The organism is Nesterenkonia haasae, from assembly GCF_010119385.1.
GTDB lineage: Bacteria > Actinomycetota > Actinomycetes > Actinomycetales > Micrococcaceae > Nesterenkonia > Nesterenkonia haasae.
The window spans coordinates 500-115,402 of sequence record NZ_VFIE01000025.1 but is presented as its reverse complement, the minus strand read 5'-3'; the positions used below and the strand labels follow the sequence as shown (position 1 = coordinate 115,402).

Annotated in this window: 104 protein-coding genes and 1 pseudogene (1 of these 105 running past the window's edge); 35 read left to right on the top strand and 70 right to left on the bottom strand. The window is 60.4% G+C overall.

Annotated elements, in window-relative coordinates; genetic code table 11:
• Window positions 1-938: the 5' portion of a D-2-hydroxyacid dehydrogenase gene (locus FH975_RS13140; protein WP_162321742.1), read on the bottom strand. It extends 64 nt beyond the left edge of the window; only the first 938 of its 1,002 coding nucleotides appear in the window; the start codon lies at window positions 936-938; the stop codon falls past the left edge of the window.
• 80 nt (window positions 939-1,018) lie between these two features.
• Between FH975_RS13140 and FH975_RS13135 the strand changes: the two genes are divergently transcribed.
• The 8 genes from FH975_RS13135 to FH975_RS13100 all read left to right on the top strand — a co-directional run bounded on the left by FH975_RS13135 (window position 1,019) and on the right by FH975_RS13100 (window position 8,062).
• Complete coding sequence (locus FH975_RS13135) at window positions 1,019-1,909, top strand: maleate cis-trans isomerase family protein (protein WP_202923249.1); 891 nt, start codon at window positions 1,019-1,021, stop codon at window positions 1,907-1,909.
• Complete coding sequence (locus tag FH975_RS13130) at window positions 1,906-2,661, top strand: maleate cis-trans isomerase family protein (RefSeq protein ID WP_162321741.1); 756 nt, start codon at window positions 1,906-1,908, stop codon at window positions 2,659-2,661. Before FH975_RS13135 ends, FH975_RS13130 begins: the two co-directional genes overlap by 4 nt.
• Before the next feature lie 50 nt (window positions 2,662-2,711).
• A complete protein-coding gene (locus FH975_RS13125; protein WP_162321740.1) occupies window positions 2,712-3,404 on the top strand; it encodes a GntR family transcriptional regulator in 693 nt (230 codons plus the stop codon).
• Window positions 3,405-3,580: 176 nt separating this feature from the next.
• Entirely contained in the window at window positions 3,581-4,342 is a 762-nt protein-coding gene (locus FH975_RS13120) for a TetR family transcriptional regulator (RefSeq protein WP_235928724.1), read from the top strand.
• Between the two features lie 60 nt (window positions 4,343-4,402).
• Window positions 4,403-5,341, top strand: coding sequence for an ABC transporter ATP-binding protein (locus FH975_RS13115; RefSeq protein WP_162321738.1), 939 nt, complete (start codon window positions 4,403-4,405; stop codon window positions 5,339-5,341).
• Entirely contained in the window at window positions 5,341-7,002 is a 1,662-nt protein-coding gene (locus FH975_RS13110; protein WP_162321737.1) for an ABC transporter permease, read from the top strand. Before FH975_RS13115 ends, FH975_RS13110 begins: the two co-directional genes overlap by 1 nt.
• 84 nt (window positions 7,003-7,086) lie before the next feature.
• Window positions 7,087-7,323: an NINE protein gene (locus FH975_RS13105; protein ID WP_162321736.1), complete on the top strand. Its 237-nt coding sequence runs from the start codon at window positions 7,087-7,089 to the stop codon at window positions 7,321-7,323.
• A 49-nt stretch (window positions 7,324-7,372) separates the two neighbouring features.
• Entirely contained in the window at window positions 7,373-8,062 is a 690-nt protein-coding gene (locus FH975_RS13100) for a TVP38/TMEM64 family protein (protein WP_235928723.1), read from the top strand.
• A 43-nt stretch (window positions 8,063-8,105) separates the two neighbouring features.
• Here FH975_RS13100 and FH975_RS13095 read toward each other — a convergent pair whose 3' ends face one another.
• From FH975_RS13095 to FH975_RS13075, 5 genes are all read right to left on the bottom strand, one after another.
• Window positions 8,106-8,561 (bottom strand): hypothetical protein, encoded by a 456-nt coding sequence (locus tag FH975_RS13095; protein WP_162321735.1) that lies wholly within the window; start codon window positions 8,559-8,561, stop codon window positions 8,106-8,108.
• Window positions 8,562-8,582: 21 nt separating this feature from the next.
• Window positions 8,583-9,026 carry a hypothetical protein gene (locus tag FH975_RS13090; protein ID WP_162321734.1) on the bottom strand — a complete coding sequence of 148 codons (444 nt, stop codon included), beginning with the start codon at window positions 9,024-9,026 and terminating at the stop codon, window positions 8,583-8,585.
• Complete coding sequence (locus FH975_RS13085) at window positions 9,023-9,748, bottom strand: MOSC domain-containing protein (RefSeq protein WP_162321733.1); 726 nt, start codon at window positions 9,746-9,748, stop codon at window positions 9,023-9,025. The genes FH975_RS13090 and FH975_RS13085 overlap by 4 nt, the downstream gene beginning before the upstream one ends.
• 66 nt (window positions 9,749-9,814) lie before the next feature.
• A complete protein-coding gene (locus FH975_RS13080) occupies window positions 9,815-10,372 on the bottom strand; it encodes an acyl-CoA thioesterase (protein WP_162321732.1) in 558 nt (185 codons plus the stop codon).
• A 32-nt stretch (window positions 10,373-10,404) separates the two neighbouring features.
• Window positions 10,405-12,279, bottom strand: coding sequence for an ABC transporter ATP-binding protein (locus FH975_RS13075; protein WP_202923248.1), 1,875 nt, complete (start codon window positions 12,277-12,279; stop codon window positions 10,405-10,407).
• Window positions 12,280-12,360: 81 nt separating this feature from the next.
• Between FH975_RS13075 and FH975_RS13070 the strand changes: the two genes are divergently transcribed.
• On the top strand, window positions 12,361-12,942 hold the full coding sequence (locus FH975_RS13070) for a TetR/AcrR family transcriptional regulator (RefSeq protein ID WP_162321731.1): 582 nt from the start codon (window positions 12,361-12,363) through the stop codon (window positions 12,940-12,942).
• Between the two features lie 10 nt (window positions 12,943-12,952).
• Here FH975_RS13070 and FH975_RS13065 read toward each other — a convergent pair whose 3' ends face one another.
• Window positions 12,953-13,813 carry an ABC transporter permease gene (locus FH975_RS13065; RefSeq protein ID WP_162321730.1) on the bottom strand — a complete coding sequence of 287 codons (861 nt, stop codon included), beginning with the start codon at window positions 13,811-13,813 and terminating at the stop codon, window positions 12,953-12,955.
• The gene (locus FH975_RS13060; protein WP_162321729.1) at window positions 13,810-14,778 is read right to left on the bottom strand and encodes an ATP-binding cassette domain-containing protein; all 969 of its coding nucleotides are present in this window, start codon (window positions 14,776-14,778) and stop codon (window positions 13,810-13,812) included. The genes FH975_RS13065 and FH975_RS13060 overlap by 4 nt, the downstream gene beginning before the upstream one ends.
• 104 nt (window positions 14,779-14,882) lie before the next feature.
• On the opposite strand from FH975_RS13060, the gene FH975_RS13055 reads away from it, so the two are divergent.
• Window positions 14,883-15,650 carry a TetR/AcrR family transcriptional regulator gene (locus FH975_RS13055; protein WP_162321728.1) on the top strand — a complete coding sequence of 256 codons (768 nt, stop codon included), beginning with the start codon at window positions 14,883-14,885 and terminating at the stop codon, window positions 15,648-15,650.
• Between the two features lies 1 nt (window position 15,651).
• Here FH975_RS13055 and FH975_RS13050 read toward each other — a convergent pair whose 3' ends face one another.
• The 5 genes from FH975_RS13050 to FH975_RS13030 are packed head-to-tail and all read right to left on the bottom strand — an operon-like array spanning window position 15,652 to window position 19,964.
• Window positions 15,652-16,452, bottom strand: coding sequence for an NAD(P)H-dependent oxidoreductase (locus FH975_RS13050; protein ID WP_162321727.1), 801 nt, complete (start codon window positions 16,450-16,452; stop codon window positions 15,652-15,654).
• A gap of 4 nt (window positions 16,453-16,456) precedes the next feature.
• Entirely contained in the window at window positions 16,457-17,380 is a 924-nt protein-coding gene (locus FH975_RS13045; protein WP_162321726.1) for a DUF4031 domain-containing protein, read from the bottom strand.
• 43 nt (window positions 17,381-17,423) lie between these two features.
• Window positions 17,424-18,728, bottom strand: coding sequence for an ABC transporter permease (locus FH975_RS13040; RefSeq protein ID WP_162321725.1), 1,305 nt, complete (start codon window positions 18,726-18,728; stop codon window positions 17,424-17,426).
• Window positions 18,728-19,477, bottom strand: a complete 750-nt coding sequence (locus tag FH975_RS13035) for an ABC transporter ATP-binding protein (RefSeq protein WP_202923247.1) — start codon at window positions 19,475-19,477, stop codon at window positions 18,728-18,730. Before FH975_RS13035 ends, FH975_RS13040 begins: the two co-directional genes overlap by 1 nt.
• Window positions 19,478-19,511: 34 nt before the next feature.
• Window positions 19,512-19,964: a hypothetical protein gene (locus FH975_RS13030; RefSeq protein WP_162321723.1), complete on the bottom strand. Its 453-nt coding sequence runs from the start codon at window positions 19,962-19,964 to the stop codon at window positions 19,512-19,514.
• Between the two features lie 132 nt (window positions 19,965-20,096).
• Here FH975_RS13030 and FH975_RS13025 point away from each other — a divergent pair, with 132 nt between their 5' ends.
• From FH975_RS13025 to FH975_RS13015, 3 genes are all read left to right on the top strand, one after another.
• A complete protein-coding gene (locus FH975_RS13025; RefSeq protein WP_162321722.1) occupies window positions 20,097-21,305 on the top strand; it encodes a sensor histidine kinase in 1,209 nt (402 codons plus the stop codon).
• The gene (locus FH975_RS13020) at window positions 21,302-21,973 is read left to right on the top strand and encodes a response regulator (protein ID WP_162321721.1); all 672 of its coding nucleotides are present in this window, start codon (window positions 21,302-21,304) and stop codon (window positions 21,971-21,973) included. The genes FH975_RS13025 and FH975_RS13020 overlap by 4 nt, the downstream gene beginning before the upstream one ends.
• A gap of 163 nt (window positions 21,974-22,136) precedes the next feature.
• Complete coding sequence (locus FH975_RS13015) at window positions 22,137-22,604, top strand: GNAT family N-acetyltransferase (protein ID WP_162321720.1); 468 nt, start codon at window positions 22,137-22,139, stop codon at window positions 22,602-22,604.
• 61 nt (window positions 22,605-22,665) lie between these two features.
• Here the strand turns inward: FH975_RS13015 and FH975_RS13010 are convergent, their stop codons facing one another.
• Window positions 22,666-23,373 carry an aminoglycoside 3'-phosphotransferase gene (locus tag FH975_RS13010; protein ID WP_328821890.1) on the bottom strand — a complete coding sequence of 236 codons (708 nt, stop codon included), beginning with the start codon at window positions 23,371-23,373 and terminating at the stop codon, window positions 22,666-22,668.
• Window positions 23,374-23,627: 254 nt separating this feature from the next.
• Here FH975_RS13010 and FH975_RS13005 point away from each other — a divergent pair, with 254 nt between their 5' ends.
• Window positions 23,628-25,184 carry an MFS transporter gene (locus FH975_RS13005; protein WP_202923246.1) on the top strand — a complete coding sequence of 519 codons (1,557 nt, stop codon included), beginning with the start codon at window positions 23,628-23,630 and terminating at the stop codon, window positions 25,182-25,184.
• 24 nt (window positions 25,185-25,208) lie between these two features.
• Here FH975_RS13005 and FH975_RS13000 read toward each other — a convergent pair whose 3' ends face one another.
• Window positions 25,209-25,775, bottom strand: coding sequence for a TetR/AcrR family transcriptional regulator (locus FH975_RS13000; RefSeq protein ID WP_162321718.1), 567 nt, complete (start codon window positions 25,773-25,775; stop codon window positions 25,209-25,211).
• Window positions 25,776-25,810: 35 nt separating this feature from the next.
• Window positions 25,811-27,223 (bottom strand): MFS transporter, encoded by a 1,413-nt coding sequence (locus FH975_RS12995; RefSeq protein ID WP_162321717.1) that lies wholly within the window; start codon window positions 27,221-27,223, stop codon window positions 25,811-25,813.
• A 123-nt stretch (window positions 27,224-27,346) separates the two neighbouring features.
• On the opposite strand from FH975_RS12995, the gene FH975_RS12990 reads away from it, so the two are divergent.
• Together FH975_RS12990 and FH975_RS12985 are read left to right on the top strand one after the other, a co-directional pair.
• Window positions 27,347-27,976 carry an NADPH-dependent FMN reductase gene (locus FH975_RS12990; RefSeq protein ID WP_153078647.1) on the top strand — a complete coding sequence of 210 codons (630 nt, stop codon included), beginning with the start codon at window positions 27,347-27,349 and terminating at the stop codon, window positions 27,974-27,976.
• Entirely contained in the window at window positions 27,973-29,538 is a 1,566-nt protein-coding gene (locus tag FH975_RS12985; RefSeq protein ID WP_162321716.1) for an MFS transporter, read from the top strand. The genes FH975_RS12990 and FH975_RS12985 overlap by 4 nt, the downstream gene beginning before the upstream one ends.
• Here FH975_RS12985 and FH975_RS12980 read toward each other — a convergent pair.
• Window positions 29,525-32,542 carry a BTAD domain-containing putative transcriptional regulator gene (locus FH975_RS12980; RefSeq protein WP_162321715.1) on the bottom strand — a complete coding sequence of 1,006 codons (3,018 nt, stop codon included), beginning with the start codon at window positions 32,540-32,542 and terminating at the stop codon, window positions 29,525-29,527. The two genes, FH975_RS12985 and FH975_RS12980, sit on opposite strands and share 14 nt — an antisense overlap.
• A 48-nt stretch (window positions 32,543-32,590) precedes the next feature.
• Between FH975_RS12980 and FH975_RS12975 the strand changes: the two genes are divergently transcribed.
• A complete protein-coding gene (locus FH975_RS12975) occupies window positions 32,591-33,595 on the top strand; it encodes an aldo/keto reductase family protein (protein WP_153078650.1) in 1,005 nt (334 codons plus the stop codon).
• A 100-nt stretch (window positions 33,596-33,695) separates the two neighbouring features.
• A complete protein-coding gene (locus FH975_RS12970) occupies window positions 33,696-34,706 on the top strand; it encodes a hypothetical protein (protein WP_162321714.1) in 1,011 nt (336 codons plus the stop codon).
• Here FH975_RS12970 and FH975_RS12965 read toward each other — a convergent pair.
• From FH975_RS12965 to FH975_RS12955, 3 genes are all read right to left on the bottom strand, one after another.
• A complete protein-coding gene (locus tag FH975_RS12965; RefSeq protein WP_153078652.1) occupies window positions 34,703-35,479 on the bottom strand; it encodes a winged helix-turn-helix transcriptional regulator in 777 nt (258 codons plus the stop codon). The two genes, FH975_RS12970 and FH975_RS12965, sit on opposite strands and share 4 nt — an antisense overlap.
• Window positions 35,480-35,608: 129 nt before the next feature.
• The gene (locus FH975_RS12960) at window positions 35,609-36,712 is read right to left on the bottom strand and encodes an enoyl-CoA hydratase/isomerase family protein (protein ID WP_162321713.1); all 1,104 of its coding nucleotides are present in this window, start codon (window positions 36,710-36,712) and stop codon (window positions 35,609-35,611) included.
• Between the two features lie 49 nt (window positions 36,713-36,761).
• Window positions 36,762-37,607, bottom strand: a complete 846-nt coding sequence (locus FH975_RS12955; protein WP_153078654.1) for an HpcH/HpaI aldolase/citrate lyase family protein — start codon at window positions 37,605-37,607, stop codon at window positions 36,762-36,764.
• Window positions 37,608-37,785: 178 nt separating this feature from the next.
• Here FH975_RS12955 and FH975_RS12950 point away from each other — a divergent pair, with 178 nt between their 5' ends.
• Window positions 37,786-38,472, top strand: a complete 687-nt coding sequence (locus FH975_RS12950; protein ID WP_162321712.1) for a GerMN domain-containing protein — start codon at window positions 37,786-37,788, stop codon at window positions 38,470-38,472.
• 68 nt (window positions 38,473-38,540) lie between these two features.
• Here FH975_RS12950 and FH975_RS12945 read toward each other — a convergent pair whose 3' ends face one another.
• From FH975_RS12945 to hisC, 4 genes are read right to left on the bottom strand one after another with little or no spacing between them, the layout of a single operon-like run.
• On the bottom strand, window positions 38,541-39,974 hold the full coding sequence (locus FH975_RS12945; RefSeq protein WP_162321711.1) for a 2-oxo acid dehydrogenase subunit E2: 1,434 nt from the start codon (window positions 39,972-39,974) through the stop codon (window positions 38,541-38,543).
• Entirely contained in the window at window positions 39,971-40,957 is a 987-nt protein-coding gene (locus FH975_RS12940; RefSeq protein WP_162321766.1) for an alpha-ketoacid dehydrogenase subunit beta, read from the bottom strand. The genes FH975_RS12945 and FH975_RS12940 overlap by 4 nt, the downstream gene beginning before the upstream one ends.
• 56 nt (window positions 40,958-41,013) lie before the next feature.
• Window positions 41,014-42,153 carry a thiamine pyrophosphate-dependent enzyme gene (locus FH975_RS12935; RefSeq protein WP_162321710.1) on the bottom strand — a complete coding sequence of 380 codons (1,140 nt, stop codon included), beginning with the start codon at window positions 42,151-42,153 and terminating at the stop codon, window positions 41,014-41,016.
• 39 nt (window positions 42,154-42,192) lie between these two features.
• The gene (gene hisC / locus FH975_RS12930) at window positions 42,193-43,290 is read right to left on the bottom strand and encodes a histidinol-phosphate transaminase (protein ID WP_328821888.1); all 1,098 of its coding nucleotides are present in this window, start codon (window positions 43,288-43,290) and stop codon (window positions 42,193-42,195) included.
• 44 nt (window positions 43,291-43,334) lie between these two features.
• On the opposite strand from hisC, the gene FH975_RS12925 reads away from it, so the two are divergent.
• The gene (locus FH975_RS12925; RefSeq protein WP_153078659.1) at window positions 43,335-43,724 is read left to right on the top strand and encodes a phage holin family protein; all 390 of its coding nucleotides are present in this window, start codon (window positions 43,335-43,337) and stop codon (window positions 43,722-43,724) included.
• 1 nt (window position 43,725) lies between these two features.
• Here FH975_RS12925 and FH975_RS12920 read toward each other — a convergent pair whose 3' ends face one another.
• Window positions 43,726-45,237, bottom strand: coding sequence for an alpha/beta family hydrolase (locus tag FH975_RS12920; protein WP_162321709.1), 1,512 nt, complete (start codon window positions 45,235-45,237; stop codon window positions 43,726-43,728).
• Window positions 45,238-45,261: 24 nt separating this feature from the next.
• Entirely contained in the window at window positions 45,262-45,780 is a 519-nt protein-coding gene (locus FH975_RS12915) for a hypothetical protein (RefSeq protein WP_162321708.1), read from the bottom strand.
• A gap of 185 nt (window positions 45,781-45,965) precedes the next feature.
• Between FH975_RS12915 and purB the strand changes: the two genes are divergently transcribed.
• A complete protein-coding gene (purB, locus tag FH975_RS12910) occupies window positions 45,966-47,375 on the top strand; it encodes an adenylosuccinate lyase (RefSeq protein WP_328821886.1) in 1,410 nt (469 codons plus the stop codon).
• On the top strand, window positions 47,372-47,956 hold the full coding sequence (locus FH975_RS12905) for a sugar O-acetyltransferase (RefSeq protein WP_162321706.1): 585 nt from the start codon (window positions 47,372-47,374) through the stop codon (window positions 47,954-47,956). The genes purB and FH975_RS12905 overlap by 4 nt, the downstream gene beginning before the upstream one ends.
• 37 nt (window positions 47,957-47,993) lie before the next feature.
• On the opposite strand, the gene FH975_RS16670 is transcribed toward FH975_RS12905, so the two are convergent.
• Together FH975_RS16670 and FH975_RS12895 are read right to left on the bottom strand one after the other, a co-directional pair.
• Window positions 47,994-48,704, bottom strand: coding sequence for a Pr6Pr family membrane protein (locus FH975_RS16670; protein WP_162321705.1), 711 nt, complete (start codon window positions 48,702-48,704; stop codon window positions 47,994-47,996).
• 48 nt (window positions 48,705-48,752) lie between these two features.
• The gene (locus FH975_RS12895; protein WP_162321704.1) at window positions 48,753-49,574 is read right to left on the bottom strand and encodes a SurA N-terminal domain-containing protein; all 822 of its coding nucleotides are present in this window, start codon (window positions 49,572-49,574) and stop codon (window positions 48,753-48,755) included.
• Between the two features lie 143 nt (window positions 49,575-49,717).
• On the opposite strand from FH975_RS12895, the gene FH975_RS12890 reads away from it, so the two are divergent.
• The gene (locus FH975_RS12890; RefSeq protein ID WP_162321703.1) at window positions 49,718-49,984 is read left to right on the top strand and encodes a helix-turn-helix transcriptional regulator; all 267 of its coding nucleotides are present in this window, start codon (window positions 49,718-49,720) and stop codon (window positions 49,982-49,984) included.
• A 437-nt stretch (window positions 49,985-50,421) separates the two neighbouring features.
• Window positions 50,422-51,351 carry a hypothetical protein gene (locus FH975_RS12885; RefSeq protein ID WP_162321702.1) on the top strand — a complete coding sequence of 310 codons (930 nt, stop codon included), beginning with the start codon at window positions 50,422-50,424 and terminating at the stop codon, window positions 51,349-51,351.
• On the opposite strand, the gene FH975_RS12880 is transcribed toward FH975_RS12885, so the two are convergent.
• From FH975_RS12880 to FH975_RS12825, 12 genes are all read right to left on the bottom strand, one after another.
• Window positions 51,348-52,142, bottom strand: a complete 795-nt coding sequence (locus tag FH975_RS12880; protein ID WP_162321701.1) for an ABC transporter permease — start codon at window positions 52,140-52,142, stop codon at window positions 51,348-51,350. The genes FH975_RS12885 and FH975_RS12880 overlap by 4 nt on opposite strands.
• Window positions 52,142-52,894, bottom strand: coding sequence for a molybdate ABC transporter substrate-binding protein (gene modA, locus FH975_RS12875; RefSeq protein WP_162321700.1), 753 nt, complete (start codon window positions 52,892-52,894; stop codon window positions 52,142-52,144). Before modA ends, FH975_RS12880 begins: the two co-directional genes overlap by 1 nt.
• A gap of 9 nt (window positions 52,895-52,903) precedes the next feature.
• On the bottom strand, window positions 52,904-54,073 hold the full coding sequence (locus tag FH975_RS12870) for a pyridoxal phosphate-dependent aminotransferase (RefSeq protein WP_162321699.1): 1,170 nt from the start codon (window positions 54,071-54,073) through the stop codon (window positions 52,904-52,906).
• A 29-nt stretch (window positions 54,074-54,102) separates the two neighbouring features.
• Entirely contained in the window at window positions 54,103-55,443 is a 1,341-nt protein-coding gene (gene rlmN / locus FH975_RS12865; protein ID WP_162321698.1) for a 23S rRNA (adenine(2503)-C(2))-methyltransferase RlmN, read from the bottom strand.
• A gap of 166 nt (window positions 55,444-55,609) precedes the next feature.
• Complete coding sequence (locus FH975_RS12860; protein ID WP_162321697.1) at window positions 55,610-56,608, bottom strand: siderophore-interacting protein; 999 nt, start codon at window positions 56,606-56,608, stop codon at window positions 55,610-55,612.
• A complete protein-coding gene (locus tag FH975_RS12855; RefSeq protein WP_162321696.1) occupies window positions 56,608-57,654 on the bottom strand; it encodes an ABC transporter substrate-binding protein in 1,047 nt (348 codons plus the stop codon). The genes FH975_RS12860 and FH975_RS12855 overlap by 1 nt, the downstream gene beginning before the upstream one ends.
• A 95-nt stretch (window positions 57,655-57,749) precedes the next feature.
• On the bottom strand, window positions 57,750-58,580 hold the full coding sequence (locus FH975_RS12850) for an ABC transporter ATP-binding protein (RefSeq protein ID WP_162321695.1): 831 nt from the start codon (window positions 58,578-58,580) through the stop codon (window positions 57,750-57,752).
• Window positions 58,577-59,695 carry a FecCD family ABC transporter permease gene (locus FH975_RS12845; RefSeq protein ID WP_328821884.1) on the bottom strand — a complete coding sequence of 373 codons (1,119 nt, stop codon included), beginning with the start codon at window positions 59,693-59,695 and terminating at the stop codon, window positions 58,577-58,579. The genes FH975_RS12850 and FH975_RS12845 overlap by 4 nt, the downstream gene beginning before the upstream one ends.
• Window positions 59,692-60,762: a FecCD family ABC transporter permease gene (locus FH975_RS12840; RefSeq protein ID WP_328821883.1), complete on the bottom strand. Its 1,071-nt coding sequence runs from the start codon at window positions 60,760-60,762 to the stop codon at window positions 59,692-59,694. Before FH975_RS12840 ends, FH975_RS12845 begins: the two co-directional genes overlap by 4 nt.
• 290 nt (window positions 60,763-61,052) lie before the next feature.
• Window positions 61,053-62,537, bottom strand: a complete 1,485-nt coding sequence (locus tag FH975_RS12835) for an amidohydrolase (protein ID WP_162321694.1) — start codon at window positions 62,535-62,537, stop codon at window positions 61,053-61,055.
• A complete protein-coding gene (locus FH975_RS12830; protein WP_162321693.1) occupies window positions 62,534-63,178 on the bottom strand; it encodes an FMN-binding negative transcriptional regulator in 645 nt (214 codons plus the stop codon). The genes FH975_RS12835 and FH975_RS12830 overlap by 4 nt, the downstream gene beginning before the upstream one ends.
• Before the next feature lie 81 nt (window positions 63,179-63,259).
• Complete coding sequence (locus FH975_RS12825) at window positions 63,260-66,799, bottom strand: bifunctional proline dehydrogenase/L-glutamate gamma-semialdehyde dehydrogenase (protein WP_162321692.1); 3,540 nt, start codon at window positions 66,797-66,799, stop codon at window positions 63,260-63,262.
• A gap of 126 nt (window positions 66,800-66,925) precedes the next feature.
• Between FH975_RS12825 and FH975_RS12820 the strand changes: the two genes are divergently transcribed.
• The gene (locus FH975_RS12820; protein WP_162321691.1) at window positions 66,926-68,329 is read left to right on the top strand and encodes a GntR family transcriptional regulator; all 1,404 of its coding nucleotides are present in this window, start codon (window positions 66,926-66,928) and stop codon (window positions 68,327-68,329) included.
• Between the two features lie 45 nt (window positions 68,330-68,374).
• Here the strand turns inward: FH975_RS12820 and FH975_RS12815 are convergent, their stop codons facing one another.
• Window positions 68,375-69,790, bottom strand: coding sequence for an aminotransferase-like domain-containing protein (locus tag FH975_RS12815; protein ID WP_162321690.1), 1,416 nt, complete (start codon window positions 69,788-69,790; stop codon window positions 68,375-68,377).
• Between FH975_RS12815 and FH975_RS12810 the strand changes: the two genes are divergently transcribed.
• Entirely contained in the window at window positions 69,789-70,787 is a 999-nt protein-coding gene (locus FH975_RS12810; protein ID WP_162321689.1) for a DMT family transporter, read from the top strand. The genes FH975_RS12815 and FH975_RS12810 overlap by 2 nt on opposite strands.
• A 10-nt stretch (window positions 70,788-70,797) precedes the next feature.
• Window positions 70,798-71,421 (top strand): LysE family translocator, encoded by a 624-nt coding sequence (locus FH975_RS12805; protein ID WP_202923243.1) that lies wholly within the window; start codon window positions 70,798-70,800, stop codon window positions 71,419-71,421.
• Here FH975_RS12805 and FH975_RS12800 read toward each other — a convergent pair.
• On the bottom strand, window positions 71,414-71,851 hold the full coding sequence (locus tag FH975_RS12800) for an NUDIX hydrolase (RefSeq protein WP_202923242.1): 438 nt from the start codon (window positions 71,849-71,851) through the stop codon (window positions 71,414-71,416). The two genes, FH975_RS12805 and FH975_RS12800, sit on opposite strands and share 8 nt — an antisense overlap.
• A 30-nt stretch (window positions 71,852-71,881) precedes the next feature.
• Window positions 71,882-72,787, bottom strand: a complete 906-nt coding sequence (locus tag FH975_RS12795) for an EamA family transporter (RefSeq protein WP_162321688.1) — start codon at window positions 72,785-72,787, stop codon at window positions 71,882-71,884.
• A 68-nt stretch (window positions 72,788-72,855) separates the two neighbouring features.
• On the opposite strand from FH975_RS12795, the gene FH975_RS12790 reads away from it, so the two are divergent.
• Window positions 72,856-73,701, top strand: a complete 846-nt coding sequence (locus FH975_RS12790) for a LysR family transcriptional regulator (RefSeq protein WP_162321687.1) — start codon at window positions 72,856-72,858, stop codon at window positions 73,699-73,701.
• A 15-nt stretch (window positions 73,702-73,716) separates the two neighbouring features.
• Here the strand turns inward: FH975_RS12790 and FH975_RS12785 are convergent, their stop codons facing one another.
• The 5 genes from FH975_RS12785 to FH975_RS12765 form a co-directional block, all read right to left on the bottom strand.
• Window positions 73,717-74,220 carry an RES family NAD+ phosphorylase gene (locus FH975_RS12785; RefSeq protein ID WP_162321686.1) on the bottom strand — a complete coding sequence of 168 codons (504 nt, stop codon included), beginning with the start codon at window positions 74,218-74,220 and terminating at the stop codon, window positions 73,717-73,719.
• 9 nt (window positions 74,221-74,229) lie between these two features.
• Window positions 74,230-75,117, bottom strand: a complete 888-nt coding sequence (locus FH975_RS12780) for a DMT family transporter (RefSeq protein WP_162321685.1) — start codon at window positions 75,115-75,117, stop codon at window positions 74,230-74,232.
• A gap of 28 nt (window positions 75,118-75,145) precedes the next feature.
• On the bottom strand, window positions 75,146-77,452 hold the full coding sequence (locus tag FH975_RS12775) for a heavy metal translocating P-type ATPase (RefSeq protein ID WP_268896741.1): 2,307 nt from the start codon (window positions 77,450-77,452) through the stop codon (window positions 75,146-75,148).
• A complete protein-coding gene (locus tag FH975_RS12770; RefSeq protein ID WP_162321683.1) occupies window positions 77,449-77,670 on the bottom strand; it encodes a heavy-metal-associated domain-containing protein in 222 nt (73 codons plus the stop codon). The genes FH975_RS12775 and FH975_RS12770 overlap by 4 nt, the downstream gene beginning before the upstream one ends.
• Window positions 77,671-77,866: 196 nt before the next feature.
• On the bottom strand, window positions 77,867-79,342 hold the full coding sequence (locus FH975_RS12765) for a hypothetical protein (protein ID WP_162321682.1): 1,476 nt from the start codon (window positions 79,340-79,342) through the stop codon (window positions 77,867-77,869).
• Between the two features lie 311 nt (window positions 79,343-79,653).
• On the opposite strand from FH975_RS12765, the gene FH975_RS12760 reads away from it, so the two are divergent.
• Entirely contained in the window at window positions 79,654-79,977 is a 324-nt protein-coding gene (locus tag FH975_RS12760) for a winged helix-turn-helix domain-containing protein (protein ID WP_162321681.1), read from the top strand.
• 51 nt (window positions 79,978-80,028) lie between these two features.
• Here the strand turns inward: FH975_RS12760 and trmB are convergent, their stop codons facing one another.
• The 7 genes from trmB to FH975_RS12725 all read right to left on the bottom strand — a co-directional run bounded on the left by trmB (window position 80,029) and on the right by FH975_RS12725 (window position 88,848).
• Window positions 80,029-80,862 carry a tRNA (guanosine(46)-N7)-methyltransferase TrmB gene (gene trmB / locus FH975_RS12755; RefSeq protein ID WP_153078688.1) on the bottom strand — a complete coding sequence of 278 codons (834 nt, stop codon included), beginning with the start codon at window positions 80,860-80,862 and terminating at the stop codon, window positions 80,029-80,031.
• An 11-nt stretch (window positions 80,863-80,873) separates the two neighbouring features.
• Complete coding sequence (locus FH975_RS12750) at window positions 80,874-82,799, bottom strand: penicillin-binding transpeptidase domain-containing protein (RefSeq protein WP_162321680.1); 1,926 nt, start codon at window positions 82,797-82,799, stop codon at window positions 80,874-80,876.
• Between the two features lie 47 nt (window positions 82,800-82,846).
• On the bottom strand, window positions 82,847-83,266 hold the full coding sequence (locus tag FH975_RS12745) for a heat shock protein transcriptional repressor HspR (protein WP_162321761.1): 420 nt from the start codon (window positions 83,264-83,266) through the stop codon (window positions 82,847-82,849).
• 82 nt (window positions 83,267-83,348) lie between these two features.
• On the bottom strand, window positions 83,349-84,308 hold the full coding sequence (locus FH975_RS12740; protein ID WP_194251137.1) for a DnaJ C-terminal domain-containing protein: 960 nt from the start codon (window positions 84,306-84,308) through the stop codon (window positions 83,349-83,351).
• A 52-nt stretch (window positions 84,309-84,360) separates the two neighbouring features.
• Window positions 84,361-85,185 carry a nucleotide exchange factor GrpE gene (locus tag FH975_RS12735; RefSeq protein ID WP_162321679.1) on the bottom strand — a complete coding sequence of 275 codons (825 nt, stop codon included), beginning with the start codon at window positions 85,183-85,185 and terminating at the stop codon, window positions 84,361-84,363.
• Between the two features lie 13 nt (window positions 85,186-85,198).
• Window positions 85,199-87,064: a molecular chaperone DnaK gene (dnaK, locus tag FH975_RS12730; protein WP_153078691.1), complete on the bottom strand. Its 1,866-nt coding sequence runs from the start codon at window positions 87,062-87,064 to the stop codon at window positions 85,199-85,201.
• A gap of 311 nt (window positions 87,065-87,375) precedes the next feature.
• On the bottom strand, window positions 87,376-88,848 hold the full coding sequence (locus FH975_RS12725) for an NAD-dependent succinate-semialdehyde dehydrogenase (protein ID WP_162321678.1): 1,473 nt from the start codon (window positions 88,846-88,848) through the stop codon (window positions 87,376-87,378).
• 168 nt (window positions 88,849-89,016) lie between these two features.
• On the opposite strand from FH975_RS12725, the gene FH975_RS12720 reads away from it, so the two are divergent.
• Complete coding sequence (locus FH975_RS12720; RefSeq protein ID WP_162321677.1) at window positions 89,017-90,294, top strand: aspartate aminotransferase family protein; 1,278 nt, start codon at window positions 89,017-89,019, stop codon at window positions 90,292-90,294.
• A 7-nt stretch (window positions 90,295-90,301) separates the two neighbouring features.
• On the opposite strand, the gene FH975_RS12715 is transcribed toward FH975_RS12720, so the two are convergent.
• On the bottom strand, window positions 90,302-91,093 hold the full coding sequence (locus FH975_RS12715; RefSeq protein ID WP_153078694.1) for an SGNH/GDSL hydrolase family protein: 792 nt from the start codon (window positions 91,091-91,093) through the stop codon (window positions 90,302-90,304).
• Window positions 91,094-91,238: 145 nt separating this feature from the next.
• On the opposite strand from FH975_RS12715, the gene FH975_RS12710 reads away from it, so the two are divergent.
• Both FH975_RS12710 and FH975_RS12705 read left to right on the top strand, forming a co-directional pair.
• Window positions 91,239-91,958, top strand: a complete 720-nt coding sequence (locus tag FH975_RS12710; protein ID WP_162321676.1) for a LytR/AlgR family response regulator transcription factor — start codon at window positions 91,239-91,241, stop codon at window positions 91,956-91,958.
• Window positions 91,955-93,274 (top strand): ATP-binding protein, encoded by a 1,320-nt coding sequence (locus tag FH975_RS12705; RefSeq protein WP_162321675.1) that lies wholly within the window; start codon window positions 91,955-91,957, stop codon window positions 93,272-93,274. The genes FH975_RS12710 and FH975_RS12705 overlap by 4 nt, the downstream gene beginning before the upstream one ends.
• Before the next feature lie 10 nt (window positions 93,275-93,284).
• Here the strand turns inward: FH975_RS12705 and glf are convergent, their stop codons facing one another.
• From glf to FH975_RS12660, 9 genes are all read right to left on the bottom strand, one after another.
• A complete protein-coding gene (gene glf / locus FH975_RS12700) occupies window positions 93,285-94,445 on the bottom strand; it encodes a UDP-galactopyranose mutase (RefSeq protein WP_162321674.1) in 1,161 nt (386 codons plus the stop codon).
• Window positions 94,445-95,476, bottom strand: coding sequence for a glycosyltransferase family 2 protein (locus tag FH975_RS12695; RefSeq protein ID WP_162321673.1), 1,032 nt, complete (start codon window positions 95,474-95,476; stop codon window positions 94,445-94,447). Before FH975_RS12695 ends, glf begins: the two co-directional genes overlap by 1 nt.
• The gene (locus FH975_RS12690; RefSeq protein ID WP_202923240.1) at window positions 95,473-96,255 is read right to left on the bottom strand and encodes a hypothetical protein; all 783 of its coding nucleotides are present in this window, start codon (window positions 96,253-96,255) and stop codon (window positions 95,473-95,475) included. The genes FH975_RS12695 and FH975_RS12690 overlap by 4 nt, the downstream gene beginning before the upstream one ends.
• A complete protein-coding gene (locus tag FH975_RS12685) occupies window positions 96,252-98,711 on the bottom strand; it encodes a glycoside hydrolase family 3 N-terminal domain-containing protein (protein ID WP_162321672.1) in 2,460 nt (819 codons plus the stop codon). The genes FH975_RS12690 and FH975_RS12685 overlap by 4 nt, the downstream gene beginning before the upstream one ends.
• Before the next feature lie 3 nt (window positions 98,712-98,714).
• Complete coding sequence (locus FH975_RS12680) at window positions 98,715-101,693, bottom strand: glycoside hydrolase family 3 N-terminal domain-containing protein (RefSeq protein ID WP_162321671.1); 2,979 nt, start codon at window positions 101,691-101,693, stop codon at window positions 98,715-98,717.
• A 240-nt stretch (window positions 101,694-101,933) separates the two neighbouring features.
• Window positions 101,934-102,377: a hypothetical protein gene (locus FH975_RS12675; protein WP_162321670.1), complete on the bottom strand. Its 444-nt coding sequence runs from the start codon at window positions 102,375-102,377 to the stop codon at window positions 101,934-101,936.
• A 66-nt stretch (window positions 102,378-102,443) separates the two neighbouring features.
• A complete protein-coding gene (locus FH975_RS12670; protein ID WP_162321669.1) occupies window positions 102,444-104,849 on the bottom strand; it encodes a glycoside hydrolase family 3 N-terminal domain-containing protein in 2,406 nt (801 codons plus the stop codon).
• A 207-nt stretch (window positions 104,850-105,056) separates the two neighbouring features.
• Window positions 105,057-106,610 carry a carboxylesterase/lipase family protein gene (locus FH975_RS12665; RefSeq protein ID WP_162321668.1) on the bottom strand — a complete coding sequence of 518 codons (1,554 nt, stop codon included), beginning with the start codon at window positions 106,608-106,610 and terminating at the stop codon, window positions 105,057-105,059.
• A 274-nt stretch (window positions 106,611-106,884) separates the two neighbouring features.
• Window positions 106,885-108,009: a glutathione S-transferase family protein gene (locus tag FH975_RS12660; RefSeq protein ID WP_162321667.1), complete on the bottom strand. Its 1,125-nt coding sequence runs from the start codon at window positions 108,007-108,009 to the stop codon at window positions 106,885-106,887.
• 73 nt (window positions 108,010-108,082) lie between these two features.
• On the opposite strand from FH975_RS12660, the gene FH975_RS12655 reads away from it, so the two are divergent.
• Complete coding sequence (locus FH975_RS12655; protein ID WP_162321666.1) at window positions 108,083-108,871, top strand: MBL fold metallo-hydrolase; 789 nt, start codon at window positions 108,083-108,085, stop codon at window positions 108,869-108,871.
• Here the strand turns inward: FH975_RS12655 and FH975_RS12650 are convergent.
• Entirely contained in the window at window positions 108,868-109,290 is a 423-nt protein-coding gene (locus tag FH975_RS12650; protein ID WP_162321665.1) for a hypothetical protein, read from the bottom strand. The two genes, FH975_RS12655 and FH975_RS12650, sit on opposite strands and share 4 nt — an antisense overlap.
• Window positions 109,291-109,379: 89 nt before the next feature.
• Between FH975_RS12650 and FH975_RS12645 the strand changes: the two genes are divergently transcribed.
• Window positions 109,380-110,198: an SDR family NAD(P)-dependent oxidoreductase gene (locus FH975_RS12645; protein ID WP_153078698.1), complete on the top strand. Its 819-nt coding sequence runs from the start codon at window positions 109,380-109,382 to the stop codon at window positions 110,196-110,198.
• A gap of 46 nt (window positions 110,199-110,244) precedes the next feature.
• Here the strand turns inward: FH975_RS12645 and FH975_RS12640 are convergent, their stop codons facing one another.
• Both FH975_RS12640 and FH975_RS12635 read right to left on the bottom strand, forming a co-directional pair.
• On the bottom strand, window positions 110,245-111,027 hold the full coding sequence (locus FH975_RS12640; protein WP_162321664.1) for an AMIN-like domain-containing (lipo)protein: 783 nt from the start codon (window positions 111,025-111,027) through the stop codon (window positions 110,245-110,247).
• A 123-nt stretch (window positions 111,028-111,150) separates the two neighbouring features.
• The gene (locus FH975_RS12635; protein WP_162321663.1) at window positions 111,151-112,596 is read right to left on the bottom strand and encodes a mechanosensitive ion channel family protein; all 1,446 of its coding nucleotides are present in this window, start codon (window positions 112,594-112,596) and stop codon (window positions 111,151-111,153) included.
• A gap of 102 nt (window positions 112,597-112,698) precedes the next feature.
• Here FH975_RS12635 and hisD point away from each other — a divergent pair, with 102 nt between their 5' ends.
• Window positions 112,699-114,006: a histidinol dehydrogenase gene (hisD, locus tag FH975_RS12630; protein ID WP_162321662.1), complete on the top strand. Its 1,308-nt coding sequence runs from the start codon at window positions 112,699-112,701 to the stop codon at window positions 114,004-114,006.
• On the opposite strand, the gene FH975_RS17115 is transcribed toward hisD, so the two are convergent.
• Complete coding sequence (locus tag FH975_RS17115; protein WP_407938636.1) at window positions 114,003-114,479, bottom strand: transglycosylase family protein; 477 nt, start codon at window positions 114,477-114,479, stop codon at window positions 114,003-114,005. The two genes, hisD and FH975_RS17115, sit on opposite strands and share 4 nt — an antisense overlap.
• A gap of 216 nt (window positions 114,480-114,695) precedes the next feature.
• Window positions 114,696-114,824 (bottom strand): annotated as a pseudogene (locus FH975_RS17110) (SH3 domain-containing protein); the annotation flags it as partial.
• Between the last annotated feature and the right edge of the window lie 79 nt (window positions 114,825-114,903).

The following is a 114,903-nucleotide window of genomic DNA, read 5'->3' as shown; positions in this document are numbered from 1 at the left end:
CTCCCATCCAACCATCGTTGGGCGTTGTCTATGAACAGCTCGGCCAGCGAATCCCGCCATCCGTGGACGTCTCCCGACATATGAGCGGCGATCATGACGTTGTCCAACTCCCAGAGTTCGGAGTCCTGAGGCAGTGGCTCCTGCTCGAACACATCCAATGATGCGTACCCCAGGGGGCCTTCGCGCAGAGCAGTGATGAGGGCGTCCTCGTTCACCGAGGCACCGCGCCCAATGTTGATCAGGTGAGCTCCGGTCTTCACAGCAGCCAGCGTGGTGGGACCAATGAGGTGGGTAGTTGCGGGGGTCAGCGGGGCAGCGTTGACGATGATGTCATAATCGCCAAAGTGCTCTTCAAGAGTTGCTGACGGGACGACGACGCCGAAGTCCTGGTCCTCGTCACGTTCAGTCCGACCTGCCCCAGTCACCTCTATACCCACCGCGCTGAGCAGCCGCGCGATTTCACGCCCGATGGCTCCGGTACCGATGACCATGGCCCGAGCACCCTGGGCTCGTTTCGTCTCCCGGTGATCCCAAGTCTTGGTGGTCTTGAGCCGGTAGTTTCCGCCGAAGTCTTTGGCGTGTGCCAGAACTGCTCCGAGCACCCACTCCGCAATCGGACGGTCGAAGATCCCTTGTGCATTAGTCACCGTCACGTCTGAGTCGTTGAGCTCGTCGAAGAGCAGCTTGTCCACTCCGGCAGCAGCAACATGAATCCATGTCAAACGATCTGCTGCGGACCACGCTTCCTGCAGCGCACCAGAAAAGAAGTCCCAGAGGAAGAGCGCGTCGGCACCTGCGATGTCATCGACAATGTGCTCGGCGTCGGTGAGCCGAATCTCGGCCCGGTCCGAGATCTGATCGAGTCCCGGGGGTTCGTATGCCGGAGAATCCGGGTCGGAGGGGCGAAGCACTGTGATGACCGGACGAGACTCTGACATGGGTGCTACATTAGGAACTCAATCTGCAGATTGTCAACAATCCTGCAGTGATCGTTGTCGCCGTCATTCAAGGGGAATCTATGACACCGACACACCCCGCCCAGAGGTCTCCACTGGCCGTACCAATGGGCGTCGTCGTGCCCTATGACATGGGGCTGGACCGTGAGCTGCGGCAGTTCTCCCGGGACAGTTTCGGATTCGATCAGCTGGATCTGCTTTTCACGCGAACGCCGTTTGAGCCCTTGGCCGTCACCGTTCAACAGGCTCGTGAGATCTCCCGTCCAGAGTTGATCACCGAGGCAGTGCAGGCCGTCTCAGCCACTGATCCTTTCGGGTACATCTACGGCTGCACCTCCGGTAGCTTTGTGCGAGGTCTCGCTGGTGAACGTCGGCTGCTCCACGCCATATCTGAAGCCGGCCGAAAAGCCTCATCGGAAGCCGCCTACGCTGTGGAGTCAGCCCAGGTCTATCCGGAAGAACACGCCCCTCCTGTCCAGGACCGGGCTCCCAGCGCCGTCACAACGTCGGGAGCCCTACTGGAAGCCGTCCACGCTCTGGGAATTACCACCATCGCTGCTGCGACTCCATATGACGAGGCCATTGGGGCGCTCTTCGGCCAATTCTTCGCCGAGGCAGGAGTAAAGCTTGTTCAGACGGCAAATCTTGGGCTTACCGGTCGCATTTGGACCGTCCCCTGGCAGACGACCTATGATTTGGTTCGCCGTGCAGACTCCGAAGATGCTGAGGCGGTGTTGGTTTCGTGCACCAACCTGCCAACGTATGAAGTCCTTGACCAGCTGGAGCAGGAGCTCGGCAAGCCGGTTCTCTCAGCCAACCAGACCACCATCTGGGCTGCATTGAGACGGGCAGAACGCGACTACTACGGCCCTGGGGCAGCATTGCGCGCCAGTCTGAGCGCGGCTCCGGAACCCGTTGAGTCAGCGGATTGGGAAGAAGTGTCTTCCACATGAGCAGCCCAGTCACGGTCGGCATTCTCTATCCCGGCCACGCAGCAGAGGACGACTATCCTTCCACCGAGGCCAGGCTGACCCCCAAGAGCGGCAGCCCTCCTGTGAGACTGCCCGTCACCATCACCACAATCGGCGTGGACGAACACACTCCAGAAGCACTGCTGGAGACCGGGTCTCACTCCCGGCTAAGCGAAGGTGCGGGGCGGCTGCTGGCCGAACACACCGTAGATTCAGTCATGTGGGCCTGCACATCAGGCAGCTTTGTCTTCGGGTGGCAGGGGGCGCACGAGCAGGCTGAGCAGTTGGCACAAGCCACTGCACGGCCCGCCTCCTCGACCTCCCTAGCCTTCGCCCGGGCCGTAGAGGCACTCGGAGTGCAGAATGTGGCCGTAGCAGCTTCCTACCCCCAAACTCTTGCCGCGCATTTCCGCCAGTTCCTCCGCGCCGGAGGCATCGATGTGGTGAACTTCCAAGCACGTGGAGTGTTCACTGCGGCTGCTGTGGGCCAGATGGCCCGTGCTGACCTGCTTGCGATGATCCGGGAAGTCGATGTGCCGGCAGCGCAGGCAATGCTCGTTCCAGATACGGCCATGCACTCTCTTACATGGGTCGCTGACCTTGAGCAGTCGCTGGGCAAACCGGTGCTCACGGCCAACCAGGTCACGATCTGGGAAGGCATGCGGATTGCCGGTGTGGAGCACCCCGGACTCCCCGGGCTCGGGGTACTCTTCAGCCCACCGAACGGGGCATAGCTGCAGACGGTCTACAATCGATTGTCAACAATCCATCGATCGGAGCACGAATGTCCAGCCCTCAGCCGTTCCAGCGGGTAAACCGGGAGTCCACTGCCGGGCTCATCACCCGCCAACTGCGCGAGGCCATCATGTTGGGCAGACTGGAACCTGGAACTCAGTTGTCCGAGGCCACTCTTGCCGCCGAGTTCGGGGTCAGCCGCGGTCCACTCCGTGAAGCCACTCAGCGCCTGGTGCAGGAGGGCTTGGTGCGCGCAGAGCCCAACCGCGGACTGTTCGTCAAAGAACTTGATGAACATGAGATCCGAGATCTCTATGCCGCACGCACCGCGATCGAATCAGCAGCTGGGCGCACCATCATAAGACAGCATCGCCACGACGCCGTCCTCGCACTACGGGCCGCCTATGAGTCGATGCAGACTGTCGCCGAACAGGGTGCACTGGCCGAGCTCTCGAACGCTGACTTGGACTTTCACGAGGTATTGGTCAGCAGCGCCGGTAGCCCGCGACTTCAGAGGATGCATCAGACTCTCATGGTGGAAACCCGAATGTGCCTCACTGCGCTGCAAGGGACCTACCGGGACCCTGAGGACCAGGTGGCAGAGCACCGGCGGATCGCTGAAGCCATCGCCGCTGGTGATTCAGAGGCTCTGGTGGACGCCATCGAGGAGCATATGCAGGAAGCTCTGGACCGCCTGGTCCCCGGTGGACGGAACGCCGGGGCCTCAGCCAGAGTTCCGTAGAGAGCGAGATAGTAATGAGCGGCGAAAACCTAGGATGAGCCGCGCATGGTGGGAGATCTCGGAGCATACACGGCTGAATGTTGTGCCGTAGTTGTTCAGGCTTCTTGTGCGCTGAACACCGGTTCAGCTAGCGTCTCAGTATAGATGCTGAACAACCGTTCAGGCCTGTGTTGCCCATGTGGAAGAAGGTGGTGGTGGTGGTCTATCAATATGGGGCATCCCGGATCCGGCACAATCCTCTCGATGCGGCTGTGACACACAACATCACCGGCACTGGCAACACCTCTCCTCCAAAATTAGAGGCACGGGAGAGGATCCGTGACGCGGCCATCGAGCTGTTCGGTGAGCACGGTTTCAATGAGGTAAGCCTGAAGGAGATCGCCTGCCGTGCTGGAGTTTCCGCACCTCTGGTCATTCACCACTACGAGTCAAAGAGGAACCTGCGGAAGGTCTGCGATGCGTTCGTCACTGAGCAGATTCGGCGAACCAAGACAGAATCGGTCCGGATCGCGGGGCCAATGCCCAGGAACCATGCTCTGGAGCTCATACAATCCCACCGGCATCTCCTGAAGTATTTGCTCCAGGCTTTCGCCGCTGGAGGGCCCGAGATGGATGACCTCTTTGACACGCTCGTTGAGGATTCCTTGGAATACACAGCTGAGGCTGAGCAGCTTGGCCTGGTGTATCCGAGTACTAACCCCCGCCACAGGGCAGTGGTACTTCTCCTGCAGTCATTCGGCGCACTCATGCTGCACCATCAAATGAAGCGCCATCTAGGAGCAAGCCCCCTGGACGAGGAGTCGGAGGGACTTCTCCCCTATATGGCAGCGGTGGCGGAGATCTACACCCGACCTTTGATGAACGCCGAAATGTACCGCGAACTGATGGAGTCGCAACAAGCATTCGAACGCGAGATTTCAGACGCCAGTCCCCCGTAGGCACTCGAGAGCCAGCACTGAGGCCCTCCGGGTGTCTCTAGCCAGAAAAGGACCTGAGTGATGAGTGAAACTACTCCTGTCATATACACCGAGAATCTTGTCAAGGAGTTCGGCACAGTCCGCGCTCTGGACAATCTCAATCTCAATATCGCCCCCGGGGAGGTCCACGGCTACTTGGGCCCGAATGGGGCCGGCAAATCAACCACCATGCGCGTTTTACTGGGCCTGCTGCGGCCGGATTCCGGCACTGTGCACATCTTCGGCCGTGACCCCTGGCGCGACGCTGTGACCCTCCATACGCGCCTTGCCTATGTGCCCGGTGATGTAGAACTGTGGCCAAACCTCACAGGAGGTGAAGTCATTGACATGTTCCTGCGGCTCAGAGGGACCTACAACAAGCAGCGGCGCGACCAGCTGATCGAACGCTTCGATCTAGACCCCCGAAAGAAGACCCGCACCTACTCCAAGGGCAACCGGCAAAAGGTGGCACTGATCTCTGCATTGGCCGCCGAGACTGACCTGCTACTTCTGGACGAACCCACTGCAGGTTTGGACCCGCTCATGGAAACGGTGTTTCAAGACGTGATCCACGAGGCGAAGACCGCGGGCCGCTCTGTGCTGCTCTCGAGCCACATTCTGGCGCAGGTGGAGGCGCTCTCCGACCGAGTCTCCATTATCCGTGCTGGTCACATTGTAGAATCCGGGACGCTTTCCGAGCTGCGGCATATGACGCGAACGACCATCGAGGTGGCGACCGAGCGCTCTGCCCAGCACATCGCAGGACTCAGCTTTGTGCACAATTTTCGCACCGAGAGCGAGCGCAGCGTCTTCGAGGTAGACGGTGATCACGTTCAGGAGGTCATGAACGACCTCGCAGGACTAGGGATCCATTCAATCGTGGCACATCCGCCAACTCTTGAACAGCTGCTGATGCGCCACTACGGTGACGACCTCTCCCAGCGCGGGGTCAGCCCCGACACCACAAAGAAGGTCTCCTGATGAGCGCTTCCACAATGACCCCATCGAATCGACAGTCTTCCAGCCGCGCTGAACGCCAAGCGACCCTCGCTGGCACCGGTACCGTGCTGAGGTTCATGCTGCGTCGGGATCGCATTCGCTCCACTGCTTGGGTCATCGGAATCGGGCTCCTGGGCTTCTATTTCGCCAATGCGATCCAACTCGTAGCCGAAGACGAAGCGGAACTTGCCGAGCTCGCAAGCCTGTTCACAGACCCGGTTGGCCGTCTGATGACGGGACCTGCATTCGGAATGGCCACGCCGACTTACGAACGATTTTTCTCCGCAGGGTACGTGCTCTTCCTGTATATTCTCATCGCCCTTATGAGTGTATTCACAGTCGTGCGCCACACTCGAGCTGAAGAGCAGACCGGCCGTGCGGAACTCATGAGGTCCAATGTGGTGGGTCGCCACGCCACTCTCTCTGCGACATTGATTTTGGTTGTCATCACCAACTTGGGTGTCGGCCTGCTGGTCTTAGCTGGAGCGCTAGCTGGAGATTTCGCATTCGAGGGCTCGCTCCTGGTGGCCGCGGCCGGAGTCTCGACCGGTTTGTTCTTCGCAGGGGCGGCGGCGGTTGCTGTACAGCTGAGCGAATCCTCACGGGGATCAAGCGCTATGGCAGGTGGGCTGGTGGCGCTGGCGTATGTCATTCGCATGGGCGGCGATATGGCCGAACAGGGTGGTAGCGCTCTCTCCTGGTTTTCGCCACTTGGTTGGGCTCAGCAGACTGCCCCCTATGTGGAGGACCGCTGGTGGCCGCTTGCACTTCTGCTGGTCTTTGCTGTTGCGTTGACCGGGATCGGATTTTGGCTGAGCACCAAGCGTGATCTCGAGGCCAGCCTCATGCCTACCCGCATGGGACGGGAGTCCGCCAGGCCGTCATTGGGCACTCCGCTGGGCATAGCTGTCAAGACCCTCAAGGGAGGTCTGCGCGGTTGGGGGATTGCATTGGTGATATGCGGTCTGATGTTCGGGGCCTATGCTCAGGCGCTGGTGGACGCTGCCGATGATCTACCCGAGGAGTTCGCGATGATCTTCTCCGGCGAGACCATGATGCTGGGCTATTTGGCCTACATGGGACTGTTCATGGCCATTTTCGTCGCAGCGGCTGGAGTAGGCGCTCTCACCCAGCTCCGCGGGGAGGAACACCGCGGTCGCGCTGAGTTCGGGCTATCTGCCCCGCTGAGCCGCACCACGTGGTTGCGTGCACACTTAGCTGTGCTTCTGGGAGGCTTATTGACGATTCTGCTGTTGGTCGGCTTGGCCATGGGCGCTGGCGCGGCCGCCGTACTGGAGACCGATGGTGGCGACTATTTCTTTGACTTGGTTGTCGCCAGTCTGCACCAGACACCAGCGGTCCTCGCAGTGGTGGGAATCGTAACTGCACTCTTCGGCTGGTGGCCGCGCACAGCCAGTCCAGTCGGTTGGACGATCGTCGGTTACGCCGCCTTCATGACTAACTTCGGTCAGATTCTTGAAGTTCCCGATTTTTTCCATGAACTCAATATTTTCGGCCACTTGTCCCAATACCCCGTCGAGGAGGTGGCATGGGGCCCGGTAGTGATCCTGACGGCGCTCGGGGTCGGCGGGATTGTCCTCGGGCTCCTCGGTTGGAACCGGCGCGAGATCAACCGGGTCTAAACCGGCGGGCCGGACCGTCGCGTCATACTAGCGGCGGACCCTCCACGGGCTCGCCGAGAGGAGGCACGCGAGTAGACTATGCTCATGGCTTCCCACGCATTCGACGGTCCACAGAAAGATCCAGGACTTGCTTTCGTGTTGACCATCCTGGGCTTCTTCTTCGTGGCGGGATTGCAATACTTCTACCTAGGTAAGTACATCAAGGGCGTCCTGTTCCTGATCACCATCGGCTTCTTCTACCTCGGTACGATAATTTCGCTGTTCACCATCAGGCGGGCTACCCGCAAAGTAAATCGCAAACGGTACCTGGGCCTGCGGTAAATAGGCCAGAGGAGGCGAAACCCTCCGTCCTATCCGTAGGCTGGCGTCCATGACCAGTGAACGCAGCGAGCCCGAATACCCTGCTGAGGATCAGGAACGGTGGGTTTCGGTCCTGCGTAACACAGCCTTGGGCGTAGTGGTTTTAGGGTTGTTGTGGGTCGTCTTCAATGTGGAACTCCCCCCGGTGCACCAGCTCCAGCAGGATATTGAAGCCCTGGGCTGGGCTGGGTGGATCGCTTTTGTGGGCCTCTACGCCCTGGTCGCGACCACTCCTATTCCCGTCACCATAATGGCGGTGGCGGGCGGACTGCTGTTCGACGTCGCGGCAGGAACTGTACTCTCGGTATTGGGCGTGATGCTGGGCTGCTGGAGTGCTTACTGGGTAGCGCGCGCCTTAGGCAAGCAGACTATGCGGAAGCTGCTGGGCCGGCACCGCAGCACTGTGGAACAGCATCTACGCGACTCGGGATTCTACGCGGTAGCGACGCTTCGACTTGTACCAGGCATCCCGTATTGGCCGGTCAATTACGGAAGCGGCGCCTTCGGCGTCAAGCACACTCCGTATGTGCTGGCGAGCTTGGCCTCCTGCATCCCCGGTCAGTTCTCCTTGGTGGCGATCGGTGCGTTTATCGCCGATCCCTCAGTGGTCACTGGCGCAACCGTCGGAGTCGGATGGGCAGCCGTCGGCATACTCACAGTCATGGCTTACCGCCGCTGGCGCAGCGACCGTCAGGCCTAGTTGACCACGCAGCGTCGGGCCACTGAACTGCGCCATCCACCTATCAGCTGACCTGAACCCGGGGCATCAAACGTGAAGGCCAGGTGGACTCATAGGACCCGAAGCCCGCAATGTCACCCGCCAGCGGTTCCAACAGGCCCGTGAGCTGCTCGACGTCGACCCGCCGCTGGCCGCCGGAGCCAGCCCTGAGGACCTGTCCCAATTGGGGTAAGTCGATGACTCGTCCGTGCCATCCTCTGGAGGCCTGACGGTCAAGTGCATGCAGGCGGACTTGGGGGTGCGAGTAGAGCACGCAGATCTCCACGAAACCTGCATCGACACTGCTTTCGGCTGCAATGTTCTTCAGGTCCCGGGCTTGTTTGGCGGCTTGGTCAATAGGAGCCTCCTCCGCAATGCGAATGGACCGGTCCTGGCCACCGATATGGACCGCGAACGTGTCTGTCGAAGGCAGCTGACCCACTACAGCCCCCAGATCAGGATGGATGGTCCCGGGAGGCACCCCATCGAAGACCAGCCCTTTCTACCCCTTGTTCTCAAGCAGGACTACCTTCTCGGAGGTGACCACCACGTGGTCGATCTGCCTCCGGTAGAGGTCTCCCCCAAAGGCCCGGCTCTTTCTCAGGAAGACCACGTTGCTCAACAGGACGCCGTCGAGCTGTTCGCTATGGCAGGCATTCAGAATGCTGTGGCGGGATCGCAGGTCATAGTCCAGGGCCTTCGCCAGATATCCGGAAAGCGCCTGCTCCCGTGCCTTAGCGGTCTGCTCAACGAGAGCGAGCTGACGGTTGCTCGACTCTGCTCGCTGCGTCGATTCCTCCCGCACCTGGCTGAGTTCCTGATCTCTGCGTTCCAGCGCCGCTAAGTGGGCTTCTCTGATGCGAACTTCTCTGCGACGGGCCAGGAGACCGCCAGCAACCAGCACGGCGGCAAAAACTGCGACAAGCAGCCACATCATCGCCGTCATGATTGCACCTGCGGCGCGGAATGGCCCACCCGGGCTGAATCACCGACGGCAATAACTCCTGGGACGACGACGCCGGCGTAGATAGCAGCGCACATCTCGCGGTGTTTTCCCAGCAACTTCAGAAGCCGACCTTCAGCCTCGGCTCCATCCTGGTTGAGGTCGATGGTGCGGCAGCGCGGAATTCGGCGCTGCACCGCCAAGCGCACCATTTCCTCCGGCCCACTGCCGATGTCGAGATGCTGATCCATCCAGGTCTCCTCAACGAAGGGCTCCTGGGTCTGCAGCACAAGGTTCACGCGCAGACGGCGCGGATCCGCGTTGATTCCCCACTGCTGGCCCATCCAGTTCAGCGTCGCGCTTCCGATGATCGAGACCGGGCCCCCGTCATAGTGGGGCACATGAGACTCCGCGTTCACTGACACCGAGGCCCCGAAGACCGCAGAGAGCTCTTCGCTCAGGGCAGGCTCCCCCACGTGCCAGGTGCCATGCGGTCCAGTGACTTTCACCGTAGCGTCGTCAGTCTCGGCGCCATAGTCAAAGACCGCGTCATGCCGACGGAAACGGGACCCGTCTTTGCCGGAGGCCAGTTTTCCCTCCTCGTCCGTCACGGCATACCAGCGGTCCCCTACGAGCCCGCGCTGGTCCACCTGCACTGAGGTCAGAGATTCTCCGGCCATGGCTTTGACCGGGTAGCGGCGGATTGAGTTGACCGTGAGTTCCATGGCACAACACTAGTCAACCGTCGGATCCGGTGCACAGATTTCCGGGGGGCTTTGTGCGCGCCTTCTTCAGAATCCGATGTGGGGTGCGGGTTTGCGCGACGCCGGTAGCGCGAAGTCCTGACGCCAGGCTCTGAGCTCTTCGCTGACCTGGAAATTCTCGGGAGCAGGGTGGCCTGTTTCGGCTGCCATCTTGAGGATTTCCTCATTCGACACCGGCCCGTTCTTCCCGATGAGTCGACCAGCCACATGGGCACGGACATAGATCTCGCCGTCCACTACTACTCGGTGCTCAATATAGAAGCAGCGGTCGTCAACTCCAATGAACTTCGTGTAGATCTGGAACTTAGTCCAAAAGTTCACGGATTTGCGAAAGGTGATCTGCTCAGCCTGCACGACCGGGTGCCACCCGCGTTTCTTGGCCCCGGCCCAGAGACCGGAACGAACCATCATGTCGTAGCGCCCTAGGTCGAAGAGGCTGAAGTACTGGCCGTTGTTGATGTGCATCAGGATGTCGACGTCCGTCGGGAGCGCACGCAACGTGATCTCTGCGGCTTCCCACGGTGAGGTGCGCCGGCGGCGTCGGGCCTTGAGCAGTATCAGCAGAGTACGGAAGATCACATGCATTCTGCCAGGTTACTACGCAGTAGCAACTGGCACTACACGCGGGCGTCGATTCTCAAGGCAGCCACCAGGTCGCGGTAGAGTTCAGTGCTCTCCAGCAACTCATGATGCGTGCCACGACCGATGACCCGCCCGGAGTCCATGACCAAAATCTCGTCAGCATCAATCACTGTGGACAGGCGGTGGGCAATCGTCACTACCGCGGATGTCTGTGATACTTCGGCGATCGCTTGCTGAACCGCTGCCTCCGTCACGCCATCGACCTGTGCGGTCGCCTCATCAAGAAGCAGAATTCGCGGAGCCGCCAATAGAGCCCGCGCTAACGAAATGCGCTGCCGCTGGCCACCGGAGACATTTGTGTCGGTGAGCTTGGTGTCCAGTCCTTCGGACAGCTCGGCGATTTTATCTGCCAAGTGCAACTGCTCCAAGACTCGATCAATCTGCTCCTGGGTGGCTTCAGGTCGGGAGAATGTCAGGTTCTGGCGAATAGTCCCGGGGACGACTGGCGTTTCCTGCTCCACATATGCGAAGGCTGAGCGCACCTCAGCATGGTCAAGCTCCGAATAGGGCCTTCCGGTTAGCCGAATCTCCCCTGATTCTGGCTCTAGGAACCGCATCATCAACGACAGCGCTGTTGTCTTACCCGCCCCCGAGGAGCCGACAAGCGCAATGTGTCCATGTTCAGGAACAGTGAAACTGACGTCCGCCACGGCTGGTTCTGCGTCCTTGGAGTAACGGGCCGTCACTGAGTCGAATTCCAGCAGTGGCCCAAAGGATCCCGCTTTGCCACCGGACGAATTGTGCTGGGGTGTTTCGGAACTCGCTGCGCTCAACCGTGCTTGCGCAGCCCTGAGATCAGCACCATGTTTGTTGTCCGTGCGGACTCGGACATCAGCCGCTTCATCCTCCACTTCCATGTCTTCAATCTGGGCGATTCTTCCTGCGGCGGCCATGCCGGACTGCAGCGTGGTCAGATTCTGTGTCAACTCCATCATCGGGCCTGTAAGGCCCCATACGTAGAGCAGGAAAGCCACCAGGGTGGAGACGGTCATCTCCCCGACTGACACCCGGTAGGCGCCGAAAGCCAGCACCATAATGATGGCACCGTCGAGTCCAATCCCAGCCACAGTCCAGGCGGTCGCCTGGATGCGCACTGACTTCATGCTGAAACGGCGCGATTCTGCGACGTGGTGCATCAGTGAATCGAACCTGCGTGGTTCTGCCGAAGAGGACTTCACCGTCTTGATGGCCCGCACAGTGCCCTCCAGCTCCGAGCCCAGGTCACTGAGCGCCGCCTGCGCCTTTTCCTCAACTGCTGAGATGCGAGGCATCAGGAGGGAGAAGAGCGCAAAGATGACGACGACGGCAGCCAGTGTGGTTCCCAGTAGGACCAGATCCAACCGGGCCATAAGAACCAGGGAACCGATGATCATGATCACGCCGTTGATCAGGCCGATGATCGATGTTGAGGCCGCCTGGTTCAGCAGCACGGTGTCCGAGGTGACACGCGTGACCAGTTCCCCGGGCCCGCGAGCCAACAGAGAGAAGACTCGTGCTCCCAGATATCGGAGCATCATGCGCTTGCGTGCGTCGTACACGATGTCCTCTGCCAGCCGACCCAGCATCACCCATTGGAACCATCCGACGGTCGCTCCGATCACCAGAAGCCCCACCAGGACCAGTACCGGGTCCCGCAGAGTGCCCCCCACAGCGAGAGTGTCGAGTACCCATTTTGTGACCATGGGACTGGCCAGGCCCATCGCTGACACAGCGAGGGAGAGCACCAAGCCGAAAACCAGGACGTGGAGATATGGGCGGGCGAAGGACCAGAGAATGGCAAGCCGTTCAGAGGTTGGTGCCGTGGAATCGCTCTGAGAAGATGCGCGGACAGGAGTCATTGGTTCACTCATGGTTAATAGTGAGACATATATGTCCCATTCCTGTCAATATATGACGCACAATGCGCCGAGAAGGACTTGTACCCTTGATTCATGCCAGAGAACACTCCAGTCGCTGAACGCACCCGCCGCGCCATTTTGGAAGCTGGCATTGCGACGCTCGCAGCAAATCCCGGTGCCTCCATCGCTGAGATCGCGACCAGGGCCGGAGTAGCACGCAGCACGTTTCACCGGTATTTCTCTGACCGGGCGGCATTGACAGAAGCTGCTCATGAGCTGGCCATCGACGCATGGCATACCGCGGTGGACCGCGCAGAGCTGACTGAAGGTAGTGGACTTGAGGCCTACCGCAGGCTCTGCACGGAGCTCATGGACAGCTTGCCTGCGTTGATCTGGTGGATGAGTACTGCCGGAGCAGAACATGCTCCCGCAGATTTCGAGGAAGAAGACGATACTGACCGCAAGATTGCCGCGATGCTGCGTCGGGGGCATGCCGATGGGAGCATCGACCCCAAGCTGAGCGTGGAGTGGATCAGCAATTCGGTGTGGGCCACTCTCTACGCGGTGTACTACATTCCGGCGGAGTCCAAAGGCAAGCTCGGTAACTTCGAAGCCCGCCAGCAGGCGCTTCGCACGCTGATGAAATCCGCTGCTGCCGATCCTTCCGCTATTTGAGCCTTACCGGCTACCGGCCCAGGCTCTTGAACTGGCGTACTGCCAAGGGTACGAAGACCGCCATGATCACTGCCGGCCAGATGATGGCCGCAGCCATGGCGTGCCCGTCAATCCAGTAGGCCGGTTCCATAATCTCAATTCCCGGGGTGTTGAATAGGTCGCGGATCGCGGTCGCCGTGGAGGACACCGGATTCCACGCTGCCACTGCGCCGAGCCAGCCAGGCATCATTTCCGGCGGGGTGAACACTGAAGAAATGAAGCCGAGCGGGAACGCCACGGCGAAGAGCATCCCCGCTGTCTCCGTGTTCTTGATGCACAGACCCAGGTAGATGCCCACGAATATCAGGGCCAACCGCAGCCAGAGCAACAATACGAACGCCGCCAGGGTGGCACCGAGACTCCCCCCTGAGCGCCACCCGATCAGCAGGGCCACACCTGCAATGACCACCAAGTCAATCCCGGCGCGGATCACATCGGACACTGCCCGCCCGGTCACCGGTGCGGAGGATGACATGGGCATAGACCGGAAACGGTCCATGAACCCCTTCTCCTTGTTGTGCGTCACCGCGTAGGCAGTGTCCATGAAGCCTAGTGCCATTGTCAGCGCGAACATTCCGGGCATGGCAAAGTCCACATAGCCTTCACCGGCTCCCTGCCCCGTGACGTCCATCGCGGAGCCGAAGACGTAGACAAACATCAGCACCATCACCACCGGAAAGCCGATCTGCCAGGCGAAGGTTGAAGGTTGGCGGAGCAGGTGGGTGAACTCCTGGAGAACGATTGTCCTGCAGTCCCGTATGCCCCAGATGACCCGCGAGCCTGTTTTTTCTTCTGTGTGGGCGTCTTTTGTTTGGTGCTTCAGAGTTGTCATCGGGTCTCCTCCAGAGAGTTCTCCGCTACCGGGGTGGTCAGGTGCAAAAATGCTTCATCGAGGGTCGGCCGCCGAAGTCCGATGTCAGCGATGTCGAGGCGCTGTGCACTGATCTCAGCTGCCACAGCCGTCAGCGCGGCCACACCGTCTTTCACCGAGATGCTCAACCGTGCTTCGGCATTCTCGAGGACCGGCTCTGTGCCGAGTATTCGCGTCACGAGTTGTTCAAGATTCTTCATGTCGGCAGGATCACTGGCTACCAGTTCCAACCATTCATCGCCAATGCGGCGCTTCAGTCCGGCGGGTGTGTCCTCGATGAAGTTCCGGCCCTGATCGATCACGCTGATGCGGTCGCAGAGTTTATCGGCCTCGTCGAGGTAGTGAGTGGTCAGAAGTACTGTGGTTCCTTGAGCTGCGAGGTGTCGGATTGCTTCCCACACCTCCCGGCGTCCAGCCGGATCCAATCCAGTGGTGGGTTCGTCAAGAAACAGCACTTCAGGCGCCAGAATCATCGACGCCGCCAGGTCCAGCCGGCGGCGCATTCCGCCGGAGAACTTCTTGGGAGTACGGTCAGCAGCCTCGGTCAGACTGAAGGTGTCTAGGAGTTCATCGGCACGGCGCTGAGCGTCGATTCTGTTCAATCGGAAGAGCCGGCCGAACATAGTCAGATTCTGCCGAGCGGTCATGAGATCGTCCACTGCCGTTTGTTGCCCCGTGAGACCGATGCGTCGCCGAACCTCCCTGGACTGAGTTCGAACATCCCATCCAGCGACGCTGGCCTGTCCGCCGTCGGGGATGGTCAATGTGGTGAGAATCCGCACCGTGGTGGTCTTCCCCGAACCGTTCGGGCCGAGCAGCCCGTGCACCGTTCCATGCGGCACTTCAAGGTCGACGCCGTCGAGGGCGGTGCTCTTCTTGTATCGCTTGACGAGCCCTTGGGCCGCTACGGCTGGATGGTCCTTCATCTGCGAGCCTCCTCTGTGGGTGGGTACGGTGTACGCCGTACGGTGCACGCAGAATACTAGCGTACAGTGTGCGCAATAGGCAAGGGAGTATTTCTGGAGGTGTGATGCGCGAGCAGAACCCATTAACGACGAGTTTGCAGCTGCTGTGGAATGGGCTCCCCGACCCGGAGAAGGGCCCTAAGCCCAAGCTGACTCTGAACCAGATTGTCAGCGCAGGCGTCTCTTTAGCTGACGCCGAGGGTTTGGATGCCCTGTCTATGCGCAGACTCGCCCGGGCCCTCAACGTAGGAACAATGTCGCTGTATCGGTATGTACCGTCGAAAACTGAGCTGCTCAACCTCATGCTCGACTCTGTGGTTGGTCCCTCCCAGCAGCGCCTTTCTTCAGTCGACGGTGGTTGGAGGAGCTTCCTCACCGCCACGGTGCACGCTGGGCGACGGCTTTATCTGGATCACCCATGGACTTTGCAGGCCAATTGGAGCCGTCCTGTGTTGGGGCCCAACAGCGTAGCCGACCTGGAACTCTTTATGACGGGAGTGAGAGAACTTCCGCTGAGCGATCAGCGCAAGATGGACCTGGCCACCGTCTTGGACTCGTACGCTCAGGGTACTGCGCGGCAAGAGATGATGTGGATCAATGCGGCAGCAGATAGTGGCATGACTGACGATGAGTTCTGGAGCTACCAACTGCCCACACTTGAGAAAGAGATGACCTCAGGTCGGTTCCCCATGATGGCAGCCCTTGACGAAGAGACGTTCAACAGCACCTGGGACGAGAGCTTCGAATTTGGCCTGCAGCTGCTTTTGGACGGATTGGAGAATGACATTCGCCGCTCGGAACGCGACAGCGCGCCAAAGAAGTCGAAAAACTGATTCACCGGCACATTCGACGGGACGGCTGTCCATCCTCGCGGTGGACGGAAAGTCCCGATTCTCCAGGCCATATGTCCGGCACCAACTCCCACTGGTCAGTGTACTGACCAGTGAATTGGGGACGGTAGGGAATCGGCACCTCCGAAAAGAGAGAATCCAATCGACTGATGAGGCTGACCAACACGCTGGAATAATTCTCGGTGAAGTCCGCACTGGGCAGCGCCCAGGGTTTCAATGCGTTCATGCCGGTGTAGGCGAAGGTGCCGTGCAGTAGGCCGAACAGCAGCTCCTCGATCTCGCCGCTCTTCCCGCGCGGTCCGATCGAAGCCGGCCGATCCCCCAGGGTGACGGCCACCAGCGCACGCTTTCCTAAGAAGGGCCCCTGTTCGTAGCGGAGACGCTGGCCAGACTCAACGTCCTTGCCGAAGGCGAAGCCGCTGATGAAGATACGGTCGAACCATCCCTTGAGGATCGCCGGCATGCCGTACCACCACAGCGGAAACTGCACGATGACAGCATCCGCTCTGATGAGCTTCTCCTGCTCCGCCACCACATCTTCGGGCAGCCTCCCTTCCCGATAGGCCTGCCGAACGTCCCCCGTCACGTGGAACCGCTCCCCTTCGGGGAGACCCGCGTCCGCTCGTTGAACAACAGGATTCCAGCTCATCGCGTAGAGGTCTGATTCAAGCACCGTATGCCCGGTTGACCGCAGATGAGCGATCCCGTCCCGCCGCAGGCTCCCGTTCAGTGACTTAGGCTCCGGGTGCGCACTCAACCAGAGAACTGTTTTCGACTCAGACATGGGACTATTCTGCCCGCTCAAACTCGTTCAGTTCAGCCTCAACATTGCGCCGAGCCGCGGCTTCCCAGAGGAGAGAACCAGACCTGGTATGGAACAGTCGCGGGGCTTTGAGCAGTGTGCGCAGCACCGCAGCGCGGCCGCGAGCGAAGTCGTTGTCGCTGACGTGGGCATAGTCGGATCGTACCTGGGCAACATAGCGGACGTACTCAGCACGGGGGCGGCCGAGGACCTCCAAATCCGCGTCTGTCAGCACCGCTCCGGTGAGATCGCCCTCCTGTGGCGAATGAGTAGCGGTGAGCCTCACCAGCCGAGCAACCTCCGCGACCTCCACTTCGGGCAATAGTCCGCCCAGCTTCCACAGCGCCAAGTGAGCTGAATCCTCCTCATCCTTGCCCGCCCTGCCGGCATAGACTGCATCGTGGAACCAAGCCGCCAGCTCCACGAGTCGGTGCTCTGATCCAGGTAGTTCACCAGATCGTTCCAGAAGTCTGCTGGCCCGGAGTACCGATGAAAGATGGGGCAATGCGTGGTAATGACGGTGCGGTTCACTCCAGCGGGCCAATAGGTCGTGACCTACTCCCGCCCAAGCATCTCGCATGGCGTCGCTATCGGTATGGCCTCCTAGCTTCTGCCAGCGACGAAACAGGCCACCGCGCAACTTTTCCGGGCGTTCCCGCGCCTTTATCCGGAGACCGGAAGCCGCCAAGATGCGCGCCAGCTCATGGCCACTCACCGGCACAGCACCCAGCTGGACTAGGTCCTCGAACCGGTGTGCCGGAACGTCGTAGTGGTCGCGGTCATAGGCGCGTTCGCTGATTCCTGCATTGCTGGCAAAGGCGTGCAGCTCATGCAGCGAGTCATCCGAGATGACGTGCGAAAACAGGGTCCCGTGGGCTGGCCATGCCGGGGGATCGATAAAGATCGTCATAGCCTCCGACTATAGGTGGCTTATCCGATCGTCCTTCCGGTCCCTATTCGTAGCGCAGAGCCTCGATGGGGTCCTTCTTCGCTGCCCGCCAGGCTGGCAGAGTGCCCGCGATAAAGGCGATGATCAGAATCAGGGCAACCACCATCAGCAACGGAACCGGTGCTACCTCGTAGAGTGTGAGTCCCACGACATCACTGAGCGGACCGTCGGTGAGTATCCGATTGCCGATCACACCAGTCAACACCCCGCCTGCGATGCCGATGGCAGCGCCCATGATGCCCAACATGATCGCCTCGGCGGAGAACAGACTGAAAACTCGTGCCCGGCTCAGACCGAGAGCCTTCATCAGGCCGATTTCGCGGGTGCGTTCCTGCACCGACATCAGCAGAGTATTGACGATCCCGAAGCTGGCGGCAAGCAGGGCGATCAGGCCGAAACCTCCGATCACCCAGGTCACCGCGTCGATGAGGCCTTGAATCTGCCCCATCTGGTCCTCCGCCGTGATGCCTTGGTATCCGGCTTCCTCCAGGTCAGCCTTGATGGCCTGCTCGTTCTCCTCGAGGTTCTCGACGTCAACAATCGCTTGGACGTAAACAGGGTCCGGCGTCTGCTCCAACCCATGCTGATTGAGATCGTAAATATGCTGATAGAGACTCATGGATGGCATCGGTGTGCCGCCAACGCCACTGATGGCTTCCTGAGACACTCCACTGATCGTCACCTCGACGGTCTCAACGCCGCCGATGGCATTCGGGACCCCTAGGTCAACCACTTCCCCGACGACAGAGTTAGCCTCAGCCTCTTCCAAACCGAAGGCTTCCAACCATTTCTCCGGAATAGTCATTTCCGTTTCACCGGCCGTGGCAACCTCGCCTGCTGTCAGATGCATGGCATCACTGATGGAGGGGAAACCGATCTCCTGGAGCTCATACGCATCTGAGGCGGATGTTTCCACATATTCAGTCTGGACGCTCAGTACCGGATAAACCTCGGTGACACCATCAATCTGCTCAAGGGTGGTGATGTCATCATCGTCGAGAGCGCCACCGGCCATCATGTCGCGGAAAAAGTCGCCCTCGCCGGCATCCTGCCGAGCCTGCGGGTCGTATTCGGTCAGCTCACTGTCGGAGTCAGCATCCGCCTCAGGTGCAGCAGAGACGAACATCTGATCCAGCTGCCCATAGTCCGAGGCAACGTTGTCCACGAACTTGCCAACACCGGCCCCGATCCCCATGGTCAGAGCCAGGGTGAAGGCACCCACCACGATAGCCAGCACAGTGAAGAAGGTGCGCAGTTTAGACCGCAGTGTATTGCCGACCGCGGTACGAGTAACGTCAATGGCACGCATCAGGCAGCACCACCTTCACTGTTGTTCACCGCCGTGTGAGCACCCGGCTCTTCGGAGAGGATCTCGCCGTCCTGCATGATGAGCCGGCGCTGGCACTTGGCAGCGAGGTCTTCGTCGTGAGTGACGATCACTAAGGTGATGCCGTGGTGAGCGTGCAGCCCAAAGAGGATGTCCTCTACGGTCTCGCTGGTGGCGGAATCGAGGTTGCCGGTGGGCTCATCGGCGAAGATCACTGTTGGGTTGCTGATCAATGCCCGGGCGATGCACACCCGCTGCTTCTGCCCACCTGAGAGATCGGTGGCCTTGTTTTTGGCCTTGGAATCCATCTCCAACTGACGGAGGACTTCCATACCGCGTCTGTTCCGCTCAGATCTTCCTACACCGGCGATCTTCAGCGGAAGAGTCACGTTCTCCAGGACCGTCTGGTTGGGGTTGAGGAAGAACTGCTGAAAGATGAAGCCGAATGTCTCATTCCGCAGGGTCGAGATGTGTTGTGGCTTCAGATCGTTGACCTGCTCCCCTTCAAGACAGACCGTGCCGGAGCTCGGTCTGTCCAGCAGAGCGAGCACGTGCATCAGAGTGGATTTTCCAGATCCGGATTTTCCGATCACGGCGACCGATTCGCCGTGGTCGATTTCGCAGCTCAGACCCTTCAGCGCGTGGAAACGCGCAGGGCCGCGCCCGTAGGTCTTTCCCACGTTCTCCGTCTGGAGAACTGGTACTTCTGTGTCAATGACAGAGGTGGACATGGGCATTTCCTTTCGAGGGGAGGTATTGCGTGGACTATCTGTTGGAGGTGCTGAGCAGAGCACGGGTACCCAGAGCGATGCCGCCGGTGACTGCGCCCCAGACTGCGTTGACCAGCAGTACTGTGGGGATGGCGATTGGGTGGGCGAAGGGGCCTTGCAGCTCTCCTTCGAGAATCGGAGAGAGTACGGCGGAGAGCACCATGCTCAGCACTGCGTACGCCAGTCCGGCCAGTACGAGGGTGAGAAAAGGCCGTTGGACTTTGGCGAGGACGACCACGGTGATCCAGACAGCTGAGATCACCACAGTGGCACCGATGGCCAACATTCCCTTCTGGATGCCTCCGGCGTCGTCCGTGATGCCGGTGATGTGCATCAATGGCCGTATCAGGGCGATGCTTCCAAGCAGGAGGATGAGTTTCCACGGAAGCGGTGCACGCGGTTGTGCCGTGGATGATGAATGGACCGGTGAATCATATGCCTTGTTCATGTCTTCGACGCTACGGAGCAGGCTCCAGCGCGCACATTCGTCCTGCGTCTCTGTCTAGGGTCGTCACAGTGCGTATGCCGCAGTCGCCTCTCCGCGACTGCGCAGCACTGCCGGTCTTCATAGACTGACCTCATGTCCTTCGACGATCGTTCCGGTCCCGACCCGAACACACGTATCCACCAATGGCTGTTCGATGCAGTGCTCGGCGTGGCTGTCTTCGGTGTCGTGGCCGGGACGATCACGGCCAATATTGATGGCGACCGCGACCCAGAGTCGCTGGCGTACCTGTGGGCGTTCGTACTGGGAGGACTCATGCTGGTGCGCCGTCGGTGGCCGCTGGCGGTGCTGACCCTGACCGTCCTCGGGCTCTGGGCCTACTATGCCGCCGGTTACCCAGCCATCGGGTTGAGCGTTCCTACTGCCGCCGCACTGTTTTCAGCTGCGGAGTTCCGCCGGGTGTTGTGGCCAGTCTCAGCTGCAGTGTTTCTGCTCACCGGCAGCTATTTCTACAGACTGGCCATCGCTGGACAGGATCCCACTCGAGTAGTCGGATACGAGCTCGCCGGCCATGTGGCGTTAATGACTGCTGCGATCGCTCTGGGGATCAGCATGCGCCTGCGCAGGGACCTGCGGCGCAGCAGCCGGAAACTGGTGGAGGCGACAGCTGAACGGGAACGAAGCCAGGCCGCTGCGGCCATCGCCACCGAGCGTGCAGATATCGCCAGGGAGCTGCACGACTCTCTCGGACATCGCACCACGGTCATCTCTATGCATGCCGATGTGGCCCGCGAAGCTCTAGATCGGGATCGGCAAACAGCCGTTCACGCCCTCGAAGTGGTCAAGAGCACCAGCAACGAGATGATGGAGGAGATGCGATCGACCGTCCGGATGCTGCGCCGCAGTGAAGACCCGCGTGGTCCTGTGTCTCTTGCCACGCTGGAGGATCAGGTGTTCTCTCACCTGCCCCTGACTGTGACGGCGAAAATCCAGGCCCAGGACGATGAGGGCAATGCTCCCTCCCAGGCGGTACAGATTGCCGCGTACCGAATCGTCCAAGAAGCGCTGACCAATGTGGTCAGACACTCTGCGGCGGAAACGGCCGAAGTATCGGTCCGGCACACCGACGCTCAGCTGAGGGTCAGCGTGCGTGATCCAGGCCCTGCGGCATTGGGCTCCGATGAAATTGCAGTGGACTCCGGAACCAGACTGGGGCTTTACGGAATGAGAGAACGGGCGGAGGCTCTCGGAGGAAGGTTCACCGCCGGAAGGTGGCACGAAGGTTTCGAAGTTCGCGCAGTCCTTCCCACTGCCGTGGTCTCTGCGGGGGAGAAAGACCAATGATCTCTGTGATGATCGCCGACGACCAGGACCTAGTACGTGCCGGACTCCGGTCTCTGCTGACCAATGATCCGGAAATCAGCGTGGTGGCTGAGGCTCGCACTGGCAAAGAAGCTGCACGAACGGTGACATCTCACCGCCCCGACGTCGTGCTCATGGACCTCCGCATGCCAATCATGGACGGGATCGAAGCTACCCGTCAGATCTGTGCAGACCCAGTTGCAGCTGGGACACGAGTCGTGATTCTCACGACCTTCGACGATGACCAGGACATCATCGACGCCATCCGTGCCGGTGCCGCTGGTTACCTACTCAAGGACACCGGTTCCGAGGAGCTTCGTGCCGCGGTACGGACTGCCGCAGAGGGAGGTAACCTGCTGACCCCATCGATTGCTCGGAAAGTTATGGAGCATGTTGCCGCTGCACCCCAACCAGATGACACAGAGGAAGTAGACCTCAGCGCACTGACGGAGCGGGAGGTGGAGGTCCTCACTCGCATCGCCCACGGTGACACCAATGCAGAGATCGGTGCCGCCTTGTATCTCAGTCCAGCCACCGCCCGGACCTACGTCAGCAGGATCCTCAGCAAACTCCAGGCCCGGGACCGAACAGAACTGGCTATCCTCGCCCACCTCGCCGGACTCCACCGACGAAACTCTCAAACCGGATGAGCCGGGACGTGCGAAAACAGGGTCCCGTGGGCTGGCCATGCCGGGGGATCGATAAAGATGGCCATCGATGCAGACTACAAAAGCACAGCATGATCACGACGATCCTGCCGAATCTGAGCGCATTCGTGATTCTGTCGTAACAATCGCGGGAGAACATTGCATCATGAAAATCATCCCTGGCGACCTGGACGCTCCCGCTGTACGGACTCTCATCTCCGAACATCTCCAGGACATGCGTGCCAACTCCCCCGCGTGCAGCATCCACGCCCTGGACCTCTCGGAACTGCGTAGCCCAAGACTCTCGTTCTGGACGGTATGGGACGACGACGGCATTCATAAGCGCCTTGCTGGCTGCGGGGCACTGAAGGAGCTGGACGGAGAAGGGGAGATCAAGACGATGCGGACAGTCCGCACTATGCGAGGCCGGGGTGCAGCGCGTTTCATGCTCGAACATATCGTCAGCGAGGCGCGTGCTCGGAACTTTTCACGAGTGAGTCTGGAGACAGGCAGCCAGGACTTCTTCCACCCTGCCCGGTCTCTCTACGCTGCCCACGGTTTCACAACATGCCCTCCTTTCGGTGACTACACCGAAGATCCCAACAGCGTGTTCATGACCCTGCCGCTGCGCTAGGACCACCCTGGAAAACCGGTGCAGACGCCCCGGGAAGGGTTGAGCTCCAGTTCGGCGGCCTTCACCGGGGCTCGTCCCAGAGCTTGCGGTAGGCGCGAATGCGCTCGGCATCAGGTTGCACACCATAGACCTCGAAGAACAGACCGTCATAGCTGCGGCCAAAGTTAATGTCCCAACTGATGCTGTAGGTGGCAATTGCCAAGTCTGCCCACCGGTCGCTGACCCCGAGTTGGGCCAGGTCTACGAGCCCGGCGAAGTACCCGTGGTCGTCAATAAGGGTATTCGGCACACACGGATCCCCGTGGCAGACCACCAGCTGATCGACTTCCGGGATCCTGTGCTGCTGCCGTGCTGACCATGTCCCTGGATAGGGACAATCCTCCACAGGAATAGCATCGTGCAGCTGCCGCAAGCCGCTGGCGATCGCTGCTACCGTCGTCTCCGCATCCGCGCGCCAGCGAGCACTATGAACAGCCGACTGCCCGGGTATCCCCTCGGTGACCAACCAGGCAGCGTCGTCGTTCTCCCCTTGGTCCAAGACTTCCGGCACCGTGATATAGCGCCCTGCCCAGGCGAGTTTCTCCGCCTCCACTGCAAGGTCTACATCAGCCCAGTGACTGGAGGCCACCCCGGCATGTGGTTGCCATTTCACGAAGCGGGTACCTCGCCTGTCTCTCAGCCGGAATGTGAGACCGTCCAGGTCATTGCGCCACACAGGCTCCACAGTGGCCCCTTGCGCGAATTCCAAAACCTTGTGAGGTATCTCCACGGGTCCGTCAAGAAGGTCACGAAACAGGGAAAATCACCTCCTGATGGAACACGTAGAGCCCTTTGCCGAATGTCACGATTTTTCTCTATTGTGGCGAGCCTGCTCGTGACGTTCCGGACTCTTTGCATGCAGCGCTGAGTGCATCGAGGGCGACGACACCGCAGACCTCTGCCGGAATGTTACCGGAGCTTTTCTGAAGCCGGGACTGCTGAACATCAGTGTGTACAGACGCAACTCGCTGATAGGACATGCCCGTGAGATCCGAATCCTCCCCCAGCACGCAGACTTCCCAGCCCCATCACGCAACCGCCAAAGAATGGGCCGGCCTGGTGCTGCTTTCCCTACCAATGATCGCCCTGGCCACCGACCTCACGGTACTGTTCTTCGCGTTGCCCACACTGAGCGCTGATCTGGAACCTAGTGCAAGCCAAACTTTGTGGATCACACATGTATACGGCTTTCTGATTGCGGGGTTCCTTGTCACCGCTGGTCGCGTGGGTGATTGGGTCGGACCACGGCGACTGCTGCTGATCGGCTCCGCTGTATTCGCCGGGCTCTCAGTTGTCGCAGCCTTCTCCACCAGCCCGGAAATGCTCATTGCGGCTCGAGCTGCCCTCGGCATCGCAGGGGCCACCCTGATGCCTTCGCTGTTTTCGTTACTGCGCACCATGTTCCGAGATGATCTGCAACGTCGCACAGCGATCGCAATCATGTTCAGCGCTTTCACCGTCGGCGGCGCAATCGGTCCGGTACTCGGCGGCGCCCTGCTGGAGTTCTTCTGGTGGGGATCGGTATTTCTCATCAATGTGCCTCCCATTGTGCTGCTGGTGATCGGTGGAAAGTTCCTGTTGCCCGAACGTGCCGAACGCAACCGTGCCCGCATCGACCTTGTCTCTGTCGGACTCTCTGTGGCCGGGATGCTGGCGATTGTCTTCGGGTTCCAAGAGTTGGCGGCCAGTTCAGACAACGACGGCGCTACCTGGCCTTATGTGCTGAGCATCGCTCTCGGGGCAATGCTGATGGGGGTTTTCGTCGTGCGGCAGCTGCGTCTGACTGCGCCGCTCTTCGACATGACGTTGCTGAAGAACCGGCCGACCGCTGTTTCCCTGGTCACGCTGCTGCTGATCGGCACCACCGTGACAGGCCTGTTCTACCTCTTTACCCAGCACTTGCAGTGGGTCGGTGGTCTCACCCCACTGCATGCCGGACTCTGGACTCTGCCATTCATTGTGCTCAACATCGCCGGAGCGCTGATAGCTCCCACCCTCACCCGTCATCTACGCCCAGCCACGGTTGTCATCGGCGGACTCCTGGTCGCCGCAACTGGGGCCGCGTTCCTCGCATTGTTCACAGGAGTCGGCGTTGGATTTCCTGGTCTGGTAACAGCGATCTCAATCATTGGTCTGGGACAAGGCGCAGCGGGGGCGCTGCTTTCCGATCTGATCATCTCCAGCGCCCCGGAAGATAAGACCGGTTCAGCTGCTTCAGCTCAAGAGGTCGGAGGCGAGCTGGGCAGCGCTCTCGGCATTGCCGTCGGTGGGGCCATCAGCATTCTGGCCTACCGGCACCGACTGGCCGGGACACTCCCGGAGGAGGTGCCTGCAACGGTCGAGGAATCTGCCCAGGCCAGCATTCACCGAGGAGTCGAAACCGCAGACGGCCTCGCCGCAGAATACCCCGAACTGATGGGAGCCATCCACAATGCCTTCAGCTATGGGGTGCAGAGCTACGCGGGACTCGCCAGCCTTCTGCTCATCCTGACCGCGGGCCTGGTGATAGTCACCTTGGCGAAGCCACGCACACCAGCCTGAAACTCAGGCCATGTTCATCCACATTCAGGCGGCGATGGTGTGTTTCAGCACAGCGTAGATTTGGTCGGTTTCGGGGGGCACATCTCCAATGAGGATGGCGGCGCAGAGACCATCTGCTGCAGCGACTAGCGCCTTAACCGCGTTCTCGGAATCCGTCAGCGTTCTGCCCAGTTCGGCCACATCCTCACGCCAGCCCCGAGCCACTGGCCGCAGAGCTTCCCTCCGCGCGGCAAGGGTACAGAGTTCACGTTCAGCCAGTGCCCGCTCCCGGCCGGGCCCGGCAGTCTCAGAGATGAGCTGGGCCAGTCTGGGCAGCTTCTCGTCGTCGCTGTCAATTATCTGCCGGATACGCGCGGTGTATTCCTCCGCCACACTGGTGAGAGCAGCAACCAGCAAATCATCGAGAGTGTCAAAATAATAGGTGCTCAGACTGGTGGGGATACCGGCTTCCTTCGCAACAGTGCGATGAGTTACACCAGCGGCTCCATCGCGATTTACCACCGCCAGAGCAGCTTCGATGATCTGCGCCCGCCGCCTTTCACCGCGTGCTTTGCGGCCGTCTGAACTCTTGACGTCCTCATTGATGATCATGTTGCCTCCTGACTACCCCAGGGTAGTCGAGAGAACTACCGTCCGAGTGGCGGAATGTGGCGAAGCGCGACCACGCAAAGCAGCGCACCGAGAAAGACAACAGCGCCCCCAACCGCAGACGCTACATTCATTCCGTCGGTAAAAGCACCTGCACCTCCACCACCACCCAGCGCGACTGCAGTGGCTAGACTCCCAAGAACAGCCACTCCGAACGCGACGCCTAGTTCCTGGACAGTCTCTGACATGGCCGCGGCAGACCCGGATTTATTAGCCGGGGCGGCCCCTACCACCATGTCGGTTCCCAACGCGGCAATCGCACCGAGACCCAGGTAAACGAACCCGAATCCAGTCACCCCCACAACCTTCTGCCCCGGCCCTGCTGCGGCTAGAAGTCCGTACCCGAGCGTCGAAATCGCCAGCGTAAGAGCCATCACGACCCCCGGACGGAATCGTCGGGCAATGATCGGTGCGGTAGTGGCAGCGGCGAACATCGCCAAGGCGGGTGGACCCATCCATAGTCCAGCCACAATCGGTGTCAGCTCCTCGACAAATTGGAGGTACTGGGTCACCAGATACATGGTTCCACCCACTCCAACGAGGCCAATCAACAAAACCGCGAGCGCAGCAGAGTAGGCACGTTCGGAGAATAGTGTTACATCCAACAGTGGCGCGGTGAGTCGTCGCTGCCGGCGCACAAACACCACACCGACACCGATCCCGAGAGCCAGCAGCAGCACCGGGCGGACCCCCGGTCCATAGGCGGCCACCTCCTTCACTGCGTATACGACGGGCAAGATAGCCGCCAGTGACAACGCCCCGCTGATTACGTCGAGGCGCTGGGCGCTGGAATCTGCGAACTCCGGCAACAGAGCAGGGGCACCAACGAGGACGAGCAACGCAATCGGCACGGCAATGAGGAATGCTGCACCCCACCAGAACTGATCGGCCAGTAACCCACCGACGATGGGCCCCGCCGCCATGCCGAAGGCGAACATGGTAGCCCACACGCCTATCGCCACGGCTCTCTGGCGCACGTTGACGAACATGGCGGAAATCAGCGACAAGGTGGAGGGCATCAGCGTCGCACCGGCGATACCCAGTAATGCGCGGGCCAGGATCAACAGCTCTGCACTGGGCGCGAATGCGGCAAAGACTGATGCCGCCGCGAACGCCAATGCGCCGATTTTCAGAAGGCGGCGGCGACCAATCCGATCCCCCACAGTTCCCATGGTGATCAAGAAGCCGGCAATAAAGAATCCATAAGCGTCCAAGATCCACAAAGTCTGAGTTGCACTGGGTTCCAGGTCAGAAACCAGGCTCGGTAAAACCAGATATAGGACGGTGACGTCCAAACCCAGAAGCAACGTAGGTAGCGCCAGTAGCCCGAGTCCGGCCCACTGGCGGGCACCGGCAGTCTCTTGGTGCTCTGATACGGAGACGATATTCATAGTTGAACGATAGTACTACTTGTACGTTGGTTCAACTATATTTCGGAGCATTCTCGGAACCTTTCCGGAACGGCGGCGACCAATTATGAGAGTGCACAGAACGCGCACCGAATGGAGAAAGTCATGTCTACCCCCACTCTCGCAATCGTTGTCGGAAGCATCCGACCGGACCGATTCGGCCCCACCCCCGCGCGCTGGTTCGCGGCTGAGGCACGACGCCACGGCGCCTTCACGGTCGACCTCATCGACCTTGCGGACTACGACCTTCCGTTGGAACTCACAGGCAATGACCCAGAGGCAGAACCCCCCGCCCCGGTCACGAAACTTGGCAATCGTTTGGCAGCAGCCGATGCCTTCGTGCTCGTCACACCGGTGTATAACCGCAGCTATTCAGCCGCACTGAAAACTGCCATCGATTGGTTCTACGGCGAATGGGCACTGCGCCCAGTGTCGTTCATTTCCTACGGGGGCCTCACTGGCGGGTTGACTTCCATCGAGCATCTACGAGGCATCTTTCCTGAGTTCCCGGCGGTCACTACCAAGAGTTTCATCGCCCTGGCGAACTTCTGGAAGACCTTCGATCACGACGGCCGGCCGGTAGACACCGAACGGTTGCGCGCACCAGCCACCGAGGTTCTGGATGAGCTCGCCTGGTGGGCGCCGATGCTTCGTGAAGCTCGTAGACACCGCCCCTACCCAGGTATGGACTTCGACCTGGCGACTGCCGAGCAGGATCAGGAAGTTTCGGTATGAACACCCACGACACAAAGGACACCGTGACACACGACCACCACGAAGCCTCCGACAATCACACTCCCCGCGCATCCAAGAGACAGTGGGCGGGACTGATCATCATGGTCATTCCGCTGTTTATGCTCTCAACTGACATCACTGTGCTGTATCTGGCGATGCCCGCGATCACCGCCGACCTCATGCCTGTCGGGGCTCAATCGCTGTGGATTTTGCATATCGGTGAGTTTCTCAGTGCAGCAACCATCATTACCTTCGGCCTACTGGCCCGACGCGTGGGAGCGCGTCGACTCCTATTGGGCGCAGTCGCGGTATACGGGGTGGCGTCACTGATCGCAGCCTACGCCGTCAACGCTGAGATGCTCATCGTCGGTCGCGCGTTATTGGGGATCGCTGCTGCAGCCTTCACTCCGGCAGGGATGGTCCTGATCCGCAGGGCCTTCAGAAACCCCAAGCAGTACAACGTGGCCTTCGCCGCTTATATGGCCGCATTTGCCGGCGGCATGGCAGCCGGCCCACCCTTCGGCGGACTGATCTTGGAGTACTTCTGGTGGGGCGCCGTCTTCCTCATCAACGTACCCATCGCAGCAGTGCTACTTATCGGAGGGCCGTTCCTGCTGGAACGCAATCATGCTGATCGCCAAGTGCGCATCGACACGCTCTCAGTGGTCCTCTCCATCGCCACGATCCTCGCCTTGGTTTACGGACTTCAGGAGTTGGCAGCAGGAGGCTTTGCCGGCCTGCCTTTGGCCTCCGCCGGTGTAGGAATTGGGCTGCTGCTGCTATTCATCCGCCGCCAGCGCACCAGCTCGAACCCGCTGCTGGAGCTAGCGCTGTTCCGCAACGGCACCTTCCGTCTCATGCTCATCCTGATCTTCACTGCCATGTTCGGTATGACTGTGGCCGATATGCTGCTGCCTCAGTACCTCCAGCTGGTCCGTGGTATGAGCCCGCTGCAGACCGGGCTACTGCTGCTGACTCCAGCATTGGGGGCTACTGCGGGCACGATGCTCACACCGATTCTGGCGGGGGCGCGGAGAAAGGCCCTGCCCTTGGCAGCGACTGTGGCGATCGCAGGCACTGTGTCGGGCTTCCTGGTGTTGATGCTGCCTGACGGAAGCCTGCTGAGCATCATTACCGCACTGACCTTGATTTCGATCGCGGGCGCCCCCTTCATGACACTGGTATCCCAGATGCTCATCAGTGCCGTCCCAGAGGAGAAAACCGGCTCGGCCACCGCTGTCCAAGATGTCACCGCGGGGCTCGGCATGGCCTCCTCGCTGGCCTTCCTGGGCGCGGGCGCGCTGGTGGTCTATCGGAGGGTTCTCGCTACCCAAGTCGACGGTGAGGTTCCCGCAGAGGCCGTTGACGCCGCCGGCGAAAACTTTGGAATTCCGACGTCGGTGGTTCGAGACCTCAGCTTGGATGAGGGGGCCCTGCTTGTATCAGCGGCGGAGACCGCGTTCACCACCACTACTCAGTCCGGGTACTTGGTCTACGCTGTCTTCAGCGTGGTTCTGGTCTCAATGGTGCTGCTGCTGCGCCGATTCGTCAGGATCGGTTGAGCTGCAGACCGGCCGGCAGTGACTCTTCACCGAGGAATCGAGCAAGCCCTCGGCGGGCAACTGCTCGATCCTCGGCGGAGAGCTCGTTGAGGATTTGTGCAGCGCGCTCCTGCTCTCCCCTGGTGTGCGCCACTACGGCTTCCATCGCCTCGATCGAGGCCGTAGCGAAGACGAAGGCGGTACTCTGAGTGAGTTCGCGGGCGCGCTCCAAGTGTGATTCAGCCGTTGCGAGATCCCCCTTTCGCAGCGCATTGACCGCCTGCACCGATCGCCAATAGGCAACCTCCCCATTGAGCCCTAGGCCAGCACTGAGATCTGCGGCCTGGTTGGTGAGCTCGAGGGCAAGCTCAGTACGGCCTTCGGCCTCGGCGAGCAGATGCTGAACTGCGAGCACCTGAGTCAGGCCGTAAGCATCGCCGTGGTCGCGGAGAATGCGCTCAGGGTTGTGTCCATCCGGCAACCCTTTCGGCGCAGCCCCCCAGTACTCCAGGAGAAACCAGTCCCGCTGGGTAGAGGCGAAGGCAGCTGCTGCGATCTCACCCGCGCTGAGCAGGTGCTGAATAGATTCATCAGCCAGGCGCTCGCCCAGTTTCCGATGTTCCTCATCGGCTAGCAGGCACGTCGCCGCGAACCATTGGACTTGCATTTTTGCCAACTGCCCGGACTCATCATCAGAGAATCTGCCCAAAGAGGCCACAACTCGCTCGACACGCCCCTCCATCTGCTGGTCTTCCAGCACTGCGGCGAGCACCGCCACTTGGGCATAGGCGTGGCGATCAGCAGGCATTTCTCCGCAGCCAGCGCAAGCCACCACCGCGGGTAGCTCTTCGACCAGGGAATCGATGTGGCCAGTCATCCACCGGTACCAGAACGTGTTCAGAACCAGGGCCACAGCGGCATCGCCGTCCCCGCTGTGCAACGCCTCATTCAGCGCATGTGACAGGTGCGGTCGAACGTCACCGAGCGAACGCACCCAATCCCTAGCGCGGGGACCGAAGAGGTATTCTCTGGCGCACTCGACGAAGTTCCGGAAGTAAGAGAGGTGTCGCAATGCCACGGCTTCCCGCTCTCCGGACTCCGCCAACTTCTCAAAGGCGTAGGTTCCGACGGTCTCGAGCAATCGGTACCTCACCTCGCCGTCGACGTTCACCGTCGATACCAGGCTGCGTTCTACGAGGCGGGCCAAAGTCGGCAGAATTCGCCCACGGGGTAAGACCCGACGCGGGCCAACAGCGGCACTTTCCTCAGCGGCGGGTTCTCTCATCAGCGATGGATCTGGTGGAGAATCGGCGCAGATCGTCTCCATTACATCGAGCTTCCATGTGACGGGGTGCACGGAGAGTCGGCGCAGCAGGATGCGCTCCTGTTCATCCAACAAAGACCAGCTCCAGTCCAACATGCCCCTAAGCGTCTGCTGCCTCCGTGGAGCAGCACGGCCTGGCCTGGACAACAGGTCCAGTCTGTCTGTAATCCGGTCCAGGAGCTCGGCCACCGAGAGCACGTTGGTGCGCGCTGCGGCCAACTCCAAGGCCAGAGGGAGCCCGTCCAGGCGCCTGCATAGCTCGGAGGCGGCTTCTAAGCTAACCCTGTCGGCGGTCAGCTCGGGGTTCACAGTGCGCGCCCGAGAGTAGAAAAATTCCACGGCCGGACTGGTGCCTCCGTTGACCGGGAGGTGTGGCACCACATATCGCTGTTCCTCAGGAAGAGCCATCGGTTCCCGGCTCGTGGCAAGTATGCGCAGGCGGGGCACACGCACCAACAGCTGACTCGCCAGCATCGAGGCCTCGTCGATGACATGCTCGCAATTGTCAAACACCAGCAGAGCGTCGCGGTTCTCGAGCGCAGCCGCGATGCGCGCAGTGAGGTCTCCGGTCCCCTGCCGTGGAGTTGAAAGGTTGAGCGCACCCGCCACCACGCGCGCCACGCGGTCCCCGGGCTCTTGCATCGCTTCTGAGCTGCGCCCTGGGATCTCTGCGAGATCCACAAACCATGCATCAGATCGACGGTGGTCTACGACGGTTTCGGCGGCTCGGACTGCTAAGCGCGTTTTGCCGATGCCACCGATCCCCAGCAGCGTCACCAATCGGTGGTGAATAAGGAGGTCGTGGACGGCCTTGACCTCATCAGTACGGCCGAGGAATGGTGAGGCGTATGCGGGCAGCCGACTCGCGCCCACGGGTGCGCTTGAGTCCAGCTCAGCGGTTGGCGGCTGAGCTGTTTCCGCGTCCGGCTCTCTGGCTTGGTCTACCAGTTCGTCGAGTCCAGGGTCCTGTCTCAGGATTTTTATGTGCAGGTCTCGGACATCCGTGGCAGGGTCGATTCCGTACTCCTCTGCCAAATGGCTGCGCAACCGCTCGTAGGCTGCCAATGCATCGGGTTGGCGCCGACTGCGGTAATAGGCCTGCATCAGTGCCGCCACGAGCCGTTCTCTCGCTGGGTGCTCCGCTATATACGGCGCACCCAAAGAGACAGCCTCCTGAGCCTCTCCCACGGCGGTCAGGGCTTCGACGCAAAGTTCGACAGCCTGCAGGCGCACCTCCATCAACTCAGCAACATCAGATGCGAGCCATAGTTCGTCGCGAAACTCGCCATAGGCCGGTCCACGCCAGGACTGCAGGGCGCCTCTCAGCAATCGGACTCGGTTTTGGTCAGCGGGCAAGCCAGCGGCTTCCCGGACAGAGCGACGAAAGGCGGCGGCGTCGAACGTCTCTGCTGACACCGAGAGGGAGTAGCCTCCGGCCGAGCGCACGAGTGCCTCCCGACCGCCTGCCGAGGCCGAGTCCAAGAGCGCCCGCAGTTGAGAGAGCTTGGCTTGCAGGACCCTCCGGGGGTTGGCAGGCAGTTCTTCTCCCCAGATCCGGTCGATCAGGGCATCAGCGGCGATGGTCTCTCCACTAGCAGCGGCTAGACACACCAGTAATGCGCGGACCTTGCGCTCGGGCACATCCACGACGTCGCCGTCGTCGCCCCGAAGAGTGACCGGACCCAGTACCTCAATCCTCATAATCCGATTCTATGGCTCTCGTCTCTACGCACCGATAGGGTGGGAGCCATGGAATTTCGATACTTGGGCAACAGCGGACTAAAGATCTCCGAAATCACCTATGGCAATTGGCTGACGCACGGGTCACAGATTGAAAACGACGTTGCCACCGAGTGCGTTCACGCCGCTCTTGACGCCGGTGTCACCACTTTCGACACTGCGGATGTCTACGCCAACACAGTCGCTGAGCAGGTTCTCGGTGACGCTCTGCGGGGGCAGCGGCGGGAGTCGTTGGAGATTTTTACCAAGGTCTACTTCCCTACCGGCCCCAAAGGCCCCAATGACACCGGTCTTTCCCGTAAGCACATCATGGAGTCGATCAACGGTTCGCTGGAACGGTTGAACACCGACTACGTGGACCTCTACCAGGCCCATCGGTTCGACCACGAGACCCCGCTGGAAGAGACGATGCAGGCCTTCGCCGATGTGGTTCGCTCCGGTAAGGCTCTCTACATTGGCGTTTCCGAGTGGACGGCGGATCAGCTGAGGGCAGGCCATGCGCTCGCCAAAGACCTGGGATTCCAGCTCATCTCAAATCAGCCGCAGTACAACATGTTGTGGCGGGTCATCGAGCCTGAAGTCGTTCCTGCTTCCGAGGAGTTGGGCATCAGCCAAATTGTCTGGTCCCCCATTGCGCAGGGTGTCCTCACCGGAAAATACTTGCCCGGAGAGCCGTTCCCGGAGGGCTCTCGCGCCTCAGACGCTGATGGTGGCGCGCGCTTCATTGAGCGGTATCTCAATGAGGAAATCCTTGAAGCCGTCCAGAAACTCAAGCCTATCGCTGAGGACCACGACCTGACCCTCGCCCAGCTGGCCATCGCGTGGGTACTGCAGAACCCCAATGTCGCATCGGCCCTAGTGGGGGCATCACGGCCCGGTCAGATCGCCTCCAACGTTGCTGCTGCTGGCGTGAGTCTGGACTCTGCTGCCATGGAGTCTATCGACGCGGTGGTGGGCCATCTGGCTCAAGATGATCCGGCCCTGACTAAGTCACCGGAAGAGCGCCTCACGTAATTCAGACTCCCTCTAATCGCTGCTGACCTGCCGTTTTGTAGCATGCCCTACACTTGGCCTTGTGGTTTCTGGAAAGGCAGGGGGATCCACAGTGTCTCCCGTGCGCATTTTTACTGCCCTCACCCTCGCGGCCGGGCTCATGCTGGGCACTGCCAGCATCTCTTTCGCATCCCCTGAATCGAAAGAGACCGAAGAGGCTGACATGGTCGAACGGACAAGCATCCCGACGCAGGGAACTGACGACGCCAACGACTCAAGTCCAACTCCTTCACCTACGGAGACGGCGACTTCCCCTTCACCTACCGAGACGGCCACCGCCGAACCTACACCGACTCCCACGGAGACGGAGTCAGACCACGACCTGAATAATGGCGACCCAGATGGAGAAGATGGAGAGACTACCTCTCCTCCGCCAATGCCGCCTGTAGAAGTGTCTTGCAACAACACTCGCGTGACAGCAGGCCAAACGGCGTTCGTCACTTGCAGCACTGACCCCTCCTCAGCAACTCTGTCAGTCAGCACCGTGTCTCAGATTGGCGCGACAATCGAGGTCAGCGGCAAACAATTGGCGTACCTCGCTCCATCCGATACTGCAGACAGCACAACAGACGACATCACCGTCATCGCCACCACTCCCGACCGTGAAGACGGCAGAACGCAGGTCACGGTCACAGTGGAACCAGCCACGGAAGACGTAGCCCCGCCCACACCGACGATGACTTCACCTCCTGCGACGAGTCCGGCAGAGGAGGAGACATTCCCAATGGATGAAACAGGACAGTCACTCCGAGAGGAATCCGCGACATCTGAGCAGGCCAGCCCACCAACGAATGTTGCGGCACCACCTCCGGGGGCGCCAACACACCGCGAGCATCAGACCCCTGCGGGCTCGCTGATGCTACCGGTGCCGGGGATGCCGAGTTTGCCTGAGCTAGCGATCCTGGGCACCGGCCCTGTCAACACCGACACCTCACGTGAGCCAGCGACCGATCAATACCCTGAGGCGCTTGCCACCAGCGGCTCCTATGCGGCCCTCAGCGCTGGAGTATTGGGGGGACTCGCCATCGCAATGGGCGCAGGGGCACTCTTCACCTCTCGGCGACTGCGCTAGGGTCCCGACGCCTCTCCTGTAGCCTCGGCTTCAGCTGGCCGTGCCGGACGCAGCACATAACCTGCTCCCCGCACCGTGTGAATCATGCGTGGCATGCCCGCTTCGATCTTCTTCCGCACGTAGCTGACGTAAAGCTCAACAATATTGGCCTGTCCGGCAAACTCGTACTCCCAGACCTCTTGCAGAATCTGCGACTTGGGGAGCACTGTGCGCGCGTGACGCATCAGAAGCCGAAGTAGCCGGAATTCGGTATCTGAGAGATCAATGTCTCTGCCCGCACGGGTGACGGTGCGGATTGAGGTGTTCAGCTCCAAATCACCCACAATAAGCCGCTCCCCATCCCGTTGAGCCGGAAGCCGGCCGGTGAGGAAGTGGAGGCGTCTGAGGGACTCTTCGACCGCGATGGAGCCCACCATGTGGTCATCGACGGGGTGACAGAGAGTCAGAATGTCTTCCTGGGGGGCATCTGCATCAAACCATGCCAGTACCGCGGTGTCGTCGCTCCCCGAGCGGAGGTCATCGACGACGTCCTCAAGCGCGGGCGCACGTCTCGCCAGCCTGGCGTCAACGACTAATAGGGCCGGTGCTTCTTCAGCATGGAGCTGTCGGGCCTCATCACCACTGGCCGACTGCAGCACTTTCACGTCCAGACTGCGCAATCGTTGGGTGAGTTCGTTCCGCGCCGGGGAGGGCCCACCAAGGATAAGCACGGGTGAACTGATGTGCAGTGGCTGGGCAGACTCAGAGGGAGCGGGGTCGTCCCTGCCTTCCATGCGAGTCCTCCCAGATCCTGGCAGCAAGTCCACTGCGAGCGGCGATGTTCACAAAGGCCGCTGCCCAGATCATATCCAGCTTCTCGGCCCCGCGTTGCATGCGGCACTCGAGAGTGGACCCTGAGTGAGTTAGGAAAAGGTCAAGAGTTTGGACGGAATGGGAGTGAAGTAATGGTCGATAAGCTCATCCCCGACCGCCTCCAGTGAGCCCGGATTCCAGGAGGGTGTTCGATCCTTGTCGATGAGTTGAGCGCGGATCCCCTCCCGGAAGTCATGGGAGCGCAGCGCGTGGACTGCGATCGTGTACTCCTGACTCAGCGCACCTTCCAGCTCCAATTCCCGTGCTCGGCGGATCGCATGGAATGCCACATGAACCATAGTGGGCGATTTTCCGCGCAGAGTACGGGCCGTTTCCGCGGCCTCCGGCACGTGCTCACCCAGTTCATCCAGTGCGTGCAGCACCTCAACGACGGTTCCATGGGAGTAGGCCTGATCCACCCAGCCGGCGCCCTGCAGCGCAGAGGTTTCGGGCTCACGGACGAAAGCAGGCAAGACACTATCCACGGTATTCACCGTCAGCGCCTGAACGAGCGCGTCGATCGAGTCACTAGTTACCAGGGAATCTGCCAAACCTAAATGGATCGCGTCAGCGGCCGACAGGTGAACCCCGGTCAGACCTGCGTGAACTCCGAGCTCTCCGGTAGCCCGGCCGAGGAGGTAGGTCCCACCCACATCTGGCGAGAACCCGATGGTGGTCTCAGGCATCCCGATCCGGCTGCGTTCGGTGACGATACGGTGCGAGCCGTGAGCCGAGACACCCACACCTCCTCCGAGAACTACACCATCCATGAGCGCCACGTAAGGCTTGGGATAGCGGGCAATGTACTGATTCATCCCGTACTCCGAGGCGAAGAAGTCCTCCGCCTTGAAGTCAGCTCGGTATTCGGGCCGCCCATCCGGCAGTGAGCCGCCGCCATCTTCGTCCTGGAGTTCCACCATCTCGCGATAGACGCTGGCTACGTCACCTCCTGCGCACAGTCCTCGGTCCCCGGCGCCACGAATGAGCACCTGAGCCACAGAGGGGTCATCTGCCCAGTCCTCCAACTGCACGCGGATCGATTCGCACATGAGTCCGGTCAGGGAGTTCAACGACTTGGGACGGTTGAGTGTGATGATTCCGAGATGACCTCGCACCTCGAAGGCGACATCACCAGTAAAGGTCTCTCTTCCCATCAGAACCTCCTTGTTCTCTGGTCAGCCCACATCGAGAAGGTGACTCAGTTTAAGCGTTCCACAGTCCGTAGGAGTCGGCCAAAGAGGCGATCTTCTGCGCTCGAGCCAAACGTGGCAAATACGATCCGTCGCCGATGGAAGCTCCACTCTCATGGGCGGCGATGAGCTCCAACGCCCATGCCACCTCGTCATCCGAGGGACTGAGTCCCTGGTTGACCAATTCCACTTGGGCTCGGTTGAGGGACAGCTTGCCTGTCATACCCATGTCAGCAGTGACTTGGCATGCCCGAGAAATCGCGGTCTCGTCAGCGTTGACTTCCGTGGGACCGTCGATGGCACCTGGCAGCCCACCAACCCGAGACGCCACAACGAGGCGGGAACGCGCATAGGCTAGTGCCATAGGGTCCGCAGAGACGCCGACGTCCTTGCGGAAATCGTTGGTGCCAAAGGCCAACCGAAAAGTGCCAGGCGCTGAGGCGATCTGAGTGGCATTTTCAACGCCGAGAGCCGACTCCACCAGTGCAATGACCGGCGTACCAGCGCGTAAGCGCATCGCGGTGTACGTCACTTGATCGGGACGTTCGGTCTCAGCCAACATCACACCGCGCAGTCCGTCAGCTTTCGACAAGGCCGCCACATCGTCTTCCCAGTGCTCACTGGTCGTGGGGCTAATCCGCACCCATGCCGTCATGCCACCATTGAGCGCGCTCATAACTGATTCGCGCGCTGATACCTTCAGGGGGTCCGGGACGGAGGCTTCGAGATCGAAGATCACAGAGTCTGCCTCACTGGCTAGCCCGGGGGCAAAATCCTCTTCTTTAGCAGCGTTAATGAGCAGCCAAGAGCGGGACAGCTTGGCAGGCAGCGCGGCGGCTCGACGGTTCCTGATAGGCATGATCTCACCCTACCCGAGTAGAGCCTGACCAGAACCCCGAAGAACGATTCGCCACACACCCGCCACAGGTGCATTGAGTAGGAACGATGGGGTCTTGACGCCGTTCCCCTGCCATCTATCTCACCGAACAATGCCTCTCGATTCGGTCTCTTTCACCACAGACTCGTATCCTGTCTCCATGACATCCGTCCCTACCTTCCGCGGCGTTTTCTCCGCGTTCGCCGTTTTAACACTTTTCGGCCTCTCCGCGTGCAACGGTGATTCTGGGGGCGGTGAAGGGGCCGACGGCCAGGACACGGACCAGGACGCTGCCGAGGAGGAAGTTCCTGATAATCCTCTACCTGAGCCTGAATTCGACGACGACGAGACCGTTGCGCTGCCCCTTGGTCTGGTCAGCCCGCCGGGATACGACTGGGAGATCTACGACTCAAGTGACGAGTTCGAACCTGATCAGCCTCATAGTCACCAAGTAGCTCGGACCGAAATGTTCGGATGCCAGGACTACATCTCTGTCATGCAGAGTGTTCCTATGGTGACGGAGAACCCCACTGAGTCAGCTTTGGAGTATCTGCTCTCTATGGACACATCTCAGCACGGCAGCCCTGCCTTCCTGAATCCGCTTGCGACTTCTGGGCTGGAGGTCACCGACGTGGAGCATGCTGATGACACTGTCACCGTGAGTCTCACCGGCGCTCCGGGGAGCACTGACGTGTGCCAGTCATGGCAGATGCTGAAACAGATTGAAACTACAGCTCGAGCCGCAACCGGCGCTCAGGAGGCGGTAATCCTCTTGGACGATGTGCCGTTGGCTTCCCAGTTGGGGTTGGACGACACCGCCCCGTTGGCCATCCACAGCCTGGACTAAAGGCCTCCCTCCGAAGGCAGTGCTACTCGCCTACAGCTGGTGTGCGCACTCTTTTTTTTCGTCAAGATTCAGGTCATCAGCAGCCCTGGCTGCTCCATAATGGAAGCGACCTCTGAAATGAAGGCCCCTGCGAGGTCGCCATCAATCAGGCGATGGTCAAAGGAACCGCCAATCGTCATGATTTGTCGCGGAACTATCTGCCCCTCCACGACCCACGGTTTGGTGCGCACGGCTCCGAGCACAACGATTGATGCTTGGCCCGGCGGAAGGATAGGGGTCCCAAAATCGAGCCCCAGAGAGCCGATGTTGGTGATGGAGACTGTCCCGCCCTGCATTTGAGCCGGCGTCGTCTTTCCTTCCCTGGCCTCTGCAGTCAGCGCTGTAAGGGCTGCTGCCAGCCCCTGAGTGGTGTAAGCCTGAGCATCATGGATGACCGGGACAACTAGCCCTCTGGGTGTTGCAGCGGCGATCCCAAGATTCACGTAGTTGCACAGCGTGTAGTGAGAGTCGTGCCACGTGGCATTGACTTGGGGGTTCTTGCGAGCAGCTCGGATGATCGCCTGAGCGGCGAACAACATGGGAGATACGTTGAGGTTCTTATAGGAGGGGTCATTGCGCAGGGCGGTACGAAGTTCCATAGTGCGAGTGATGTCCACCTCCTTGAACACCGACACATGAGGCACCTCTGATGCTGAAGCTGAGACATTGAGCGCTGTCGCCTTGCGCACACCGCGAACCTTGACCTGTTCCTCTCGCGGCCCCTCGTACAGGGAGACGACCTCAGGGCTCTGCGTGGAGCCAGAGGTTTGATGCGCCTGGGCCTCCACATCCTGACGGGTGATCCTTCCCTCGTGTCCGGTCCCGATCAGCTGGGCAACGTCTAGGCCGAACCTCTTCGCGAGTGCTCGCACTGGCGGAGCAGCCCTGCGGACCACATCTGCAGCCGAATGGTTGCTCAATCTCGACTCATGTGAGGAACGCCCGTTGTCCCCGCTAGTTCCGTGGCTGAGGCCCACATCGGACACATCTACGAGGTCTAGTGCTGCAGGTCGTGTGCGGGGCCTCGCTTTTGGTGCGTCTGCCTTTGGCCCTGAACCCACCAGTGCCTGATTCTGCTCCTCACCCGATCCTTTCGGTGAGCGGTCCTCGCCTCGTTTCTGCTCCTGGGTGGGTGAATCCTTGGGTGTGTCAGCTGCTGCAGGATCCGAGGAAAATTTTTCTGCATTCTCCTTCTCTGAGGCTGGGCGCTGCTCTGCCTCGCCAGATGCCTCACTGATTCGGATAAGGGGTTGACCGACTTCGATCGTTTCACCCTCACTGGCCACTAGCTCTTGGACTGTGCCGGCGAAGGGCACGGGAAGTTCGACCAGCGATTTTGCCGTCTCAATCTCACACACGACGTCATTGACATCGACGGTGTCTCCCTGGGAGACACGCCATGAGACGATTTCTGCTTCTGTGAGGCCTTCTCCCACATCGGGAAGGTTGAAGGTCTGGCTCATGAGTGACCTCCTGCGCTCGTGTAGACGAAACTGCGTTCCAAAGCTTCGAGCATTCGATCGATATCTGGCAAGTACCGGTGTTCCTGCGCCGATGGCGGGTATGGCATGTGGAATCCCCCGACTCTTAACACTGGGGCCGCGAGCCGGTGATACGCACGTTCGGAGACTCGGGCGGCGATCTCAGCTCCGAAGCCGCCGAATGTTGGCGCTTCATGGGCGACGACGAGGCGCTGGGTCTTTGCCGCTGACCGTGCGATGGTCTCATCATCAAGTGGACTGATAGAGCGAACGTCAACGACTTCCACACTGCGGCCCTGTGTGGCGGCGACCTCGGCGGCGGCGAGTGCGACGGGAACGAGTGGCCCGTAAGTGGCCAATGTGACATCTGTGCCTTCGCGAAGCACCTGTGCTGTGAAGGCATCTGGAGCGGGGGTATCCAGGTCGACTGGACCTTTGAGCCAGTATCGCCGCTTGGGTTCGAGCACAATCACTGGATCCACGCTGTTGATGGCCTGACGTGTCATCCAATATGCATCGTGGGGACTCGACGGGGCGATGATGCGCAGTCCCGCAGTGTGGGCGAACAGGGCCTCAGGCGACTCCGAGTGGTGCTCGATAGAGCCGATATGCCCCCCGTAGGGTAACCGAATGGTGACTGGCACTGTCACGGCACCGTTGGTGCGGTTATGCACTTTGGCCAGCTGAGTGGTGATTTGGTTGAATGCTGGGAAGACGAATCCGTCGAACTGGATCTCAGCGACCGGGCGATAACCACGCATCGCAAGGCCTATACACGCGCCGATGATCCCAGATTCGGCCAATGGCGAGTCGATGACCCGGTCTGGGCCAAACTGGGCCTGCAGCTTGTCGGTGACTCGGAAGACACCACCCAGTGCACCTATATCTTCTCCGATGAGAATGGTTTTAATGTCGGCTGCGAGTTCGTCGGCTAAGGCCCGGTTGATGGCTTTCGCAAGCGGCATCGGGGTAGGGCTGGTCACGGCTTCTTTCTGGTCAGCTTCTGCTGTGGGCTCGGCGCTCACGTGTCTGCCCCCTCCTCTTCCTCGGCGAAGCCCGCCTCGTAGTCCTTCAGCCAAGCTTTCTCCGTCTCGACTTGCCGGTGCGGTTCCGCGTAGACGGTGTCGAAGACCCGTTCAAGCTGCACTGATTCCATGGAGCGGACAGCTATCCGGAGCTGCTTCGCGAGTTCCGCAGCTTCCTGATCCACCTGTTCGGTGTAGGCCGCATCAATGATGGACCGCGACTCCAGCCAGGTGCGGTAGCGCGCAATGGGGTCCCTGCTCTTCCAAGCGTCGAGTTCCTCAGAGGTGCGGTACTTCGTGGGGTCATCTGCGGTGGTATGTGCCCCAATTCGGTAGGTCACGGCTTCGACCAGTTTCGGTCCGGACCCGGCGCGAATCTGCTCCGCCATGTAGCGCGTTACGGCGAAAGTGGCCAAGACATCGTTGCCGTCTACCCGCATTCCTTCGAACCCGTACCCGGCGGCCCGATGCGCCAGAGGCACTCGCGACTGAGTCTCCTGCGGTACCGAGATTGCCCAGTGATTGTTTTGGATGAAGTAGAGCATCGGCAACTCATAGGAACTGGCGAACACCATGGACTCATGGGCGTCTCCCTGACTGGTGGCTCCATCACCTAGGCAGGCCAAAACAAGTTCGTCGTCGGGGCGACCCTCCCCGAGGGTCCCGGTCGCGACGTCTTGCTTGATGCCCATAGCCCACCCCGCAGCATGCATGACCTGGGATGCCAACACCACGGAATAGGCGTTGAAGTTGAAGGCATGAGGATCCCAGCCGGTGTGCCGCGTTGCGCGGAATGTGCCCATCAGCTCTTCCGGGGTGATCCCCCGGTACAGCGCCATCGCATGCTCACGATAGGTCGGGAATACCCGGTCGGTTTGTTCCAAAGCTGCGATCGCGCCGATCTGAGCAGCTTCTTGCCCCAATGCCGGCACCCACAGCGCCAGCATGCCCTGTCTCTGTAATGACGTCGCTTCTGCATCGAACCGCCGCTCAAGCACCATATGCCGGTACAGCTCACGGAGAACCTCATCGTCGAGGGCCTCAATGTACTGGCTGAAGACCGGATGCTCAGTGAGCGTACCGTCCTCAGCCAGTAACTGCACCGGGGTTGGATCTGCCAGCCTAATATCGCTCATGTGATCCACGTCTCCCATGGGGTCATTGTTTCAGGAGAGTCACAGTCGGCCGCTGTAGGTTCTGCACAACTGTATGAAACGGTCATTGGCTTCAGGTTCACCGACGCTGACTCGCACGCCTTCTCCGTCGAAGGGTCGCACGGCCAGGGCTTGGGCACCGGCCGCCTGAGCGAAGTCCACGGCAGCGCTACCCAATGGGAGCCAAACGAAGTTCGCCTGGGTTTCGGGGATCACCCATCCGGCCTCAGCGAGAGCTGACGTCACACGATTTCGCTCTTGGACGATGGTCTCCACTCGCTGGTGGACCTCCTCGAGGTGACGCAACGAGGCCATGGCCGCAGCCTCGGCCACGGCGCTGACGGCGAAGGGTACTGCCACTTTCCTGAGATGGTCAGTAACTGTCGGCTGTGCAATGGCGTAACCCACCCGAAGCCCTGCAAGTCCATGAGCTTTAGAGAACGTTCGCAGGACCACGACATTGGAGTGCTCCCGGTAGAGCGCCATCGCATCCACGGGATCCGCGGAACGAACGAATTCGAAGTATGCCTCGTCGATGACCACCACAATGTTCTGCGGTATACGCTTCAGGAATTCGGTGACTTCAGTGTGCGTCAGCGCCGGTCCAGTGGGGTTGTTGGGGGTGCAGAGCAGGATGACCTTGGTGCGGTCAGTCACTGCCGCAGTCATGGCCTCCAGGTCGTGTCGACCGTCACCCAACACCGGCACCGGCACATCCTGAGCGCCAGCGGTCCGTACGACGATCGGATATGCCTCGAAGGACCGCCAGGCGTAGATGACCTCATCTTTCCGTCCATCGTGACCTGTACCGGCGAAGGCGCTGATCAGTTGAGTGAGTGCACCGAGGCTTCCGGCTCCGGTGACAATATCGCTGAACGGAACCTGCAGCTCTTCGGCAAGTGCTGCCCGGAGCTCTTCGGCTCCTGGGTTGGGATACCGATGCAGGGTCGTGACGTCGCGAAGTGCTTGAGCCGCAGCTGGTACAGGCCCCAGCGGGTTCTCATTGGAGGAAAGCTTGTAGGGGGTAAAGCCTTCGGCAGCCTTCGGGGGCTTGCCGGCGCTGTATGTGGGTAGGGCGGCGACCGCATCACGCGGCGCAATGGGTGGTGTCGTGTTCACGCTAAATTCCTCGCTGTGCAATGGGCCGTGAGAAGATTCATTCTGTGAGAATCCTACTGGCGATTTTGCTGAATGCACTGGCCCTAGCTGCTGCCGCACTATTGGTTCCAGGCATCCGCCTTGAGGGCTGGGGAGACGGCCTCGGAGCGGTTGTCTTTGCTTACGTGATCGTTGGCGCGGTTTTCGGCGTGGTCAATGTGGTCATTAAGCCGATCGTCGCGACCCTGTCTTTGCCCATCACATGCCTGACGCTTGGGTTGTTCGCCATTGTGATCAATGGGCTGATGCTCATGCTCACCGCTTGGCTGACCACCTTCACTCCGGTGACTTTTGTGGTGGAGAGCTTCTTCTGGGACGCAGTGCTGGGCGCCATCGTTGTCTCACTGATCTCGGCGCTGTTGAACCAGTTCGTCGTCTCCCCGCAGCGGGCCTAGCTCAGTCCTGGGGCAGGCTTCGCAGCTCCTGGGCGCCGTCTTTGATCGCGTCGTGAAGGTACTCAAGATCTTCTAGGTTTTCGGCTTCCCAGGGCAAGACGTGTTCAGGGCTCTCCATAGCTTGCCAGTGTGAGTCGAAAACGAGGGTCTCAATCTTCTCCTCAAACATGAGCTGGGCACGAAATTCGTCCAAGTGATTTCGCTGCGCGGTGTCCAGCCATTCGGCGTCATTGTCTTCCAATAGCCGTATGGCATCCACATTGTGATCCCAGGTGTGCGCTGACCCCGCAACGGATTCGACTTCGCTGTCAGGGTTCAAGTGGTTGTATTCAAGGACCATCCGCTCGGAGGAGAGCTCTGGGCGTTCTCCAGTAATATGCGGCACCGGGTCTCGGGCGTCTTCAAGGTGGGTCACTTTGACTCCAGAGACGGTAGACCCACCCTTTATGGGGCTGGCCACCGTGGTCACTGCCCGCAGAGTGTACTTCTGCTGGAACTCCTTGTTCTTTGCGATATTGGTGGCATGCAGACCTCCGAGACTGAAACCTGTCACGAAGACTTCTGCACCGTCAGGTGCGCCCACTTCGATGAGCGCCTCCTCGACAGCGCTTGTCATATGTGCTGACTCGTTGGTCAACCCATCCACCAGGCTCATCGGGCTGCGACCATGTTCGACGGTGAAGCCGTCCACATCGATCCCAGGTAGGTGCACCGCATACGCTGGCGTCATATCAGGGCGGGGAATCACTGATACCGCGATGTCTCCCTGGTCGGCGGTTCGGCCCACATGCTCGAAGTAGCTCGCGAGCGTGCCATCTGGTTGAAGTAGGTGCGTGGTGACGTTCGGTGGATCGATGACCTGTTCGTTGCGACCCATCAACGCTGGCATCAGCCCCGCGTGCCTCTCGACGGCAATGATTGTGCTGAAAATGACTTCCAGTGTGGGGTTCTTCTTCAGCAGCTGTTCAATACTCTGTCTGCCCCCCGTCACCAGCGTGGTGGCAAACCAGTCGTAGGAGAAGCTAGTGTCCCCGTCGGGGTGAGCCAGATGTTCCAGCGCGATGGTTCCTTCTCCGGCGCGAACTCCGAGATGGAACCATTGGTGCACCGCTGTTTCCATGTTCCGATAAGCCTCATGCGCACGCTCGATTCCTTCAGTTCCATGAAGCAGGCTTTGTTCGGTTGCGGCGGTCGAGGCCACCAACTGTCCCAATCGGCCGTGCCAGGCTGGGACCTTCCAGTGCAGGTGCGCGAACCCACTGCCGGAGAACTCTTCGTAGACCGTGATCACTTCCCTCCGCAGCTGGGAGAAGGTCTCTGCAGCCTGCTGAATATGCACAGCGGAGGCCCTGAGTGACTCCCATTCCAGGTTGATCCGGGTGGGTCCACCTGAGGCGCGAACACGAAAGGGAGGAGTGCGCGGTCCGTGGTTCGCGGAGTCGATCAGTGCCGAAGAATTGTTGCCCTGTCCTCCGCCCACTACCGGAAGATCCCAAATCCGATTCAGTGGCATAGTTCGTGGGTCCTCCTGCTCTGGCTAACCGGGAAGCATCGTGCGCCGGAGGTCTTCGTGGAGAAGCGACGGGATACCCCCGTGCCGATCGATAAATTCAGTGAAACGCGACGCGTGCCCCTCCAGGGCGGTCCGGGCCTCATGCCAGAGTCCCTCGAACTGTCCTCCTCCAATGCCTGGGCCCGCCCCCGGGGCCAGCGGAACAGCTGGCACGGCGCTGAGCAACGTTAGGAGACTCCGAGCCTGCTGCGCGTAGTGCCGCAGATCTGCAGCGATCGAATTGGCTTCTGACGCCAGGGTGGAAATTTCTACCATCATCACCTCCGCAGGTAGCCGGAGCAGACCGAGGACGGAGCGGTAGGCGTCACTGGCCATCGAGTCCCAGTTCACGTCCTCCGCAAGGTCTAACTCCCCCAGGTAGTGCGGCAGCCGGGCGAGCACTCCGCGGAGTCTTTCTGCGGCGGCGTCGTAAGCCTCTGCGGCCCTCTCCAGCTCAGTGGGAACGGTCGCGGCCTGGACTACCGTATGTGGGTTGAGGAGCATTGGCGCCTTCCAGGGTGATGTTGGTGAGTTGCCCGGTGGAGATGCAGGTGTCAGGAAGCAAGCCTAAGAGTGCACCTCCCCCGAGGTGGGTCCCGCAGCCGCTCTGTGTACGGTCTGGCGTGTCCGTCGTCACCACCCGAGTGTGGGGATAACTCTGCTCCTCCAGCCGTGGAAGAATGACGACCATGACCCGTGTTTCCCTCGCCTCTGCTGAACCTGCAATCGCCCTCGGTGCCCTGGACGGCCGTTACCGGTCGGCCGTATCCGGACTGGTGGACCACCTGTCCGAGGCTGCGTTGAACCGCAATCGCATCCACGTCGAAGTGGAGTGGTTCATCCACCTCTGCCAGAAGCAGGCATTACCTGGGCTCCCGGCCCTGACTCAGGAGCAGTGCGGCGCACTGAGGCACCTGGTGGAGACGTTCGGTCCAGAGGAGATTGCCGAGCTGGCAGCCATCGAGGCTGAAACGGTCCATGATGTGAAGGCTGTGGAGTACTTCATCGCACGCCGATTGAACGCTCTTGACCTGGGGCACCTGGCGCCTTTGGTGCATTTTGCCTGCACCTCCGAGGACATCAACAACCTCGCCTACGCAGTAGGAATCCGCGACGCCGTCAGCACGGTATGGGTGCCCGCCGCTCGCGAGACACTGCACAGTCTGAGATCAATGGCCGACGCCGCTGCCGCCACACCGATGCTCTCGCGCACCCATGGACAGCCTGCTACCCCTACCACCCTCGGCAAAGAGATCGCCGTGTTCGTACATCGGCTGACTCGGCAGCTGGACCGAATCGAGAAGCAGGAATTCATGGGGAAGATCAATGGTGCCACTGGCACCTACGCCGCTCACTTGGCGGCTGCCCCGGACACCAACTGGCCGAGCGTCGCGCAGTCCTTTGTGGAAGACCTCGGACTGACGTTCAATCCCCTGACCACCCAAATCGAATCCCATGACTACCAGGCTGAGCTCTACGCTGACGTTGCCCGGTTCAACCGCATCCTGCACGGCCTGTGCGTCGACATCTGGAGTTACATCAGCATCGGATTCTTCCGGCAGATTCCCGTAGCCGGCGCCACCGGGTCGTCCACGATGCCGCACAAGGTCAACCCGATCCGTTTCGAGAACGCCGAGGCGAACCTGGAGATTTCCAATGCTCTGTTGGACTCTCTCGGAGCGACGCTGGTGGAATCCCGCTGGCAGCGTGACCTCACCGATTCATCCGGCCAACGCAATATCGGCACCGCCCTGGGACACTCGGTCTTAGCGCTGAACAACGTCACCAAAGGGCTCAAGCAGCTCGACGTCGCCGAGGAAGTGATTGCCGCGGACCTGAACTCCAACTGGGAAGTGCTTGGTGAGGCCATTCAGACGGTGATGCGAGCTGAGGCAATCGCAGGCGTCGACGGTATGGAAAACCCCTATGAGCGGCTCAAGGAGCTGACACGGGGGCGCCGTGTCGATGCAGAGAAGCTCAAAGATTTCGTCGCCAGTTTGGGTCTCTCAGCGGGTGCCGAGGACAGACTCAAGAACCTCACCCCCGCTGCCTACACAGGTCTCGCCGCCACTCTCGCCCAGCAGTACGGGTCGGCTTGAGCTCTGCACAGTACTCCCAGGACGAGCGCAGCAACTACGAAAGGTTGCGCGCCGGTGACTGGTACAAGGCTGACGCTGAAGTCCTCGAAAAGGCATTCGCCGCCCAACAGTTGGCCCACCGGTACAACGTGCTTACCCATGAGGGTTGCACCAGTGAAGCTCAGGCACTTCTTGCGGAGCTGATCGGCGAGCTGGGCCAGGATGTGCAGATCCGCGCGCCACTGCGGGTGGACTATGGAACGCATATGTCGATCGGCGACCGCACGTTCGTCAACACCGGGCTCGTGGCGCTCGACGTCGCGCCCATCACCATCGGCTCAGACTGCCTGATCGGACCCAACTGTCAGCTGCTCACCCCGACGCACCCCTTGGAGGCTGGCCCCCGGCGGGACAAATGGGAATCAGCCGAACCCATCATCCTTGAGGACAATGTGTGGCTTGGCGGCGGCGTGATCGTCTGTCCGGGAGTGACCATCGGAGAGAACTCAGTCATAGGGGCAGGCGCCGTTGTCACGCGGACTATTCCGGCGAACGTCGTGGCGGTCGGCAATCCTGCTCGGGTAGTCAAAAAATTGGGCTGACGGCCCTCACTGAGGAGTGGGGAAGAGCGATGCACCGTCAGCGCGAGGACGATACACGCGCGTACCGACTGACAGCCCGATCAATGAACCACATCACACCTGCGATGCCGACAAAAACCACAAGTATCGCCACCACGTAGGGCGCCACTCCAGCGATACCCAAACCCGGCACATCGAGAATCGTGTACGGATACCAATCCAGGATGGGGCCCCGCAGCAGTGTCGCAGACAACCAGAGCAGCGGCAGGATCACAGACCCCGACACGACGCGGGCGTCAACGTTGCCGTGCGGACCGACCCCCAGCCACACGATGGGCACCAGGATTGGAAGGAATACGTGCAGCACCTGGTCGTTGAAGAACCACACACCACTCAGCTCAGCGTTGGAACGCAGCAAGAGGTTGAATACCACGCCGGTGATCATCATCTGGACCACGCCCGCGAGACGGAACGTATGGAAGACCTTTGAGGTCCTGTCCGGACGAACCGCCAGCATCGCCGACGTCATACAGACCAGGACTGCTGAGAAAAAGGTGAAGTAGGCCGGCTGGTTGAGGAGGTGCTCCCATCCAGCAGAGAACCCCCCGGAAAACCCCACGCCCTCGGGAAGCACAGTGCCCTCACTCCACCCCAGATACAGCGAGCTGAGGAGCCCCGCTAATGAGAGCACCGCCACCCCGGCGTGAGCGGCACGCGCTCCTGCAGCATACTGCCACGCTAGCGCAGCCGGCGCCGGGGTCTTGGTCACATAAACATTATCTCTCAGTCACCAGTCTCATGGTGGTTCTGGAAGGGCTCAGATGTGGACCTCAACATCAGCGTCCTCGCGTAGGTCATCGATGTGAGCCAGAATGGCCTCGTTCTCCTTCTGCGTAGCGAGTTGCTCCTCGATCTGCGGGCGCAGTTCCTCGAGGGACGGGACCTCAACGTCCTCCCCGTCCTCACCTTCCATCTCTTGCATCGCTTCCTGCTGGGCGACCTGCTGCTCGTAGGCCTCTTCGATCTCTTCCTCAGATGGTTCTTCAACGTCTTGGTCTTCGATGAGCTGGTTGATCATCGCTTCCTGAGCGACTTCGTCCCGCAGCTCGTCTTCACTGATGTCCTGCTCTTCCGCAAGGTCAATGACCTCGTCAACAGATTCAAGTCCATTGCGCTCCGCGAGCGCCTGAAGCTCGTCCTCAACGTCTTCTTCGCTGGCGGCGTATCCGGAGGCTTCAGCGTCCTGAGTCAACAGCTCTACTCCGATAAGGCTGTCCAAGATCTGTTCCTGGAGTGCCTCTTCATCGACCGACTGGCCCGACATCTGGGCCTGCATGGCCATTTCCGTGAACTGCTGCTCATAAGCGGTGCTGTACTCGTCTCCCCCGATGGCCTCACCATTGACCTCAGCCACCACGTCCGGAACGTCTTCGAGCTCCGGTTCGGGCATCTCGGGCTGCTGCGGGTCGTCTCCAGGCTCTGCACCTTCTGCCGGGGCGTCGCCGTTTTCAGTCTGTTCGGCCGCTTCGCCGCCGTTATCTGGGGCGTCGGCGTCGTCGTTCTCACAGGCCGCGAGGCCGAAAAGCAACGCAGCCGCAGCCACCGAGGTGACCAATTTCTTGCTATGGGTCATGTCCATTGCCGAGTACCTCCTAATTGCGGACGAATCCGCAGGGTAGCAGTCGCGCCACAACACCGTACACAGCCTCCGACCAGCGAAACTCAAGATCCAGATGACAAATATTCTTGACATAAATTGTCAAGTTAAGTTGTCATGGAGTCATGGTGCTGCGCGAGACGAGCAAACCTGGCCAGGCGGGGGCGCCGGACCACCCAGTGCGCGCTCTCCGCAAAGATGAGCGGCTGACCCAGGCTGAGCTGGCTGGCGCCGTGGGCGTGAGCCGGCAAACCATCGTGGCGGTCGAGCAAGGCGACTACGCTCCGTCCGTGTTTCTGGCATTGCGAATAGCGCACCAGCTGGGCAGCTCCGTGGAGACGCTCTTCGGCTCAGGGGGGCCGGTGCCGCACACGGCAGAAAATCCGACGTAAAGGCAGGGCCCGTGTTAACGACTCGACTGGTGAGCAGCTGGTCAACATAGACAACGCGAACTGCGCCGACGCCCCCGTTCTGCCAGCTCTAGGCGCGCAGTGGTATGCCTCCAGGCGCGGGGACAGCCTCTACCGGATTCTCGCCCGCGGTCCGATGACTAGGACCTTGAGTTGGAGCCGCATCCAAGCTCTGCTTCTCCTGGGGACCTGTGTTGCACTGACTCACCGGGGAAATTAGGGCCAGGCGGCGTGGCAGCTGGACGTGTCGATCGGAGTGGCCGGAGAGGAACTTCGAAACGCCCACACCCTGGGTGCTATTGGTATTAACGCCTTTAGCCCACTTCGATACTGAGCTGATATCAGGATTTGAGCCCGTGTTCAGCTCGAGTTCGCAATCTGGTGGCGGACCGTGGAAGCAACACGAAGGATCCTGGACCATGCGTAGGAACTCGCTAATCGCAGCCCCCGCGCTGAGCTCATTGTCGCTGCTGACCCTGACCGCCTGTGGCGGAGGGAACGACGCCGCGCCCGAGCCTGAGCCGGAGGAGACAACACAGACCGAGACAGAGACCGAAGAGCCCACGGCCACGGTCACGGAAACGGTCACCGCGGAGTCTCCTGATGAGGAGCCCACCGGAGAAGACGACGGTGAGGACCCAGCACCTGATGAGCCGGAGGGTGATGGGGTCCCGCCCGGTGGTGCTGAGCGCTTAACGGAGGGAGAGTTCGATGGGACGATCCATGGCGAAGAGACCCAGACCGTCTATTCGGATGAAGGTGCCGAGGTAGGTGCTGCGGGATTCGCGCCGGAAGACGGCCCGTTGGTGGTGCACGCCGAGCCCACCAGAGGATCGGCGACTGTTGGCGAACTGGGCCCCCTTGATGCGGTAGAGCTCGCCGGTCGCGAGCGTCACCACCCAGAGGACGATGAGCAGGGCAGTTGGACCGAAATTGTCCTTGCCGATGGTTACGGCTGGATGGAGTCGGGGCAAATCGGCCATGGAGCCGGTCTCTACTTCTTCGGCGAGACACAGGACATTACAGAGGACTACCTCGATGAAGTCCCACCGACTGAACAAAGCGAAGCCATTGTTGAGTCCGTCGCTGAGCGGGTCATCGGTCCTGATGAACAGATGATGGACGCTGAGGGCGAACCGGCTGGCCCTGATTGGGCCCTGATCAGTTCTCCAGAGGACACCGGTGAGGAGTTCTACCGTGCCGATGTCACCGGATATCTGGACGATTCCTTGGCCGGAGAGCGACTCTTCATCACTGTGGAGGGCGTTGACGGCGACTATCAACTCGTGCAGGTGGAACGCACACTGATCTGCCAGCGTGGTGTCGGCGATGACGGCTTATGTCTCTAGTGCTCTACGACGCGTGACCTACGGCTATAGGCCAGCGAGATGACCACCACGGCAACGATGATCAGCAGGATCGACAGCGCAATCGCGGCGTCCGGATCAGACTCTCGTTGGAGGTATATCTCCAGCGGCACCGTACGCGTGATTCCTTGAACGCTGCCGGCGAAGGCCAATGTGGCGCCGAACTCTCCGAGGCTGCGGGCGAAGGCCAGCACCGCCCCGGAGATGAGGCCAGGAAGAATCAATGGCACAGTGATGTGACGCAGAATACCGGTGCGCCCGGCGCCATCCACGGCGGCGGCGTCGAGCACATCCCGGTCCAGACCGCGCACAGCCGTTTCGACGCTGACCACCAAAAACGGCATCGCCACGAAGGTCTGAGCAAGAACTACCGCAAGACTCGAATACGCGACCTGGACTCCGAGCAGTTCGAAGGCCCCACCAAGGAGGCCCTGCCGTCCAAAGGTGTACAACAGCGCAAGCCCTCCCACCACTGGAGGGAGAACCAGCGGCAGCAACACCACAGAGCGCACCACGGTGAGGCCACGGAAGCGAGCATGTGCCAACAGGAGCGCCAACGGCACTCCGAGAAGAATGCAGAGCAGCGTTGCTGTCAGCGCGGTCCACACGCTGAGACCCAGAGCTGCCAGTGCTGCCTGAGAAGTCAACAGTGCCGGCAACTCGCTCCAGTTCGGACGGGTGAGCATCGCAGCGACCGGCAACACAATCAGCAGCGTTCCCAGCACAGCGGGAAGCAGCACCCATCGAGGAGGCGCGGCAACAGGTGTCGCCATCAGGGCCCCTTTACCCGCGTGAAGCCAGCATCAGCGAGGGTTTGCTGGGCAGATTCGCCCAAGAGGTGCTCCACAAAGAGCTGCGCTTCCTCCGGGAGGTTCGCAGCCTCCAGCTCAGCGACCGGGTAGCTATTGGGATCCGCTGCGGCACCGCTGATGGTGATGACCTCAATGTCATCACCGGCCTGCTGTGCGGAGGTCGTATAGACCAGACCCGCTTCTGCCTCGCCTGTGCGGACACGTCCGAGCACATCGGTGACGGAGAGCTCCTCGGAGGCGGGACTGAGCTCTACTCCGCCCTCGGTGAGGAGTCTCAACGCAGCGGCACCGCAGGGCACCTGTGGTGCGCAGAGGCTCACGCTGGTCAGTTCCGCTAAGTCAGAGATACTGCCTATCTCGGCAGGGTTGCCTTCCGGGGCGACGATCACCATGTAGTTCTGGGCGAAGACCACAGGGTCTTTGGCTAGGAGTCCCGCACGTTCGGCGCGATCCATAGTGGCCTCGTCCGCGGTGGCCAACACATCCCCCGGTGCTCCGTTTTTCAGTTGGTCGACCAGACCTGAGGATCCCGCAGTGTTGAATACCACCTCGATGCCGGTCTCTTGGGTGAAGGTCTCACCTATCTGCTGGAAGGGTTCATGGAGTGAGGCTGCGGCAAAGACCGTGAGCGAGTGGTCTGGCTCCGCGCAGCCGCCCAGCAGGGCCGCGCCCACCGCTGCGGCACTGGTCAGCAGTGTGCCACCGCCCCTCATGGTCGGGGCTCATGCATGGAAGCTCCTTATTCTGTCGACACCCTCTGCGACTGTCGCAGATCCTGGTGCCAGGCTGAGCCGCACCCATTCATGGCCGTTGACCGGATCAAAGTCCGTTCCCGGTACCACTGCTACAGATGCCTCATGAAGCAGAGTCTTGGCATATGCGGTGGAGCTCCCGTGGCGTTTGAGGTGCTCCCCGATATGGGCGTATACGTAGAAGGCGCCATCTGCTGGGGCTGCATTGGCCCATCCCATGGACGGAAGAGCATCCAAGACCAGAGCTCGGGCCGCGGCGTAGTCATCCAGCTGCGAGGCAGCAAACCTCATTGATTCGTCAGTGAAGGCTTCCGCCGCAGCGATCTGTGAGCCGTGGGGCGGACACAGCGCCACGTTCCCGGCCAGGCGAGAGACCGGGTCAACCAGGTGATCTGGCAGCACCGCCCAACCGAGCCGCCAACCTGGCATCCCCCAGTATTTGGAGAACGAGGAAATCACCACAGCCTCATCATCGACTTCCAATGCACTGATGCCCGGGTGGGCGAAGGTGATGCCGTGGTATATCTCGTCGGAGATGAGCTGCACGTCATTGCTTCGGCACCAGTGGGCCAGGCCGGTGAGCTGCTCGCGGTCGACCATTGTGCCGGTGGGGTTCGCGGGAGACGCCACCATCAGACCGCGCAGTGGCCCGTTCGCTGCGACCTCGGCCTCAAGCTGCTCGGGGGTCGGTTGGAATCTGACGTCTGGGCCGCAATCTAAGTCCACCACCTCGACTCCAAGGCTGCTCAGAATGTTCCGGTACGCCGGGTAGCCGGGACGAGCCAGTGCCACCCGGTCCCCGTGGTCGAAGGCTGCCAGGAAGCTCAGCACGAATGCACCAGAGGACCCGGTGGTGACCGCGATCCGCTCCACCGGGACATCCACGCCGTACCATTTCTGGTAGTGCTCGGCGAGTCCTTGCCGCAGTGGCGCGATCCCAAAGGCGGGCGAGTAGTTCAGCACGGTGTTGCCGGCATGGACTTGAGCTGCGGCGGCGTTCACCGCAGGTGGCGCGCCGGAACCGGGTTCACCCGCGGTCAGGGAGACGATGTCCCTCCCCGTCGAGCGGAGCCGTTCGATCTCGGCCAGGATGCTCATGACTTCGAAGCCGGGGACTTCAGAGCGCCGTGAAGGTTTCATCCCTCCACCTTACTTCCGCTGGTTACGAGTCAGCCCTGTTCATCCGCAGCAGCTAGTTGGCCGCAGGCACCGTCAATTTCTTTGCCGCGGGTATCACGCAGGGTGGTCGGCACCCCGGCATCATTGAGCCGGTCGATGAATTCCTGCATAGCCGCTGGCTCAGAGGAGGTCCACACAGAGTTGGGTGTCGGGTTCAGCGGTATCGGGTTGACGTGCACCCACCCTCGTCCGCGAGCGTTGAGCTTCTTGGCCAGCAGTTCCGCCCGCCAAGGGTGGTCGTTCATATCTTTGATCAGGGCGTACTCAATGGAGACACGGCGACCGGTGGTCTCGTAGTAGTAACGGGCGGCGTCGATGGCCTCATCGGCCTTCCACCGTGAGTTGACCGGGATCAGCTCGTCCCGCAACTCGTCATCAGGGGCGTGGAGACTCAGCGCGAAGGTGATGGGCAGGTTCTCATCCGCAAGTTTCCGGATGGCAGGCACTAGCCCAACGGTGGAGATGGTGATCCCGCGAGCGCTCATACCTAGGCCTTCGGGTGCGGGATCGATCATCCGCCGGACTGCGTTCATCACGCGCTTATAGTTGGCCAGGGGCTCTCCCATGCCCATGAAAACAATATTGGAGACCCGCTGAGGGCCGGTTGCTGGCTGCTGCGTTGAGGAGGCTTGGCCCTGTTTCGCCGAAGAAATCCCAGCATCGGCGAAGTCGGTCTCCTCCCCCAGGCCGGCGTGATCGGATTCTTCGGCAATCTCCGCCGCCGTGGGGGCATCAAGCTCACCTGCGGCAATCACACGGTTGGCTTGCACAATCTGGTCCACGATCTCTGCGGTGGACATATTGCGAGTCAGACCGTTCTGCCCGGTCGCGCAGAAGGGACAGTTCATTCCGCAGCCGCACTGGCTGGAGATGCACAGGGTGATGCGGGACTTGTACCGCATCAGCACCGACTCCACCAGGGCACCGTCGAACAGCCTCCACAGGAACTTGATCGTGGCGCCGTCGTCCGTGGTCAGCCTACGCACCTGGGTGAGCAGCGGCGGCAGAAAATCCGCGACCATCTGCTCTCGGTTTTCAGCCGGAAGATCGGTCATTCGCGCGGGATCTGAGGTGTAGTGCTGGAAGTAGTGGACGCTGAGCTGCTTTGCTCGGAAACCCGGCAGGCCCTGCTCTCTGACCCATTCCTGCCGTTCCTCCAACGTCAGGTCCGCAAAGTGTTTGGGCGGCTGCTTAATCCGCTTAGGCTGTGCGAACTGCAGTTTGGGACGGCCCTCAGCGTCCAGGGGCTGACTCCACCCCTCAGCCTTGGGGCGGACCTGGGGGCGTGAATCGGAGGACGATGACGCGGCAGCAGCTTTTTTCTCAGACATCTCGCCCATTCTCCCACGTGGGAGACAGGATGGGACTTCACAGGAGTGATGGGGCTTTATCCCACCGGATGTCCCACTTTTTGGGCCCCGGAGACTTCTGTTGCAACAGTCAGTAGGACACCGTTGAATTGAGGGTTCTCGACCTACCGACTGTCCCACCTGGAGACTAGGCGCCGGGCCGCCCGAGCCTCCAGTAGCCCATGAACGACACCTGCTTGCGGCTCATGCCCACGTCCTTGACCAGGTGCCGACGCAGACCCGTGATGACACCCGCTTCGCCCGCCAGCCAGGCATATTCGCGGAAGCCCTCCGGCGCCGAGGTCTCCCAGAGTACGGACTCATCATCAACCTCGGGAAGTTCCTGCGGAGTGCCGGTGAGCGCGCCCACCGGGCTCATTCCTGGCTTCCAGGTGGCACGCCTTGCGGCGAAGATCTTGGATCGGCGCGCTCCCCAGTCCTGCACCGCTGGGGTCAGAACATCACCTAACGCGGCTCCATCACGGGGCAGCCAATGGAGGCGCACACTCGACCGGGAGTAAACCTCCAGGATGTCCTCGGTGGTGGGAACCTCGAGATACGCCTCCCCGTGATACGTCTCCGGCAGGGACTCCACAATTGAACAGATGGCAGGAGCAGCAGTCTCATCGCCCGCCATCAGGAGGTCCCGGGCGGAGCCGGGCGTGAAGTCGATTCCGCCGCCGGTCTGCTCGGAGCGCCGATCGGGGCCAATGATGACCAGCTCATCACCTGGTCGAGCGGCCATCGCCCAGGAGGCCGCGGGGCCTGAAAGTCCGTCATCTTCGACATGGAGGACGAAGTCGATGTCTACCTCGCAGACATCAGTCCGGATGGAGCGCACCGTATAGGTGCGAATCGGGTTGCGGAGGTGGTCCTCAAGCTGACGCCAGGCGTTGTACCACTCCATCACCGGCGCCGGCGGATCATTGAACAGGCCGACCTCCGGGTAGCTGCCGTCGTCGCGGGGCAAGAAGAGCTTGATGCGCTGATCCCAGGCCGGCGGCGACCCTTGAGCTCCGGCTGGGCCGAAGTGCTCCAAGTCTTTGGAGGTGACGGTGAGGCGGAGATAGTGCGGGGATAGCCTGGCCACCCGCGCGACCTTCGTGAGGTAGGCGCGGGTGGCTGGGCGGACTGCAGTGGACTGCATCAGTCGAGGTTCTCCACGGCCTCGGCAAGCTGCGGGGTGAGCTCTTCCAGGACAACTTCAATACTCAGGGGGTTGCCCGCACTGAATGCCTGAACCAACGGCCCATCACCGTCGAGAAGCACGGCGCGTCCATCCTCAACCACATCGAGCGAGGCCAACAAGGGATCTCCTTCAAGCTCTTCGAGCGAATAGCCGATCGGGAATAGGACGGCGATGTCCGCATCGAAGACCTCGACCTGCTCCTCAGAGACCTCAGCGTAGAAGTTCTCCGGGTCAGCGATGTCGGCAGCCGGACCGTACATGTCGAAACCGAGCAGTTGCAGAATGTCCCAGCGCATGTCGCCCTCAGTGTGCAGGCCATACGCTTCGCTGAATTTGGAGCCTGTCACAGCTTCCAGACCTTCAAACTCCGGGTGAGCGTCCCGGGCATCGTCGATGCTCTGCTGGGTCTGGGCGATGAGGTCCTCACCCTCTTCCGAGAGTCCGAGAGCATCAGCCACTAGCTGAGTCTGAGCTTCCCAACCGGGGTTGAAGTTCGCGGCATCCTCTGGTCCAGAAATGGTGGGGGCGATCTCATTGAGCCGGTTGTACTCTTCCTCGTCGTATCCGGAGTTGACGTTGAGAATCACATCGGGGTCCAGACTCTGGATGAGTTCATAGTCGAGCTCCGCATCTGCACGCGGAATGACTTCTGGATCTCCGGAGACGAGATCGGCAGCCCAGGGACCCACCCCGTGGCTCTCCTCCCCGAAGCCCAACCAATCATGGACGGCGATTGGTTCCACACCCAGTGCGAGGGCAATCTCTGCATCGGACCAGCCCAGTGCGACGACGCTCAATTCGCCATCCTCAGGCTCTGGGACCTCCGTAGGACCGTATTTGTGGTCGACGACCGCGAGAATGCCGTCCTCCTCACTACCGCCGGCATCGGCCTCTGAGTCTTCAGCACCGGTCGTTTCGTCACCGGTGTCTTCAGCACCGCCCTCGGCGTCGTCGTTCTCGGTGCCGGCGCAGGCAGTTAGCGCCAAGGCGGATACGGCGAACACGGAAGTAAGGGTAAGCAGTGGGCTCTTCAATGGGGCTCCTTCAAAGGGATGATTCGAGGTTTCGGATGATGCGGTGCGCGACTTGGGCGGAAGCACTAGGGTTTCTGTGGAGCTTTGGGAATGACCAGCGGACGTCCGGTCTCTGGGTCTTCAATCACCCGGGCAGCCACTCCGAAGACTTCTTGGACGAGGCTCGCAGTGCCGATCACCTCGGGTGGGCCCTGAGCGATGATTTCTCCTTCACGCATGGCAACCAGGTGCGTGGCATACCGCAGTGCGTGGTTGAGGTCGTGAAGTACCGCAACCATGGTGCGGCCCTCTAGGCGAAGCTGGGTGCACAGTTCCAAGACCTCAATCTGGTGAGCGATATCTAAGTAGGTAGTGGGCTCATCGAGGAGCAGAATGGGCGTCTGCTGAGCCAGAGCCATGGCTATCCATGTGCGCTGGCGCTGACCTCCGGAGAGTTCATCGACGGCTCGGGTGGCCAGAGACTGTGTGCCGGTCACTTCAAGTGCGTTGCGGACAGCAGCTTCATCCGCTTTCCCCCACCGGGAGAACAGACCTTGATGAGGGTGGCGCCCGCGAGCCACCAGGTCGGCAACTGTGATGCCTTCCGGTGCCACTGATGTCTGCGGCAGCAGTCCCACGGTGCGGGCCAGTTGTTTAGTGGGCAGCGAAGTAATCGCCGCACCGTCAAGCAGCACGTGCCCAGCCTCGGGACGCACGAGCCTCGCAAGACTGCGCAGCAGTGTGGTCTTGCCACAGGCGTTGGGGCCAATGATGACGGTGAAGGACCCCTCCGGGACCTCCAGGTTCAAATCTCTCAGCACCGTGCGGGTGTCATAGCCGGCGGTCACGTCCTGGGCGGCCAGTCGGTGTACGTCTTCTGTCGAGGTCAGGATTGGTTCGGCGTGCACAGTGGTCATGGCTTGGCCTTTCGTGATCGACCCATGGAGAGCAGCAGCCACACCAGGTAGCCCCCGCCCAGGATGAGAGTGACGACGCCGACTGGCAGGCTGACCGGGATGATGGCGGCCCGTGCAATCGCGTCGGAGGTTGTCAGCAGCAGTGCTCCCATAGCTGCGGCGGGGATTAGCTGGACCGACGGCGCCCCCGTAAGCCGAAGCGCCAACTGAGGAGCCACCAGGGCGATGAACGCGATGGGCCCAGCTGCAGCGGTCACTATGGCTACCAGGAGGATCCCGCATAGGAACTGGACCAGACGAACTCGTTCGAGCTTGATACCGAGTCCTGCTGCGGCGTCGTCCCCCATCTCCATCAACCGCATGTCCCGGGAAAGAGCGAGCATCACCGGCAACGTCAAGAACATCATGGCCAGCAGCGGGACCACATGCACCCAAGAAATGTCATTGACTGAACCGGCACCCCAGGTAGCTACCGACATCGCCGTTTCCAGCTCCAGGACAGTGATGAGATAGGTGTTGAGCGAGCCAAGGAAAATGCTGACCCCGATGCCGACGATGATGATCCTCATCCCGGAAACTCCGCGCTTCCACGCCAAGAGGTAGACAATCAGCCCAGTACCAACGCCTCCTGCCACCGCCCCCGCAGGCGTAGCCCAGAGCCCGCTGATACCCGAGGCCGCCACCAACAGTGCGCCAGTGTAGGCGCCGGTAGAAAACCCAATGATGTCTGGGCTGCCGAGCGGGTTGCGTGTTTGGGATTGGAAGACCGCGCCTGCCAAGGCCAGGGCGGCACCGCCGAGCAGAGTAAACACCACCCGAGGAGCTCGCCACTCTAGGACGACCCGGGAAGTTCCTTCATCGGCCGCGCCCAGGAGTGCCTGGACCGTATCCGCTGCTGTCAACGAGGCTGAGCCGCTGATCATGTTCCACCATGCCACCGCTAGCGCCGCCAGCAATAGCACGAAGGTCACCAGCAGGGTGCGGATGGAGAAGGTGGTGCTGAATCGACCAATCCGCACCGGGCGCACACCGCGGCGGAACAGCGTGGCGCGGTTTTGGCTATCAGCACCGTCCATCTGGTCAGGCGGGGTGGCGACTGAGAAGGTCGCGGTCACAGGTTCTTCACCGCCCTGCTCCGGATCAGCCAGATCAGCACTGGGGCACCGAGGAAGGCGGTGACCACTCCGGCAGGTAGTTCAGCGGCAACGACGACGCGGCCCAAGATATCTGCGCAGAGCACTAGAACTGGTGCCGCCAGGAGGCTGAGCGGAATGAGCCAGCGGTGATCGGGGCCGATGAGCATGCGCAGCGCGTGAGGGACCATAAGTCCGATGAAAGACAGTGGTCCGGCAGCTGCTGTAGCGGCTCCGCAGAGCAGAGTGACAGCGACCAGCCCTGCCAGCCTGGTGAGTCCTGGCCGGGCACCGAGGGCTACTGCGGCGTCGTCGCCCAGGGACAGGGCGTTCAGCGCGCGTGGCAGCAGCAGAGCAATCAGCAGGCCAACTATGAGGAAAGGCAGCGTTGCGCTGACCTCGTCAAAACTCCGTCCTTGGAGTGAGCCTGCGGACCAGAATCGGACTCGGTCAAATACCTCCGGCTGCAGCAGGGTCACGGCGAAACTGATTCCCGAGAGCAGTGCCCCGATGGCGACTCCGGTGAGGACTAGCTTGGCCGGACTGCCGCCCATCACCCCGCTGGTGCCGATGAGATACACGGTGACGGCGACGACCAGTGCGCCGGCTACTGCGAGCCACACATGGGCGGCACCTATGGTCACGCCCATAAAGGCAGAGCCGAACACCACCGCGGAATAGGCCCCGGCGTTGACGCCCAGGAGTCCCGGATCTGCCAAGGGGTTTCGGGTCATGGCCTGCATCACCACCCCGGCTGCGCCAAGACCGGCTCCAACCAGGATGGCCAAGACGGTCCGTGGTATTCGCCGCTCCAGGATGAGCAGCTCAGTGGTGTCGCGAGCACCCTGGGGGAGGTCGCCGGCGGCCCAGCTGCTCAGAGCGCTCAGGACACGGTGGGCGGGAATGCCTCCGGAACCGATAAAGAGGCTGATCCAGCTCAAGGAGGCAAGCAGGATGAGTCCGAGAACAATCACAAGTAGGCGGCGTCGCCCCGGTGAGCCAAGCCGTTGATGCGGCTGCAGCTCATGTTGGGCGATCTGAACGCTCACTAACGCTCCTTGCGAGAGGCAGTGCTAATAGGTGGAAATACTCATTAAACAACATGCGCCTGTCCGAATGCTGGTACCGAGACTAAGGTAGACCTATATTCACATCGATGCAAATGAAGGATCGCTCAGGTTCGACGAAGCCTCCTCCGTCTCGGCGAACACCGAAGTGCGTCAGATTTCAGCCCAATACCACGCAGTGCAGGTGAGCGACTCGCGCTCGACATGTAGCACCTTCGCAGGGCGCAGGAGCATTAACCCACACCCAGAATCGGATCAGGGGGTGCGAAAACCTAGAGGTCAGACCAGGTGAATCTGCCGCCCAGCAATGTTGCTGCTACCGGCATTTGGCGCAGCTCGTCCCGGGTGCAGCCGTAGGGGTTCCGCTCGACCACGATCAGATCAGCCGGGTCCCCCACTCCTACCCCATGACGTCCGCGTGCCGAGGCCGCAAGCGCGACCTCCAGGTTGATGCTCTGCTCTGGATGCCACGAGTCGCGGCCATCCCGGCTGCGGTGTACTGCGGAGGCCATGGCGCACCACGGGTCCAGAGGCGCCACAGGCGCATCTGAACCCAGATGAAGCGGGACGCCGGCATCATGGAGCGATCTCAGGGCAAATGCGCGGTCTGTCCTGCCGGACCAGTAGGCATCGGCCACATCGCGGTCGTCCATTGCATGTTCCGGTTGCACGCTCGCGGCGAGTCCCAGTGCGGCGAATCGCTGAATGTCCGAGTGCCTCAGCAGCTGAGCGTGTTCGATCACACCGGTCATGCCGAGGGATTCGAAGGTGTCCAGCACTGAGGTGTTCGCCCGGTCACCGATGGCGTGGATGGCAGCACTGAGCCCGGCATCACGGGCCGAGCGCATCAGTTGCTCGAGTTCATGGATCGGGACGGTTTCTGCTCCGCAGGCATGCGGATGGTGCGGGTCCACACCTGGGTAGGGGTCCCAGCACCATGCGGTGCGTGTGTTGAGTGATCCGTCGACCACCACTTTCAGCGGTCCCATGGTGACCAGACCCTGGTCGTCGAGAGGATCACCGGTCTTCAAGCCCGACCTGATAGCAGCGTGCAGGCGGTCCGGCCAGACGGCTACTTCGACTCGAAGTGAATCCACCCCATCAGCAACGCGCCGAGGCCAGAGAGAAATGTTGTCACTTGTCTCAAACTCTACGACGCCCACGACACCTCGCTGGGCTGCAGTCTGCGCGACGAAGGCGTAGTCAGCACTGGTGAGATCGGCCGGACTCTGCACCTTTTCGAGCACTGCGAACCAGGCCTCTTCACGAATGAGACCGTCATGGTCTGCGGTGACCTCAAGGTAACGCTGGGCGGCAGTATTGACCCACGCACAGTGCAGATCTGCTGAAATGAGAATAACCGGGAATGTTCCTGCAGCCTCGTCCAGGGCTTCCACAGAGGGCGCATCAGTCCACAGACCATCGCGGAACCCGTACCCGACCAGTGGCCCGCGCTGCTGCTGCGGCAGAGCGTCACGCACACGCGCCAGACATTCCGCCGCGCTAGATGTGGAACTCAAGTCCAAGCGCTGTTGCTGGATGACCCATTGGGCGAAGTGCACGTGGTTGTCCCAAAGTCCTGGGAGAATCCAGCGGCCTTGGGCATCCTGCTCTTCCGTACCTCGGGGGGGCTTCCCCCCAGCGGGCGTGATGTCGCGGACGGTTCCGTTATGGATCAGCACGTCGACTATCGAATCTGGACCGCGGACATCCCCAGTGGGCAGGCGAAGATTCCGCAGCAGCAACGATTCGGTCACGAGTCTCCTTTCAGAACGTCGGCATTGACGTGTTCCATCCGGTCAGCCAGTGCTGGATTGTGGTACGGACCGTCTGCCCTGAGGTTCGCGATGATGGTGGTGATCGACTCCCGTGGCTTGTCCTGGTTCATCTTCTCTTTCGCCTCGATCCGGTCCACCTTCATCCGGAATCCTACTGTTCCGTGCACAATGCGGAGCGCGTACTCCGAGTTCTCCTGTGTGGCATGCAGTAGGTGAGGATCGGGGAGCACCTGCTCGAAGTGTGCGACCAAGCGGTCAAGGACCTCAAGGTTCTCCTGGTCTGACAAGATCTCCGGTGTGCCATGGAGATGCGCTGTCGCGAAGTTCCACGTCGGCACGTTGGGTCGGTACCCATACCAGCTCGGGGAAATATAGCCGTGTGGGCCCTGCACGATCACCATCATGGGGTGCTGGCCCAGCTGGTGCTTGAGCTCATCCGGGCGCCCTACATGTGAGACCAGCACGAGACCGTCTGCCTCTTCCTCGAGGAGCACCGGGTAATGGCTTGCCACCAGCCCTCCGTCCGGGACATGGCTGATAAAAGTAGCCCAGGGGTTATCTCTGATGAGATCTCTAACCGCTTCCACATCATCAAGGGCATAGTCAGGGTTATCGCGCATTCATCAACTATTTCACGAGATCCAGCCCGCGTCTGTGTGCTACCAAGACATCAAATTCCACCCTTGTTGTGGTCCTGACGCTCAGCGCTTCAGCTGCTCTGCGAGGTCACCGAAGACCTTGGAGTGATTACCGAAGCGGTGCAGCGTCATGGAGATGGACTGCTCTTTGACCCAGTAGCGCAGCTCCACTCGGCCAGAGGCAGTCACCGGGTCATCCAGCAGCGCAACCTCAGGCCGGTGCGCCGTGGCCTCACGCACACCTTGAGTCAGACTGCCGATGACACGGACCCTCACCCCACCGTCGGGGCTGTCATGACGTCCCTCGGCAAGTTTGGTGGCAAAGGCGGCGTCGTCATCCTTGGTTTTCTTACCCACCAGGTCCTTGAGCGCGCCGAGGGCATTCTTCACCTCTTTGCTGACCTTCGGCGCTACGGAGACGTCGACCGCTGAACCTGCAGTCAGGGCGGCAGCTGCTGATCGCAGGACACCCTTTGCCTCAGCGTCCTGGCTCACCCGCAGCAGGACGTTCTCAGGGCGGTACCGGAATATGTTCGCTTCGGCGTGCAGGCCGGTGCGGTCTTTCGCCGTACCAAACTCGCGCTGCCATTGGCCGGCATCATCAGCGACGGCGAGCTTCAACCAGTCCAAATCTTCGCCAGTCAGCAGCTTCTTGCCCTCCACCGTGTCAACCAGCTCGGAGACCGCCGCGTTCTCTGTCCGAGGAGCGGCAACGGCGGCCTCAGCCGGAGCGTCGCGCCAGGTGCCGAAGAGCATTACGTAGTTCGGTCCACCAGCCTTCGAACCGAGACCCACAGAGGATGCCTTCCACCCGCCGAAAGGCTGACGTTGAACGATGGCCCCGGTGATCCCTCGGTTGACGTAGGCGTTGCCGACTTGGACCTGGTCCAGCCACTGTGTGACTTCTTCCAATTCCAATGAGTGAATGCCTCCGGTGAGGCCGAAGTCGACCTGGTTTTGGAAGGCAATGGCTTCGTCGAGATCCTTAGCGTCCATGAGACCCAGAACGGGCCCGAAGACCTCTGTCAGGTGGAAGAAACTGCCGGGTTTGACACCGGTTTTGATCCCGGGACTCCAGAGCTTACCGGTGTCGTCCAGCTGCTCCGGCTTCAACAGCCAGGACTCCCCCGGCTCCAGTGTGGTGAGGGCACGAAGAAGCTTGTCACTGGGCATCTCGGTTAGCGGACCAACGGTAGCGGCGAGATTCTGGGGCCAGTCGACGATCAGAGACTTAGCCGCGTCGACCAACTGCCGTCGGAATCGATCCGAGGTGTAGACGCTGCCGACCAAGATCCCCAGGGAGGCCGCCGAGCATTTCTGGCCAGCGTGGCCGAAGGCTGAGTTCACCAAATCGGCAACAGCCAAGTCTCGGTCCGCGGCGGGGGTGATGACCATTGCGTCCTTGCCGGAAGTTTCGGCGTTGATGTTCAGTTCCGGTTTCCAGGAGCGGAACATAGCAGCCGTCTCCGAGGCACCGGTGAGAATAATCCGGTCAACGCCCCTGTGGGAAATCAGTTTGCGGCCAGTGTCGCGCTCATCAGGGTAGATGCCGTGCAGCACCTCACGGGGCACACCGGCATCCCACAGGCACTCCAAGATCGCCATAGAACACTGTGGTGTGGGGTTGGACGGCTTGTGAACCACCGCAGCTCCGGCAGCGAGCGCAGCGACTGTGCCTCCGGCGGGGATGGCTAGGGGGAAGTTCCAGGGAGGTGTGATCATCACCAGTTTGTCAGGGGTGAACTCAGCGTGTTCTACCTCTTCCAGGGCGAGGCCTGAGTGGGCGTAGTAGCGCATGAAGTCGATGGCTTCTGAGATCTCTGGGTCAGACTGGGCTACCGCCTTGCCGACCTCCGCTGCGGCGATTGAGGCGAGGTGTCCGCGACGTGCAGCCATAATGTCTGCGGCCCGATAGAGAATCGCAGCGCGCTCAGCGGCCGGCCTGGCAGCCCAGTGCTCAGCAGCGGATCGCATTCCGGCAACCAGCGGGTCAACCTGATCGGTGCTCAACTGTTCGGGCAGCGTCTGCTCGGCCAGCCACTCGGGAGTGGCGCGGGCGACAACCTGCTCAGCCCACCGCTGGTTGGCTTCCAGAGCAGGGTTGGTGTCAGGCTCGTTGGCGAACGGAGGGATGCCGGTGCTGTAGTCGCCGGGCTCAGTGTTCTCTTCAGCCAACCTGTCCTGCGTGTGTGCAGGTGCCGGGGCGTCGTCGTCGTACTTCTCCAGCAACTCTGTCAAAGTCTCCAGGGAGGCGCGGAAACGTGCTTCTTCACGCTTGAAGATCTCTGATCCTGGGGAGAATTCGAAGATCCCAGACATGAAGTTCTCGCTGGCCGCGTTCTCCTCCAGTCTGCGAACCAGATAGGAGATCGCAACGTCGAACTCGGCTGGTCGGACCGCAGGCACGTAGAGCAGCAGCTGACCTACGTCTTCGCTGATGGGGCCCTGCTGCTCGGCAGCCATCCCCTGCAGCATCTCGAACTCCAGACGCTCAGATACACCGCGCTCAGCTCCGAGCAGGTGGGCGAAAGCGACGTCGAACAGGTTGTGTCCGGCCACCCCGAGGCGCACTCCTCGCATCCGCTCTGCGGTGAGCAACCAATGCAGCACAAGCTTGTAGTTAGCGTCGGTGGCTTCTTTGGACTCGCAGGTGACGACCGGCCAGTCGTGAATATCGGCATGGACCCGCTCCATGGCAAGGTTCGCACCCTTGACCAGCCGAATCTTGATGCCGGCTCCCCCCTCGTCGGCCCGGTCGTTGGCGAACTCGGCCAATTCCTGGACCGCCGCGAGCGCGTCAGGGAGGTAGGCCTGAATGACGATCCCACCCTCGTAGTTCTTCATCTCGGGCTCGGAGAGCAGACGTTTGAAGACCGCAATGGTCAGGCGCAGGTCGCCGTACTCCTCCATATCAAGGTTGATGAACTTGGAGCCCGCGGGCGCTTCAGCGGCTTCCTGGTACAGCGGAATCAGGCGTTCGACTACGTAGTCGACGGTGTCTTCAAAACCCCACATAGAGATCTGTGAAGCGATCGAGGAAACCTTGATGGAGACGTAGTCCACATCTGAACGGCGAAGCATCCTATAGGTGTCGTCTAGGTGTTTGGCGGCCTCATCTTCACCCAGCACAGCTTCACCGAGCAGGTTGATGTTGAGTCGGTTGCCCTGCTTCTTGATCTGCTTGACAGCTTGCCCGAACTGCTTGTCGCGGGCATCAACAACCATGTGACCAACCATCGAACGCATCCGCTGCCGAGCCGCAGGCACCACCACATGGGGCAATAGCTCACCGAGCTTGGAACCTGCTTGAATCTGCGCGCGGTCAAGCCGGCTCAGCGTCTCTGGTGCGAGGTCACCGAGTTCACCGAGGGCTTTGGCCGCGGCCTTCGGGTCTTCGGTGCGGATGACTCGGTCAACGAACCCGACCGTGAAATCTAGGCCTGTGGGGTGGGAAAGAACTGCAGACAAGAGCTCAGCTGACTTATGAGGCTTGGCCCCGGAGGCTTCGGTCTTCTTCAGCCACTTCTGCACTTTCGCCACGGCTGCGTCGGAGATATCGCTCAGCTCGCTGCGCACTTCCCGGGTCTGAATGTTCTCGGCCATCAGTTGCTCCTTCGCTGGTCACCCTGTTGCTCTTACTCCAGTGTGAGAGCTCCCAAGCCTCTGCGAAAGACGTACGACGACGCCATCATCTCCTTTTTGAGTCATAAATACGTCAGAATGGGCTGCATGGACTCACCTCTTCGTGGACGCCCCCGGGTGCAGGAGACCGCTGATGACATTGTCGCCAGCGTGTTGGCCACAGCCGGGCCCAGGGTAGGCACATCGGCCTATTCCACCCGAAGTATCGCCGAGCTGACCGGGCTGAGCCAGAGCCTCGCTTCCCGAGCCGTCAGTAGGATCCGCTACCCGGAGAACATGGTCGAGAGCCCTCCCGGGACCACTTCGGCATATTCAAAGTTTGCAGCACAAGGCCACAGTCCCCTGGCCCTCGCCGAGTTCTGGGTGGAGTTCCCCAGCATCGCTGTGCGGTTCGAGCCCGTCACGACGCCAGGGATGGCTCGCCCCCGCGTGTTTGAACGCCGCGCCGCATCGCTCATGGCCGCACTCTGGGTCTCCGGCGCGGCAGCCTGGTCCTCAGACCGGCCCACCAAGCTTGAAGCTCATCCCCAGAGGGAAGGTCCCTATACCGTGACCTGGGTGCCAGGTGAAGGTTCGTGGGAGGATTTTCTGGCTCGGGTATCGAACCTGCTCTCATCCTGCGAACGCTCGCCGGCGGCGGTTCCTTCAGCCTTGCTGCAACGCTTGGCCTCCCGAGTGGGTCATGGGTTACATGGTGTCCGTTGGGTTCGAGGGGTCGACACTGCCCCAGAAAGTCCATTGGCTTCTGACTCAAATCGCGTCACGGTGACGGAGTTTCCCTCACCTGGGCGATCAGAACGGAACCGGTGGTTGCCTAGAGTGGAACTTTCCGCCACAGAGCAGATCGCTATCGCGCTGCGGAAAGAAATGACGGATTCCGGGTTTGCACCGGGTGACCGAATTAGTGTTTCGGCGATGACGGACCGGTTGGGACTAGATCCTGGTACTGTCCGCACCGGGATGCGCCAGCTGGCAGACGATGGGCTCCTGGTTTCGCACGATCGGGGATTCCGTGTGCCCCAACTCAATGGGGCGGATGTCATAGATCTCTATGCCTCTCGGCTTCATGTCGGGATGGTGATCCTCCGAGCCTGCGCTATCCAACCCAAGCACCGTCTTTTGCCAGCTCGTCTTGCGTTGGGTGCTCTGGAGGCGGTCGCCAGACAGGGTTCCAGAGCTGATGTTGGTGAGGCTGACCTGCGTTTTCAGCAGGAGTTGGCAGAGGCCTCAGGTCTCACACAGTCTGCACGGAGCTTCCATGCGCTGACTCTGCGGGTGCGCATGTTCATCTCTGTTCTGAAGCTGGACTACTCCCCCGCGGCTGACCGCCTGGTGAGCGAAGATCGTCGCATTCTGGCTGCTGTGCTGGAAGGCAGGTCGAAGGATGCGGTCCGAGTCTGGCGCACAAAACAGGACAATGCAGTCAGGCACATGTCGGCGGTAGCACCCGACACATTCGACGCCGCGCTCTGGGATAACCTCTCTCACTGAAGTGCTCCCGGTCCAGCACCGGGTGCGCGCAATCCGTTTCCCGGATCAGGAAGCCTGCGGCCTCGACAAGATCTTTCCCAACACGCGGGCGGCGGTGGGATAGTGGCCGGGGTCCCGACCGGCATATGTCAGGCGGACATGCCCCGCGACCGGTTCGGCGGGGAACAGTTCGTCACCTGGAACCACACTCACCCCACCAATCTCCGCTTCGCGGACGAACTGTCCCAGATCCGTGCCCTCCGGCAATCGGGCCCAGAGGTTCAGTCCCCCTTTGGGCCGGTGGCCCACCTGAAGCTGCGGAGCATGCTCGTGAAGGCTGGAGAGTAGCAAGTCACGCCGGGAGCCAAGCTGCTCGTTGAGGTTCCTCAGGTGGGTTCTCCAGGCAGGCTGGGTGACCACATCCAACGCCACCGCCTGCAGCATTCCACTGACGTAGATCGACTCAGACTGCGCCGCGTGCATCAGCCTGTCTCTTACTGGCCCGCGTACCACGACACCTGCGACGCGAACGGCAGGTGAGATGCTCTTGGTCAACGAACGCAAGTACACCACATGTCCCGCGTCGTCCTGGGCGGCAAGTGTCTTGGGTTTTGAGTCAATGGCGAAGTCGTGAGCCCAGTCATCCTCGATCAGGAATGCTTTGTGACGGCGAACCGTCTCCAAGACATCGGCACTGAGCTGTGCACTCCATTGGGCTCCTGTGGGATTGGCATACGTCGGCTGAGCATAGAAGGCTCTGGCGCCGGTCTCAGCCAACGCTCGCTCCAGGTCCGCCGGATCCGGCCCTTGGGCAGAACTCGGTATGGGTACGATCTCCACATTGGCCTGCGCCGCAGCCAAGATAGCTCCCCAGTAGGTGGGTGATTCCATAATGAGCGGCTCCCCGGCTCCAGCGAGGGACCGGAAGGCGGCACTGAGTCCGCTCTGGCTTCCCGGGAATATGATGACGTCATCAGCAGTGGGAGCCGTGAGGGAAGCCGGGGCACCGGATGCGAGTTCGGCCGCGAACCATGCGCGGAGGTCTGGCAGACCCGCCGGCGATGGCCCTGCCAAAACGGCACGGCTCCGAGCCGCCCTGGTGAATGCTGTCCGGATCAGGCGGTCGGGAAGAAGCTCAGGATCCGGAAACCCGGAACTGAGATCGATAGCACCAGGGCGAGCAGCACGCAGGGCCGAGGCCATCTGCAGCGATCTGGATCGACCGACGCCCAGTGCCGCGGTCTGCCAGGAGTAGTCATGGGGGCGCGCCAGCCGCACCGAACGTACGAAGGTCCCCACCCCGGGTCTGGTCTCAACCAACCCTTGGGCCGTCAACCCGCGCAGGACTTTCTGAACGGTGACGGGACTCGCCCCGTATTCGGCCACCAGGCTACGGGTGCTCGGTAGTTGCGCCCCCGGACTCGCTGCTTCAACCCATCGGCTGAGATCTCGAGCGATCCGTGTACTGCTATCCTGACTCATGAGACTACATAGTAGCGCTATCGCGGATAAAAGCTCTCCGTTACTTCAGCAGAAGTCGCCTCGCCAGGGTCTCCTCTGGGGATTCATCGGGGTGGCCACATTCTCCTTGACTGTCCCCCTGACTCGCATCGCAGTGGTAGATGGTGGTCTGGGCGCTTTGTTCGTCGGCAGCGGGCGCGCAGTAGTGGCCGGCGTTCTGGCCATCCTGGCTCTCGGCATGACGAGACAACGGCTGCCGCGAGCCAAACAGTGGCTCCGGCTGACTGTAGTCGCCGGAGGGATCGTCATCGGTTTTCCGATGCTGACCTCCTACGCCCTGACAGTCTCGACTGCCAGCCATGGTGCAGTCGTCATCGCTACCCTGCCTGCGGCAACGGCGGTGGTTGCCGTGCTCCGTATCGGTGAGCGTCCGGGTGCCGTCTTCTGGACAGCCACCGTCGGCGGATCGATTGCTGCGGTTGTCTTCGCAGCCGTTCACAGTGGAGGAGCCAGTAGCCTGAACTGGTCGGATCTCCTGTTTGTGACCGCAGTTATCGCTGCCGCTTGCGGCTATGCCGAAGGCGGCCTACTGGCTCGGGAGCTGGGCGCCTGGCAGACCATCTCCTGGTCGCTGGTGCTCAGTCTGCCCGTCATGATGACATTGGCCAGCATCTCGGCGATTAATGCCCCTCCGACAGGCACCGGTGCACAATGGGCAGCGTTCGTGTACCTCGGCGTAATGTCGATGTTTCTGGGGTTTTTCGCCTGGTATCGGGGCCTGGGTATAGGGCCCGTCTCCCGAGTTAGCCAGGTGCAGCTACTCCAACCCGTAATGAGCTTGGCCTGGGCTGCTTTGCTGATCGGAGAGTCCGTGACATTGGTCACTGTCATCGGCGCTGGTGTTGTGATTCTCTGCGCAGGTGTGGCGGTGAACTCGAGGCTGGTAAAGGTATCTGCCGACAGAACCAAGCCAGGAAAACCAGCTGAGGTGCCGAGCACATCCGCCCAGAGGACATAGGTTATTCAAAGTGACAACGTTTCTGCCGATTATTCTCTTTTTCATCGCCGGTGCTGCAACACCTGGCCCGAACAACACCATCGCGATGGCTGCGGGCGCGAATTATGGCTTCAAGCGCACCATTCCCTGCATTGCCGGGGTCAATGTGGGGTTTCCCGTCATGCTGATCCTGGTCGGTCTGGGACTGGGGGGAGCGCTCACCCAGTGGCCTTGGGTGCTCGACGTGCTGCGGCCCATCGGAGTGCTCTATCTCTTGTGGCTGGCCTGGCGCATTGCCACGGCCCCGACCGACGTCAACGCGCGGACACAAGGCAAACCCCCCGGCTTCACGCAGATGGCCTTGTTCCAGTTCGTCAATCCCAAGGCCTGGACTCTGGTGGTCGCGGCAGTCTCCACCTACACGGGGTTTTGGAACTCATTCTTCGTGGAAGTCCTGATCATTTCCGCGTTGGCGCTCGTATTCGGCACTCCGTGTACCGTCTCATGGACTCTTTTGGGAGTGGGCGCCGGGAAAGTGATCTCAAAGGCGTCGCATATGCGAGTGTTCAACGTGGTGATGGCGCTGCTGTTGGTCGCCTCCCTGATTCCAGCTCTAGGTCAGATCTGGGAGTCGGCGCAGCCTCTGCTCAGCTGACTTCTTGGGCCATCTTCCGGGCAGTGTCAACGAGTGATACCCGGTGAAGACTGTCGATCTCAGCAGGAGTAAACCAGGCGACGTCGTCAGTGGATCCGTCTTTTTCTACGGTCAATTCGCCACCGATGATGTGTGCACGGTACACAATCCTCAGATTCTGCAGTGGGATACCTTCCCGACCTGATGTGGGTGTGCGCCGATCGCCTGGAATCACGAGATTGTCGATGCCCAGCAGCTCAGCAACCTGAACTCGATAACCGGATTCTTCGAATACCTCGCGCACCACAGCGTCAACAGGGTCTTCTCCAGGGTCAATTCCACCCCCGGGCATAGTCCATCCAGACCCAAACCCTTGTTCCATCCAGTGCGGCAGCAGCATACGGTCCTGGTCGTCAGTAATCACCGCGTAGGCGGAGATGCGAATATCCATAGCTGTGACGGTATCAGCGGGCGCAGTCGCTCATCGGAGCGGACGACGCCGCCCCCTGCGGAACCTAAGCCGCGGGGCCGCACCCGCCGCCGAACGAGCACCGGTGAGCGTGAGCCCATTGCTGAGCACAACCAGTAGAATTCCGCCCCAGGAAACCAGGGGAAGCTGCTGATTGAGTAGGAGCAGGCCGATAATGCCCCCGAACAGCGGGTGCAGGGACATCCCCACACCGAAGATCAGCGGACTGACGTGACGCAGCACGACTAGATCGAAGGCATAGGGAATCGCCGTGGCCAGCAGACCAGCGACACAAGCGAAGACATATGCCTCTGGGGGTGGTTGCACCTGCCAAATGATCGCCACAAGCACCGGCAGCATGCCGAGGGAAGAGAGGATGGTCGCAGCTGCAGTTCCTTGAACTCCTTCAACTAAACGACCCACCTCACGGTTCGTCAGAATATAACCGGCCCAGCAGACCGCAGCAACGAGTGCTACGCCGATGCCGACGAAATCGGTGGTGGGGCTGGGCTGAATGAGCATAACGACTCCCAGCATGGCTAGTCCGACTCCTACATAGTCACGTCCTCGGCGCGATGACCAAGCGGCAACTGCCAAAGGTCCCAGGAATTCAATAGTCACCGCCGTGCCGAGACCTACCCGGTCAATAGCGGTGTAGAGGGCGGCGTTCATGACGGCGAAGAAGAATGCCAGAAGTGCCACCGCTCTCCACTGAGCACCGCTGAAGCTGCGCAGTTTGGGCCGAGCGATTGCGCACAGCACAAGAGCCGCTGCCATCTGACGGATTGCGACAACACCGAGTGGACCCAAAGTCCCGAAGGCGAAGGACCCTACTGCCGCGCCGCTTTGGGTGCTTAGGGCGCTCGCCACAATAAGCGAGAATCCACGCCCTTGGCGTCCCTTGATCCAATTGGTCATGGCAGCATTCTCTGATGCTGCCGTGAGACTCCCTAATGCACAGCGGGTCTCTCATATACCCTTAATACATGCAATGGGGGCTACGACATATTGAATGTCTCATCGCCATTTCGGATGCTGGGAGCATCACTGACGCTGCGATCGCTCTGGGGATTTCTCAACCGCAGGCCTCACGAATTCTTCGCTCTTTGGAGAAGTCATGGGGCGTGACACTGGTGAACCGGACTTCGCGTGAAACGGTGCTCACTGATCGGGGGCATCGAGCCGCCGAGCAGGGGCGTCACCTCCTGGCTTTTGCCGAGTCATTGGAGTCGACTGCGCGAGGCGAGCGGCTCATGCGTGTGGGGTATGTCTCCTCAGCAGCGGGGCGATACACGCCATTGTTGCAGCGAAGATGGAGGGAGTCCGAGCCTGGGATTGACCTGCGGCTCATCCACACGAAGGGCCCTTTTGCTGGTCTGGCAGAGGGGTTGACTGACGTTGCTGTGCTGCGCCGGGTTCCGGACCCAGCCAAGTATCACAGCACGGTAGTGGGTACCGAAGGTTTCGTGGCGGCTTGTGCCGACAATGATCTGTGGAGCCGGCGCCGCAAGCTCAAACTGAAGGACTTTGCAGGTCGTCCGTTGGTAGTCAACACTCAGTCCGATCTGGACCTGAACCTGTGGCCCGTAGACTTCGGTCCTCTGCGGGCCTTCGATGTAGACAGCGTGGATCACTGGCTAGACGCGGTCACGGCAAGGCGCGGTGTAGGTATCGCGACGCAAGCCACCGCAGATCAACACCGCCCGATTGGCCTGCGGTATTTGCCTATCGTGGATGTGCCAGACATCGAGGTACGTCTCTGCTGGCCTCGCGGACAGGAAGTCAGCGGTCTGGACTCTCTGGTGAGCATCCTTCAAAGTCTCTACTCCTGAGCACGAGTCGCTGACTCAGCAGGAGAGTCGCACCGTCGGATAGCCCGGACCATTCCATTGAAATAGCGCAAGATGCCACAATCCTGGACGTTGCCGACTGGGGTCGATCACGCCGTGCGTGCCAAGCGAGTCCAGTCGCCTGCGAACTGCCCATGGGCGGGGCTCACCCCCGTCCGCGAGGACTTGCTGCCACGCGGCGATCGCATCGGTGAGCTTCACCCCAGCGGCGCGGCAGGCCGCGTCGTCTCTGAGATCGAGGATCCGTTCGGCTCTGACCTCCACCTCAATGACGTGTAATTGCGGGGTCCGCGCGTCTCGGTGAGCGATCATCGCCGCCTTCACGCCTTCGACTGAGGAGCTCAGATAGAGTGCCGGCGCATTGGGGGGAGAGTATCGACCTGGAGTGCGAGATCCTGAAAGCGCCGCCTCGTGATGCTCTGGGTTGACTGCCCGGTAGAAGGTTCCCGACACTGCGCTGAAACGCTGTCCCCGCCTCACCACCACAGGCTCCTTCCCCATCCGTCCACACTACCGGGCGCGACGCTGCACGGCTGCGGTCCACCAAGCCCCGGTGATGATCGTGGCGCATCCGACCAGCTGCCATGCCGTGGGAGCTTCTCGAAAAAAGAGGAAGCCTAGAATGATTGCGAAGATTGGCCCCGTGAGCATCAGTGTGCTCGCCATGACTTCATTCAGGCCCGTCATCGCGATGTTGAAGCAGAGGTAGACGACCACTTGCCCGATGAAAGCCAGTGCAAACAGCCACATCCACTCTGGAGCTTGGCTCGGGACTTCGAACCGCCCCGAGACCACGGCACCGAGCCCTGCTGTCAGTCCCGACGAAAGACACACGATGCTCAGGACCGTGAATGGAGCAGGGCGCAGGGTCGACGGCGCTGTCCGGCGGATTATCGCCAAGTACGTCGCGTAACCCGCTCCGGCAATCAGCCCCGCCACAACACCGAACAGATTCAGCTCGGCTTCGCCGAATGCTCCGGCCGCCAGTGCCACACCAGCCACCATTACTGGGACGATGACCGCCAACTGTCTCATGGGACGGCTCCCCTCGATGACCCATGCGATTAAGGGCAGAAACACGATCTGCATATTGATCAGCACCGTGGCCAGTCCCGGGCCAATTAGCCCAATAGAGGTGTTGTAGAAGCTGTAGTCGACGCCGATTGCGACCCCGCCGACAACCGCACCTATCACCGTGGCTCTGGGCAACGCTTGCTTGTGATCCACTCGTCGCAGCTCCCACACGACGAACGGTAGGAGCATCGGTACCGCCAATAGACAGCGAAACGCGGCGACTGTCATAGGCTCAGCGTCAAGCGTGAAGATGATGGAGGCGGAACCGGCCATGGCGATGCTGCCAAGCAGCATCAGCATCACACCGCGGGCAGGAGTTATCACCTGCATAGTGTAGGGCCGGCTAACGCAACTACCTGAAGCGGCGTAGGCGCAGGGAGTTCCCCACTACGCTCAGCGAAGACAGAACCATCGCAGCGCCTGCCAACATCGGGTTCAGCAAACCTGCCGCAGCAAGCGGGATAGCTGCTGTGTTATAGACAAATGCCCAGAAAAGATTCTCACGTATAGTCCGCAAGGTCCGACGGGAGAGCCGCACTGCGTCGGCGGCGGAGCGTAGGTCGCCACGGATCACAGTGATATCGGCTGCCGCGATGGCAACATCCGTCCCTGTGCCCATGGCAATGCCCAACTCGGCCTGTGCCAGCGCGGCAGCATCATTGACACCATCTCCGATCATGGCCACAGTCCTGCCCTGGGCCTGTATATCTTTGATCGTCGCCACTTTGTCTTCCGGAAGTGCTTCCGCCACGACGTGCTCAATACCTACTTGGTCAGCGACTCGATGAGCTGCCCCGGCGTTGTCTCCTGTCAGCAAGAGGGGTTCCATGCCCAGTTTCCTCAGTTGTTCGACTGCCTCAGCCGAAGTGTCCTTGACCGTGTCGGAGACAGTGAGGACACCAGAGAAAACTCCGTCGATCGCTACGAAGACAGCGGTACTGCCGTGCGTCTCCGCTTCGGTGACGAGTTGATCGACTTCGCTGGGCAGCTCTACGCCGGCGGCACCCATGAGTCTGCGCCTGCCGACGAGCACACTGTGACCACCCACTTCCCCTGACACACCGGTACCTGCATGGTTGCGGAAATTCTCCGGCTGGGGAAGAGAGCCGCTGCGGGAGCCGAATGATTCGCGCGCGGCATTGGTGATGGCACGGGCCACCGGGTGCTCAGAGGCCGACTCAAGGCTAGCCGCCAGGCGTAGCAGTTCTGCGTCCTCATACTCGCCACCCCAATGGCGAGCCGACAGCATCGAAGTGAGCTGCATAGCACCTGTGGTGACAGTTCCCGTTTTGTCCAGCACCACGGCGTCAATGGCAGTGGAAGCTTCCAACACCTCCGGCCCACTGATCAGGATCCCTTGCTGGGCTCCCCGGCCGGTCCCGACCAGAAGCGCAGTGGGAGTGGCGAGTCCAAGAGCACAGGGGCAGGCGATGATCAGTACCGCGACTGCCGCGGTGAAAGCGTCCTCCGCTGGTGCTCCGAAAGTCAACCAGCCTCCGAGCGTAATCAGAGTGAGGAGGAGGACGATGGGGACGAAAACGCCGGAGACTCTGTCCGCCAGCCTTTGAACCTCAGCTTTCCCGGACTGTGCCGCTTCCACGAGTTTCGCCATTTGAGCCAACTGGGTGTCAGCGCCGACTCTGGTAGCGCGGACTACCAGGCGCCCAGAGGTATTGATGGTGGCCCCGACCACCGAACCACCCTGTGCAACCTCCATCGGCACAGACTCTCCGGTCAACATCGACATATCAACTGCCGATTCGCCCGAAACCACCACCGCATCAGTGGCAATCTTCTCCCCAGGGCGAATGACGAATTCGTCCCCTACAGCCAGTTCGTTGACTGGGATCCGGACTTCACCCTCGTCTTTGAGCACCGCGACGTCTTTGGCCCCCATATTCACCAGCGATCGCAACGCTTCTCCCGCAGAGGCCTTTGATCGTTTCTCGAAGTACCGCCCTAGAAGTAGAAACGTGGTCACCGCTGTGGCCACTTCAAAGTACACATTCGCGGAGCCCATGGAGTGACCCGCCATCCAGTAAGGCTCATCAAAGAGAGTGAAGCTGTGGCGCATCGAGGGGTCCCCGGCGTGCCCGAAAAATAGGGCATACAGCGACCATCCAAGAGCGGCTAATGTTCCCACTGAGATAAGCGTGTCCATTGTGGCGGTCCCGTGGCGCGCGCTGACTGCTGCCGCACGGTGAAAAGGCCATCCAGCCCAAATGACGACTGGGACGCTCAGTATGAGAGAGAACCATGTCCAGTAGTCGAACTGCGTGGCCGGCACCATCGCCCAGAGGACCACTGGAGTCGTGAGCACGCCAGAAATGATCAGTCGATTGCGGAGACCGCGGAGGTCTCGAGCACCGACCGTGCCACTTTCCTCATCGTAGGACTCTGGTGGAACGTCCGCTGTGTATCCCGCCTTCTGCACCGTGGAGATGAGCTGGTCGACAAGGTGGTCACGGTCGTCTAGTTTTTCGGAAGTGACCCATGCCTTCTCTATGGCGTAGTTGACGCTGGCTGTCACGCCGTCGAGTTTGTTGAGTTTCTTCTCAATGCGCTGCGCGCATGCGGCACAAGTCATACCGCCGATCGTTAGTTCGATTCGTTCGGACTCTGCATCACCGGAGTGTCGAGGTGGGACGGTTTGGGTCAACGGACGCGCTCGGCCGAGTATCCGGCTTCATCCACAGCGTCGATAATGGTCTGGTCGGGAATTTCTATACTATTGGCAATGCTCACGGTCAGAGAGCCTGTCGCAGCTGAGACCTGAGCGCGCTCGATTCCCACCAGTTCAGCAAGCTCGCCGCGGACTGCTGACTCACAGTGGTCACAGGTCATTCCAGTCACGGTGTATTTTCGTGTTTCAGCCATAATTCTCACAACGTCGTGCGACGCTCTCATCTTCCCAGTCGCACCGCATAGAAAAGCGGCCCGGCAGCACACTCTGCACAAGTGGTCGCTGCCGGGCCGCCCCTTACCTTCCCCAACCTGGACGCTACATCAACGATGTACACATGCTTCCCAGATCAGGGCCCCATCGCACCTGTGAAGGGGGCATCAGGGACGATCAGTGGTCGTGATCATCGTCGTCATGATCATGATCATGATCCTCGTGATCGTCCTCGTCTTCATCGTGACCATGGTCGTGATCATCGTGATCTTCGGCGTCATGGTCATCTTCATCGTCTCCGTGCTCATCGTCATCATCGTCGTAGTCGTCGGAAACGCCTTCAACGGGGCGTCCTTCAATGACAACGATCTCGTTCGGCACGAAGTCCAGATCACCGGTGACGATAACTTCACCCTCTGTGAGGTCTACGATATGGATCTGCTGTGCCTCAGGATCAGTGACGTAGACCAGGTCGCCGCTTGAGCGGATCGCGGGGCGTGGCTCCTGCCATTCCTCAGGCTCAGTCCACTCGTCCAGGATCTGCAGGTGATCCAAGTGTTCGCCGGTTTCCTCATCAATGATGTGCAGTTGCCCGTCTTCTGTCAGAACCAGTGCTTCGCCATTGGGGCCGCGCTGGAGATTCCGCCAGTTGTAGGGCGAGTCCACACTCGTCGTGGTGATCTCCCCGGAGTCGGTGTTGACCAGGGCCACCTCCGTCATCGGCTCTTCGCCGTCTTCATCAGTGCCGTAGTCGCCGAGGAAGACCGGGGAACCCTCAGAAGGGAAAAGATTGCCGATGCGGGAGTACTCTTCACCTGTGTCGAGCTTTTCGAAGTCGTCGCCATCCCAGACGAGGACTCCATCCTCACAGCCGACGGCGAGAATACCGTCTGGACCGGCGGCTTCACCATGAACTCCGGGGCACTCCTCATTACGAGCAACCTCTTCACCGTCGGCATCGAGGAACCTCGCACCAGAACGGTCCTCGAGTGTCTCGAAGCGGGAACCGTCCTCGAGAACGACCGCCACGCCGTGGTGGGCCCCTTCGGTTTCCGCAGACTCCGTCTCGATCTCGGACTCAGCGTCCAAATCCTCTAAGTCAAACCAGTGGTACTCCCCGGAACCATCAAAGAAGAGCGTTCCAATACCGTCATGTGACACCACATGGGCGGGAGTGTCACCGTCGACGGTGATGTCCGTCAAGAGCGGATCGGTGGTGTAGTAATGGTTGTGCTCGCCATGCGGTTCACCCCAGGTTCCGGCGTCGATCAGGCGGAAGCTGTCACCCTCTGCGAGGAACGCATGGCGTCCGTCACCGGCACCATTGACGCGGAGAAAGCCCTCGGCGTCAAAATCATCAATGACCTCCGTGCTCACACCGTCCAGGACCGCAACTCCACCGTCGTAAGTGAGCACTAGACGGGGCTGGGGGCCACCTGCTTCGTGACTCTCACGGTCTGAGGGCTCAATAGCATCCTCTTCCGCATCGTCACCTTCTTCAGGATTTTCATCGGCACCATTGTCGTCAGTCTCTACCGCCTCTGTATCGGCCTCCTCGGACGCATCAGCGTCTTCCGTGTTGTCTCCACATGCGGAGAGTGCCAGAGCCGATATCAGGGCTAGTGAAGTAAGCGTACTCATCTTTGTGTTCATGTGAATTATTATCAACAACGAAGAGGGTTACTTGCAAATCGTTCGCAACACCTGGTGATCTGTCACCCAGTCGGCAAGACTTAGTTGACATCTGCGTCACGTACATGCGCCTGCGTGCCCTGACCGTATTTGGGCTCCTCCACTCTGGCGAGTCCCCCCACGAGTCCATTCCGTCACCCACAGATCCACGTCCGTCGGATGTGTCTGACCGCCAAAATTCCGCACTGTGAGAAGCAGGACACGCTGGGTTCACACGGCCGATAAGGCGGAGTAACGGCACAGATCTACGCTGATCAGCGAGGAGGTGGGCCATGGCCGAGCTGGCTGAGGACGTTGTGGGTGATGATCACTATCTGTGTGTACGCACTCCGCGTGGCACGGTGGAGATCATAGGCAGTGTGGTGCATCTGCCTGGAGCTGCGCCGGTTCGACTTGCGCCCGGTCCGATGTCCGTGATGCGCGCCTTAGTCAAAGCCCAGGGAGCCGTCATTTCTCGGGAACGTCTATTGCGGGTGCTGCCGCATTGTGGATCCGTGCATGGTCTGGAAATGTGGATTTCGCGTCTGCGTCAGTCGCTGCCGAATCCGGAGACCGTGCAGACCGTCGTCAAACGTGGATACCGGCTCGCTCTATAGAAACGCGGACCATGTTCGGCAGCCGCTGGCCCTCAACACCTAGAAGTACGCTCAACTCGGCTTCCGGACGAATGTGAGGTCGAAGATCTGCCGACCTGCGTTCAGCGCCTTCTGCTCGAAGTCCGTGACTACTCTTGCCTCGAACCTGGGGGCCCATCCGCCCTCTGCATCGAGAGCGTCCGGCAGAGGCATGGGGTGGACTTCTTTGCCTACGCTTGCAGAGTCCAGGTCTCCAAGACGTACCTGTGTCAGAGGAGAACCTTCTCCAGCACGTTGCCCGCTATGGGGGTTCCGGAAGTGGTCCGCGGCACCGATCACGTGCCGCATCTGTACGGCGTAGTCTGACCAGTCGGTGGCCAAGCGCCACACCCCCGTCGGAGCGATGACTCGAGCCGCTTTGTCGGCGAAGGAGGGTTGGATGAGCCGCCGCTTCTTGTGCTTGGACTTGTGCCAGGGGTCGGGAAAGAAGACCCACAGTTCGGACACTGCATCTGCTGGCAGGAGTTTATCCAGCACCTCAACGGCGTCTAAGCACGCGACTCGCACATTGGACAACCCCTCCCTGCGAATGCGCGCAGCCAGTTGCGCTGCACCTGGACGGTAGACCTCGATGGCCAGAAAGTCTGTTTCCGGATTCGCTGCCGCCGCGGCTGCGACGGCTTCGCCTGAGCCGGAGCCAATCTCTACGATCAGCGGAGCGGTGCGCCCGTATTCGGCTCGCCAATCAATGCTGAACCCCTCTTCTACAGCGGTATCCCGCTCACCGTGCGGGACGTTGAGGAGCTCTTGCCCCAGGGAGGCGTCCCAGGCGCGTTGGTAGCTTGGTTTCAGACGGTTGCTTCGGCGCACGAAGGACAGAGGTTTGCGGTAATGCTTCTCAGACATAAGGAGTGAGTTTAGCCGTCCTGGTCAGCGGATATTTCGCGCGCGCCGATCAGGAACTCGCGCAGCAAGGGCCCGTTGGTTGAGGAGCCCCATTCGCCCTCTTCCAGAAATACTGCCACTGCCAGGTCTCCTTGGGATCCGATCACCCACGTATGGGAGTAGGTATCGTCTCCGGAGCCGGCCTCTGCTGTGCCGGTTTTGGCATAGACGTGCGGACCGGGGATGGGGTCGAGGTCGCGCAGCGTCCCATAGTCGACGGTTCCGCGCATCAACTCGCGCAGCTGCTCCCCCTCCGCCTGGGTCAGACCGCCCCCATCCGGGTGGTCGTCGCGTTCCACCAACCAGGGGTGGACGGTACGGCCATCGGATATAGACGCCGCAACAGCAGCCATGCCGAGGGTGGAAGTTTCAACGGTTCCCTGACCGAAGAGATTGGCTGCGTGCAGGTTGTCCTCGGCGTCCTCCGGAATCTGAGCCTTGATGGCGTGGACTCCGATTCCCACGTCGTTGTCCATACCCAGGTCTTTTGCCGCCTCGGCAAGCTCGGCGGAGGTCACGTCATTCCAGGCCGCTGCGAAGGTCGTGTTACACGACACTGCCACGGCTGTGTCGAATGGAATGTTTCCGACGTACTGATCTTGGAACCCTGTCACGTTGCGGAACTGCTGCCCCTCAACTGTGACGGAGTGAGGGCAGGGCACACTGGAGTTGGGGGAAAGCCCGTCACGCAGCATGGCCAAAGCGGAAACCATCTTGAACGTGGAACCGGGTGCGAAAGTGGACTCCACGGCTGTATTAATCTGTGGGGCCTCCGGGTTATGTGTCGCAGAGGCGAGGATGGCTCCATCAGAAGGCCGGATAGCCACCAGAGCTGTGGTGACCTTTTGAGCATCGACGATCTCCTGGGCGAGGTCCTGCATTCTTGGCAGGAGGCCGGTGTGAATGTCGTTTCCTGGCTGCGGGTCCACCGAGTACATCACGGAGTCTCCGACCGTGATGTTGATGCCGGGGCTGCCGCGCAGAGTGGATTCGTGCACCGACTGGATGCCTGAAAGGCCGACCATGTCCCCGACACTGAGCGTGGGGTCGTTCTCCAGGTGTTCGGCGGTCACATCCCCGACCCGGCCCAACACGTAAGGGGCAAAGTCAGAACTCTCAGCCAAAGGCATTTCGTCATACACCAAATGCACACCGGGGATGCTGTCAACCTCGGCTGCGCTGACATGTCCACCGTCGGTGCGCACCACGATAGCTTCTACGAATGCCTCGTCGCCATACCCGAGCACCCGCTCCTGGTAGGATTCGGCGTTGATTCCTACCACGTCGGCCAGCTCCCGCGCCGCCTCAGTCTGATCTTCTTCAGAAGCCAACTGGGATTTATCGAGCCCAACTCTCACCACATCGCGGTTATAGACCATGGCTCGGCCGTTGCCATCCATAATGCGCCCGCGGTCTGCGTTGGTAGTGGAGATGCCGACCGGTTCATGACCTGCGTAGTCGGGGAGGACGATGTCGGTCTCACCGGTCAAGAGCCAAGTGTCTGACTCCTCGTCATAGGAGTAATCAGCTTGCGTGGTGTAGCTCCACTGCTCATCATCCACGCCGATCTCTTCGAGGTCCCAGAGATGCTCGAAGGTCACCTCGGCCGTCGGAGGCCGCACTGAATCCTCTGCTGGTTCCTCCACCTGAGCCCCTGTCACCTGGACATCAGGCCGGAGTTCGCTGAAAGGCTCCTGTAGGTTTTCTACGGCCTCCGAAAGGGTCTGCTTCCGACCTGATCCAAGGGTCACAGCGGAAAAGTCCCCAGTGGCGATGGCCTCAGCGGCGGCTTCGGCAGCATCGGCGATTTCTGCCCGTTCTTCCTCCTCACCGCAGGAAGTGAGCAGACTGAGCAGGGCGCACCCCAAGACGACGCCGCCCCACCTGGAATTTTTCACCCATTAAGTCTACGGGCTGGCACTCAGGTGGCAGGGACCGGCACAGATTATGACCGTGCGGATCGCCACACGATCAACTCACGCCCACTTGGTCGCGGACGCTGCCCGCGGGACACCGTAACCACATCTCCGCGAGACCCCACAGCGAAGACCCTTGAGCCCCCGTGAGCCTCGCGCAGTGCGTGACGAAGGTCCCCGACCTGCTCTTCGAGCTCTTCCACACGGTTCTGCAGGGCGATGATTCGGCGGATACCTTCCAGCGAAACGCCCTCTTGGCTGAGCTGCTGGATCTGCCGTAACTGTTCGATGTCGTAGGGCGAATACCGCCGGTGACGCCCACCCTGACGTCTCGGGGTCACCAGCCCGAGCCGGTCGTACTGGCGAAGGGTCTGCGGGTGCATATCTGCCAGCTCAGCAGCCACAGAGATGACGAACAGCGGCTCGTGGCGATGCATGGCGGCGAGCATCCTGGGATCATCTCCGTACTCTGCGACGTTATCCCGAATGCGCACTTTGGCGTATGGCACGTGGTACACCTCCCTTCACCTATTACAACGCAGCTTTGGCCTCCAGGCCTTCCCGGGGGTTGGAACCGCGTGTTGCTTCGGCAAAAGCACGGACCGCCGCTTCTGCCTCGTCGTTCAACTCTTGCGGAACCACCACGTCCAGCACTACGCGCATGTCGCCTGAGCTATTCTTACGCCGGATGCCCTGCCCCTTTAGGCGCAGGGTCTTTCCGGTGCTGGACCCAGCGGGGATTCGGATCTTAACTTTTTCTCCGTGGATGGTGGGCACCTCTGCTGTGGCGCCCAGTGCAGCCTCGTCGAATGTGACCGGTAAATGAATCCGAATATGATCTCCATCGCGTTCAAAGAAGGGGTGATCCTGAACAGAGACTTCCACCAGAAGGTCGCCAGCTCCACCCGGCCCCTGTTGACCTTTTCCTTTGACTCGGACCTTCTGGCCCTCTCGGATCCCCGCCGGAATTCTGACGTCGATGACATTGCCTGAGGCCTCGCGCAGTCCGACAGTAGTTCCCCGTACGGCACCTTTAAAGGAGATGGTGGTCTTGGCCGTCCGGTCACCACCTTTGGGAGAGGCCCCTCCGAACCGGCCCCCGAAACGGTCTCCCATTCCACCGAAGATGTCCTCGAAACCACCACCGAAGCGACCTCCCGCCGTGCCTGGGGAGCCGCCCTGGTTGAAGAGCCCTCCGAAGATGTCCTCGAAGCCGCCACCGTCACCACCGGTGCTGCCGGAGAATCGGGCTCCGGAGCCCATGGCCCGGATAGCGTCGTACTGCTGGCGATCCTCGGGGTCAGAAAGAACCGAGTGCGCCTCAGAGATGTCCTTGAACCGCTGCTCGGCGGCAGCATCACCGGGGTTTTTGTCCGGGTGATGCTGCCGCGCCAGCTTGCGGTAGGCCTTCTTCACTTCTTCGGCCGTAGCGTCCTTGGAGACGCCGAGCGTGCTGTAGAAGTCCTTATTGATCCAATCCTGTGAAGCCATGGTTCAGTGCGACCCTCCCTTTTCAGGCCGGCGTCTCCCTCCTCTCTGCTGCTTATTCTGGTCCTGCGGACACAATAACCTGGGCGGCACGAAGCAACCGGTCATTGAACCGATAACCAGCCCGAACCACAATGGCGATCCGGTCAGCCTCGATCTCCGGATGCGGCTGCTGCATGATGGCCTCGTGCTCATTGGGGTCAAACTGCTCCCCTACCGCCCCAACTGGGGTCAGACCCTGTTGAGTGAGTGTCTGCTCAAGTCGGCTAGCGATATGAGCGAAGGGGCCCTCCTCAAGGTCACCAGCCTGCCTCGCCGCGGCGATGTCATCAAGCACGGGCATCAGCTCAGAAATCAGCTGCCCCTTGACTCGCTCCTTCTCGATGGAACGGTCACGCTCGACGCGTCGCCGATAGTTGACGTACTCGGCCTGCACTCGGCGGAGATCATTTTCCAGTTCCGCTTCCCGGTCGTATCCTGAGGCGTCGAGCATCTGCTCGGCAGCCTGGACAGTCTCATCCGGCTCCGTTTCGACGCCGCCCACTGCCTCGTCGAAGGGAACCTCGCGCAGCTCTGGATCCTCGATGACGTGGGGATCCTCGTTCAGCTCCGGATCATGATCGCCGTCCTCACCCGCAGCTTCCTCATGGGCCTGAGGAACCTCCAGCGACTCATCCGGCGCATCAGCCAAGATCCGCTCCGCCTCCGCCAATGGATCCGCTGAGGGATCCATCGCCGCAGCTTCACGGTCCTCCGCTGTGGCTTCTCCCTCAGCGGGTCGGCGGGCCTCTCCCGTCTCTGGATCGAACCGACGCTTGTCGGTGAAACGGATGGGCTCAGCTGGTTCTGTCGCTTCAGGGTTGTACTTGTCCTTAGCCATTGACTAGGACTCCTTACTTCTTCTCGGCGTCATCGTCCTCGTCCACGACCTCGGCGTCGACGATGTCCTCGTCCTCACCGCCGGCCTCACCGGCTGGTGCCTCGTCAGCCCCAGGGGTGGACTCTGAACCCTGAGCATAGAGTGCTTCACCGATCTTGACCTGAGAAGCCTGAAGCTTCTCGTATGCGGCGTTGACCTCATCCTCATTGTCGGTGTTCTCCAAAGCTTGCTTGAGAGCATCGACGTCGGCCTGGACTTCGTTTTTGACCTCTTCGGGGAGCTTCTCTGCATTTTCCTTCAGCAGCTTGTCCACCGAGTATGCCGAAGCCTCGGCAGCGTTGCGACGCTCGGCCGCTTCCCTGCGCTTTTTGTCTTCGTCAGCGTGCTTCTCAGCATCGGCGACCATGCGGTCGATGTCTTCCTTCTCCAAGGAAGTACCACCGGTGATGGTCATCGACTGCTCCTTGTTGGTGCCCTTGTCCTTCGCTGAGACGTGGACGATGCCATTGGCGTCGATGTCGAATGTCACCTCGATCTGAGGCATGCCCCGCGGTGCAGGCGCGATACCGGTCAGCTCGAAGGTTCCCAGCGGCTTATTGTCGCGGGTGAATTCACGCTCGCCCTGGAACACCTGGATGGCTACTGAGGGCTGGTTGTCCTCCGCAGTGGAGAACACCTCAGACTTCTTGGTCGGAATCGCGGTGTTGCGCTCGATGAGCTTGGTCATCACACCACCCTTGGTCTCGATGCCCAGAGACAGCGGTGTGACGTCAATCAGCAGCACGTCCTTGCGCTCACCTGCAAGCACACCAGCCTGCAGAGCAGCGCCCACTGCGACCACCTCATCCGGGTTTACGGACTTGTTGGCTTCCTTGCCCGCGAGCTGCTTGACCAGTTCGGCCACTGCGGGCATACGGGTCGAGCCGCCCACGAGGATCACGTGATCAATCTCCGAGATCTGGATCCCGGCTTCCTTGATGACGTCGTTGAAAGGCTTCTTCGTCCGGTCCAGCAGATCAGAGGTCAAGTCCTCAAACTTGGCGCGGGAAAGCGTCTCATTGACGTGAACTGGGGAGCCGTCGTGCTGAGTGGCGTAGGGGATGTTGATGTTCGCAGTTGACGTGGAGGACAGTTCCTTCTTCGCCCGCTCCGCCTCTTCCTTCAGACGTGGAACGGCGATCTTATCCTTCGACAGGTCAACGCCTTCCTTCTGCTTGACCTGAGCGACGAGCCAGTCGATGATGCGCTGATCCCAGTCATCGCCACCGAGCCGGTTGTCGCCGGAGGTGGAGCGGACCTGGATGGTGGAGAAGTCGTCTTCATCCTTGCCAACCTCCAGCAGGGAGACGTCGAAAGTGCCGCCGCCGAGGTCGAAGACCAGAATCTGCTCGTCCTCTTTGCCCTTTTCCAGACCATAGGCCAAAGCTGCGGCCGTGGGCTCATTGACGATGCGGGAGACCTTCAGCCCGGCAATCTCGCCGGCTTCCTTGGTCGCCTGACGCTCAGCGTCGTTGAAGTAGGCGGGAACGGTGATGACAGCCTCAGTGACATCCTCACCCAGGTAGGACTCGGCGTCGTGCTTGAGCTTCATCAGAGTTCGGGCCGAAATTTCCTGCGGCGTGTACTTCTTGCCGTCGATCTCGGTTTCCCAGTCAGTGCCCATATGGCGCTTGACTGAAGCGATGGTGCGGTCTGGGTTGGACACTGCCTGACGGCGGGCCACTTCACCGACGAGCACCTCGCCTGACTTGGAGAACGCGACCACTGAGGGGGTCGTGCGGGCGCCTTCAGCGTTGGCGATGACAGTGGGCTCACCGCCTTCTAGAACGGTGACTACTGAGTTGGTGGTACCGAGGTCAATTCCGACTGCGCGGGACATTCGGGCTCCTTTCGTGAGGATTTCTTCAAAGCACTGCATCTCGCATTGAGCGAGTTCGACTCAAGTCTGAAACTTGAGCTGACCCTTGTCAAACTGACTTGAGTCAACCGCACTCAACTTTGCTTATCAGGCATTCCAACGACGACGCCTACGCGGCTATTCCCGCCGGCTCCAGGCCCACCAGCCGCCTCCGGCCCCTCACTAGCCCTCTCCCGACGCTCACCAACCATAGAGCGTCTCAGGATGTTGGAAACTGCCGCACATTTTGGACGACTTCCCCACATCCCGAGACGCTCTGCGTGGCGCTACGCCTACATGGCTATGCCGATGTACTTGGTCTCGAGGAACTCATCGATGCCGGTGTCGCCACCCTCACGACCGAGGCCAGATTCCTTCACACCGCCGAAGGGTGCGGCCGGGTTGGAGACAACTCCTTGGTTGAGACCCACCATGCCGGATTCGATATTCTCCGCGACGCGCAATGCTCGAGTGAGGTCATTGGTGTAGACGTAGTTCACCAGGCCGTACTCGGTGTCGTTGACCAGATCGACCACCTCGGTCTCCGCGTCGAACGGAGTCAACGGGGCCACAGGTCCAAAGATTTCCTCTGTCCACATGCGTGCCTCACGTGGAACATCCCGCAGAACGGTGGGCTGGTAGAAGTACCCTTCACCAGGGCCGGTCTCGCCGCCGACGACCACCTTCGCACCTGCCCCCACCGCGTCGTCGACCAGCTCTTTGACTTTGTCGCGCTGCGTGGCGTCAACCATGGGTCCGACCTGCACGCCTTCGTCGACGCCGCGTCCGACCTTGAGCTGACCCATGCGCTGAGCCAGCTTCTCCGAGAATTCGTGGATCACGCTGCGGTGGATGAACATCCTGTTCGCAGCAGTGCAGGCTTCACCTGAGTTGCGCATTTTGGCCAGCATCGCACCTTCGACAGCCTGGTCCAGGTCCGCGTCTTCGAAGACGACGAAAGCTGCATTACCGCCGAGCTCCATAGACGTCCGAAGCACCTTATCGGCACACTGTTCCAGCAGCTTCTTGCCCACGGCAGTAGACCCTGTGAAGGAGAGCTTGCGGGCGATCCCGGACCGAATCAGCGGCTCCATCACTTGTCCCGCGGACGATGTCACCACAATATTGACCACTCCGGGAGGCGCGCCAGCGTCCTCTAGAACCTGCGCCAGGGCCAACATGGACAGGGGCGTCAGCTCAGCAGGCTTCAGAACTGACGTGCATCCAGCGGCTATTGCCGGACCGATCTTGCGGGTGCCCATCGCCAACGGAAAGTTCCAGGGCGTGATGAGCAGGGAGGGACCCACCGGTTCCTTTCGGACCACGAATCGTGCGTTACCTGCCGGGGCGGTCTGGTAGCCGCCACTTATCCGGGTGGCCTCTTCAGCGAAGTGCCTGAAGAACTCGGCGGCATAGGCGACTTCTCCCGCGGCCTCCGCCAGCGGTTTCCCCATCTCGAGGGTCATCAGCATTGCGAGATCATCCTGACGCTCATGCATCAGTTCGAAAGCGCGCATGAGGATAGCGGCACGCTTGCGCGGAGGCATGGCAGCAAAGTCCTTCTGCGCAGCCTGGGCAGCCTCAAGGGCGTCCCGTCCATCTTCAGGAGAGGCATCAGCCACTGTGCACAGCACACTTCCGGTGGAAGGGTCGTGCACGTTCAGCACACGACCTCCACGCGCGTCGCGCCATTGACCGTTGATATAGAGCTTCTTCGGCGCGGCATCCACCACGCGAGTTTCGTGCTCCTGGGATGCTGAAGTCATTGGGGTTCCTCCTGATAATCGACGACTAGCCCGGCTTATCCGCAGATGCGAAGGGTCACAGCGCTTGGGGCGTCACTCCGTGTGGCTGGGCATCCTGTGACATCGCGGGCTTTGATAGGTAGCCTAGTCCAGGATGAAGATTGTCAACAATCCGAACAGGAGTATTTTGTGGCTCAGCTTTCCCCGCAATTGAAGCAGGCGACACCCGTGGTAGCGACCCATGGAGAAGGGGTCTACCTCTACGATGAGGCTGGCAACCGTCACCTTGACTTCACAGCAGGCATTGGTGTGACAAGCACCGGCCATTGTCACCCTAAGGTCGTCGAAGCCGCCCAACGCCAGGTCGGGAACCTCATTCATGGTCAGTACACGACCATCATGCATAAGCCGCTGCAGCAGCTCACCGAGAAGCTCGGAGAGGTACTTCCGCAGGGCCTCGATTCGCTGTTCTTTGCAAACTCCGGCTCAGAGGCTGCCGAGGCGGCGCTCCGGCTAGCTCGCCAGGCCACCGGCCGACCCAACATCATCGTGTTCCAAGGTGGGTTCCACGGCCGCACGGTCGCTGCCGCGTCGATGACGACCTCCGGCACCAAATTCAAGGCTGGATTCTCACCACTGATGCCCGGCGTCGTCGTTTCCCCTTTCCCCAACCCCTCCATGTACCGCGATCTGGGATGGGACCAGGAGCAGGTGACCGACTTCGCCCTCAAGCAGTTGGACTTGGTCCTCCAGACGCAGTCGAGCCCGGCCGACACTGCCGCCTTCATGGTCGAACCAGTTCTCGGCGAAGGCGGTTACGTGCCAGGCAATGAAAGGTTCTTCGCCGGACTCCGCGAGCGCGCAGATAAGCACGGAATTCTGCTCGTGATAGACGAGGTGCAGACTGGCTTCGGTCGCACGGGAAAATATTGGGGTCTGGACCACTTCCGCGGCAAAGGCCAGGCGGTCACGCCGGACATTCAGATGTTCGCCAAGGGCATCGCCTCCGGGTTCCCCATCTCTGGCATTGCAGCTCGCTCCGACATTATGGAGAAAGCCTGGCCCGGTTCCCAGGGCGGAACGTATGGCGCCAACGCGGTGGCCTGCGCCGCTGCACTGGCCACGCTCGATGTCATTGCCGAAGAAGACCTGGTGGCCAACGCGGATGCCCGAGGCGAGCAACTGCGGGCATCCCTGCGGACAATCGCGGCCGACTACCCGCATATGGTCGATGTGCGCGGCCTGGGCCTTATGGTCGGCGTGGAGTTCGCCGACTCTGACGGGCGCCCTGATACGGCCACCGCCGCAGCCATTCAGAAAGAGGCTGCGCGACGAGGACTGCTGCTGCTGACCTGCGGACCCTGGACCGAAGTGGTCCGGTTCATCCCCGCGCTTGTCGTGAGCGAGCAACAGGTCGACGACGCCGCCGAGATTTTCGCTGGTGCCGTAGCCTCAGTCCTCGGCTAGGTCCAGGTCACCAGATGCGATGGGTGAGCTTGGGGTATTTGTGAGTCATGTGGTCGCCGGAGGATTTACGAGTGACTCGCCGCTTGACCCAGGGGTAGAGATAGTCCTTCGTCCAGACGGCTTCGGCGAAGACTCGTTCCGGCAATGATGAGACCGGCGGATCCTGCAACTCCGGCTCAGCGATTTCGTCTTTTTCCCCGAGCACCCTGAGCACTTCCTTGGCCATTAGAATATGACCCTCGATGCTGAGGTGCATTCTGTCTGGGTCCCAGTAACGCCAGTCTTGGAAGTGCTTCATATGCCAGAAGTCCACAAGGTCCAGATCCAAGTCATCGACAAACTTGCGGATGTACTCGTTGTAGATGGCGGTTCTGCCGCGAGTAGCTCGAAACATCGGGGCTTTGCCTGAATCGAATCCGGTGAAGACAACGACGCGCGCGCCGGACTCCACCAGTTTCTCCAGTGCCCAGCGGTAGCGTTCCATGATTCCGTCGAGGTTGACCACCGGACGCAGAATGTCATTCCCCCCGGCGTAGATCGTCACCAAGGTGGGCTTGAGCGCGAGAGCCGCATCGAGCTGCTCGTCCAGCACCTGCTGGAATTTCTTGCCGCGGATCGCCAAATTGGCATATCCCCAGGTGTCGTCATTCTCTATCAGCTGCGCGGCCACTCGGTCCGCCCAGCCACGAACCCCGTTGGGGCTGGACGGGTCAATATCACCCACTCCCTCGGTGAAAGAGTCACCCAAAGCGACGTACCGCTTCTCGAACGGTCCGTCGAGCTCATCATGTGCTGCCATGACCCCGTATCCTCCTGCACGTCGACATCTCCGCCACTGTACCGCGCATGAGCAATACTGCTGAAGCGGAGCCTATGACCTCATTATCGCTGTAGTAGCCTGACTCGGGATCACCTTAATGTGCTGCAGTGGGAAGGACTATGTCGTGGAGGGAGCTGTCCGCGTCGCGCTAGTCGATGACGAAGAAGCTCCGCGTGCAATAGTTGCGTCGCACCTCCACCGGTATTCGCAGGAACACGGTGAACGCTTCCAGATCAGCAGCTTCTCGAGCGGAGTAGAGTTCACCTCGCCCTACCGCGCTGACTATGACATTATTTTCCTCGATGTGCAGATGCCTGGCCTAGATGGTTTCGACACCGCACGGCGGATCCGAAACCTCGACAGCGAAGTAGTGATCGTCTTCGTCACAAATATGGCGTCGCACGCCATCCGGGGGTATGAGGTCCAAGCCATGAACTACCTCGTTAAGCCGGTCAAGTATTTTCCCTTCTCCCACGAGGTCCGTCGAGCTGTTCACGAGCTGCGCCGCTACCCCAGTGCGGCGGTGATGCTCAATACGGCAGAAGGCAGCGCTCGGGTTGAGATTTCATCGCTGGTGTATCTGGAAAGCGACAGGCACCGAATCACAATTCACGCCCTCGACCGAAAGTACGAACTCACGGGTACGTTAAAGCATTTCGAGGCCGAGCTCGACGGTAAGGGGTTCTTCCGCAGCAATAACGGCTACCTGGTGAATCTGCGCCACGTTGTGGGAGTCCAGGACAGTCGCTGTCTGATGCGGACTGGGGAGCAACTGCAAATATCCCGGACTCGGCGGCGCAGCTTTATGGACGCGCTGGCCGAGCATATGCGAGGTGCAAGTTGACGGAGGCTGTCCTCCCGGACATTCCGCGAATGCTGACTGCTCTGGCAGAGTGGGCGGCCTGTTTGACCTATATTTTGCTGCTTAAGCGTCGGCTGCCCGGTCTGCGCCTGGCGCTGGCTGCGGCGAGCTCGCTAGTGCTGCTCATCGGAGTCCACGAAATTGCTGACCGGCTGCCGCTGGCTTTTTGGACTCCGGGCATGCTGGCTGCTTTGGCCGTGATGTACGGCTTCCTGACCCTTGGCGTCCGCACCTCACCGATGGACACCGGCTATCTCTTGGCGCGAGCGTTTGTTTTGGCAGAGCTAGTCGCATCATTGCACTGGCAACTCCACGTTTTCTTCTTTCCTGAAAACACTTATCTCGGGGTGACCATCGCTTTCGTGGGGTTAATCTACGGCGCTTGCTTCACTATGGCGTTCAGGATCGAACGGCGTCTTTTCCCAGATGGCCAAGCACCGGGGGCGGATGAGCGTGCCCTGGCGGCGGCGGCTGCGATCGCCGTGGTGACGTTCCTGATGAGCAATCTGAGCTTCGTTACCGCCAATACGCCGTTCAGTGGCCAGACTGGCATGGAGGTCTTCTACATTCGTACCTTGGTGGACCTGGCCGGCTACGCCGCCTTAGTCGCACTGCACTCTCAGCGACAGCAGTTGCGCAGGATGCGCGATGTTGAGGCGATGAATCAGCTCGTACAATCTCAGCACCAGAGGTACCTCCAATCCAAGCGCAACATCGATGAGGTCAACCGCAAGTACCACGACCTCAAACACTACATCACCGCTTTCCGGTCAGAGACTGATCCCAGCTCCAAGGCGAACTACTTGGACAAACTGGAGGAGAGCATCAGCGGCTACGACCGACAGGTGGAGACGGGCAACGGCATCCTGGATGCGGTCTTGACCGCCAAGCTAGCCGAAGCTGCCGAGCACCAGGTCGAGGTCACCACGCTGGCCCATGGAATGTTAATGGAGTTCATGGAACCGCTCGATGTTTCCGCACTGTTCGGCAACGCCCTGGATAACGCTGTATTTGCGGCTAAGGGAGTCGCGGACCCAGACCGCCGACTGGTCCGAATCAGCGTGCAGGCCCGGGACTCCTTCGTAGTGGCGGAGGTGGAAAACAGTTTCGATGGCACCTTGGACTTCGATGAGGGATTTCCTCGTTCCACAAAGCCGAACCGGCAGCACCATGGCTACGGTCTCCCCAATATGCGCCAAATCGCGGAAGTCTACGGCGGCAGCCTCACCGTAACTGCGGATCAGGGGTGGTTCAGCCTCACTGTGGTGCTGCCGCACCCACGCCCCAGCAGCGGATGAGCATAGAGCTCTAGCTCATTAAGGCGGCAAGCGTGTTATCTGTCAGGGCTAGAGCTGAAGCTATGGCCATATGCATGTCCAAGTACTGGTAGGTTCCCAACCGCCCGCCGAAGAACACCTGCGGTTCCGCCTCGGCCATCGCGCGGTACTCCAGCAGCCGGAGCCTGTCCTGAGGAGTGTTCACTGGGTAGTAAGGTTCATCTCCACGTCCGGCTGATCGGGAGAACTCCCTCATGATGACCGTCGCGTCATCGGGGTACCATTCGCGCTCAGGATGAAAGTGCCGGAACTCGTGTATGCGGGTATATGGAACATCGGGATCGGCGTAGTTCATCACTGCGGTGCCTTGAAAGTCGCACTGATTGAGAACTTCCTGTTCAAAATCCAGGGTGCGCCACGAAAGCTGACCTGCGCTGAAGTTGAAGTACCGGTCGATCGCCCCAGTGAAAACCACAGGCACTCGCCCGACCAGTGATTCCCTGTTTAGCGGCTGGTTTGTATCGAAGAAGTCGGTGCCCACTTCAACGCTGATCCTGGGGTGCTCAGCCATCCGGTGAAGCCACGCAGCGTATCCCTCGGTGGGCAGCCCCTCGAAGGTATCGCTGAAATAGCGGGAGTCGTAGGTGTAGCGCACCGGGAGGCGCCGAATAATGGAGGGCGGAAGTTCAGTCGGGTCTGTTTGCCATTGTTTGGCGGTGTATCCCCGGATAAACGCCTCATAGAGGGGGCGGCCAATGAGTGCTATGCCTTGTTCATCAAGGTTCTGGGGTGTGCGTCCAGCCATTTCTTCAGCCTGCTGGCGGATCAGTCGCCGAGCCGATTCGGGCCCGTGTGCCGAGCGAAAGTACTGGTTGATGGTGGCGAGGTTAATCGGCATCGGGTAGACCTCACCCTGATGCACTGTGTGAACTCTGTGGGTGTATCCCGTGAAGGTGGTGAACTTGTTAACGTAGTCCCAGACTCTCTGGTTGGAGGTGTGGAACAGATGGGCACCGTAGCGGTGGACCTCGATGCCTGTCGTGGGCTCGGGCTCGGAGTAGGCATTTCCACCCAGGTGATCACGGCGTTCGAGCACGACTACCTCGGCGCCGAACCGAGTGGCTGCTTGTTCTGCGACGGTCAGCCCAAAGAGACCTGACCCGACCACCACAAGATCAGGTAGGGATCCCATCAGTTGAACCCGTATGCCCACCGGGCGGTCTTATACGCCACGAGGGAGACGCTCCTGCCGAAATGACCGGGCAGGTTCACCAGACGGCCCACAATGCTGCGTCTCAGACGCAGGTAGAGCGTAGGTTCCACCCGCCTTAGGTCACTCCACAGGTGTTGTTTCATCTGCAGCATTTCTCGGCTGCCTCCTCGCAGCGCCATGGTGGAAGACACTGCGGTGATGATCCCTAAGTAGTGGACCATATACCGGTCCAGGGGCTTGGGTAGCAGCTGAGCACGGCGGGTTTCACCAAGATGTTGAATCATCAGCCGGTTGATGCGCAGTTGCTGGTCGAGCCGGGAAATCATGACCTTCTCATTCACTGACTGGTCTGGACGGCCGATGAAGTACCGATAGAAATCCACGTCCACGTACCGCAGCTTCCGGACATGCGCCAAGGGGATATACGCGAAGAGATTGTCCACATAGAACATGTGCTGGGGCAGTCGCAGCTGCACACGTCGCAGTAGTTCGGTGCGGTAGGTAAGTGCGTGCATCAACAGATACTGTGAGGGCCGGAATCGGCCAACCTGGTCCCATCCGATGTCTTTACCTGGGGGAATGACGTTGCCATACCGGATTGAGGCACGACGCCGCCGGCCCGCCTTCTCATAGACATAGTTGCTGACGACCATATCCACGTCGCGGTCCTGCGTGGTGATCTTTCGCAGTTCGCTCAGCAACCTCGCGTAGGCACGTTCCTCCACCCAGTCGTCGGAGTCGACCACTTTGAAGAACTGGCCGGTCGCGTGGCTTAGGCCCGTGTTGATCGCTTCTCCGTGTCCTCCGTTGGGCTGACTAATCAGCCGAAAGCGGTCGGGTCGGCGATCCACGAAGCGCTGGGCGATGGCCGCAGTGGAATCGGTGGAACCGTCGTCGACGACAATCACTTCAACGTCGTGGTCCTGATCAGGAGGTATGAGGGTGTCGAGGCAGCGGTGCAGGTAGTCTGCCGAGTTGTAGCTGGGAACAATGAGGCTGAGGGTTTTCACTGCGTTCCTCGTCTCTTCCCCTCTCCGGCGGCTTCGTCACTAGCTGCTGCGTTCTGGCGCTCGGCAGGTGCGGCGGCGACCGCTGCAGCTGGCGCGGCAGGGTTGTTTTTGATCATATCCTCTGAGCTCTCAGTGTCCTCTTCGGGGACGCGCCTGAAGATGAGCTTGAAGATGGGGAAGAAGACCCAGAACTGAATTGCCGCATTGATAACCATGGTCATCACATCTGCCGTTGTCTCTCCCGTAGAGCCCCAATCCAGGGTGGTGATGAAGAATTCGTACATGGGCGCGCGGTAGAAGCCTTGGGCTGCGGCTGCTGCAAAGGTGATGATGACATAGGCGATGCCGTACCACATGGCTGCCCACCAGATGCTGGTGTTTGACCTGAACGTCACGCTGCGTTGAGCGAAGAAGTTGATGACCTGGGCGATGAGAATAGTGATCTGCACCGCCATGAAGTAGCCGAGGCCGCCGGCGCCGCCGTCTGAGAAGCCGCCGCCGGGATAGTCGAAGATGTAGAACGTTGAACCGTCGGGGTTTTCGCCTACTCCCAGAACTTGGAAGTCGCGGTCCACGAGGTCGGTGTAGCTGAAAATCCAGCGGAAGATCGGCATCAGCGCCAGCTGCAGGGCGGTGACCCCGTTGCTGATAACAAAGAACATGATGAACTGCGCCCATGTGGTGTGACGTTCGTAGAAGTCCAACCATCGGTCTTTGCAGCGTTGCCAGAACGTCCGTGGATCTTGAGCCGTGGAGCGCTGGTCAGTCCCTGGCGTCATGAGCGAATCTCCTCGGCTCTGGACTGTGTGGGGTTCTGGACGGAGAGGCTGCGGAATTGCTCTCTGGTGCGTCGGGTGTAGCTGCGGTACCTCAGACCACTGCGCAGCATGCCGCTCAGCCCTGCCACGTGACGGCCGTTGACGAGCCGCAACAACTGTTGGGCCATCTCGAGGTTCATCGCGCCTCCGCTCATTTTGGCGAGGTCTCGAATCGGCATGCCACTGAGGAACAGCAGGTTCAGGTCTGGTCTACCTTTGGCTTCCGCCCGAGTAAGAAGTCGCCGCAGCGCTGTCGCCGCCAGGCGGGCCAATGGGCTACGTGCCTCGGACAGCTCCATGAGCGGGTCGTTGAGGTTGATCTCCCGACGCCGCCGCTTGGGGGAGCCGCCGACACTATGTGTGCCGGACTGAGCCCGCGCTGATTCACCAGCCGAGGCGCTCAGTACGGTGTCAACGAGCTCGCGCAACTGAGTCTCTGCACCTGTTCCGGCGCCGACTGTTCCGCCGAGGTTGTAGTTCGCCTGCACACGAATGTCCTCCGCGTTGGCCCCCACGTGGAGCTGCCACTGGCCTGATTCGGTCTCCCAGCTTCCGCTGCTGGCGTCCCAATGACGGAATGTGTATTGGTCAAAGGGGATGTGGACACGGCGATTCTCACCCGCTTGTAACTGAACTTTGGCGAAGCCTGCGAGTTCACGCACTGGCCGCAGGACACCGGACGGGCTCCGCCTATGCACATACAACTGGGCTACTTCAGCCCCGGCCCTATCACCGGTGTTCGTCAGGGTGAAGTGGGCCCCGGCGTCGTCGACGGTCAGGTTTGAGTACTCAAAGGTGGTGTAGCTCAGCCCGTAACCAAAGGGCAGTGCCGTGTCGATTCCGGCGCTCAAGTACCAGCGGTACCCCACCAGAGGGCCTTCCAGATAGTCCACACGGGAACCGGTCTCGGGAAAGCGGCCGGCCGTGGGGGTGTGTTCGATGCGCTGCGGATATGTCTCGGCCAGCCGACCTGACGGGTTGACTTCACCGGTCAGCACGTCGAGGATTCCTTCGGCGCCGGCCTGGCCGCAGAGGTAGCCGTGCAGCACAGCCTGGGCATCGCCCATCCACTTCACGTCGACCGCCGAGCCTCCGGAGAGGACCACCACTATTGGGGTCTCACCCTGTGCCAGTTCGCTCAGGAGCCGGAGCTGGTTGGCAGGTAGGTCCAGATGTGGCCGATCCAACCCTTCGGATTCGCTGATTTCGTCAAGGCCGAGCCACAGCACTACCTGTTCGGCTCTTTCCGCCAGTGCGACTGCTTCAGCCACGAGCGCTGGGTCGTGGACGCCGTTGCGGACAAATCCCTGCGCTACACCGATCACATCAAGCCCAGAGCGTTGAGTCGCTTCAACACCCGTGACCAGGCGGGTGGGGTTTACCAGCGACGAACCTGCGCCTTGATAACGGGGCGTCAGCGCGAAGTCACCTATCACTGCCGTGCGGGTGCCCAGTGCAAGTGGCAGGGTGTCGGCCTCATTCTTGAGCAGCACAGCCGACTCACCCGCGGCTCGGCGCGCCAGGGCATGGTGAGCCTGCGTATCGAAGGTGCCCCGATCCTGCTTGTCCGGAAGACTACGGGCAAGGTCAGCGATTTCTTGGGCTCTCGAGGTGAGGTCGTCTTCGCTGAGGCTTCCGTCTTCTAGAGCAGTGAGAATCTGCAGAACGGAATCCCACCCAGGGGCGGGCATTTCCAGAGTGCCTCCGGCGCGGATGGCCGCCACGGCGTCGTTGCTCCCGCCCCAGTCGGAGACGACGACGCCGTCAAAGCCCCACTCTTCCCGCAGCACCTGGGTCAGAAGCCAGGGGTTTTCGTGAGCGTAGTACCCATTGACCTTGTTGTAGCTGGACATGATGGCCTTGGGCCCGGCTTCCCTGACCGCCATCTCAAATCCGGTCAGGTATATCTCACGCAATGTCCGCTCATCCACCACAGAGTCTGTGACCATCCGCCGGGTCTCTTGACTATTGGCAGCGAAGTGCTTGGGGCATGCGGCCACACCAGCGGATTGGATGCCACGGACATAGGCTGCTGCGAAGGCACCGGAAACTCGCGGATCTTCAGAGAAGTACTCGAAGTTCCTCCCGCACAGCGGAGACCGTTTGATGTTCAGACCTGGCCCAAGCACAACATCTACCCCGAGGGCCACAGCTTCTGCCCCGATGGCAGCGCCAATCTTCTCCCCCAGCTGGGGATCCCAGCTGTTGGCGATTGTTGCCGCCGGAGGGAAACAGGTGGCGGGCTCTGATGAGTGCAGACCCAGATGGTCTCCAGAGCCGCCCTGTTTGCGGATACCGTGAGGCCCATCCGAGAGGAAAATCTCCCGAATGCCGGCACGCGGCACGGCGCGAGTCTGCCAAACGTTTTCTCCGCTGAGCAGCGCAGCTTTCTCTAATGGGGTGAGGCTTTGGGTCATAACCTAGGCACCTGCCCTATCGGATGAGGTCTGGTGGTTTCGCACCCTGCGGATGACCCATACGAGTCCGACAACCCAGAGCAGCCCCAGCACAGCGGTGACAACCCAGCGAATGATCTCCCAAGCGGCGGGCGTGTAACTCACTTCAGCGTCGGGGCCCAGTCCGTTCATGGCGTTGGAGTTCGCCACTGTGTAGAGCACATTATGGGTTGCGTTCCTGATGTTGCTCACGGCTTCAGCACTGTCGGTGTCCTCAAAGCTCTTCATCGGAGCGAACACCAGCTGGTGGTCGGTGCCTGCGGCGATGGACTGATCCGGGGACATGAATCCGTAGAGGTTGAAGTCCGTGATCACGACGCCGCGGAAACCCCATTCGTCACGGAGCACGTCATCCAGCAGTTCCGGGTATCCGCCGGCCCAGGTGGCTCCGATCCGGTTGAAGGAGCTCATCATGGCTGTTGAGCCGATCTCTGTTTCGGCGTGATTGCCGTCGTCGTCAGCGATGTAGGTCATGGGGGCCGAGGCCTCCTTGACGATCATCTCGAAGGGCTTCAGGTAAATCTCGCGCATGGTCTGCTCATCAGCCCATGTCGCAATGCCGTTGTCGACACGGCCGTTTTCCTGATCATTCATCGCAAAGTGCTTGGTGTAGGCATACAGACCGCGGGATGCTGCGCCGGAGACCACTTCAGCTCCCAGAACTCCGGAAATAGTGGGGTCCTCAGAGAAGTACTCGAAATTGCGTCCGGCGAACGGGCTGCGGTGGAGGTTCACACCGGGGGCGTACCATCCGGAGACACCCATCTGCAGTGCTTCCTCACCCATCATTTCGCCCATCTGGTAGACGAGGTCCTTGTTCCAGGTCGCGGCGATCAGCGGGGCTGAAGGGTAGGCGGCACCCTTGAAGTCGTCGTTGATGAACGAGGTGAACCCGTGCGGGCCGTCAATGTCGTCAGTCCGCGGTTTCGCGATCGATGGCAGCGCCTCAGTGTTGTAGGCGCCGTTGAGCAGCATGTCTGTCATGTCGTCAACTTCTAACTGATCCAGCAGCTCGGCCCACTGTGGGTCGTCATAGTCAAGGCCGCGCATGTCAATAAGCGTCAAACCGTTGTCCGCACCGGTGGTGGGCATCTCGGCCTCGGAAGCCTCCGCGGCTGCCTCGGCGTCGTAGTGCTGGTAGCCCTCGATGATGTAGTCGGCGGCCTCCTGATCGGCCTCGTCTGGTGCTGTCGGGAATGTTGCACCGAAGTCTTCGCGGCTCATCAGGTGGGCGCCTTCACCATCGGGGTCGCCAGAGAAGTGTTGAGAGACTTCGTCGAACCTGTTGGTGGCGGCCTGCTCATCACCTGCACGTGGGGTGTCTTGGCCGAACACCGCTGTCTCTGCGACGTCGAAGTCAATGGGGTCAATGCCCTCAGCCAAGGAGTGGGAGTCTGTTTGGATTTTCAACTCATAGGTGCCTTCGTCCAGCACCCAGGCTTCAGCATCCTGGTAGTCGTAGGAGGCCATGTCTTCAACAGCCAGCTCTAGAGTCACTGTCTCGGATTCGCCGGGTTCCAGGAGCCCTGTTTTGGCGAAGTCACCTAGTTCGACGTATGCCTTTTCCACACCACCGGGCGTGTAGGGGGCGGTGTAGTAGAGCTGGACAACGTCACTGCCGGGGACACCGCCGGTGTTCGTCACCTCCACTTCGGCTTGGAAAATGCCGTCGAGCTCAGGTTCGGTGGCGTTCACTAGGTCCCACTCAAAAGTGGTGTAGCTCAGTCCGTAGCCGAACGGGTAGACCACAGTCTCCTCGTAGTCGAGGAAACCCTCCTGGGCTGCTGTTTCATAGAATCGATAGCCGTTGTAAATCCCTTCTTCGAGCTCTACGAAGAACGCGCCGTTTTCCATGGCGGCGTGGTTGGGCTGCTGCAGAGTGGACGCGTTCGACTCATCGATATTGGTGTACTCCCAGCGGCCGAAGTTCGCGAAACTGGGGTCGGCGGTGAAATCGCTGGCCCACAGGTCTACGGTCCGTCCTGATGGGCTGATATCACCGGTGAGGATACCTCCGAGGGCGTTGAACCCGGTTTCGCCAGGGGCGCCTGTCCAGAGAATCGCGTCGACGTCGTCGTCGTTCTCCAGATCTCCCAGCTCCATAATGTTCGAGGAGTTGATGATGACGACCACGGTGTCAAAGTTGTCCTGGGCGAGCTCGAGCGTGTCCTGTTCGTCAACGTTGAGCATCAGTTCGTGCTGACCTTCGAAGTAGTTCTCGTCCCAGCCCTCCATATCGGTAGCCAGGTCGCCGCCCTCGCCTCCGCCGCGTCCGAAGACTACGATGGCGGCGTCGTTGTACTCCTGGAAGGAGTCGACTGCCTCGTCGGAGTAGTTTCCGGCGGGCATCTCCCCCACCGCGTACTCAGACTGATCAGGCTCGTCCATCACGATGCGGGTCCGCGGAGCGTCGTCAGCGAATTCTGTCAGCTCTTCGTAGACCGTCTCATTGATCTGGAATCCGGCGTGTTCAAGACCGCCGCGCACATCAACGGCTGTGGAGGCATCCACAGAGCCGGAGCCGGAACCTCCGTAGACGGGCTCGGCGGAAGTACGGCCGAACAGGGTGACGCTGCCCGCGGTGATGGGAAGAGCGTCATCGGAGTTCTTCAGCAAGGTGATGCCATCCGCGGCTATCTGCTCAACAAGATCTGAGGCGGCACCATGAGCGTCCTCAAGTGAGTCATAGGCGGCTTTGTTGTACTCGAGATCCCAGTCTTCAGCCTCTTCGGTGTTCGTCACTTCCCATGTGCCGGTGCCCAGTTGAGAGGCGACCCAGTTATGGAAAACGTTCAATGCCACGTTGGCACCGATAATGATCACCAAAGTGATCGCCAGGATCGGAGTCCAGATCCACAGGAACTTCCTATTGGATGCCGGTTTGCGGGACTTCTTGTTCCGCGTCTTTGCCGGCGTGCCCGGATCAGAGTTCTGTTCTTGCACGGCTACTCCCTCGTAGACAATCTGTGAGTCGCAGGGCCACCCGAAGGCCCCTGTGATGTGCGCTACACCATTGCATCGGATTCTGGGCTCGGCTCATGGTCCGAATGCATAATCTGTCGATTCGGATACACAACCAGTTGCGCGCAGTTCATATGTTGAGTGGATACACACGGAAGCGGCCAGGCGCCCCACTCCTGAAGAGATGGAGACCTGGCCGCTTAGTTGTCACCGGCAGGAAGGCTAGGAGTCGTCCTGCTCGATGTTGCCGTCCTGGTCGATCACGTATGTCGTGCCGTCGTCGGCTGCCTCAGCTTCAATCGTGAAGTCACCGCCGTCAATAGCAACCTGGGACGTCACCCGGTCTGTGGCGTCCGAGTGTTTGTAGGGCAGGACCCACATCCCGTATTTCTGTTCGGCACTGCTGACGTCATCAGCGAGCAGGAACTCCGACTGGTCTTCGCCGAACTCATCCAGGCCGTCGAGGATGACCTGCCGGGCTTCCTCGAGGTCCTCGTGAACTTCGGGGTGCTCTGCGCTTTCGTTATCGGCACTCTCCACAGCTGCTTCGTCAGTTCCGTCATCAGGCTCCTGATCGGCATCGGAATCACCGCAGGCGACCAGAGCCAGGGCCGCTACTGCACACGTAGCAACCGCTGAGAGAGACGCACGTCTCATGTTCTTCATGTGTCTTATTTACCTTTCGTTGTGCTGTCCCGGAGAACACGATGGGTGATCTTCCGGGCATTGACTTTAGTCCCCTAGGACTCCCGTCCAGTCCAGGCCGTATCCGTAGGCGTAGTCATTTCCAGCGGAGTCGACATAGGTTTCGTGGTCTTCACCGACATCTTCATGCTGCAGCTCAAGTGCGTCCATCGATGCGGGGAACCCGATGGGCAACCGGCCCTGGGGCTCGTGGATGCCTAGGGCGACCTCCAGCAGTGCTTGGTGGCTCACTCCGAAACCGGCCACAATCGCGTCAGCATCCTCTTCGAACTCTGAGGGCACCACAGGGTTCGACGCGTCGAGGACCACGATGATCGGAATATCCCTTCCGCTGGCTTCGACTGCTTCAACTGCACGCTCGAAGGCGTCGAGATCGGCTTCATTGGAAATGCGTGAAGTCTCTCCGAAATAGGAGCGGTTCTCGCGTTCACCATTGTCATCGATATCGCCGCTGATGGACTCTTGGCGAACGTTCTCACCGTCGGCGGTGTAGGGGCGGTATTGAAGCGAGAGTGGGTACCAGGTGTCCTCTTCCTCGTCCCATCCTGCGCTTGAGAAGTTGGTCCCGTTGTTCGGGCTTCGCATCCCGACGACTACGGCGTCGGCGTCGCTGATGTCAGGAGCTTCGTAGGACTCCACTTCTTCATCGCCGTTGAGCTCGACCTCGTCAGTGAGGACCGTTCCGAAATACTCTTCTGCCACGTCAGTATCGACGGTCGGACCTTCGGTGTACTGGCCGGGTCCGAAGGCCTCATCCTGACCGAAGTCGAAGGACTGCGGAATGTACACTGTCTGCTCGGAGAAGTCCGAAGCATCAGACTCAGTGATGACGTCGTCGTTCTTCAACAGCACCACGGAGTCGAGCTGGGCCTCTATGCCGGCTTGGATCTTGGCTTCGCTGCCGACGCTTGCCTCAGACTCTTCAAGATCCAGGTATGGGCTCTCGTAGAGCCCCGTTTCGAAGAGCATCGTGAGGACGCGCTTACCTGTCTGGGCCCAGCGAGTGTCAGCGTCGATCTCGAGTTCACCGTTCTCGTAGGCTTCCTGCCACATCTCGTGAGCGGCCAGTACCGGACCGACCTCGTTGTTGCCTCCGAACATGTCCACACCGGCTCGAAGAACTTCAAAGTGACGTTCGTCGATGGTGAGATCTTCTTTACCCCATGCCATCCCGAAGAGAGCTTCTTCGTCCAACCAGGAATTGGTCACTCCCCAGTCGGTGACGAGCACGCCGTCGTAGTCATTGTCCTTGCGAAGAATGTCGATGGTGGCTTTTTCGTAGGCGCTGCCAACGCGATCTTCGAACAGCGGTTCGCCCTCACCGTCGAGCATGATGGAGTAGTTGATCATCATCGACGAGGCATGCTGGGCGGCAAGGAAGACATCGAGGTGGGTGTCAAAGTTGCCGCCCGGGAACACGGCGTACTTGCCGGAGTTGAGGTGAGATTCACGACCGCCTTCACCAGCGCCGTCTCCGGGGAAGTGCTTGATCATAGTGGAGACCGATTGCGGCCCCCAGCCGGTGGGCTCGTCGTCTTCATAAGAGTTTTGGAATCCGTCGACGTAGGCGACAGCAAGTTCGGCGGCCAGCTCGGCGTTCTCGCCGAATGTACCGTTGACTCTGAGCCAGCGTGGCTCGGTAGCCAGATCAATCTGAGGACTCAGCGCATTCGATATGCCCAGGGCCCTGTACTCCTCAGACGCCACGCGGCCGAACTCTTCTACGCGTTCTGCATCGAAGAGCGCCGCCATGCCTAAGTTGGAGGGCCAATCGGAACGGCTGCCGGTCTCTGGGAAAGCCGAACCAGAATCATGTCTGGGGTCGGTCGAGAAGTTGACGGGCACGTACGGGGTGTCCTCGGATGCTAGAGATTCCACGAAAGCCTGCATCTCGTTGACCCATGTCACGTTGTCTTGGACATCTGAGTCTCCCGCATTCAGGACGTTCCGGAGGTGGTCCTGCTCGAGGTACGTCTCCTGGTCTTCCGTCAGGCCGTCACCCGGGGCGCGTTCGTGACTGGAAAACAGCATGAGCCCGGCAACCTGCTCAATGGTGAGCTGGTCAGCGAGGCCAGCGGCACGGATCTCTGCGGGTTCGCGCCAGTCTTCCCAGGTGTCCAGCTCACCATTGCCGTTCATGTCTTTAAACGCGTAGGTGGAACCGTCCTCCTCTTCAGTGATGAGTTCGAACTCGCCGTCGTCGGCGAATGTGAGCCTGGCGCCGCCATGTGGGTTTTCCACCACGGTGAAAGTGGTGTCGCCGTCTGTGGCTTCACTGGTGGTGTAGTCCGCTGGTTCCCTCTCGGAAGCACTAGCGTCTTCCGCTTCTGCGGTGTCCTCCGCGGTTTGTGAGCATCCTACGAGAGCCAAAGCCATACATGCTGCGATGCATGTGGCTGACTTCATTGGTCGTCCGAAATATGCGATCTTCATCAACCTCTCCTTCGGTGAAGTGAGCACGGCTCCTGAGACGGAACCGGCTTCTTCACCGTAAGAAGCGAACCACGGCCATGAGAGGGCGATCACATAATTGGTCGTTTTTCGCGCATAACCTGTAGCACGGGTCACAAGTAGTGAGCTGGACCACCGCTAGCTCGGCTTTAGCTTCTCTTATGGGCTGCATTCAGTGGTCGTGCAGCGCTATTCGGCAATCTCGGCGAATAACCTGTAAAGGTCACTTTCGTGATGGTCCTGCACGCGAATATCGCGGTCGAATACCATCATGGACTGCGACTCTTCGGTGTATGCCGGCCAACTCAGAGAATCTGAACTTGGATCTCCGGTGGCAGCGAATCTCAACAGGGAGTCCGAGATGCTCCTGGAGTACTCGCGGAACTCCGCGTCTTCACCCGCCACGATATGCTCCATGGCGTCGTCGTTGCGGAGCAGGAATGGGACGTCCCCGCCTGTATGAGGCGGTGTCACGCCGCCGAAAACAGGAAGCGGTCGGGCGAAGACTGCCGCGAACGCCGGGGCCTGCTCATGTCCTGTTTTAGCGTCAAGCACCGCGTTGCGGGTGTGCCCGAAGAATGGCCCCTGCTCCATCCAGAGCACATGAGCCCTCGGGTGCCCGGGGTATGTTTGCTCGAAGGCCTCCACTACTTCGTCTGCATGGTCTCCGAAGCTCTGCGTGAGAAGCTCATCGACCCGGTGATCAGTAAGCCCAGGCTGATATGCGTCTTGCATGGGGTCATCTGGATCATGGACGGCGTAGGACATGTCTCCGAGATTGCTGGAGAACTCTCCCAGTACCGTGGTCACCAAAAGAGGTATGTCTGAGGCTAGTTCGGTGAAATCTCCACCCACTGTGAAAGTCTCCTCCGGAAAAGCCTGTGTTCCCGTCACAGGAGCATGCTCCATTCCGATGGTCTGGGCTGCCGCATGGAGGTCTTGGTAACTGAGTTCTTGTACGTCTGCCGGTTCCGCCACGTCGAGTTCCTCCAGGAGCTCTTGTGCCTGCTCTTGAGCGTCTTGCTGGCTTCGCCACATGGTGGCGGGGCTCATGGCGACGGCCCGGTGAAAGAGGCCCTCAGCTTCAGGCATACCGAGCAGTGTCAGAACCTTCCCTCCCCCACCTGATTGTCCAACGAGTGTGACGTTGTCAGGATCGCCGCCGAATTTCTCGATGTTGTTGTTGACCCAGCGAAGCGCCTCTACCAGGTCCAACTGTCCGAGGTTGCCTGAGTCTGCGTAGTCCTCCCCGTATTCGGCGAAGTCCGAGTAGCCCAGGACATTCAGGCGGTGGTTGACGCTAACAAAGACAGCTTCTTCTGTGGTGGCCAGGTTATGCCCGTTATAGAAGCTCAACTCATTCGCAGCCCCTGTTGAGTATGTACCGCCATGGATCCAGAGAATGACGGGTTTCTTGGCATCCGGTTCCGTCGACGTCGTCCACACATTGGCGAAGAGGCAGTCTTCGTTCTGCGAAAGGTTCGTGCCGGATAAGTTGACGAACTGAGTCTGCTCAACCCGGTCGTTGGCTCCTGCCGGGCACGCCGGTCCGTAGACCAGAGCGGTTCGGACATCGCCCCAGGCGGGCACCGGCCGGGCCTGCTGAAATCGGCTGCTTTCTGCATATTCAATGCCGAGGAAGGTGTGGACGTCTCGATTGGTGTAGCCCATGAGAGTCCCGGCGTTGAGGTCCACAGTGACGGGTTGCGTCGCCTCGTCAGGGAGGCTGCTTGTCTTTTTCATCGTCACAACCGTCGATTCAGGTGAGTAGCTGTCTTCGCTCCCACACCCCACTACGAACCAGCTTAAGGCGCAAACAAGAGCGATGCTCAGTGCATTGGGCGGTGCGCATTTCGACGTTTTCTGCGAACTGGCCATCTCGGTGGTCCTCTCAGTATTGAGTTGACCGCACGCTATCGTCTGCTGCCCCGGCTTACCGCCACCAGCCACAAAAGGTCATTCGCGCTGCATAACCTGTTGCGCTCATCACACGATAGGAAGAGTGTCCCTTCCCAGGCTAGGCCTTCAGGGGGTTCGCGCCTGGGGGTTGCTCGTCCACAGATATTGGACCAGGTGCGGTGCCATCGCCGAAGGGTGAGCCGCCCAAAGTGTCACGGCCGTGGGGAGAAAGCCAGTTCTCAAGTTCAGGGCCGCTCGGCACGATCTGCGTGGGGTTCACATCCTCGTGCACCACGTAGTAGTGGGCCTTGATCTGATCAAAGTCGACCGTGTCGCCGAATCCCGGGGTCTGGAACAGGTCACGGGCGTAGGCCCACAGGTTGGGGAACTCGGTGAGTTTATTCCGATTGCATTTGAAGTGACCGTGGTAGACCGGATCGAACCTCACGAGTGTGGTGAACAGGCGTATGTCCGGCTCCGTGATGTGATCTCCCATGAGGTACCGGCGATCCTCAAGCCGCTCTTCGACCCAGTCCAGAGCGGCGAAGAGCCGGTCGTAGGCCTCCTCATACGCCGCCTGGTTTCCGGCGAATCCCGACCGGTACACGCCATTGTTGATCTCAGTGAAAATTCGTTTGATGACCGGGAGCATGTCGTCGATGAGATTCTCTGGAATCAGATTCGGAGCTCCGGGGCGGTGAAATTCGCTCCACTGGGTGGAGAAATCAAATGTCAGTTGCGGATAGTTATTGGTGACCACCTCTCCTGAGGGAATGTCCACCAAGGCCGGGACGGTGATACCGCGAGGGTAGTCGGGAAACCGCTTGAAGTAGTTCTCCTGCAGCCATTCTGTGTTCAACACAGGGTCTCGCCCGTCAGAGCTGAGGTCGAAAGTCCAGGAACGGGCGTCGTGTACTGGCCCTGGGGTGGCTAAGGAGATCGCATCCTCTAAGCCGAGAAGCCGCCTGATGATGATCGTTCGGTGCGCCCATGGACAGGCGCGTGCGGCCACCAGCCTGTAACGGCCGGCTTTCACAGGCCAGGCCTGGGCTTCCGCGGTAAGTCCTGCGATCCGTGGATCTCCGATAGTGGAAGACTCTTCACGCGGTGCGCTCCGAACAGCATCCACATCCGCCACCACACGATCTTCAATGTAGTTAGTGTCACGGGTGAATTCACCCCCAGTGACGTATGCCCCTTGAGTGGAGTGCTTGGCGTCAGAATTCTTGTGCGGGTCGCTCATGTTCAGCTCACTTCCGTCGTGGGGCCACGTCGGACCAAGCGTAACGTCTACGGCCGGGCATAAGCTGGAGAACATGACGACGCTCCCGCCGTTACCCGCCTCAGTCCAGATGCTCACTTGTGACAACCCCTCCCCTATGACGCTGGAGGGCACAAACACCTACCTCATCGGTGACCCCGAGGCAGAGGACGTCGTCGTCGTTGATCCTGGTCCAGAGGGACATCCTGAGCATGTCCGGAACATCATGAAGACCGCCGCAGGCCGCGCAGTGGCGCAGATCCTCGTGACGCATCGTCACGGTGATCACGTTGGTGCCGCAAAACTGTTGTCATCAGTCACGGGCGCTGAAGTGCGCGGCCTGGATCCTGATGTGTGTCTTCCCGGTGGGGAGGGAACGGTGCTCCCTCTCACCGACGGCGAGCAGATCGGCCTCGGTGGGAGTATCCTGACCGTGCTGCACACTCCTGGACACACCTCCGACTCGGTGTGCTTCTGGCTTCCTGAAGCGAAAGTGATGCTCACTGGCGATACCGTCCTGGGACGGGGAACCACAATGCTGGACTTCCCTGACGGCACCCTGACCGACTACCTGAGGTCCCTAGAGATGCTCTCCGGGTACCAGGACGACATGCTCTTGCCAGCCCACGGGCCGTCACATCAGGAACTGGGCTCAGTGGTGAAGGCGTATCTGGATCACCGACAGGAGCGCCTAGCACAGGCTAGGTCCCTGCTAACTGAGCACGGTCAGCTCACTGCCGAGCAGCTGGGACACCTCATGTACGGCGACACCACTGGGCTTAACCAGACAGTCATCACTCGAATTGCTGCAGCCCAATTGGACCATCTCACCAGGGACCGCTAGAAGGGTCGCCGGATGTAAGGGCGCTCGTTCCAACGAATTTCCTGGATCTCTATACCTTCGGCCTTGAGTTCGTCCACCAGAGAACGGGACGCTTTGCCGAGACGTTCAAAGGCGTTCGGCGACGCTTTGCCCACAGGACCTCCGGCGTAGAAACAGACTCGTAGCGCCCTGCGTCCGAAACTGTCAGTCTCTGTGAACTGGGTGAGCGCCAGCTGCCCATCGGTCACACCGGTCAAGGGAGTGCCGTCTACGTCCTCGCGAAAATAGTCCATGAATCCGGTGAGCTCTTCGAGCACTCGCTCGACGGCTTCGACGTTGGTTGCCACGATCCTAGCCTCCAGCGGTGCCCACTGGTCTTCCCTCAACCGGGACCCCCCAAAGAGCTCTGGCCCCCATTCGCCACGTCTGTTCCACCGCATAGTTTCTCCTCTGGCTTTCCCACACGCATCTGGACCTGGGCTGAGTGTTTTGGCCACAGGCTGTTGTCTTGGACCTCTACGATATTCCTATGGGAACCCACACCGCAGTAATAACCGGCTCCACAGCAGGATTAGGCGCAGCATTCGCCCGTCAGTTGGCAGCTCAGGGCTACGATCTGGTGCTGGCCGCCCGGACAGAGCAGCGACTGGAGGTCCAGTCAGAGTCTTTGGAGGCACAGTATGGGATTCGCGCTGAGACGGTGGTAGCAGATCTGACTACTGACGACGGCGTCGGTGCGGTCCAGGAAAGGCTAGTGGACCCTTCCTATCCCGTACATCTGCTGATCAACAACGCCGGTCACGGGCTGGCTGGCAACTTCCTTGACACAGACCTACAAGACGAGCGTGATCTGCTGCGCCTGCATGTGCAGACACCTATGGAGCTGTGCCACACTGCGGCGCGCACGATGACTGCCCAACGCGCTGGGCGGATTATCAATGTGGCATCCGTGGCAGGATTCGCCGCAACAGGCACCTACTCGGCGGCCAAGGCGTGGGTGGTGAACTTTTCCAAGGCACTCCATGCTCAATTGAAATCTGAAGGCCTCACGGTCACCGCCCTGTGCCCAGGGCTAGTGCGGACCGAGTTCCACGAACGCTCTGGAATTACCATTAGTGGTGCCAAGAAGTGGATGTGGCTGGACGCTGAGGACGTCGTCCGCCAGGGACTCACCGCCAATGCGCAGGGCGCATCGCTGTGCGTCCCTTCTGCTCAGTATCGAGCACTGTCAGCGGGCCTGAGATTTATGCCTGGTTCAGTGGTTCAGTGGGCGACCGACAGGCGCATGAGTGCGCCCGGTGAGGATGGGGAGCCTGCAGTGACCGAGACGGATGCCTCCACGAGCTAGTCTTAACGAACGTGGGCTACTGAGATCTGCCTCTGGCGAGGTTCCGCTACACCAATACGTCAATGATCAATCGAGGCCCGTCCGGGTGTTCCCACACTGATACTCGGTAATCACGCACCGTGTCCAAACCTATGTAGTAGCTGGCGGACCCGTGGTGCACAAATGTGGTGACTGCTTCGGAAAAGACCGTGCCCTGAGTGTCGACGAGATTCCCCAGTTCCAGGTGCCCGTCCGATTGACCCGCATTTCCCGGTTCTAACCCGACAACTCCGAGATAAAGGATGGATTCGGAATCCATCTCGATGGGGAAACCCGATCCTGGTTCCACCGCCTCATCGACGTACTCGGCGGCCCATCCAGGCGCCCCAGTCCCTGAATGTTCGAACACTATGCGGTGGTACCCCTCATGGATGCCGACTCGAACTTCTTCCAACAGCAGGTGGGAGTCTTCAGGCACATCAGTCAGCAGCTCGGGAAATCCGTTGGACTCCTGTGCCTCAGCTGAGAATTCCGTGACGTCAAGCATGCCGTTTGGTGAACCGGATTCCGGCTCGGCCTGGCCCCCAGCGGACTCAGGCGGGAACTCCTCCGGCGCTTCATCCGTGGAAGTTTCGTCCTGGTCCGGTTGTGGAGGTTCGTCATCCGAGGCCGTCGTGACAGGCTCGTCCTGTGGTTCATCCAGTGGGGGCAGCTCTTCAATGGCGGCCGTTTCTGGCTCGTCATGCTGCGGTTCACTCGGTTCGCCGACACAACCGGCGACGAACAGGCACGCAGACAGCGCAGCAGTGACTGCAGCGAATTGCGCGGTCCTTCGCGACACGACGTTCACAGGCGAGTCCGTTTCATGTTGCTGACATAGGTCCGCCTGCCAACGGTAATGGCACTGTTCCGGAGAGAACAGCCAGATCAGGGACTGTGGCCACATTGCAACCTAAGCGTTGCAATGTTGTTATCAGTCGTTCTGACGATGCTTCCGCTCGCGGTAGGCCTCCTCCCCAGGTCCGGCAAACTCTCGGTTTCGCTCCACTGCAGAGATCGATCCGGTGAAAAGTCCTTCCTCCACGGGAAATTGAGTATCGCGGTCAGTCGTGTCGTGTGATGCCGGGGAGGGACCCGGTACGGGGTCTGCGACCGGGTCCTCGCCGAGAATTGTATGGGGATCAGCCGCGACCGTGTTGACCTGACCGGTTGCGATGGACTCGGCCCCGCCTGCGAGGGCTTCCTCATTGGTCATGAGCATCCGTTGCGTGAGTACAGCGTAGGGGTGTTCAGCTCGGAGGAAATTGACCAGGTCTTCTCGAATCAGGCAGCGCAGGTCCCAGAGCTCTCCCGAATTGCGTGCCGAGACGACGACTCGCGCCTGGACATGCCCTCCCGTTGCCTCCGTGATCTGCAGATTGGAGGTCTGCCCATCCCAGAGGTCCGTTGTGGCGAGCAGACGCTTAAGCCGGCCACGAAGCGCGTCGGTGGGGACTCGCCAGTCCACGTCCAACTCGACGACTCCCAATAGCTCTGTGCCAACTCGGGTCCAGTTTTCGAAGGGAGTCGCCACAAAGTGCGCGCTGGGGTAGATGAATCGGCGGCCGTCCCAGGATTTGATAACCACTGTCGATAGTGTGATCTCTTCCACTGTCCCGAAGTTCTCTTCAATCACCACCACATCGCCTACACGGATGGAGTCGGTGAAGGCGAGTTGAATGCCGGCGAAGAGGTTTGCCAGGGTCGACTGCATCGCCAAACCTGCTACTACGGACACCACTCCGGCCGAGGCAAGTAACCCGGCGCCCAGGCCGCGAACGCTCTCATTGAGGAGCAGCACTGCGGCGACGGCTACGGTAATGATCACGGCTGCGAGGATGCGTCCGATCAGGTCAACCTGTGTTTGGACTCTGCGGCCACGGCGATCTTCAACCCCAAGCTCACCCTCACCGATGTACTTGGATAGAATCACCGCCTCCACAATCTTCACCACCCGAAGAGCCCACCAGGCGATGGAAATGATCAAAGCGATGTTCAGCAGGACGAAAAGTGGGCCCTGCCATACGAGATCAGTGTCCACGGCGTATCTGACGCTCAGTGCGGTGCCCGCCAGCAGAACAATGCAGAAGCCCGGGACCCGAGTGCGGTTGATTGCCCTCTTAACCACCGACTTTCGACGGAAGACCTGCTTCAGAGCGAAGGAGAGAATTAGGGTAATTATCAGAGCCACGACTGCTGAGATGGTCAGCCCGATGAGGACCCCCATGTAGGGCCCTGCCGCGGAGACGATCGTTTCGAACTCCTCGGGAATATGGTCGTCTACGTCAGTGGTGATGTCGGCCACGGGCCAGGCGCCGTCTGATGAGAGGTACACCGACCCGGCGTAATCGGCCATCGTCTGGAAGTGGGAGCTGATCATGGCCGAAATTGTTCCACGCGAGGTTGTGCGCGGGCCAGCCTCCCCGCTGCGAGGTTCGTCATGAGTCGTCACTTTGGTCGATGACAGGGAAGAATAGTCAGCATGCTGACTACCACTGATTTGCGTGGCCAGAAATTGGATGTTGCTCAGGCTTTGCCCCGAGCTGAACACGACATTTCGGCGACTATCGAGACGGTCACCCCTATTCTGGAACAGGTTCGTAGAGGCGGCACCGAAGCTCTTCTGGATCTTTCCGAGAGGTTCGACGGAGTGCGACCGGGTGCACTAAGAGTCCCGTCAGAGGTGCTCTCACGCGCCCTCTCGGGGTTAGATCCTGCGGTGCGCACAGCACTGGATACCCTCATAATGCGCGCCAGGGAGGTGCATACTGCCCAACTTCCGGCGGCATCACTGGTCTCACCTGGCCCTGATGCGCGAGTTGCCAACAAATGGGTACCGGTCCAACGTGTGGGATTGTATGTTCCCGGTGGTCAGGCGGTATATCCCTCCTCTGTCGTCATGAACGTGGTCCCTGCCCAGGTCGCTGGGGTGCCGCACTTGGCGATCGCTTCACCTCCGCAGCGAGACTTCGGCGGCTGGCCGCACCCAACAATTCTGGCGGCGGCTCAGCTGCTTGGCATAGATGAGGTCTATGCTGTCGGCGGCGCCCAGGCTGTGGCGATGTTTGCCTATGGCGCGAAGGACGCTGCAGGCGGCGTCGACGTGCCTCCGGTGTCACTGATCACGGGTCCCGGAAACGTATATGTAGCCGCAGCCAAAAGAGCAGTGCGGGGCACGGTTGGAATCGACTCCGAGGCAGGGCCCACCGAAATTATGGTGCTAGCCGACCACACGGCTCCAGCGCATCTCATAGCCGCAGATCTGGTGTCCCAGGCAGAGCATGATGAGCTTGCCGCAGCTGTGCTCGTGACGGACTCACCTAGTCTCGTGGAACGTGTTGTTACTCAGGTGAGCGAACAGGCCGCTGCTGCGAAACACTCTGAGCGTGTCAAGAAGTCACTTACTGGACGGCAGTCAACGGTCCTGCTTGTCGATTCCATGGACATCGCAGTCGACATCGCCAACGCCTACGGAGCTGAGCATTTGGAGATTATGACAAGCGACGACGATGCCTTCGCCGATCGCATCCATAACGCCGGTGCTGTGTTTCTCGGCGCCTACACACCTGTCTCCCTCGGTGACTACTGCGCCGGGTCCAACCATGTGCTGCCCACGGGCGGTGCATCAAGGTATTCGTCTGGATTGAACGTCACAAGTTTTATGCGCTCTCAGCAGGTGATCCGCTACGGCCGTGAGGGATTGGCCCAGGTGGCCGAGCATGTTAGGGCTCTTGCCGAGGCCGAGGACCTGCCCGCACACGGCGACGCGGTGCGGGCGAGGTACCCCTAAACACTCATGACGAAGGTGGTGTTGACCCACCCGATCACACCGTCGTGCTCCACCTGTACCCAGGATCCGCGTCGTTCACCTGTGCGCAGCACCTCGCCGCGAGGGATCTGGACTAATTTGTCCGAACTTGAACTGGGCTCTTCACGCAGAGGTACCGAGTAGGTGGCCTGCCAATCACCTGCCGAAGTGACGGTGGAACTGGTCTGGGTGCCTCCGTGGGCGTCAAAGTATGTGTCTCCCCAGCCCCCGGGATTGCCGCTGAGGCCCAAGCGCTGTGAGCAGGCAGGCCATGCCCCCCACCCTTGGCGTTGCCACAGCTGGTAGGCACGTTCAATCTGTTCCTGCTTCGATGCCTGATGCGGCAGGCCGCTTCCCCCGACCCAACGCCACGAGGACGCAGAGAACTGGAGGCCACCGTAGTAGCCGTTGCCGGTGTTGATGGACCAGTTACCGGAGGACTCACACTGAGCCAACCGGTCCCACGCAGAACTGTAGGGTCCGCGAGAACTCTGGGCGTGCTGGCCACTAGTCGGACCAGTCCGGCCCGATGAGCTTCCCGAGCCGGAACCAGAGGATGACGACCCCGACCCGGAGGATGAGCTTCCTGAGCTGGACGATCCGCTGGAGCCCGAGGAGCTATTGGAACCGCTCGAGCCCGATGACGAGGATCGGACGTCGAGGAAGTCCTCCCACACCCACCCGGTGTTTCCGTTGGTTCGTACCTGATACCAACCCCCACGGGAACTGAGAACCTCTACGTTGGTGCCAGCCGGAAGAGTTCGAGCGACACTGCTGCTGGTACTGGGGCCAGATCTCATATTCACACCTGAAGTTACCCGTGCACCACTGGACGATGAGGAAGAACTACCTGAACCCGAGTTGGAAGAACCCGACGAC

Bases quoted from the DNA above. Each gene is read 5' to 3' on its own strand.
- FH975_RS13135 (WP_202923249.1), top strand. From the start codon at position 1,019: ATGACACCGACACACCCCGCCCAGAGGTCTCCACTGGCCGTACCAATG.
- FH975_RS13130 (WP_162321741.1), top strand. From the start codon at position 1,906: ATGAGCAGCCCAGTCACGGTCGGCATTCTCTATCCCGGCCACGCAGCA.
- FH975_RS13125 (WP_162321740.1), top strand. From the start codon at position 2,712: ATGTCCAGCCCTCAGCCGTTCCAGCGGGTAAACCGGGAGTCCACTGCC.
- FH975_RS13120 (WP_235928724.1), top strand. From the start codon at position 3,581: ATGTGGAAGAAGGTGGTGGTGGTGGTCTATCAATATGGGGCATCCCGG.
- FH975_RS13115 (WP_162321738.1), top strand. From the start codon at position 4,403: ATGAGTGAAACTACTCCTGTCATATACACCGAGAATCTTGTCAAGGAG.
- FH975_RS13110 (WP_162321737.1), top strand. From the start codon at position 5,341: ATGAGCGCTTCCACAATGACCCCATCGAATCGACAGTCTTCCAGCCGC.
- FH975_RS13105 (WP_162321736.1), top strand. From the start codon at position 7,087: ATGGCTTCCCACGCATTCGACGGTCCACAGAAAGATCCAGGACTTGCT.
- FH975_RS13100 (WP_235928723.1), top strand. From the start codon at position 7,373: ATGACCAGTGAACGCAGCGAGCCCGAATACCCTGCTGAGGATCAGGAA.
- FH975_RS13090 (WP_162321734.1), bottom strand. From the start codon at position 9,026: ATGACGGCGATGATGTGGCTGCTTGTCGCAGTTTTTGCCGCCGTGCTG.
- FH975_RS13085 (WP_162321733.1), bottom strand. From the start codon at position 9,748: ATGGAACTCACGGTCAACTCAATCCGCCGCTACCCGGTCAAAGCCATG.
- FH975_RS13080 (WP_162321732.1), bottom strand. From the start codon at position 10,372: ATGCATGTGATCTTCCGTACTCTGCTGATACTGCTCAAGGCCCGACGC.
- FH975_RS13075 (WP_202923248.1), bottom strand. From the start codon at position 12,279: ATGAGTGAACCAATGACTCCTGTCCGCGCATCTTCTCAGAGCGATTCC.
- FH975_RS13070 (WP_162321731.1), top strand. From the start codon at position 12,361: ATGCCAGAGAACACTCCAGTCGCTGAACGCACCCGCCGCGCCATTTTG.
- FH975_RS13065 (WP_162321730.1), bottom strand. From the start codon at position 13,813: ATGACAACTCTGAAGCACCAAACAAAAGACGCCCACACAGAAGAAAAA.
- FH975_RS13060 (WP_162321729.1), bottom strand. From the start codon at position 14,778: ATGAAGGACCATCCAGCCGTAGCGGCCCAAGGGCTCGTCAAGCGATAC.
- FH975_RS13055 (WP_162321728.1), top strand. From the start codon at position 14,883: ATGCGCGAGCAGAACCCATTAACGACGAGTTTGCAGCTGCTGTGGAAT.
- FH975_RS13050 (WP_162321727.1), bottom strand. From the start codon at position 16,452: ATGTCTGAGTCGAAAACAGTTCTCTGGTTGAGTGCGCACCCGGAGCCT.
- FH975_RS13045 (WP_162321726.1), bottom strand. From the start codon at position 17,380: ATGACGATCTTTATCGATCCCCCGGCATGGCCAGCCCACGGGACCCTG.
- FH975_RS13040 (WP_162321725.1), bottom strand. From the start codon at position 18,728: ATGCGTGCCATTGACGTTACTCGTACCGCGGTCGGCAATACACTGCGG.
- FH975_RS13035 (WP_202923247.1), bottom strand. From the start codon at position 19,477: ATGTCCACCTCTGTCATTGACACAGAAGTACCAGTTCTCCAGACGGAG.
- FH975_RS13030 (WP_162321723.1), bottom strand. From the start codon at position 19,964: ATGAACAAGGCATATGATTCACCGGTCCATTCATCATCCACGGCACAA.
- FH975_RS13025 (WP_162321722.1), top strand. From the start codon at position 20,097: ATGTCCTTCGACGATCGTTCCGGTCCCGACCCGAACACACGTATCCAC.
- FH975_RS13020 (WP_162321721.1), top strand. From the start codon at position 21,302: ATGATCTCTGTGATGATCGCCGACGACCAGGACCTAGTACGTGCCGGA.
- FH975_RS13015 (WP_162321720.1), top strand. From the start codon at position 22,137: ATGAAAATCATCCCTGGCGACCTGGACGCTCCCGCTGTACGGACTCTC.
- FH975_RS13000 (WP_162321718.1), bottom strand. From the start codon at position 25,775: ATGATCATCAATGAGGACGTCAAGAGTTCAGACGGCCGCAAAGCACGC.
- FH975_RS12995 (WP_162321717.1), bottom strand. From the start codon at position 27,223: ATGAATATCGTCTCCGTATCAGAGCACCAAGAGACTGCCGGTGCCCGC.
- FH975_RS12990 (WP_153078647.1), top strand. From the start codon at position 27,347: ATGTCTACCCCCACTCTCGCAATCGTTGTCGGAAGCATCCGACCGGAC.
- FH975_RS12985 (WP_162321716.1), top strand. From the start codon at position 27,973: ATGAACACCCACGACACAAAGGACACCGTGACACACGACCACCACGAA.
- FH975_RS12980 (WP_162321715.1), bottom strand. From the start codon at position 32,542: ATGAGGATTGAGGTACTGGGTCCGGTCACTCTTCGGGGCGACGACGGC.
- FH975_RS12975 (WP_153078650.1), top strand. From the start codon at position 32,591: ATGGAATTTCGATACTTGGGCAACAGCGGACTAAAGATCTCCGAAATC.
- FH975_RS12965 (WP_153078652.1), bottom strand. From the start codon at position 35,479: ATGGAAGGCAGGGACGACCCCGCTCCCTCTGAGTCTGCCCAGCCACTG.
- FH975_RS12960 (WP_162321713.1), bottom strand. From the start codon at position 36,712: ATGGGAAGAGAGACCTTTACTGGTGATGTCGCCTTCGAGGTGCGAGGT.
- FH975_RS12955 (WP_153078654.1), bottom strand. From the start codon at position 37,607: ATGCCTATCAGGAACCGTCGAGCCGCCGCGCTGCCTGCCAAGCTGTCC.
- FH975_RS12950 (WP_162321712.1), top strand. From the start codon at position 37,786: ATGACATCCGTCCCTACCTTCCGCGGCGTTTTCTCCGCGTTCGCCGTT.
- FH975_RS12945 (WP_162321711.1), bottom strand. From the start codon at position 39,974: ATGAGCCAGACCTTCAACCTTCCCGATGTGGGAGAAGGCCTCACAGAA.
- FH975_RS12940 (WP_162321766.1), bottom strand. From the start codon at position 40,957: ATGCCGCTTGCGAAAGCCATCAACCGGGCCTTAGCCGACGAACTCGCA.
- FH975_RS12935 (WP_162321710.1), bottom strand. From the start codon at position 42,153: ATGAGCGATATTAGGCTGGCAGATCCAACCCCGGTGCAGTTACTGGCT.
- FH975_RS12920 (WP_162321709.1), bottom strand. From the start codon at position 45,237: ATGCCACTGAATCGGATTTGGGATCTTCCGGTAGTGGGCGGAGGACAG.
- FH975_RS12915 (WP_162321708.1), bottom strand. From the start codon at position 45,780: ATGCTCCTCAACCCACATACGGTAGTCCAGGCCGCGACCGTTCCCACT.
- purB (WP_328821886.1), top strand. From the start codon at position 45,966: ATGACCCGTGTTTCCCTCGCCTCTGCTGAACCTGCAATCGCCCTCGGT.
- FH975_RS12895 (WP_162321704.1), bottom strand. From the start codon at position 49,574: ATGGACATGACCCATAGCAAGAAATTGGTCACCTCGGTGGCTGCGGCT.
- FH975_RS12890 (WP_162321703.1), top strand. From the start codon at position 49,718: ATGGTGCTGCGCGAGACGAGCAAACCTGGCCAGGCGGGGGCGCCGGAC.
- FH975_RS12885 (WP_162321702.1), top strand. From the start codon at position 50,422: ATGCGTAGGAACTCGCTAATCGCAGCCCCCGCGCTGAGCTCATTGTCG.
- FH975_RS12880 (WP_162321701.1), bottom strand. From the start codon at position 52,142: ATGGCGACACCTGTTGCCGCGCCTCCTCGATGGGTGCTGCTTCCCGCT.
- modA (WP_162321700.1), bottom strand. From the start codon at position 52,894: ATGAGGGGCGGTGGCACACTGCTGACCAGTGCCGCAGCGGTGGGCGCG.
- FH975_RS12870 (WP_162321699.1), bottom strand. From the start codon at position 54,073: ATGAAACCTTCACGGCGCTCTGAAGTCCCCGGCTTCGAAGTCATGAGC.
- rlmN (WP_162321698.1), bottom strand. From the start codon at position 55,443: ATGTCTGAGAAAAAAGCTGCTGCCGCGTCATCGTCCTCCGATTCACGC.
- FH975_RS12860 (WP_162321697.1), bottom strand. From the start codon at position 56,608: ATGCAGTCCACTGCAGTCCGCCCAGCCACCCGCGCCTACCTCACGAAG.
- FH975_RS12850 (WP_162321695.1), bottom strand. From the start codon at position 58,580: ATGACCACTGTGCACGCCGAACCAATCCTGACCTCGACAGAAGACGTA.
- FH975_RS12830 (WP_162321693.1), bottom strand. From the start codon at position 63,178: ATGCGCGATAACCCTGACTATGCCCTTGATGATGTGGAAGCGGTTAGA.
- FH975_RS12825 (WP_162321692.1), bottom strand. From the start codon at position 66,799: ATGGCCGAGAACATTCAGACCCGGGAAGTGCGCAGCGAGCTGAGCGAT.
- FH975_RS12820 (WP_162321691.1), top strand. From the start codon at position 66,926: ATGGACTCACCTCTTCGTGGACGCCCCCGGGTGCAGGAGACCGCTGAT.
- FH975_RS12810 (WP_162321689.1), top strand. From the start codon at position 69,789: ATGAGACTACATAGTAGCGCTATCGCGGATAAAAGCTCTCCGTTACTT.
- FH975_RS12815 (WP_162321690.1), bottom strand. From the start codon at position 69,790: ATGAGTCAGGATAGCAGTACACGGATCGCTCGAGATCTCAGCCGATGG.
- FH975_RS12800 (WP_202923242.1), bottom strand. From the start codon at position 71,851: ATGGATATTCGCATCTCCGCCTACGCGGTGATTACTGACGACCAGGAC.
- FH975_RS12795 (WP_162321688.1), bottom strand. From the start codon at position 72,787: ATGACCAATTGGATCAAGGGACGCCAAGGGCGTGGATTCTCGCTTATT.
- FH975_RS12790 (WP_162321687.1), top strand. From the start codon at position 72,856: ATGCAATGGGGGCTACGACATATTGAATGTCTCATCGCCATTTCGGAT.
- FH975_RS12785 (WP_162321686.1), bottom strand. From the start codon at position 74,220: ATGGGGAAGGAGCCTGTGGTGGTGAGGCGGGGACAGCGTTTCAGCGCA.
- FH975_RS12770 (WP_162321683.1), bottom strand. From the start codon at position 77,670: ATGGCTGAAACACGAAAATACACCGTGACTGGAATGACCTGTGACCAC.
- FH975_RS12765 (WP_162321682.1), bottom strand. From the start codon at position 79,342: ATGAACACAAAGATGAGTACGCTTACTTCACTAGCCCTGATATCGGCT.
- FH975_RS12760 (WP_162321681.1), top strand. From the start codon at position 79,654: ATGGCCGAGCTGGCTGAGGACGTTGTGGGTGATGATCACTATCTGTGT.
- trmB (WP_153078688.1), bottom strand. From the start codon at position 80,862: ATGTCTGAGAAGCATTACCGCAAACCTCTGTCCTTCGTGCGCCGAAGC.
- FH975_RS12745 (WP_162321761.1), bottom strand. From the start codon at position 83,266: ATGCTCGCCGCCATGCATCGCCACGAGCCGCTGTTCGTCATCTCTGTG.
- FH975_RS12740 (WP_194251137.1), bottom strand. From the start codon at position 84,308: ATGGCTTCACAGGATTGGATCAATAAGGACTTCTACAGCACGCTCGGC.
- FH975_RS12735 (WP_162321679.1), bottom strand. From the start codon at position 85,185: ATGGCTAAGGACAAGTACAACCCTGAAGCGACAGAACCAGCTGAGCCC.
- dnaK (WP_153078691.1), bottom strand. From the start codon at position 87,064: ATGTCCCGCGCAGTCGGAATTGACCTCGGTACCACCAACTCAGTAGTC.
- FH975_RS12725 (WP_162321678.1), bottom strand. From the start codon at position 88,848: ATGACTTCAGCATCCCAGGAGCACGAAACTCGCGTGGTGGATGCCGCG.
- FH975_RS12715 (WP_153078694.1), bottom strand. From the start codon at position 91,093: ATGGCAGCACATGATGAGCTCGACGGACCGTTCGAGAAGCGGTACGTC.
- glf (WP_162321674.1), bottom strand. From the start codon at position 94,445: ATGGGATCCCTACCTGATCTTGTGGTGGTCGGGTCAGGTCTCTTTGGG.
- FH975_RS12690 (WP_202923240.1), bottom strand. From the start codon at position 96,255: ATGACGCCAGGGACTGACCAGCGCTCCACGGCTCAAGATCCACGGACG.
- FH975_RS12685 (WP_162321672.1), bottom strand. From the start codon at position 98,711: ATGACCCAAAGCCTCACCCCATTAGAGAAAGCTGCGCTGCTCAGCGGA.
- FH975_RS12675 (WP_162321670.1), bottom strand. From the start codon at position 102,377: ATGAAGAACATGAGACGTGCGTCTCTCTCAGCGGTTGCTACGTGTGCA.
- FH975_RS12670 (WP_162321669.1), bottom strand. From the start codon at position 104,849: ATGAAGATCGCATATTTCGGACGACCAATGAAGTCAGCCACATGCATC.
- FH975_RS12665 (WP_162321668.1), bottom strand. From the start codon at position 106,610: ATGAAAAAGACAAGCAGCCTCCCTGACGAGGCGACGCAACCCGTCACT.
- FH975_RS12660 (WP_162321667.1), bottom strand. From the start codon at position 108,009: ATGAGCGACCCGCACAAGAATTCTGACGCCAAGCACTCCACTCAAGGG.
- FH975_RS12655 (WP_162321666.1), top strand. From the start codon at position 108,083: ATGACGACGCTCCCGCCGTTACCCGCCTCAGTCCAGATGCTCACTTGT.
- FH975_RS12650 (WP_162321665.1), bottom strand. From the start codon at position 109,290: ATGCGGTGGAACAGACGTGGCGAATGGGGGCCAGAGCTCTTTGGGGGG.
- FH975_RS12645 (WP_153078698.1), top strand. From the start codon at position 109,380: ATGGGAACCCACACCGCAGTAATAACCGGCTCCACAGCAGGATTAGGC.
- FH975_RS12635 (WP_162321663.1), bottom strand. From the start codon at position 112,596: ATGATCAGCTCCCACTTCCAGACGATGGCCGATTACGCCGGGTCGGTG.
- hisD (WP_162321662.1), top strand. From the start codon at position 112,699: ATGCTGACTACCACTGATTTGCGTGGCCAGAAATTGGATGTTGCTCAG.